The sequence below is a fragment of the Bacteroidales bacterium genome (assembly GCA_035342335.1).
Classification (GTDB): Bacteria; Bacteroidota; Bacteroidia; order Bacteroidales; family JAGONC01; genus JAGONC01.
The window spans coordinates 150,643-265,985 of record DAOQWY010000001.1 but is presented as its reverse complement, the minus strand read 5'-3'; the positions used below and the strand labels follow the sequence as shown (position 1 = coordinate 265,985).

Sequence of the window (115,343 nt, the reverse complement as noted above, 5' to 3'; positions counted from 1 at the left end):
CGGCAACACTTACCGGAAAACATATCACCTGGGTAAACCGGGGCTGTATTTTCTTATGGTGGATGGAACTGATTTCCACGCCCGTGAAAAAATCGTGATCCGGTAACATCGTTTTCACACGAATGAATAAACTCTTCACGGTCATCGTTCTGTTATTTTCCTTCCACCTGATGGCGCAAACTTCCTGGCGGGATCAGGAAATGGAAGTGAAAATAGCGCTGAAGGATGCCCGTCAGATGGAGCAGCTGCACCAGCTTCGCCTGAACGGCGATGTTTATCCTGACGCAACTGGCCGGTTGTATCTCATCCCTTCCGAACTGGAAAAGATCAGCCAGCTGGGTATTGCGTATGAAATCCTGATACCCGACCTCAATTCCCATTACCAGGATTTCTGGGATACCAGGGAAGAATACCATTCCTATCAGGAGATCATTGATCTGGCAGACAGCCTCGCCCAGTTCTTTCCGGCGATCTGCCAAAAGACAGTGCATGGGTATTCCATGGAAGGGCGGCAACTCGCCTCCCTGAAGATCAGCGATAACGTCACCCTGAACGAAACCGAAGCCGTGATGTGGTTCGACGGGGGCATTCACGGCGATGAAATCGGCGGGGCGGAAAACCTGATCCGTTTTGCACGCGATCTTTGCCTTGGCTACGGCAATGATGATGAGATCACCACCCTGGTCAACAGCCGTGAGATCTGGATCTACCTGATGGTGAACCCGGATGGAAGGGTAAATATGGTCAGGTACAATTTGAACGGAGTGGACCTGAACCGCGACTGGGGATATATGTGGGATGGTTGGGGTGGCAGTACCGGTGCATATTCCCAGGTAGAGACCAAGGTGATGCGGGATCTGTTTTTTTCGCTTCAGCCATCGGTGAGCCTGACCTACCACAGCGGCGTTGAACTCGCGCTTTATCCATGGGGTTACCGCTACAGTCAGGCCAATGACAATGCCCATCTGAGTTTCATTGCGCACCACTACTCTGACGTATCAGGTTACGAAAACCTGGTGGCTGAGCAATCGGTCGAACTTTATCCTGTCAGCGGAGGATCAACGGATGTATACTACGGGGTCCAGGGCTCGGCAGGGCTCACGGTCGAACTCTCCGATGAAAAACAACCTCCTGTCAGCCTGCTGATGCATTATTATTTGATCAACTATCCCTCCATGATCGCCATGGTACGGCAGGCAGGCTATGGCATTGAAGGGATCGTTACAGATGCCCTGACCGGAAATCCCGTACAGGCACTGATCTATGTCAGCAATTACTACCCGGTGTATTCAGACTCGCTGATCGGTGATTTTCACAAATTTGTGCTGCCGGGAACCTATTCTGTAAAAATTGCGGCGAATGGTTATGAAAGTGCAACCGTTGACAATGTTGTGGTGAATGAAAACAGTTCAGCCTACCTGCCGGTCGAACTGACTCCCTCTGAGAACCATTTCGCTTACCAGGTTATTTCCACACGGATCCCGGGCATCAATAACAATGATGAGGGTTATACACCCGGCATTCTGGGGACCCCTGATGATATTCGTTACAGCATCGGGAAAAATGGATGGATCGTCGTTGATTTGCAGCAGGTCATTCTCGATGGGATCGGTGATGAAATTATCGTTTATGAGGGCGACGACACTCCTGAAAGTTTTAGCTGCTTTGCCGGGAGTTCACCCGACGGACCGTGGAACTTGCTCGGAACAGGTACAGGTACCACCGCCTTTGACTTTGCCGATGGACTTGTTGCTGACGCCCGCTATATCAAGATCCTTGACGATGGAGACGGTTCAAGCCTGGTGAGCGATGCGGGATTTGATGCGGACGCCGTTGAAGTGAAAGACCACCCGTCCGGTACCCATCTCACCCTGCTGTTGTTCGTACTGGATGATGTCAATGGAAATGATGATGGCTTTCTTGATCCGGGTGAAGCTGCAGATCTTTGGATCACGCTCCGCAACAATGGGGACATTCCTGCCGAAGAGGTCACGGCGGTGCTGTCCACCGGGCAACTCTTCATAACCATCGATTCTGCAAATGCCACCCTGGAAAATATGGCCTTCGGTCAGTCCTCTTCGGCTCATTTTGCCATTAGCGCCAGTGAACTTACACCGATGGGAACCGTTTTTAACCTGGTCCTGTCCGTTGAGGCCAACGACAACGCGTATGTAAGAACATTTTATTTTGATCTGCCGGTAGGGCGGATCAGTGAAGACTGGGAAACAGGGACCCTGGATCAGTTCGACTGGCAAACCGGTGGCATTGCTTCCTGGTCGGTTGTCCAGAACCAGGCGTGGGAAGGTTCCTGGTGTGCACGCTCCGGCAGTTTCCCAAACAATGGCTCGTCAACGCTTTCCATCACCCTCGACGTCGTGGCCGGCGGGCAGATCTCTTTTTTCAGGAAAGTCTCCTCGGAAGCCGGATATGATTTCCTGGAGTTCCATATAGATAACACCCTGACCGGTGCCTGGTCTGGCGAGGCCGGCTGGGAACAGGTAACCTATGATGTGAGCCAGGGAACCCATACTTTTGAATGGATCTATTCAAAGGACTATTATGCCTCCGAAGGAAGTGATTGTGGCTGGATTGACTTCATACGGTTTCCACCCCTTCCGGTGACCAGTCTGGGGACCATCACCGGCACGGTGACCGACCTGACCTCCGGGCTTCCGCTGGAGAACGCATCCATCAGCGGAGTAGCACTCACCGGAAGCGACGGAAGCTATTCCTTCCAGCTGAGTGAAGGCACCTATGAACTCTGTGCATCGGCTGATGGCTATGAAACACTCTGCCTTGAAGTCAATGTGATGACCGGCCAGGCAACCGTTACCGATTTTCAGCTGATGCCCGCCTTTGGGATGACCCACCCTGCACGGGCTGATCAGGTGCTCCAGGTCTTCCCCAATCCATCGGATGGAAGGGTCACTATTGAATTGACCGGAGAATCCTCCTCACTGGCAAGAGTTGAAATCTATTCCGTAACCGGTAACCTTGTTCAAACACTGGGTGATCCTGATCAAGGTTCAGGTTACGCTACCTATACCTGGGATGGGAAAGACCAATCAGGCAATGAAGTCCCGCAGGGGATCTACCTATGTAGAGTTTTTCTGGCTGACAGAAACCTGACCATAAAACTGTTCAGATTCTAAAAAGACGGTATCAACGGGGAGTTTACCCATACAGATCCCGCCCTGTGCAGGGGAGGGGTACCTCTGAATCAGTTCCGTCATCGAATTTCCGTTGTTTTATAGAATTGCTTCAAATAAAATTTGATTTGCATAAAAGGATATTTTATCCTATTTTTGTGCCTCTTGCTCTCACCCAACCTGTTGATAGGTAATAATATAATAATAAGTTCTTTTATTTTCTAATCAATACACCATGAAAAAATTTACTTTTCTTTTTTCTCTTCTCTTATTGGGAGCTTTTCTCTATGCACAAAATGTTCCAAGAGAAAAGGTGGTTTTTGAAATAGGTACAGGCACCTGGTGCCAGTATTGTCCGGGCGCAGCTGGTTCAGCCGACCTGATGGTGGAAGAGGGCAAGGATGTGGCCGTGATCGAGAATCACAACGGTGACGGATATGCCAATACCTACTCAAACGCAAGGAACAGTTTTTACGGGATCAGCGGATATCCCACAACCCGCTTTGATGGCGTTCAGGTTCACGAAGGAGGACAGGCATGTCCCCCTCCCTTCAACAATGTTTACAACGTCTATCTGAACAGGTACAACCAGCGAATCGCCATCTCCTCACCTTACACTATCAGCTGGACCGGACAAAACACCGGCGGGAACAACTGGACGGTGTACATTACGGTCACAAAAGTGGGGAATGTCGATACGGATAATACCTTTGTCCATTTCGTGGTCACAGAATCCCATATTCAAACCAGCTGGTTCTGCATGACGGAATGTAACTTTGTGAACCGGCTGATGGTTCCCAGCCAGACCGGGACCCCGCTGAGCCTGTCGGGCAATCAGCAGCAAATAACCCTCAATTTTAACCTGGATGCGGCGTGGGACACGGATCACATCGAATTTGTCTGCTTCGTGCAGAGAAACACAAACAAAGAGATCCACCAAGCCATCATGAGCCCGCTGAGTGAACTTCCTCCCCCAGCGCCAATAGCTAATTTTACTGCTGACAACACCATCGTCTGTGAAACCACCACTGTTCACTTCACCGACCAATCCTCAGGGTATATTACCAGCCGCCAGTGGACATTTCCCGGTGGTACGCCCAGTTCATCCACACAGGAAGATCCGGTGGTTGTCTATAACACAGCAGGCACCTATGATGTTACCCTGAAGGTGAATTCCGGATCCCAAACCAATGAGCTGACCAAACCTGCCTACATCAATGTCAGCGCACAGGCGCCCGGCGTCCCCGACCAACCGGCGGGTGAAACCCAACTCTGCAAGAATCCTCCTCACAGCACCTTCACCGCCACCGGATCACCCAGTGCGGTCACCTATGATTGGGAATTAACCCCATCGACGGCCGGCCTGGTCATGAACGACGGCAGCCAGACCGTAACCGTGAACTGGGTCAACGCTTATGTGGGCGATGCCTCCCTGACGGTGAAAGCCATCAACGGCTGCGGTGAAAGTGATTTTTCAGAACCGCTGGACATTACGATCTCCGTGCGTCCTGACGTGTACAATGTTACGGGTGGCGGTGAATTCTGTGAAGATGGGACCGGTGTTGAAATCGGACTCGATAATTCGTCTGCCGGCATCACCTATGAACTGTATAAAGATGAGGCTCCAACCGGCAACATTATTGAGGGAAACGGCTCACCCATTTCGTTCGGCCTGGTGACTGAAGGAGGTGAATATACCGTTGTCGCCTTTGATCCTGTCACCGGTTGTGACAATACCATGGGCAGTGCAGCTAACGTTTCGGTGATCCCAAAACCTGTTGCCTATGCTGTCACCGGAGGCGGAGAATTCTGCGAGGGAGGTGAAGGAGTTCCTGTCGGACTGGAAGGTTCGCAGACCAACTGCACCTACGAGCTCTTTTGCAATGATGCGTCAACAGGAGTGGTCGTTGCAGGTACGGGGGAAGCCCTTGACTTTGGCCTGTTCACCACCCCCGGCACCTACCACGCTACGGCCGTTGACACCGAAGCTTCCTGCACCAACACCATGACTGGGTCTGCGGGTGTCGCAGTGGCTCCTTATCCCGAAACACCCGCTGCCCCGGGTGGCCCCACCTATGTCGATCTCTATTACTCCAACCAAACCGAATATGAAACCTCGGGGAGCGCTTTCTCCAATTATTACGACTGGCTGATGGAACCTTCCGAGGCAGGAACCATCGAAGTTTTAGACATCACTCACTGCCGCGTCACCTGGAACATGGATTACCTTGGCCAGGTGGGAATCCTGACCGAGGGGGTGAACGAATGCGGCGAGAGTGACTGGTCGGTTCCCATCGTGGTCACCATTGACAATACGGTTGGATTCAATCCGGTCTCTGAGAATTTCGGGGTCAAGGTTTCACCAAATCCATCGGACGGCATTTTCACCATCCGGATGAAATCCTCCCAGGAAGAGATCATCACCATCAGGGTGATCTCAGCATTGAATACCATCGCTTATGAGGACAACAAACTTTCCGTCAACGGGTCGCTGACCAAAACCATTGATCTCAGCCATTTGACCGACGGTGTATATTTTCTCTATATCGAAACGGAACAATCCACCTATATGAGAAAACTGATCTTTCAATAAAAATAAACGCTTAAATTTGGAAAAGGCTGTCACCCACCGACAGCCTTTTTTATTGGATAAATCATTACCTTTGCGGGAATTTCCAAACCACCATGATGAAACTTATGTTTTTACCCCTGGGGATGTTCTTCCTCCTCTTCTTGAGCACCCAGGCAGCAACCATCCAAAAGACCTATACCTTTAATGATTATACCCTTATCCAGAAAGGAGACCATAGCCTGATCACCTTTGAAGATTGCTACCTGAAGGGCATCCAGGGCGAACCGGTCCTTCCATGGTATGCTGTCAGGCTGTTGCTTCCTCCCGGCCACGAAGCCATTTCCGTAGAATTCCTCGGAGAGGAAGAAATGACCCTGCCCGGAACCTACCAGATCTATCCCGAACAGTATGTACAACCCATATCCAGTGGAAAATCAGGTATTTTCATTAAAAATGACCGGATCTATTCAACAGACCAACCTTATCCATCCACTCCGGCCGGAAAACTTTCAACGGAATTCTTAAAGGGGTATTCCATTGCACTTTCCGCTTTTACCCCGATGACCTATAACCCGGTCACGGGTACCATTACCTATTTTCAGAAAGTGACCATCAGGCTGGAAACACGCGAAAGCTCATCCTCCAGGCAGGCGCTGGCCCTGTTATCCTCTTCTGCCTCCAGCGGGGAATACCTTCGTCAATTCATTCAAAACAGCGAAGCAATATCTTCCTATCCTGCCGGGATCTCCCGTGATGAAACGTATGCCTGCCTGATCATCACACCCGACCAGTTTGCGGCAAGTTTTGATGAGCTCAGATCACACTATCTGAAATGCGGATTAGAATCTTCCGTGATCACCACCGAAGCTATCGCGGCAAATTACTCTGGCGGGGACCTGCAGGAAAAGATCCGCAACTGCATCCTCCAGGAATATGCGGACCATGAAACCGAATATGTTCTTCTGGGTGGAGATGTCGAGCACATCCCGTACAGGGGTTTTTATTGCATGGTTCAATCCTCTTCGGTATACGAAAGTTCCAACATCCCCTCTGATCTCTATTACTCAGGACTGGATGGCACCTGGAACGATAATGGAAATACGAAGTGGGGGGAAATCGGGGAAGATGATCTCCTGCCGGATGTGGCGGTGACCCGGCTACCTTTTGGCACCCAGGCTGAACTGGACAAAATGCTGCACAAGGTCCTGTCCTACCAGCAGAATCCAATTCCTGGCGAACTGCGCGATCCCCTGCTGGCCGGAGAGCATCTTTATGACAACCCGGAAACCTGGGGAAGCGATTACCTGGAGCTGCTGGTCGGATACCATGATGACAACGGCTACACAACGGACGGCATTCCGGAAGATCAAAACATTGAAAAGCTATATGAGGAGGTCACTTCATGGGGACCCTCGACTCTTCTGGCGACCATCAATGAGGGCAAATCATTCGTCCACCATGTGGGTCATGCCAGTACAACCTATGCCATGATGCTCAGCAACTGGGATATCACCAATTCGAATTTTTCCCAGGTAAACGGCGTCGATCATAACTACACCCTCGTTTACACTCATGGCTGCGATTGCGGGGGATTTGACTACAATGACTGCATCCTTGAAGAGATGGTGAAGATCGACAATTTTGCCGCAGCGGTTGTCGGAAATTCCCGTTACGGCTGGTTCAATGAAGGCCAGACAGAAGGTCCGTCGGCACATCTTCACCGTGAGTTTGTTGACGCCCTTTATCACGACAGACTCAACCGGATCGGCCGTGCGCACATGGAGTCCCGCATCGAGACTTCGGTGTGGGTCAACGCCCCGGGGCAATGGGAAGAAGGAGCGCTGCGCTGGTGCTTCTACGACTGCAATGTGCTGGGTGAGACAGCCATGCCCATCTGGACAGACGAACCCTTTACCCCGGATGTCACCTACCTATCGGCCATACCTATAGACCAGACTTCGTTGGATGTGATCGTTAGCTACGAGGGTGATCCGTTGCAGGATATCCGTTGCGTGGTCATCCAGGACGATGTCCTGTTCGGACTGGGTGTGACCGATGCAACAGGACAGGCGACGATCTCTTTCGAACAGGCCTTTACCGAGCCCGGCCAGGCTCAGCTGGTGATCAGTGGCTATAACTGCCTCACCACCACGTATCCCATCACCATCATTCCAAGCCAGGGTGCCTATTTGGTCTATGCCACTCACAGCATCGAAGATACCGATGGCAATGGCAACGGGATCCCCGAGTTCGGCGAATCCATCTTCCTGAGCATTGACATTACCAACGTTGGCCAGCAGACTGCAGAAAATGCAACCGTTGTCCTTTCCTGCGATGAGACGTATATCACCCTGACCGATGACGAAGAAAATTACGGTACGATCGCGGGTGGAGAGACCCTTTCCATTGAGAATGGATTTGCACTGGAAATCGCGGATGACATTCCGGACCAGCTTACCGTCGACTTTCAGCTGGCGGTGACGGCTGCAGAAACCTGGACGTCCGGCTTTTCCATCACGTTCTCGGCCCCCCTGCTCATACTGGGCAATCTGAGCGTGAACGACCAGCAGGAAGGGAATGGCAATGGAATACTCGATCCCGGTGAAACGGCTTACCTGTTGATCAGAACAGGCAATATGGGGCATTGCGCCACTGCCGAGGTCACAGGGCTGATCACCACCACGGATCCCCTGCTTGAGATCAACGACGGGCTCTTTCAATCAGGTCCGCTTGCCGTTTTTGAAACGGTACAGGCTTCCTATCAGGTGACACTGGATCCATCCACTCCGGCTGGTACGATCGTTAAATTGTCGTGTAACCTCACTTCGGGAGCGTATGAATTAAGTAAGGAATACCAGCTGGAAACAGGGGTCATCACCGAGGATTTTGAGACCGGTGATTTTACGCGGCATAACTGGCAATTCGGGGGCAATGCACCCTGGGTGATCAGTGAAATCAATCCCTTTGAGGGTTTGTACAGTGCCCGATCAGGTGAGATCGATGACCAGGAAACTTCGGAGATGATGATCACTGCCGAGGTCCTGGCCGACGATTCGATCGGATTTCATTACAGGGTGTCGTCAGAAACGGATTATGATTACCTGGAATTTTATGTTGATAATGTGAAAAAAGGATCCTGGTCGGGCAACCTTGGCTGGTCCTATGCTTCCTATCCTGTGACTACTGGACTGCGTACTTTTCAATGGAAATACGTCAAAGACTGGATGTCAAGTTCAGGAGAAGATGCTGCCTGGGTCGATTATATTTCCTTCCCGCCCATCTACACCCCCGTATCCGTGGATGAAATCCCTGATTCATTCACCCTTACCGTCTATCCAAATCCTTCCAGGAGTCATCTGGTCCTGGAATATGAATTCAGGCAGGTTACACCCGTGCATTTCCTACTCATGAATACAACGGGACAAACAATTCTTGAACACCGTCTCCCTTCTGCTTCAACGCCGTGTTCAGGGACTGTATCCCTGGATATCAGCGGGCTGGAACAGGGAGTTTATTACCTGCGGGCAGTAACTCCTACCGGTTCAATCGTCAGGAAAATCATTAAAATACAATAATAACCCTGTATGTATTTTTATTACACCACTTTAAAACCTTTTTTATGAGCCAGCTTTTACGTTACCTGATCCTGAGCACCCTTGCATTCTTTATCCTGACTACGCTGGCTGCCCAGCAGCAGCCGGGAAAACACCTTCCAAAAGCCGTCAAAGGCAAGGAGCACCTGATCGATACGCGGATCGACAACATGACCTACTGGAAACAGATGGCGGAAAAAGGTTATGTGGTAGTGGCTCCCTATGTCCCGGTCAAACAGGCGATTTACACGGGTAGCAGGATCGTTTCCGGGAGTGTACGGTATGACGACTCTCCGGACAAGCCCCTGACCCAGCAAAACTCAACACAGAGTGAGAACTCGGTCTTTGTCAATCCCAATGACCACCTGAATGTCCTTCAGTCGAACAACTCCACAACCAATCCTGTAAGTGCACTCTACGGAGCCAATGACTTTTTCACCTTTGACGGGGGAGAAACCTGGGAAGGCGAAATCGAGGGTACCGGCGGTGAAAATTCAGGGGATCCCTCGGTGGCGATCAGCAGCGACGGAAGATATTATGTGGGTTACATTCACAGCAATATGGACCAGGGTGTTTCCTATTCCACCGACCAGGGGCAGACCTGGACCGCCGTGCAGTGTGCGGGAGGCGGGTATATCCTGGATAAGAACCATCTGTGGGTGGATAACAGCCCGACAAGTTCCTACAATGGAAATCTTTATTCAGCCTGGACCAACTTCCAGGGCGGCCCCAACGAAAATGAAATCGAGATCGTGCGTACCACCGATGGCGGGGTAAGTTACTCCAGCCGCCTTGGGATCAGCCATGCTGTCAATGCCGGAAGCCACAACCAGGGGGTCAATATACAGACCGGGCCTGATGGGCAAGTCTATGTTGCATGGACCATCTATGACGGATGGCCGACCGACGAAACTGCGATGGGATTTGCCAAATCACTGGACGGAGGCGTCACCTATGAACCCGCCACGCGAATCATAACCAATATCCGCGGCATCCGGACATCGGAAACATCAAAAGATATGCGTGTGAATTCCTTTCCCTCCATGGCCGCCGACATCAGCAACGGGGCATACCGGGGTAACCTGTACCTTGTTTGGACCAATATCGGGGTGCCTGGGATCAACAGCGGACCCGACATCGATATCTATATGATCAAATCATCCGATGAGGGTGAAACCTGGTCGGATCCTATCCGCATAAACCAGGATCCTTCGGGACTGGGTAACCAGCATTACTTCCCCTGGATCACCTGTGACCCCGCGTTCGGAACCCTGAGCGTCATTTTCTATGACGACAGAAATGTATCCAACTCCCAGTGCGAGGTTTTCTGTGCCGTTTCAAGCGATGGCGGCGATACCTGGGAGGATTTCAAGGTCAGTGACATCGCCTTCACACCGGCACCGGTCGAAGGACTGGCAGGAGGATACATGGGTGATTACCTGGGCATTTCCGCCAATAACCGTTCGGTATATCCGGTGTGGACCGATAACCGCATGGGGCATGTGATGGCCTTTGTATCACCTTTTCAAACCGGTCCGCCTCCCAACCAGCCCTGGTTGATCTACGCTGCGCACCAGGTCAACGACTCGCAGGGGAATGGCAACGGACAGGCGGATTTCGGTGAATCCATCCTCATCGACGTTACGATGGAAAACATCGGGGATCAGCCTGCTTTAGCCGTTCATTCAGTCCTGTCTGCTGAAAATCCATTTGTCACCCTGACCGACAACGAAGAAAATTTCGGTGATTTCAGTGTGGAAGAAATAAAATCCTTTCAGGGCGTCTTTGCACTGACACTCAGTCCCTCAGTCACTGACGGTGAGGATATTGAATTTTTACTAACCTCCACCGATGCAAACGACAGCACCTTCCGGAGTACATTCAGGATCACACCACACGCACCAGCCATAAAAATCGGGCAGATGACTGTATTGGACCCGCTCGGGAACAATAATGGCAGGCTGGATCCGGGCGAAACCGCTGACCTTGTCGTTGTCACTTCCAACCCGGGGGATTACACGGCCAATAACGCAACAGCCACTCTTTCAAGCAGCAGCTCAGAAATCACCCTGAACACGACCACTGCCGATCTGGGTGACCTTGGGGCTGGTGAAAACACTTCAGCCGCCTTCAACATCACGGTCTCAGAAAACGCTGTCACCGGTTCAGCTGCACTGTTTGATTACCAGGTCGTCACCGAGTTCCACGCGGCACAGCAGGACTTCGTACAGAAGATCGGACTGATCGTGGATGACTTCGAATCGGGAGACTTTTCAGCCTTCAATTGGAAATTCGGGGGCAATTCGCCCTGGACCATGACCGGCTCCGGTGCTTTTGAAGGTTCGTATTGTCCTGTGTCCGGCCTGATCGGGAATAATTCGTTTTCAGAACTCAGGATTGAGTATGATGTCATGTTCAATGACAGCATCTCGTTTTACAAACAAGTATCCTCTGAACAAGATTATGACTACCTGTCGTTTTACATTGACGGTGTTCTGCAGGATCAGTGGTCGGGAGAGGATGGCTGGACCAGGGTCGCTTTTGCGGTTACTGCCGGGGAACATTCGTTCAAATGGGTATATTCGAAAGATACGTATGTGACCTCCGGACAGGATAAAGCCTGGATCGATTATGTGGTATTCCCGGCCGAATTACGTACGTCAGCCCAGGCTGGAGCGGATGCGGTAAGTTGTGAAAACACTCCTTTTGCATTGAATGGCGCCGCGACCAAATATAATTCGCTGCTCTGGTCAACAGCGGGTACCGGTACGTTCGATGATCCAACCATTCTGGCACCTGTTTACACACCGGGTGCGGATGATGTTACCGCCGGATCGGTCGCTCTTACCCTGACCGCCACCGGACCGGAACTTACGGTAAGCGATGACATGACGCTTTCCTTTAGCCTGAATCCCACGGTTAATGCAGGCGGTGATATCGCTTTCTGCGGACTGGGAAACATTCCTCTTATGGAACCTCTGGCTGAGCATTACGACAGCCTTCTGTGGACGACCAGCGGCACAGGTACGTTTGCCAATGCGACAGAACTCCAGGCAAAATACATTCCCGGCCCCGATGAGCTTGGACAGACGGTTACGCTGACGCTCACGGCCTTTGCCAGCGATCCCTGCCAGGATGCCAGTGACGAGATGGTGATCACGTTCCTCCAGACACCGGATCCCAGCATTACGGGACCGCTGTCCGTTTGCCGGAATTCAACGGCAAGTTACAGCACGCCACTTCTTGAGTCTTACAGCTATTTCTGGGAAATCGCAGGCGGAACCATCCAGTCGGATCCTGATTCAAACGAGATCACCGTCTTATGGGATACGACAGGCACCGAAAACTGGCTGTCGGTGACCCAGACCAATACTCTCACCACCTGCCAGAGCTCCCAGCCGGTAACGGTTACGGTTCATGAACTTCCCGTTCCCTCCGTTGCAGGGGATCCTTCTGTCTGCGCAAATGAAACCGCAGTCGTTTATTCCACGCCCGCACTGGAAGGTCATACGTACCTGTGGAACATCGAAGGCGGAAGCATCACCGGAGGGCAGGACCGTCCTGAGATCAGCGTTGATTGGGGCACTGACGGAGCAGGGACATTATCCGTACTGGAAATCATTGATTCCACCGGATGCCAGATGAGTGCCGATCTTGCCGTGACGATTCATTCCCTGCCGGTCGTTTCCCTGGGCAACGACACCAGCATCTGCCACAATCACACCCTTACACTGGATGCAGGCAATCCGGGGGCAACGTATCTCTGGTCAACCGGTGAGACCACCCGGATGATCACGATCGACACCACCGGAGCCGGCATCGGAGGAACAAAGGTTCTTTCAGTAACGGTTACCGATGCGGAGGGATGTTTTTCAAAGGACGACCGGTCGGTCTATTTTGAAGATTGCACCGGAATGGATGAAAACGCGTGGGCGATCGACGTGAACCTTTACCCGAATCCCGGAACGGGTCTATTTACACTGGTACTGAATGCACAGCGGCTTGATGGGATTGACCTGTTCATCCTGGATTCCAGGGGCACAAGGGTTTATCAGGAAAGCAACATCCGGCTCAGCGGGCAGAACCAGCTTACGCTGGACCTGAATGCACTTGGCGAAGGTGTTTATTTCCTGCATCTTACCAGCCAGGGTTCGTCTGCAGTCAAAAAAATGGTGATCCAGCGGTAGACGCCAATATCCCATCAAAATATCGTTTTATCGAATGAATAACAAAAATAAATTGCCATAATTTGTAATAACGGTTTTGTTACCCATTCATCATCCTCCCTATGCCTTCCCAGCATGTCATCATCTGCATCCAGGATGGAAAAATATTCTTTAACGACCATCTGTTTCTTCCCATCGGAAGATCCAATTTACCGATTGAACATCTGCCTGTTGAAAGGATCAAAAACGTCTTCTGGGAAATAGAACAATTGTCCTTTGATAAAAACGCCCATATCCTGAAAGCCAGGGTCAGCAATTACTTTGTCCGCGAAACGGAGACCTTTCAACAACAAAGTCCCAAGGCTGCCATTGATTTCATCGAATTCACCGGACTGGTGGATGTTCCGTCACTGAAAAAATGCCTCCTCTACTCCATGACAGAGTTGCCCAATCTCGACAGGGCCGTCATCGAAGCGTTTGAAAGCATCAATCATCCTTCGTTGCACGACAAGCCAGCAGAGATAAAACGAAAAAACCTCCTTTTTCGATCCTCCCCTTCCCATGAACTGATCAACAAAGAATTCAGCATCTCCTTTAAGGATGCGGCCTTCAAACTGGGTTATGTGGTTTTTGAACACCCGGTGCAGGAAACCGGAGAACTGGTCAGATTCAAGATCCGCAATGATTTCCTTATCCCTGAGTTCGACCTGATCAAAAGTTACTTCATGAAGGCACTGGGGACCCGAAAATTCAATGTTAGTGCCAGGATCACGATGGAGAACAGGAAAGTTGTCCATGCAGAAGCAACATCCAGGATCATCAGTTTGATCAACGAAGAATTGATCGACACCATCCGGAATATCCGCACGCTGGGAATCACCAGACCTCCATTCCGTGGCCCTATCGATAAGTCGTTGTTCACTTCCAGCGATATTTTCGATGAATTTTCGGCCGACGAACGGGAAGGCAACGTTTTTGACCAGTCGGAGGAAGAGATCCTGAAATTTTTGCTCGAAAAATCGAAGGTGCGAAACCGAAAACAGCTGGAATACCTGGCCGGTCAAAAACAGGTGCCGGGATCAAAATTAAAATTCACCCTTCATCCTTTTTTTGGCTTCCTGTTCACTATTGCAGGGGAACGCATGAACCACTTTGTCTGGGAACTGCTGAACTCCCACGCCACCTATATCTGGAGCATTGGCAAGGGGGATGATGAACTTGATCTACAGGTTCGCCGCGTGGAAGATGCGATCAACCAGGTCCGTAACAGCGGCCGCGAGCAGTATAAACTTGCCTGGCGGACCTCTCCGAACGACCCCGACCTGATCTTCAATGTCATCGTTCACGAAAACGTGAGTTCTCCTTTCATAGAAGGCTTTGTCATGTGGCGGCACCGGCTGAATGAACTGATCGTTTGATCAGGAGGATATCTGATTAACGATTAACCGATATTTGATTTTTGAGTTGATTTTTGCTCTTTGATTTTTCCTCTTTGATTTTAAAAAAGTTAATCTGCTTGCTAATTACACCGAACTATTCTACTTTTGTTACCCTTCTAACCATCAAAATTTTTAATCATGAGAAGATTTTTCTTTTTGACCTGTGTGGTATCGTGTTTCACCCTTTCATCCATCGCCCAGATCTACACCATCCAGTTTGAAAAACCACAGCTGGAAGAGGTGCGTGACGGCTATAGCCTCATCGTTTACGAAAACTGCCTGAACATGGGCAGGGAGGGAACCCCGGAGATTCCGTACTACGGTGCGGAGTACCTGTTATCACCCGGCCATGAACTTAAAGAGGTCCGGATCCTTTCGGCCACCTATTATCCCACCCAAACCGGTATCCGGATCAAACCAGCCGTAAAGCCTGTCCCCATTTCCCGGTACACGGGCGAAACGGTCACACTCAGGCAAGACTCGGTCATCTACAACTCCGCTGAGCCCTATCCGGCAAAAATGATTGACAATGCCTCCACGCACTTTCTCAACGGCCACTCCATAGGGGCATTCACCGTTTGCCCGGTCGTTTACGAACCGGTTTCCGAAAAGGTTCAATTTCTCAGGGAACTGACCCTGGAAATTTTATCAGCACCAACCGACAGGGCAGGGGAATCATCCGCCTTGCGCAGATCTTCGGCACTGATTGACAAAAGGATCAACCAGATCGTTCGTAACCCTGAACTGCTGTACACCTACACATACGCCAATACCAGGGACGATGATCCGTATGACCTGCTGCTGATCTCCAACAACGCCCTTATGCCTGCTTTTGAAGATTATGTGGAGTTCAAGGAGTCAACCGGTTTTTTTGTCAAGACGATCACGACCGAGGAAATCTATTCAACCTATACGGGGCAGGATAATGCCGATAAGATCCGGAACTGCATCAAAGATTATTACCAGAACAACGGCATCTCCTATGTCATCCTGGGTGGCGACGGGGACCCGGCCAGCGGCACCGACAACATCATCCCTCCCCGTGGACTGGATGCCCTTGATGACAGCAACATCCCCTCGGATATGTACTATGCCGGCCTCGACGGGAACTGGAATACCGATGGTGACAACTACTGGGGCGAACCCAATGAATGGGATCTTTACTCCGAAGTGAGCATCGGCCGCATCTGTGTTGATAACGTACAGGAAATACAGAGTTTTGTCAATAAACTGATTAAATATCAGGATACGCCGGTGGTGGCAGATATCGAAAAAGCGCTCATGGTGGGAGAACAACTGAATTCAAATACCTGGGGCGGAACCTATAAGGATGAGATCGCCAACGGAAGCAGCGCCAACGGGTACACCACCGAGGGGATCTCACCCAATTTCGAGGTTTCCAAATTGTACGAAATGACGTCGATGTGGTATAAGGAAGATATTTTTGAGCAGTTCAACCAGGAAGGGGTGAACCTGGTGAACCACCTGGGCCACTCCAATGTCACCTATAACATGAAAATGTACAACTCCGACCTGACCACCACCAATTTTACGAACGACGGAATTACCAGGGGTTTTGTTGTCGGATACAGCCAGGGCTGCTATAACGGTTCTTTCGACAACCGTGACGACGGGGGAGGCTATGGCGGGACCGACTGTTTTGCTGAGGTTTTCACCAACCTGCCGACCGGTGAAGTGGCAACCATTGCCAACTCCCGCTACGGTTGGTATAACCCGGGAGGGACCAACAGTTCATCACAGTACTATGACCGCGAGTTTTACGATGCCATTTTTGGGGAAGACATTACCCGGGTGGGAGATGTCAATGCCCGGTCAAAAGAGGATGATGTGTCCTATATCCAGAATGATGAATATTGTGCCTGGACAGCCTATGAGCTCAACCTCTTCGGCGATCCCAGCATGGACATCTGGACGGCAATCCCCACAGATATCACCGCTGACATCCCCGTATCCATTTCCATCGGCAGCTCATCGATCACGATTACGACCGATGCACCGTACGCCCGTGTTGCTGTTACAGCCAACGACGAACTGATTGGCCGCGGAATCGCTGATGCACAAGGGGACGTCATTGTCGAATTTCCCACGTTGCTGGATCCGGCCCCGCTGTATGTGACCATCACAGCCCATAACCGCAATAAGATAACAGGCGAGGTTCTGGTCATTTCCAACCAGCCCTACCTGATCTTCACCTCATATATGCTGAATGACAACAGTGGCAATGACAATGGCTTCATTGACTTTGGCGAAAACATCTCCATGGCCCTCACGATTAAAAATGTCGGTGATCAGCCTGCATACAATTCAGAAGTGACGATTTCAACCGATAACGAATATGTTACCCTGACCGATGACCATCACGCCTACGGTCTCATCCCCGCCGGTGAATCCAAGACCATTGCCGATGCATTCAGCTTTGAAGTTGCGTCAAACATCCCCGATCAAACGCTGATCGAATTCGACATTACGATCGTGGCGGATGATACCTGGGAAGATGAGGTTGAACTGATCGCACGCGCACCTGAATTTACGACCGGAGCCATATTCTACAACGATTCGGTAGGTGGTAATTCAAGCGGAAGCATCGACGCGGGCGAAACATTGATGGTGATCATCCCGTTGATGAATTCGGGCCACAGCGATGGATCGAATGCCACAGCCAGCCTCTCGACGGGAAGTGTGTATGCAACGATCGAAAACCCCAATGTGGAGATCGAATCATTGCCTGCCGATACCATCATCTATTTGTCCTTTCCTGTTGTAATAGACGATGAAGCACCCATCGGTGCTTTTGTTGACCTGACCATCAACTTTGCCTGTGGTGACTATACCTATCTGCACACATACAACGGTACGATCGGGATCGTTTTTGAGAACTGGGAAACAGGAGACTTCAGCCGGTTTGCCTGGTCATCCACCAGCCAGTTCCCGTGGCAGGTCACCCCTGATAGTCCATACGAGGGAGCTTTCTGCATACGTTCGGGCACCATCAACAATGATGAATCCTCCAACTTTAAATTATCTTATACCGTTCTGGCCAATGACAGCATCTCATTCTTCAGAAAAGTATCCTCCGAAGAAGATGCTGACTATCTCCAGTTCTTCATTGACGATAACCTCATTGCCCAATGGGCTGGCATGTTCGACTGGGAACGGTTCAGTTACCCTGTCAATACAGGTTTTCATACATTCAAATGGGTTTACACAAAAAATTACGATGAATTCAAAGGACTGGACCGGGCGTGGATTGACTATATCGTGTTTCCACCAACCCTGGTGACAACCTGCAATCCCGGTCCGGATACAACGATCTGTGAAGGAGAGGATTACCAATGCCAGGCAGCAGCCACTAATTACTATGCCCTTGAGTGGGAAACCTCCGGGACAGGATCGTTCAGTGCGGCCAACATTCTTACTCCGATCTATTATCCCAGCCAGGGTGATTATAACGCAGGATCCGTCACGCTTACCCTCACTGCCTTCAGTGGCCTTCCCTGCGGGGACATTACCAGGGATTTGATTTTATCGTTTATGCCAGTCCCTGACGCACCAGGAACACCCGCCGGACCTGATTACGTTGATCTGTACTACACGACCACGTCCGACTATGCAATCCAGCCGGTACCTGGAGCCACTTCCTACAACTGGCTTCTGGAACCCCCAACAGCGGGATACATCTCAGGTATGGATGAACTGGGAACGGTGACCTGGAACACGGAATTCACCGGGACCGCTGGCATTAGCGTGGCAGCGCTGAACGAATGTGGAGACAGCGATCATTCAGAGGTGCTTGAAGTACTGGTCAGCAACACCGTCGGCATTGACCAGTTGAATGGCCAGGGTTTCTCCTTGCAAATCCATCCCAATCCTGCCAGTGATGTAGTTTACATCACCGTCTATTCGGATGTTGAGGAGCAGGTTGACCTGACGATCACACACGCCTCCGGCACCAGAGTACTCATTATGAAAGACATCATCATCCATCAAAAGTTCTGTAAAGAACTGGATATAAGTGCCTTGCCAGGCGGGGTCTATTATATAAGGATAACAGGTGAAAACGCGCATGCCGAGAAAAAACTGATCCTTCAGTAAGCTTTGACCCGGCTGTTCATATCCTGCCGTAACGGACAGGTAATTTATATTCTACTTTCTTGAAATTATTCGGTTTATTTACTTATGTAAATCAAATATTTATGGCCAGGAAATACACCATCCTCATTTGCCTTTACCTCCTTTCGAATGCGCTGATCGCTCAGGTTGTCAACGTGAATCCGGATCCCGGCGGTGATCCCTGGCTGGCAGGGGGATTAAGACCATTGACAGCGGATGACTGGGAATTTCTCAACGATCTGCCCCGTTTGACAACACCTCCTGAAAGGGCCGGCCGTGATCTTCCCGCTGCTGTTGATAATACGACACAGCCTTATTTCCGTCCCATTTTCATGCAGGATGGCGGGAGTTGTGGCCAGGCCTCGGGGATGGGATACTGCTTCACCTATGAGATCGATTGTGAACGTGGTGTTCCGGCTGACAATCTGCTGACCCAGTACCCGACCCACTACACCTGGAATTTCCTCAATGGCGGCACCGGCGGTGGATCCTGGCACTTCGACGGATGGGTGATCGTTCAATCGGACGGATGCCCCAACGTGCTGGACTGGGGAGGGGATTATGCCTATGGCGGCTATTCCAGGTGGATGAGCGGCTATGATGAATATTACAACGGAATGCATAATAAGGTGCTGAATATCTTCGCCATCCAGGTTGGCAACGAACAGGGACTGGAAACCCTGAAACACTGGCTTTTTAACCATCTTGGGAAAAAGGAACCGGGAGGACTGGCGGTCTTCGCAGCCGGAGTTTCCAACGATTTTACCATGACCTCCCTGCCAGCAGGTACACCGGAAGCAGGTAAATCCGTCGTGGTCTGGTGGGACGCGGAGGTCAACCACGCCATGACCATCGTCGGCTATAATGATTCCATAAGGTATGATTTCAACGGCGATGGACAGTACACCAACCATATTGATATCAACTCCGATGGAACGGTCAATGTGAAAGACTGGGAGATTGGCGCGCTGAAATTTGCCAACAGCTGGGGAATGGGGTTTGGCGACGGCGGAACGTCCTATATGATGTACAAAGGCCTCGCCGATGCCACCTCCCAGGGAGGGATATGGACCAATACCATCCACGTGATCACCACCCGCCAGGTCTACGATCCTTTTGTCACCCTGAAGGGAACGGTCAAACATACCTCCCGCGACAAGATCCGTTTTATGGCCGGGGTGTCGGCCGACACCAATGCACTGAAACCCGACTATGAAATGACCTTCCCCCTGTTCAGGAATCAGGGAGGGAATCTTTATATGCAGGGAGGCTATTCCGAAGAGGATAAGACCCTCGAATATGGTCTTGACATCACTCCCCTCCTGAGTCAGATCACCTCAGGGCAACCCGCCCGGTTCTTTTTCAGCATTGTTGAAACAGACCCTGCCAATACAGGAACAGGAGAGATGGTTTCACTGAGCCTGACCGATTATACATCCGGAGAAGAGATCATCTTTCCCCAGCAACACCTACCCATTGCCGAAAATGATACTACAACGGTCTCCGTTTGTGCAACGATCAGCTTCAATGCCCCGTCGATCACAACGGAGGAACTTCCTCCCGCTGTTGTTAATGAACCTTACAATGTGCAACTGGAAGCGTCCGGTGGCACTCCTCCCTATGCATGGGACCTGTTGATCAATTACGAAGAAAATCCCATCATCGGTATCTACCCTGCGATCAATGATGAACTGCTGGTACCAACGGATTACGATGACGGCTATGCCATCAGGGAACTTGAATTTTCTTTCCCGTTCTATGGGGAAACCTACGATCAGGTTACGCTGCTCACCGACGGTTCCATCGTATTCGAAGAAGCATTCGACTATATCCGTGATGAGGAAAAACTGAAAAACAGTAAAGTAATAACGGCTTATTGCGCCGATCTGATGATCTATCCCGGGCAGGGGGATGGCATTTATTACCAGGGGAATGCCAGCAGTGCCACCTTCCGCTGGAAAACTTCCAAATACGATGAGCCTGATGTGGATATTGATGTGGTAGTGGTCCTGAATGCCAGTGGGATTATTGACTTCTATTATGCCAATTCGATGACAGACGGGACAGGATGGGCTTCAGGAATCTCAAAAGGCGACGGTCAGAGCTTTACGATTGCCAGCGTGTCGAACACGAACTCCCTGCCCGACAACTGTGCACTGGAGTTCCGGCCACCTGACTACCCCATGGGGATGAACATCACCGGTGACGGCATTTTCCAGGGTGTGCCGGCCCTTGACAACCATTCCTGGGAGATCACTTTCCGCGTAACGGACTACCTGAATATTGCGTCCACAAAGGCCCTGACGCTGTCCACTGGTCATGTGGACGTACCCGCGCCGGGAGAAATGGCCGGCCAGCTATCGGCCGATGTCCGCCCAAATCCTTTTTCCACCGAAACCAGAATAGGGTTTTACCTTGATCAGATGACGCAGGTGGAATTAAAGATCTACAATCTGGAGGGAAAACAGGTCAAAACGCTGATCCATCCGCGGCCTTTTCAGCCCGGAAGCCATGCGGTCGTCTGGAATGGCTCGACCGACACGGGATCCGTTGCGAAAAACGGAGTGTATCACTATTTTCTGAAAGCCGGTAACCGGATTGGTACCGGTAAGATCGTCCTGCTGAAATAGCAACGACTCTTGTCCAATAATAAGGACTTTATGGACATCATGAAAAACAAACTTCTGCCCATCCTGTTGATGCTGGGGCCCTTGTTATCCGCTGCCCAAAAACATGATGCCGGTCAGGATTCACTGGCCTTTTATTTAAAATCCGGCATTTACACGCCCCTGAACTATTATGATTCGATCTACATCACGTCACTGCCGACCCTGGAGTTACCGGATCATTTCAGGGGAGATAACGCACCGCTGCTCCCGCCCATCGTGGATAATTCAACACAACCGTTCATGCGGCCTGTATTCAACCAGGCAGGTTATTCCTGCGGACAGGCCTCACTGGTCGGGTATAATTTTACCTACGAAATGAATTATGTCAGGAATGCATCAGGGGATGAACCTGAAAACCAGCATCCCACGCATTTTACCTGGAACTGGATGAACGGCTCGAATTACTACGGCGGTGTCAGTTATTATCACTCCATGGAAGTATTGCGGCACGTCGGTGATCCCTCAGTGGAAGATTACGGAGGAATGTCGGCCGGGGGGGAAAAACGGTGGATGTCGGGCTATGACCTGTATTACAATGCCATGCACAACAGGATCCGGGATGCGTTCAATATCCGGACGGATACTTATGAAGGATTTATGACACTCAAGCACTGGGTGCATTCACATCTGGACGATGCTTCAGTTGGTGGTGTAGGTAGTTTTTATGCCAATCAACCCTCTCTTCACGTGTTCCCGGGTGGATCACCGGAAGCGGGTAAACACGTCTGCACCGGCTGGTCATCTTCAGCTTCCCACGCCCTCTGCATTGTAGGTTACAACGATTCCATCCGCTGGGATTACAACGATGACGGCCTGTATACCAATGATCTGGACATCAACGGTGACGGAGTGGTCACGGTTAAAGACTGGGAAGTCGGAGGATTCAAGTTCGTAAACAGTTACGGAGGTGTACCGGGCTGGGGCGACAGCGGGTATTGTTACATGATGTACAAAACAGTGGCAGATGTCTTTGGCGAAGGGGGTATATGGAATAACACGGTGAATGTGCTCAAGCCAAAATACGACTGCAGTCCGCAGCTGACCATGAAAGTCACCCTTACCCACACGTGCAGGTACAGGCTGAAGATCACGGCGGGTGTTTCCGATAATGTCAATGCAACGGCTCCGACCTATGTGATGAGTTTCCCCATCCTTAACTATCAGGGAGAATGCCTGTATATGCAGGGAGGTACGACGGAAGCGGATAAAACGATTGAATTCGGACTGGATATCACTCCCTTGCTGAATTATTTACCACCCGGGCTGGAAGCAAAATTTTTCCTGCAGGTGGAAGAAAGTGATCCTGAAAACTGGGGAACAGGACAGATCAATTCATTTTCACTGATGAATTACACCAGTGGTGTGACTGAAATTCCCTGCAGCGAAACGAATGTTCCCATCCAGCAGAACGCCATGACCCGTTTGTCGGTTGTCGCCGCAATAAATTACAGTGATGTGACCATCCAGACAGCTTCCCTGCCCCCGGCCACTCTCTATGAACCCTATTCTTACACCTTGGCTGCAGCTGGCGGCACCTTGCCGTACGAATGGTCGCTCAGGTACGAATATCAGGAAACATCCTCATCATCGTCCTTCCCGGCCGTTACGGCCGAGCAACTGACTCCGACCAGCAATACGACCGGGTATGCCTTGAAGGCCTTACCGTTCCAATTTCCGTTCTATGGTGAGCTCTATGATACGGTTTATATGTATGTCAATGGTTTTTTGAAATTTGATAACTCCCTGGTCACCTTCCCTTACCATAAGGATAATTACCTGCGGTTCCTCAAAAACAGAAACATAGCACCCAGATTTGACTTCAACCTGCAAATCTATCCCTCCTACGGTGACGGTCTGTGGTACCAGGGAGACTCAACCGGTGCCACGTTCCGGTGGAATGTGTCGCAAACAGGAATGTCATCCACTTCGGATCTGAATATGGTAGTCAAACTGTATCCCGATGGTAAAATTGAGTTCTTTTACGGTACCAGCACCATCCCCTCTTCTGTTGAATGGTACGCGGGTGTCACAAATGGAGACGCCAAAAATTACCATATCCCGTCAGGTTCGGGTGTCAACCCTATGACACAGAATAAAAAAATTCAATTAAATCCCTTCCCGTACCCGCTTGACATGACCATGGATGTCTCCGGACTCTTCCACGGCGCTCCCCAAAAAGCCTATGCACAATTTCCGGTTACCTTTCTGGCTACTGACCAGAATGCTATCTCGTCAAAGAAAACACTGGCGTTCACCACGACAGGCATACAGAGTGATTTTGTGATCCATGCGGGCTCCGACAACACCATTGAGCCAGGGGATACCGTTTTGGTGGATGTGACCCTGAAAAACCTGTCGGATGATCCCTATACCGAAGCGACCATGAAACTCACCACCGAAGATGACATGGTCATCCTAATGGATAACATACAGCCGATCGGTACAATTCAACCGGGAGAGATCCTTATCTTCCAGGATGCATTTTCCTTTCTGGTGGCAGATGCTGTTTCTGACAGGCATCCCATCGCGATGCAACACATCATTACGGCTGTTCAGGATACACTCCAGCGCACGTTGACCTTTACGGCAAGTGCTCCGGTCATCGTTCCGGGATTGCTCACCGTTCAGGATTACGCTGACCAGATACTGGATCCCGGTGAAACATCCAACCTGGTACTTGCACTCCACAATGAAGGCGGAGGAAAAGCGATCCATCTGATCGCAGGCCTCTCTTCGCCCGATCCGTACATCACCATAAATCAGTCGCTGGATACCGTTCTCCTGCTCCCTGCCCATTCCGATACATCTTTTGTTTTCAACATAACCGCATCACCGCAAACTCCCTATGGACATATCGCACCCTTCACTCTGTCGGTCGGGGGAGATCCTGAAGTTCTGATCACCGACAGCCTGTATTTGATCGTGGGTACGATCACAGAAGATTTTGAAACCGGCGATTTCACCAAATTTCCCTGGTATTACGCCGGACAGCAAAACTGGATGATTGAAACCGGAACTATTTACCAGGGAACCTTCAGTGCCAGGTCGGGAACCATCAATGATTCCCAGTCAAGCGCATTGCTGCTCCAGGCAGATGTCCTGTCAACATCCCTGATCTCCTTTTACTCAAAGGTCTCTTCCGAATCAGGTTATGACTTCCTGATCTTTCTGATTGACGGTGCGGAAAAAGGGCGGTGGTCAGGAGAAGCCACCTGGAATAAACATACGTATACGGTCGGGGAAGGTCCGCACATTTTTCAATGGAAATACCAGAAAGATGGAAGCGTGGTCGGGGGAAGTGACTGCGCCTGGATCGATTATGTTGTCATGCCTCCCACCGATGCATTGCTCCTGACCGTTTATGCCGGTAATGATGACACCATATGCCAGGGCAGCACCGTTCAGCTGAATGCCACTGTTTTCAATGCTTCTTCCATTGAATGGTCAACCTCCGGATCAGGAACATTTAACGATCAAACTATATCTGATCCCCTTTATACGCCAGGTATCTCCGATATAAATTCCGGTAATGTCACTCTGACCATCACGGGATCCAATGAGCTGGATTTGGAGCTATCAGATATTATGCAATTGACCATCAGTAGGTTACCATATCCGTTTGCAGGGCCGGACCGTCTTACCTGTGAAGGATCCCCTGTCACGCTTGATGCCGAGGTCACCTACTCCGACTCCACGTTCTGGACGACCGGAGGCGACGGGACCTTTAACGACCCCACCCTGCTGGATGCAACCTACACGCCCGGTCAGGAAGATCTTGCAAATGGGGCAGTCAACCTTTTCCTGACAGCCTTTCCCCATCCGCCCTGCACGCAGAGTCAAGCCGACACCATGTCGATCAGCGTTCAATATGAACCACAGGCGTTCGCCGGTGAAGACGGCTGGGCCTGTGAAAATGCTCCCCGCAACCTTAGCGGAACGGCTGTGAATTCCGGTTCAATCCTTTGGGAGTCATTGGGAGACGGTATTTTCAACGATCCCACCCTCTTGTCAGCGACCTATACGCCAGGACCGGAAGATATCAGCCTGGGCACGGCAGAACTAACGCTGAAAGCATTTGGAATCGATCCATGCACAGGTTCGGATATAGACAGCATCATCCTGACACTGGATCCGGGACCGATGGTTGATGCCGGGGAGGACCAGACGATCCTTTACAACACTTCCGCCACGCTTCAAGGAATGGCCAGCGGAGGATCAGGTGATTACAGTTATTACTGGGAGCCCGGGGCCTACCTGGAGGATCCGGGTGTGCAAAATCCCGTGACCATCCCCCTGACCAGTCCCGTCACGTTCAAACTGACCGCAACAGACAACAGTACGGGATGCCCGCAGAGCGACGAAATGACGGTCTTCATCGAAGGCAGCCCGTTCGAACTGACGGTCACGGCCACGCCCAACCCCGCCTGCACAGGCAATGTTGTCCAGCTGTTTGCCGATGCCCAGGGATCCACGGGACCTTTCAGCTATTCCTGGACCTCAGATCCTCCCGGATTTAGCTCCGGCCTTCAAAATCCAACGGACACACCGCTGGTCAATACAACCTACTACGCAAGCGTTACCGATAACCTGAACAATGTCATTCAGGATTTTGTGCCGGTAGTACTGGTTGACCCACCGTTTGCCTCAGCCGGCGATGATGCAACCGTATGCCTGGGGGACTCCTATATGCTTCAGGGTCAGGCAGATAATTACACCGAAATTCAATGGTATACCTTTGGTGATGGTTCCTTTGATGATGCCTCCCTGCTTCACGCCATTTACACCCCCGGACCTGCTGACCTCGTCGCCGGTGATGCCCTTCTGCAAATCCTTGTCACCGGGATCGAACCCTGTAACATACCTGCCCCTGACATGATGGTGCTCTCCTACTGGCCTGAAACGCAGGTTACGCTCAGCGAATTGCCTGACCTATGCCTCGACGATCCTCCCTGGATGCTCACCGGTGGCTCCCCTGAAGGAGGTATCTATTCAGGCACCGGTGTCGTCGATGAATATTTTTACCCTGACATTTCCGGTGCCGGTACCTTCGTGATCACCTATACCTATACGGATGAGAACCAATGCAGTTTCTCCGCAAGCCAACCCATCACCGTGGATGAATGTACCGGAATCAACAAACAGAATGAACAGTCAGCGATCAAGGTCATCCCGAACCCCAATCACGGTATTTTTAAGGTTCAGATGGATGCCCTGCTGGAAGAAATGGTTTTTCTGAGGATCATGGATCCTGCGGGTAATCTTGTCTACGAGCATGATCTGCCGGTCAGGTCAGGCAGAAATGACGTGGAGATAAACCTCAGCTGCCTGAAATCAGGAGTATATATCCTGACGGTCATCAGCAACGGCACCCTGGCGACCAGGAAAATAGTGATATTCTGATCAGTCCATCTGCCGGAAGTAGGACCTGTTGGCCCTGCATATCGGACATACCCAGCCTTCAGGAAGGTCTTCCCAGGCTGTTCCCGGTGGAATGCCATTACGGGGATCTCCTTCAGCGGGATCATATACATATCCACAGATCTGGCATACATATTCTCCCCTGCTGCCACTCTGTTCTTCTGACTGCTCCTGATCCACATAAGTGGGAGCGTTCGGAGGAGCAAATGCCTTCCTGACATTCCGGTAATAGGCATAGGTAAGTGGTTCCTTTCTGTCATCCAGGATGACGGCATCCACAACCTCGCCAATGAATAAGATATGGGTTCCCTGGTCGTAGGAATTGACGACCCTGCATTCAAAATAGGCAAGGGCATCCGTGAGAACGATCGGGGAACCCGTTTTCCCATAGCTCACCTCCACGTGACTGAACTTCCGGGATGGATCCGGATTGGGATCAACCGATGAATAGCCAAAAGTCCGGATCATTTCCATGCTTGCATCCTTATGCAAAACCGACAGGGAGAAAGACTTGCTGTACTGGATGGCCGAGATTGTCTGGTTGTTCTTATGGCAGCTGATGGCAATCCGGGGTGGCTCAGCGGTGACCTGAAAAGCAGTATTGGCAACAAAACCTGATAGATCCTCCTCTTTACGGGCACAAACCAGGTAGATTCCGTAGGAAAGTTTAAAAAAGGCCTGATGATTCATCTTCGTATGATGTCTGATCATTAAGATTTGAATGATGATTCAAATGTAACGCATATTTTTTCATCAATATTTAATTTTTCATATTTGAATAATTTATATCTTTATTTGCAGTACTCAGGATGGTTAAAAAAACGATATGAATACACCTTTTAAAGCCCTTATCGTTGACGATGAAGCCAGTGCACGGGAAATTCTTGAAAAATTTTTATCCGGCTTTCCCGAATGCAGGATCGTTGGGAAAGAAGCGGATGCAGACTCAGCACTGAAGGCAGTCCTGTTCCATCACCCGGATATCATCTTTCTCGATATTGAAATGCCGTTTAAAAACGGATTTGACCTGATCAGGGAGATCCGGAAGTACCCCATCGCTCCGACGATCGTCTTTGTAACGGCCTACAACGAATATGCTATCCTGGCCATAAAGCTTGCAGCATTCGATTATATACTCAAACCCATTGATCCGGATGAACTGAAACAGTGCATCTATAAGTTCCTGTCAGAAAAAGGGAAGATGGACGTTGGACAGAAATTGGACAATCTGATCAGAGAGGTTGATCATACATTCAAGTTGCGTTTCAATATCCGGACAGGGTACCTGATGATCGAACCGAATGAGATAGTGTATTTCGTTGCTGACGGAAGCTATACCGATATTGTCCTGCTCGATGAAAAGAGAGAAACCATCAGCCAGAGCATAGGCAAACTTGAAGAAACCCTGACGAATCAGTTTTTTCGCATCAACCGCTCGGTGATCATCAACCTTTCTTACCTTCGAAAAATTAACCGCCACAGAAATGAGTGCATTCTGTCGGCAGGAGGAAAAGAGTATTTATTCAGCATCCCGTCCAAACACATCAGGCTCCTGGATGAACTTAAACTATAGTGGCTTCGTAAAAGAAGTGGGGGTGTTCATCCGGAAAACGTATGCCTTCATAGAATAAGTCGACTTTTTCTTGGATTAGAATCCGCAAGTATCTAATTTTATCCCGTTACTTCGTCTTAGAGGAGGTGTAGTAATTCCCGCAACGCCTCATGGAATACAAGCAAGAGAACTTATCTAATGAGGCAAAAACCGCCGGTGAACACCGGCGGTTTCTTTTTTTGCGCGAATGACGTCGACTTCGGGCATTCCTTGGTGACTCATTTCCCCTTATCTTTGCAAAGTAAGGCCATACCTGATGCAATCCGCCAAAAAAACAGCCCTCCTCCTCATCCTTTTCCTCCTGTTCATCCCTTTCGTGCAGAACCAATTACACATTTTCCCGATCCGGCCCCTGAATGGCGATTTTATCCTGCCGGAAAAACCTGCACTGCAAAAATCCGGCTGGCTCTCGGGTGATTTCCAGGCAAAATACAACCCTTACCTGGAACAATGCCTTGGCCTTCACAACAGCCTGGTCCGGCTCCATAACCAGATCGACTTTACACTATTTAAAAAAGTCCATGCAGAAGGTGTGGTTATCGGCAGGCATAACGTCCTTCATGAACAGGACTATATCCGGGCCTGGACAGGAGAGGATTTCATTGGCTCAACGACCTGGGATAAGAAACTGGGACGGCTGAAATTCGTCCAGGACCACCTGAAGAAGACCTACGGTATCGATCTGGTACCTGTTCTGGAGCCCAGCAAGGCACGCTTCAGCCCCGAAACCCTTCCCGAAGGACCGGCTGAACGGAAAAAAGAACCCTCCAACTACACGTACATTGTTAAAAAACTTAACGAGTTGAACATCAGATTCCTCGACCTGAATGCCTGCTACCTTGCCCTGAAGGATACCTCCCGCTACGACCTTTATCCCAGGTACGGAGTTCACTGGAGCGTGTACGGAATGACACTGATGGCGGACACGATGGTCAAATACATTGAGCGCATGCGTCAGATCGACATGCCCGACTTTTCCGTTGAACGGATTATCGTCTCTGATTCACTGCGCGACACCGACTACGATGCGGCCAAACCGCTAAACCTGCTCTTTGAACTGCCGCACGGCCCCATGGCCTACCCGGTGATCCGTTTCGAAGACCGGAAAGGCAAAACCCGTCCGGATGTCCTGGTCGAAGGCGACAGTTATTACTGGAATATCTATAACGCCCGGATCCCCGACCATTGCTTTAACAATCATGCTTTTTGGTACTTCAATGCACTGGTCTATCCCGATTCCTACGATGATTCCACCTTTACGGCCGATCTGGATATCCGGGCAGAAGTCGAAAAAAAGGATGTCATCCTGATCATGTCCACCGAGCGGTTTCTTTTCAAGTACGACTGGGGCTTTACTGATGCTCTTTTTGAGGCGTACACCCCTGATCTTGAACCGGATCCTCATTATTCCTACGAAAACAACATCCGTGAGAATGTACAATTCTTTGATGAACTGGTTGTGAGGGCACAGCAACAAAATAAAACCCTGGAGAAAATCATTCATCAGGAAGCGGATTATATGTTCAAAAAGAACGATCTGACGGGTTACCTTAAAAGAAAGGGCACGGATTATCACCGATCGGTCATTGCCGCTGATACGGCGTGGATGCGCACCATTGAACAACAGGCGGCGGATTCAGGACTTACAGTTGAGGAAACGTTGAACCGGCACGCCGGGTTCATGTTCTGGAAACAATACCCCGACCTTTACTCCCGGTGGGGCTCGATAAAAAACATTCAGAAAGAAATCGAAAACGACAGTTCGATGCTTGCCCGGGTGATGGAAGGGTATTCCGGTTATTGCCTGCCCCGGGAGGAAGTCCTTTACCAGGAGGCCTGCCGGCAATACAGGATCTCACAGGGTCAGCAGGAAATGGCCCTGGAGATCGAACGCATCATCCAAACCATCCGGAATGATCCCGCCTGGATGGAAGCCATTGCCCAAAAGGCAGCAAAGCAAAACCGAACGACGGAGGAAATGCTCCGGCTGGATGCAATGTGGATGCTGGAGCGACAGAAAAAATAAACATCTTCAATGTCCTTACAGTTTGATTATGACAGGGCGAATCATACGCAAACAAATACCGGCCTGGTGGCGGAATGTGTTACTGATCCTGCTGACAGGGCTGCTGCTGTTTTTATCCTTCAACCGCCACAGCAAAACAGGCTTGCATAATTACCACAGTGAGATCTGGGGCGACAAAGCCGGATATTATGCTTACCTTCCGGCAGCTTTTATCCATTCTTTTAACGCATCCAGGTTTCCGCAGGGCATCGATACGGCCACAGGGAATGGATTCCGGCTGGATAGCGCGACGAACCGGGTTGTCACCAAATATACGTGCGGTGTGGCCGTGATGATGACACCTTTTTTCCTGACCACCCACGCCATCGTGGCGCTGTCAGATGCGCCCGGGGACGGATTCTCCCAACCATACCACAAAATGATCAATGTGGCGGCAGTGTTCTATCTGATGGCGGGACTCATCCTATGGTACCGCGTGCTGAGGAGGTATTTTTCGAAAGGCATTTCGCTCATTACGATCACAGCCCTTTTCCTGGGGACAACTCTTTTTTACTATGCTGTTGACGAAACGGGCATGTCGCACGTCTACTCCTTCTTCCTGTTCAGCCTGTACCTTTTCGCAGTGCAGCGGGTGTTTTCCGAATCCGGATCCGCCCTGAAATGGATCATCCTCACCGGACTTGCCGCTGCAATGATCATACTGGTCAGACCCGTGAATGCTGTCTTTTTACCGGTAATCATCTTCCTGGATGCGGCAACGCGCGAAGAAATTTCAAAGAGGATCTCATTCCTGCTGAAATGGGAACACGTGCTCATCCTGCTTTTCATAGCTTTTCTACTTTTTCTTCCACAACTGCTCTACTGGAATTACACGTATGATAAATTCATAATCTATACGTATCACGGGGAAGGATTTACGAACCTGCTCTCTCCAAAGATCACCGAATACCTCTTTTCCACCAACAATGGACTGATCCTGTACAATCCGGTCCTTCTGTTCGGTTTCACCGGTACCATCCTGATGCTGATCCGGCATAAAGACAACGGGAGGACGTTGGCCGTTCTGTTGCTGGTGATCATTTACCTTTTCTCCTCCTGGTGGAACTGGTACTATGGCTGTGGATACGGGAACAGAAGCTTTACGGAATACACCACCGTAATGGCTTTGCCTTTTGGCTATCTGGCAAATACAATCCTGAACCGCCCACGGAAAGCCTTGAAATGGTGCTGGATCATCCTTGTTTGCATCCTGGTTGTTTTGAACCTGAAAATGATCTATTCGTGGGATGGGTGCTGGTACGGTGTTACCTGGGACTGGAACAAATTCCTTGATTTACTTGTCTCCCCTCCGAAATGAACGATCCATGAAAACAGACGCACAGAAACAGGAGATCGTGGCACTGGCATCGACTGGATGCTTTCTGGTCATTTTCATTCTGATCGCCTTTGTAAAAGATGGAACCGGTGATTCTGGTGACAGCATTGAACACTACCTGATCTCGCGGTTTGCATTTGTTCACCCTGAACTGTATCTTCACCACTGGGGCAAGCCGGTTTTCACCCTGTTAAGCTCGCCGTTTTCACAGTTTGGTTTCACAGGGATGAAGATCTTCAACTGCATTGTGGCGGCTTTTACGGGGTATTTTACCATTAAGGTTGCCTCGGTGATCGTGGGTATAAAAGATTACCCACCCCCTCGGTCCCCCTCCCTGCGAGCAGGGAGGGGGAAGTCTTCCACTTTTCTTCTCCCCCTCCCTGCGAGCAGGGAGGGGGCCAGGGGGTGGGTACCTTTCCCTTACCTGGCATTATGCTTCCTCTTTGCCGCCCCCGTCTACTTCAAGTACATCTTTTCCGGGATGACGGAGCATTTGCTCGGCCTGGCCCTGATCGCATCGATTTATCTGATGTTGAAAAAAAACACAACCCTTTCTGTCCTGATCGTTTCCGTCATGCCCTTTATGCGTTCCGAGGGACTGATCATCGCGGGGGTGTTTGCCCTGTATCTTCTCGTGAAAAAACAGTACCGGTATCTGCCTTTACTGCTGACCGGACATGGGATCTACGGAATCATCGGCTATTTTTACTATCACGATCTTTTATGGGTATTCAGCCGGATCCCTTACCTGAGCCTTGACAGTTGGTATGGTGCCGGCCACTGGCCGGATTTTATTTTCAAGCTTTATTATGTGATCGGATTACCCCTGTCGGGGATGCTCCTACTGGGATTGCTCCGGATGGCAGTGAACCTGATCAGGAAACGGCACATCGTGCCTCATCCCTTCTTCACGGAAGAACTTCTGCTGGTCTATGGTTCTTTTCTGGCCTTTTTCCTGGCCCACACGGTTTTCTGGGCGCTGGGCATCTTCAATTCAATGGGATTGGGAAGGGTCCTGAATTCAGTCATTCCCCTGACAGCCATTATCGGTATGCGCGGATTGGAATGGATCACCTCCACCCGGTTCCACTGGCTCAACAGAATCCTTTTCTACGGCATCCTGGCATTCATCATCTCATTTCCTTTTCTGGGAAATCCGGCATCCCTGAAATGGGACAGGGATCTGGATCTGTCGGCTGACCAGAAACTGATCAACGAGGTCATTCCCGGGATAATAAAAGGGTCCTCCGGGAATTTATACCTCTACTCCCACCCCTATGTTGGAATGCAACTGGGCATTGACCCGTATGACCCAGCGCAACGGGGCAAGATCGCAGCGATCAGGCACCCCGGGAAATTGCCCGGCAATACAGTCGTCGTCTGGGATTCCTGGTTCTCGGTGACCGAAGAAGGTTACACCTTTGAAAACCTTTCAGCTTTTGACTTTCTGGTCTTGGACACCCTGCGGATTTCCAGGGAGGATTCCACCAAAAAGATCGCTATCTTTGTGATGAAAGACACCGGAAGTCAATGAAATTTTCAACTCTGATCGTTCCAGCCCAATCCCGACTCCTTCCCGGGTTAACCTTCTGGTTTACTTTCTGTTTCCTTATGATAACCTTTCAGGTACAGTCCCTGGCCATCTATGATTCCATTTGGGTGAACAACGACACGATCGGCAGGTACAATAAACTGGAGGTCAGTGTCATCATGACGGCGCAGTACATGAATCCGTTCGATTACAGCCAGGTCAATCTGAAAGGGCAGTTCACCTCGCCATCCGGAACAGTCTACCAGGTGGATGGATTCTATTACCAGGACTATTTACCCAATCCGCCGGATGGTCCTCTGATCCCGAACGACCCGCCCTACTGGAAGATCCGGTTCAGTCCGAAAGAGACCGGTACATGGTTCTATATGGTGGTTTGCAAGGATGCAACAGGCACCTCCTATTCGGCGACGTACTCCTTTGTTTGCCTTCCCTCCGCCAATCCCGGATTTATCAGCAATACCGGCACCTACTTTCAGAAATTCAGCAACGGGGAACACTTTTTCCCGGTCGGAATGTCCATCCCCTGGAATTTATATGCAGGAGGGTTTTATGTTTATGAAACCTGGATGGACAGCCTGATTGCCAGCCATTCCAATTTCATCAAGATCATCCTGGCCCCCTGGTCATTCGGCATCGAATGGAGCAATACCGGATTGGGCAATTACACGAACCGGATGAACATCGCCTGGTGGCTCGACTGGGTGCTGAACAAGTCGGAAGAGGAAGGGCTTTACCTGCAAATCTGTCCGCTGATCCATAATGAAGTCTCCACGCTGAGCAACAACGATTGGCAATGGAGTCCCTACAAAGCGACGAACGGTGGCCCGTGCCAGAACACGTGGGATTTTTATACCAACGCCACCGCACGCTCTTATTACAAACAAAAACTCCGCTACATCAATGCCCGCTGGGGCTATTCCTCCCATCTCTCCGCCTGGGAGCTGTTCACAGAAACAGACAATACCGGTGACTTTGACGACTATCAGGATGAGATCAATTCCTGGCTGACGGTGACCGGCCAGTATCTGGATTCACTGGATATCCATCATCGCCCCATTTCACCAAGTTATGCCAATTTCAGCCATGATCCCGAAATGTGGGAAAACACTATGACCGACTTCACGCAGATCCATCTTTACAAGACGACACCCGACCTTGAGCTTGCCTTATGGGCAGGCACACGGCATTACCTCACCCAATGGAACAAACCCAACATCATCGGCGAATTCGGGCTCGGGCATTCCCCAACCGAGATCATCGCCCTGGATCCTACCGGCATCTCGCTTCACAACTCGCTCTGGGCCACTGCTTTATCAGGTTCATTCGGAGCAGCCACCGCCTGGCACTGGGATAGCTATATCCATACACAGCACCTTTATCATCACTTCAAACCGGTGGCACTTTTCATGCAGACCATCCCCCTGCTGCAAAAAAACTATCAACCGGTAAGCGTATTCTGTACGGCGAACAATAACCTGGACACCGAGATCCTGCCAGGATATAAAGTACTCTTTTCCCCTTCACCGGAAAACGAATTCACGGTAGAAACCAGTGGCGACCTTGTGCCTCGGAACAGTTACCTGAATTACATGCTCTATGGATATCTTTACCCGGGCAGCCGGAATCCGCCCCACTTTTTTGTAAATTACACCAAGGCGGGGCAGTTCAGGGTGAAGACCGGAAGCAATGTGTTGTTGTCCACCCTTAAAATTTACGTTGACGGAGTGAAGGTCCTGGAACAGGTTGCCAATTCAAATTCAACCTATACCGTCAATGTGGCAGTGGGGAATCATGAGATTTTTGTCGACAATTCCGGCAGCATGTACATTGAGGTCGAAAAATATGTCTTCGTGAATTATGCTCCGGTATGCAGAAGTTTTGCCCTGAAAGACCCGAACCAGGTGAGCGGCTGGGTTCAGAACCGGTATTACAATTATGCCTATATCAACCAGTACGGGACACCATCCCCGCTGAGCGGCGGCGTGATGAATTTCTCCGGCCTGAACAACAGTTACTATTCATTCCAGTGGTACAATGGTTCGACAGGACTGCCCGATTCATCGTCCATTAAAGCTGTGACCAACGGGAACCTGGTGGTCAGTGTCCCCGGTATCATCTGGGACGCCGCCTATAAGATCACCAGCCTTGATTCGGGCATTGACGCTGATTTCACGGTATCGGACAGCTTGCTCTGCAAGGGCGACACGGCTTCCTTCACCGATCTTTCCACCGGGATCACCACAGGCCGTCAGTGGCAATTCCCGGGCGGGCTGCCTGCCTACTCCACGGTCCCCAATCCGAAAGTGGCCTATAACACTACGGGCACATTTTCCGTCACGTTAAAAGTATTCAATGTGTTCGATACCATCGTCATGATGGATACCCTGCTGATGCAGATCACCACCGTGCCTCAGGTACCAGGTCCCATCAGCGGTCCGCAGCAGGTATGCCCGGGAGGAGAACCGGTTTCGTATCAGGTCAGCCCCATTGGGGGTGCCGACAGTTATCTCTGGACACTGCCACCAGGTATGAACGGGACCAGCACGACAAACCAGATCACCGTAACCCTTGATTCTGTCATGGTCAGCGGCCCGGTCACCGTAAAAGGGATCAATACCTGCGGACAGGGAGCGCCAAAATCGCTGCAGGTGACCGTCCTTCCCTTTCCGGTTATTTCCCAGCAGCCTGAATCCGTGGTGGCGGAATTCAACCAGAACGCCCAGTTTGAGGTTTCCTTCCTTGAAAACCTGAACTATCAATGGCAGATGATGCATCCGGATGGAACAGGATGGGTCAGCCTGGTGGATGATGGGGTATATCAGGGAACTGCGACCAGTGTCCTGAGCATTATTTCGGCTCCCCCGGCATTGAACGATAGATTGTACCACTGCAGGGTCTCCGGCGCCTGCGGCACACCCGTGATTTCACAGGCAGCCAGGCTTTATGTGGTTCCTCCCGGCTGGATGATGACCTTGCAGCCCCAGCACCATCTGATCCACATCCTGGTCAGCGCCTGGCCAACCATCAACGGCGAGCCCATCATCCCAGGCGATTATATTGGCGTTTTCTATGAGAGCGACGGCCAGATGACATGCTCCGGGGTGACAAGGTGGAAGGGGAATATGCCGGTCGACATCCTTGCCTATGGCGATGATCCCGACACCCCGGTAAAAGACGGTTTTATCACCGGAGAAGCTTTCCGGTGGAAAATCCATTCGATGCCGGATGGAGAGGATTTCGATGCCATACCGGAATATGTACTTGGCCCACAGGTTTATACACAGGGAGGTCAAACGCTGTTGGGCGGACTGTCCGCTTTCCGGTACATCCATTCTGTGAACCTGCCGGCAGGCTGGAGCGGCATTTCGTCCTATGTCGTACCCATCAACGATTCCATCGTAGTGCTGTTCGGACCCATCGGAGATTCGCTTGAAGTCCTGTCGGATCCGGAAGACAGCTACTGGCCCGGAGGGAATCTGTATTCCCTGCTTACCTGGAATCCTTACCAGGGATATTTCTGCAAGGTGACAAACAGTGTAACCCTGTTGGTCACCGGAAGTGAAACGACCGATACAGAGGTTTCACTGGTACCTGGATGGAATCTGCTGCCTGTTCTGTCCTCATTTCCTGTTTCTACTACCGAAACCGGCATTTTCTCGGCGCTGGGTACCAACCTGGTCGTTGTCAAGGAAATTGCAGGACCTCAGATCTACTGGCCGTCGATGAACATTTTCACCCTGACAGCCCTGGAACCGGGCAGGGCCTACCTGATCAGGGTGATGGAATCCTGCACGGTACAGTTCCCATCCAATCCCTGAAGCAAAACCTGCCGTTAAGCAAATCAGGGAAAAATCGCTTCCTGACATGGAATGACCAAAACACATTACTTTTGCACAAAACTTACAACAATCCTATGTTAAATACGAACTCTCATTTATTCATAAGGATTTTCACCAGCGTGCTTCTGGTCAATTTCCTGTTTTTCGCGGGCACGTTCACTCCTGCCTATTCCCAGCAGGATAAAGAAATTCCCGTCTGGCAAAAGATGCATTACCTCAGCGAGGAAGAGATGCTGATCCGTTCGTGGGACAACCGCAGCTTCACCCCGACCGATCCGGCGGAGGGACCGGTCTTTAACGTGGCTGAATTCGCCCCGATGCAAGGGGTGCTGATCCGGTACCCGCTCGGCATACCCTATTCCCTGGTCGCTGAAATGTCGGAAGACATCGTTGTGACAACGATCGTCACGGGTGCTGATCAGGAAAATACCGTCAAGAACCTCTACCAGAGCCACGGTGTCGACCTGGAAAACTGCAATTTTATGTACGCACCCACCGATTCGTATTGGACACGGGATTACGGTCCCTGGTTCATCATCGACGGGAATAACGAGTTTGGCATCGTTGATTTTCCCTATAACCGTCCACGGCCTAATGACGACAATGTTCCTGTCGTGCTGGCAGGTGCGCTGGGGATCAACCTGTTTGGAATGGATGTCGTTCATACCGGAGGCAATTACATGACCGACTTTTACGGGAAATCATCCTCCACGACGCTGGTGTACACTGAAAACGCTGACATGAGCCTACAGAATCCTCCCCTGACACCGGATGAGGTTGACTCCAGAATGTTTGACTACCTTGGTCTCAGTGCCTATCATGTCGTGGAGGATCCGCTCAATGATTACATAGAGCATATCGACTGCTGGGGAAAATTCCTGGATGTGGATAAGGTATTGATCGGCCAGGTACCGCCGAGTGATCCCCGGTACAGCGAATTTGAAGGTGTGGCGAATTATTTCGAAGAACAGATCAGTGGATGGGGCAAGCCCTATGAAGTTTACCGGGTTTTCACACCCGGAACTTCGCCCGGCACTCCGTATACCAATTCGCTGATCCTGAACGATAAGGTGTTTGTCCCCCAGACCGGCAGCTCCTGGGACGATGAAGCCATGGATGCTTACCAGGAAGCCATGCCCGGCTATGAGATCATCGGAACCTATGCAGAAGAAGGTCCCGGCTGGCAGAACACCGATGCCATCCACTGCCGAGCCAAGGGAATTGCCGACCTGGGAATGCTCTGGATCAGGCATATGCCGCTATGGGGTACCAAACCCCAGCAGGATAGCTATGCGATCCAGGCCACGATCATTCCACTCAGCGGTGCGGCCATCTCTCCTAACTCGGCAAAAGTCTACTACAAAATCAACAACGGTAATTTTATTCCCCTGGTGATGACCTCCCAGAACGATACGCTCTACACCGCTTCCATTCCGGGTGCCGGGGAAACGGATATCATATCCTACTACCTGACCGTCAGCGACCAGTCGGGGCGGACTGCCAACCACCCGTACATCGGCCCCGCTGATCCGCACCAATTCACCATCCAGATGAATTATGAAGCCGATATCGCCCTGAATGCCGAACAAATCGAAGCTACCTGCCTGACAGGTGAAGCAGCCGGCAGCACCTTTGTCATCTCCAACACCGGTAACATGCAACTCAACTTTGGCATCGATGCGAATATCCTCGAATATAAATACTACTCCTGCCCCATTCCCGACAGTCCTCCTCCGACGGCCTATTCATCCAATACCTTTGATGAATTAGGATGGACCGAGGTTTATGTCGGGGACGACGAAACCATCAGTCGCTGGACCATCGTGTATACCTGGCACACCCTCTATCCCGGACTGTTAAATCACGGTTCTTTCTGGGTGCAATCACCTTTGGGCACTGTCGCAAAAATATCGGGCAATATCTTTCCCGGTACTTACACTAAAAACCTGGATGCATTCAATGGGGAATCCATGATGGGCACCTGGAAGATCTGGATCGAAGACTCCGGCCAGGAAGGCGGGCACCAGGCAACAGGCATTACCATGACGCTGCGAAGCACGTTTGATCCGGGGCCGTGGCTGAGTGTAGTGCCCGACACAGGACAGGTGCTCGCAGGAGGCCAGTCCCAGATCCAGGTGCAGTGCGACGCCGGTGAACTGATGCCCGGTACATACAACGGCCAGCTTTTCATTTCTTCCAATGATCCCGATGAATCCCTGCTGACCCTCCCGGTCCACTTTACAGTTGAATCCCTGCCCTATCTTGCCGTATCCGTGGACTCGCTGATCTACCTGAACTATGACCAGATGACTTACGGTCAGGATTTCACCGTGCTGAATCCAGGCCAGCAGGACATCCTGATCAACACGATCACGAAGGAAGGTATTGGTATGTTTTACTGGTACATTGAACCCTGGGATATTACGCTGCCCTATCTTCTCGGCGGAGGGGATTCGCTGGTCTTTACGGTCAAAGTGGCTCTCCCTGTGCAAGCCCCTCAGGCCTGGATGGTCTATGATACCCTTTATGTCGAATCCGAATTCGATCTTCATAAAGTACTGATCGGCATTGATTATAATCTGATCTCGGGTACCGGCAACGATGCCACTAGGAACACTTCCTTGAGCGTCTATCCCAATCCCTTCAGCGGTCAGGTACTGGTTGAAATGGAATTGAGTGAAGACACTTACCTGAAAACCGAAATCCTCGGTTATAACGGGCAAACCATTCAGATACTGACGGAAGGTAAATTTGGTGTTGGGAAGCACGCATTCACCTGGAACCCGGTGATTGGCAGCGTGCCTGCCGGGATCTATCTGCTGCGCATTTCAACCGAAGATGCCATCATGGTCCGGAAACTGATCCTGATTGAACCCTAAGAGCGGGACCGGGTGCCAGGAATGCATCCTGCTAAAAGGTCACGACGAGTTACGTTTTTATCCTTAAATATACTTATCTTTATAAAAGTTGCCCCCGGACGGGCAACTTTTATACCGTACGTCTGTCTATGAAAAAACGACTGATTGGATGGTCCCTGAGAAGAAGCTGATCGAGGGATGTCTTCAGGGTAAGCGTAAGGCCTGCGCCCTGCTTTACAGGCGCCATGCCGCGACGATGCTTGGCGTGTGTCTGCGCTACTGCCGGAATCTTGCCGAGGCAGAGGATGTACTGCAGGACGGATTCGTCAAGGTTTTTACGAACATCAGCACCTTCAGGCACGAGGGATCGCTGGAAGGCTGGATACGCAGGATCGTGGTTCATACTGCCGTGGATCATTACAACCGGCAATCCAGGGAAGGCCACGCCGTACACCTTGAAGAAATCAATGAAGTGCATATTTCCGACAATCCCGCCGTCGAAGAAGAACAGGATCTTCCGGGGTGTGACCTGACGGAGGATGAACTGATGAAGGTGATACAGGATTTACCCGATGGCTACAGGCTTGTTTTCAATATGTACGCCATTGAAGGCTACTCCCATCAGGAAATTGCCAGGTTGTTAAATATTTCGGTCAATACATCCAAGACCCAGTTGTTCAAGGCCAGGAAAATGCTGCGAAATGTGCTGATCAGCCGCTCTCTTAAGTACGCAATTCAACGGTAACATGAAAAACGAACCCGACAAAATCGATGATCTGTTCAGACAAAAACTGGAAGGGTATCAGGTCGACCCTTCCGGGAAAGTCTGGAAGAATATCCTAAGCCGATACCTTCATCCGCAGTCCGGTCCTTTCCACCTGCTGAATCTGCAGAATATCATCGGGGCGGTCATCCTTGCGGGCGCAGGCATCACTGCCTATGTTCTGCTGCATTCATCCATCACCAGCAAAATGCCCGAAGATAAAATCCTCAGCGGGAGTCTGGTCGAACAGTCCGGATCCAATAACCGGCTGACCTCCCAGGATCCGCTCCCGATCAGCATTCCATCCGAAAATGATCAGGCAAACCCGGTTGAAGCTACCGTGCATCAAACGAATTCCCGGCCGCAGAGCACCCTGATCCGTGAAGACACAGAAACAGGAAACGAAGATGCCGGCCAGAAGACATCTCCGGAAATAAATGAAGCATCGCCTGTTGAATATCTTACCAACGAATCCATCCACCAACTATCCACGCTTCCATCACTCGCTGAACTCGCATCATCCGGCGAAGGGCAGCGATTTGTCGTCAGCAGGCGTAACCTGATGCAAAACATTGACATACAGATGAGAAAACAGGACTACCGAAAGCCTGTACACATTGCAGCGGGGCTGTATTTCTTTCCGGAATGGACAGATTACAGGAATCAGGCGAAGAATTTTCAGTCGGGTTATACACAGGAGATCTTGGCTTCGGTTCAAATGGGCAAATTCATCATTCGCCCGGGATTCGGCATCACCCGTTCCCAGGATGACGGAAATTATGAGATCAGTTACAACAAGTACGAAATGACGGGTTATTACCTGGGGGTCGATTTTGAAACATATGGAATTCCATCGGATTCAATGAGTTATGTTCTGAATGAATATGGATTGTTTGATACGGTTTTTTACAGTGACTCCTACCGGACCGACAATGCCTGCACGTATCTCCAGATCCCCTTGCAGATCGGTTATGAATTCCTGAACTTCAAAAGATTTTCCATGATGGTTGCCGGGGGGCCTTGCCTGTCGCTGTTGCTGAATGAAAAAAAATCAGATCCTGCTTTCCGCGATTTTGCAGCTGAAAACATTATGATGGTAGATCAGACACCTGAAAGAAAGTACAGTAACTGGCAGTTATTGCTGGGTTTGAGTTCGAAGTACATGATCACCGGTAAATTCAGCTTATCACTGGAACCCACATACCGGCAGTATTTCAATTCCACCTATGAAGGGGATGGAACCGGCCGGCCACCCTATTCGTTTGGCATACGTGCAGGAATGACCTATCACTTTTAAGAGAACTGATTGACATTGAAAAAGTTGTAAAATATTTATATTTTTGCAGACAACTGCCGGCAATTTTTACCGTCTGAAGAGTGTCAAGCGTTTTCTGCTAACCAGGCTTAACCAAAACCTCTAAAAAACTAAAACCATGAAAAGGAATCATTTGGTTGCTGTTTTTCTGATCCTCTCGGGTATGTTTACCAGTGCGCAACAAAATTTTATATACATCAGCGGGCATGTAACGGACCTTGACCTGAGCATCCCTGTGAGTGATCATCCTGTTTATGCTGCCTGCAACGACAGCCTTGGATTTTATATCTTTCAAACGGACCAGGAGGGGTATTACGGTGATACGCTCTTTCTCAACACTTCGGGTGTTACTTTCATCAAGATCTATACCTTCGATTGCCAGTACATGGAGCATGACACCCTGGTGACAGTCCTGAGTGGGCCCATTGTGGCCGATTTTGCCATTTGCACGCAAAATGTTCCTTCTGACTGCGAAAATTTCTTTACATTCCTTACTAACGATGGATATACTTTCTCCTTTACCGGCGAAGTGAACTCCACGAAGCCCGCTTCCTTTTTCTGGGATTTTGGCGATGGAACCACCGGAGATGGCCAGTCGGTGACTCATACTTACGCTGAAGCGGATTCGGTCGGTTTTCTCGTGTGCCTCACTACCACATGGGTCATGGATTCAATCCCGAACGACAGCTGCTCTGCCGTTTCCTGCCAGGAAATCGGAGGCAACGGAGGCTGTGAAGATCAGTTTACCCTCACAGGACAGGTGATCATGGGCAACACCTTTGCGGATATCGGGCAGGTATCGCTGTATCTGGCCAACATGTCAGGTGAAATGATGTTAATGACCATTCAGCCCATCGACAGTATCGGCCATTTCTTTTTCACACAGGTTCGCGAAGGCAACTATTACCTTCTGGCCGAGCTGCTGGAAGGTTCCTCGGGCTACGGGAACTACCTGCCCACCTATTATGTGGATGCCATTACCTGGACGGATGCCGAAATGATCACCCTCGGAGAACCCATGAATCCATATACGATCTACCTGGTTCCCGTGGTTGACTACAGCCAGGGAACAGGAGAAATCAACGGAACGGTCAATGCGAGCTATGATCTTTTCAGGGAAGGGTCGCCGGTTCCGGACATCGAAATCATCCTGATGGAGGAGGGTGAACAGGCCATTGCGTATGAATATTCTTCGGACCAAGGCAGTTTTGACTTCCCTTCGCTGGGATGGGGCACCTATAAAGTGCATGCCGAAGTTCCGGGCAAAGTGACCGGTCCCGCCTGGGTGACGCTGGATGAAGAACACCCGGTGGTAACTGTGGAATTTATGATCACACAGACCGAAGTGTACAATACACTTTCCGTGGCAGAACCTGATGTATTCATCCTTTCGGTCGGAGAGGTCTATCCCAATCCGATCGGTGAGGTGGCATACATCCCCATTACGTTGACAAAAGCAGCTCCTCTGTCGGTCAGGATCTTCAACCAGCTGGGACAGGAAGTTTTAACTTCAGAAGATTCGTACAGGGCCGGGGACCATCTTATTCAATTAAATATCAGTCATTTAGATAAAGGTATCTATATCCTTAACCTGGGTAATGACCAAATAGGCGGGATCATTAAGAAAATCATAAAATAAACGGATGAGGACCTGTATTGCTTTATTGCTGACTACCGGCGCATTATTGCTCCTGACGGGATGTCCTTATTTCGAAGGCAGGGAAGATTGTACCTTCACCGGCCAGGTGCAGAACATGGCTTCCATCAATTCCATCTATGATGATTACAATTCCGCCGCACCCTTCATTGAGTCACAAATCGTGCTGAAATTCTCCACAAACCGGAATTCGAACGGACAGGATTTTGATATCATCTTCAAAAACATCACGATCTTTTGTGACTTTGATGACGGCAAGGTGACCATCAGCAACCATTCCAACCTGGATACGGAATTTGAGTACCTGCATACCCTGTTCAGTATGATCAATACGACCGGCAATGAACTTGGTCCGCTGTCGGTAGTTTATCACTACTGGGAAGAAAAAGAGGTGTACCGCAATCACGTCGTTTTCTCGACCGATACCTCCGGCAACCATGATCTTTGTCTGGCCTGGTACGCCCTGGAACGGGATGCCTATTACGATACCATCTACGAAGAATGTGACCTGATCCGGATCAACTCCCTGAACACGGATGCCAATGAATGTTATGTGGGATTTTACGGCGACAATTTCATCACTTACTCTGACTGGTACAACTATCCTGAGAAAATACAGGAGGTTTATTTTTGTTCGGACCGGGATGGGAATTACGACATTTTTCAGACCACTGTTCCTGAAGGCTATGATGAGATCCGTTTTTTCTCGGCCGATACCACCTGGCCAGTGGAAAAGAATACCCTGCTCAGTTCAGAGGCTGATGACAAATGCCCGTTCATCAGCGGGAAGGTGCTCGTGTTCGCCTCAGACAGGCCCGGAGGGTATGGCGGATTTGATCTGTACTATTCACGCAGGGCGGGAGCTACCTGGACCGCACCCCAGAATTTTGGCGACAGGATCAACACAGCCTTCAATGAATACCGTCCGGTCATCATCATGATCAGCGGCTTCACCAACGAATTGATGTTTTTTTCCTCAGACAGGCCTGGCGGAAGCGGCGGATACGACCTGTATTATACCGGCATCCCGCCAATGACCACAGAGGTGTTCGAGGACTAAGAGAACCCATTCAGGGATTATCCGCTGCAAACCATTCCGCAAACGATGTCAAGGTTTCCCTCAGCCGCAGGCTTTGCAGGGTGACGTGTGAAGGAAGCTGCTGGTGTATCCTTCGTGCAAATTCCGCAACCAGGTTTTCGGTGGTGGGCTGGAAATCGGTCACGATCATACGTTGAAAGAGTACATTTCCGGCCTCTTTCACCAAGGCATCCGCCGTATCTTTTCTGAGCACCAGGGCGTGGTCAAAATCATCGATCACCGCTCCTCTTACCAGCGATTTAAGTTCCTTGAAGTCCATGATCATCCCGAATTTCGGGGATAAAGGATCATCAACCGGTTTGCCTATGATGGTTACGAACAGTTCGTAGGTATGTCCGTGAATATGTTTACAGGGCCCGTCATGTCCAGGCAGAGCATGGGCCATTTCGAATGCAAAGGATTTTGTAAGACGGATTACGGACATTGTGTAGCGATAAAATGATTATTATGGTCATTTGCTCGGCGCTGTGCGCCTCGCGTCATTAATGGTCATTCGTTGTTATTTGCTCGGCCCTTCGGGCCTCGCGTCATTAATGGTCATTCGTTGTATAACAAATAACTATGAATGACAATGAATGGCTTCGAATGACTTCGAATGACTATATCTTCTCCAACTCCACCGTAAAATGCCTCAGCAAGGGTGCTTCGCGAGTGATCTTGTACCCGGTGGTGATGGCATCCCTGCGGTCGTAAATGTTTTTGAGCGCTGCGGCCACCACATCCATGTGATTATTGGTATAGACCCGGCGGGGAATGGTAAGCCGCATCATTTCCAGCGATGGATACCTGGGCTGGCGTGTGACCGGATCCCTGTCGGTCATCAGGGCACCTATTTCCACACCCCTCACTCCTGCTTCCCTGTAAAGTTCAACCACCAATGTCTGGGCGATGAACTGCTCCCTGGGCACACGCGGCAGGAACCGCCTTGCATCAACAAAGACTGCGTGCCCGCCGGCAGGCTGTTGTACGGGGATACCGTAAGCCTGCAGCTGGTTCCAGAGGTATTCCACCTGGCGTACCCGGCTTTCCAGGTAATCAATCTCGGTGCCTTCGTATAATCCCTGCGCGAGCGCATTCATATCCCGCCCCGACATACCGCCGTAGGTATTGAATCCCTCGAACATGATGTTATAAAGGCTGGCTTTGCGCAACAGTTCGGGATCCCTGAAACCGATGAATCCACCCATGTTGACAATGGCATCTTTTTTACTGCTCATCGTAGCCAGGTCGGCACACTGGTACATTTCCCGCACGATCTCCCGGATGGTTTTATGTTCATACCCTTTCTCCCGCTTCTTGATAAAATAGGCATTTTCTGCAAAACGGGCAGAGTCGAACACAACAGGGATCCCATATTTCTTTGCCAGGGCGTGAACCTCCCTGATATTTTCCAGGGATACAGGCTGGCCTCCGGATGTATTGCAGGTGATGGTCAGGATGATGAACGGGATCCGGTCCAAAGGATGGCTTTTAAGCACTTGCTCAAGTTTTCCGGTATCGACATTCCCTTTGAACGGATGAGCGACGGTGGTATCGTACGCCTCATCAATGGTACAATCAACCGCCTCGGCCTTCCGGAACTCGATATGCCCCTTTGTAGTATCGAAATGGGCATTCCCCGGAACAAGGTCCCCTTTTTTGACCAATACGGAGAAGAGCACATTCTCGGCAGCCCTGCCCTGGTGCGTTGGGAGAAAATAATCAAAGCCCATGATATCTTTGACAGCTTCCTTCATTTTATAATACGAAGAAGAGCCTGCGTAGCTTTCATCCCCCAGCATCATCTCCGACCACTGCCGGTCACTCATGGCGCCTGTTCCCGAGTCGGTCAGTAAATCAATGAAAACCTGATCGCTGCGGAGATTGAAAATATTGAACCGGGCCTCCTGTATCCATTGTTCCCTTTCCGAACGGGAACTCCGACGGATAAGCTCCACCATCTTTATCTTATAGGATTCGGCAAAAGGTAATTCCATGGTTTAGAATTAATAAAATAAATCTGTAATGAATTGATTGAGAAAGAGGAAAAAATCACTCCAATAAAAGGAGGAGTCTGAAAGGGTATACGTCCCTTTTTTTTACGTTAAGGTAATTCTTGGAGGCCAGAATGGATAATAGACCGTTCCGGGTCATAGCAATACATTATGGCCCAAAGATATAAAAAAAATGATCCGTTACTGAACCCTGGCAGGCCTGAGTGCAAAAAATACGGCTGACGCTATTCCAAGCAGAATGAACGCCAGCCCAACGATCAGAAACAGAGGAAAACCTGAAGATACCGGCTTCAAGTCGTAGGTGAAGGTGGCATAGCCAAATTCGTCCGTATCTTCTTTAACATTGGAGGCCTTTTTGGGAAAATGAATCGTATTGTTTTGCTGAACAAGCAAGCCGCCGTCATTATAAGTGGTGGTGATCAGGTAGGAGTTATCATCAAGCCGCGAGAAATCCGGATCCTTCATACCCATTTCGGCCAGCCATTCGTTGCCTCCCATATACTGGGCAACACCTTTAGCCTTGAAGGTCACGTTGAACGTCCGCTCCATTTCATCTGATTCGTACTTAAAATCATACAGGTAAAATTGATTCAGGGTCCGCGATATATCCCTTTTGAAGAGCGATATATTTTTCCCGCCATAGGTGTTCTCCCACTGCTGCCATTGTGAAGCGCTCAATTTGGAGCTCACCTCGATCACAGCATTGCCAAGGGAGTCGATCCTGAAAAGCATATTCTGCTTCAACGGTTCGCCAAACTGCCCGGAGGCGATAATGATCCAGAACAGGCACACGATTGTCAACGAATACTTTTTCATGGTCAAATAGGATTATCGGATGGTTGAAACGATTTGACTGATGGTGCCCTGTGCCTGGGAGTAAACATTATAGGGTGCTCCAACGGTGACACCCACCACATTGCCCCCGGAGGGTTTAAAATATCCAACCCAGTTGAATACCCCGCCGTAAGAGGATGATTGCCCTGAGTACCTTGTATAACCCCCGGATACGCCATTGTTCTGGTATTGAATGTTCACTCCGGCGCCCATATAGGCCTGGACAAGGTAATACATTGCCTCATCGGGATTGGATGTACCCTGGAGACGATAGACACTGATGCTTGAGCTTCCATCCGGTGCTTCAATCTGGGAAACCAGAGCCGGGAAACCGGGTGTCGGATTATCATAACGCATCCAGCCATTTGGATAACTTAACCTTACAGGACCCGAGTAATTCAGCATGTTTCCACCTCCGCCTCCGGTATTATCATTTCCGCCGCCCTGATTCTGATTTCCCCCTGTATTGGAAGCTTGCTGGGCGCCACCGACATTGGGATTGAACTGTTTTGCACCCTTACCGCCCCAGGATGCAACCACCTGATCAACTTTCTGACGCAGGAACGAATCATCCCTGAGCTCCATCGGATGCACCCCCCCGGCATACAACTCATGGATATCCGCATACATGTACCGCGGATCACCCTCCTGAATCTTCTGAATGAATTCCTTCAGCTCCGTCATCCCGATTTCAAATGCTTTTTCCGCCGAAGCAACGTTTCCCAACCCTTCACCCCCTATACCGGTCGCCTCAATCGCATAATAATTATTGTTGACCTTGATTCCGGGATAAGCATGTCCGGGAATAAAAAAGATCAGCGGGTTTAAACCAGCACAGGAAAGGACACTCGCATAAAGGGTGGACAACTCGATGCAGAGCCCCGTGTTCCCGGTCACTACCTCTCTGGGTAGACGCACGTGCTGTATCAGCGAACTGATCTCCCCCACATTCAACGGAATCCCCTTGGTCCCGCTGTAAACCATACCCGCCCTCAGCGTAGCTTCATAAACACCAAGCAAAAACCGTACGGCCTCTTCGTCGGTATTATTAACGGAAGCAGCCTCTCCTTTCAATATCTTTTGCTGAATCTGCTGTGTGTAATATTTGATGACCGGATCCTCCGGCGTGATAAAACAGGAAACCAGAGCGAGATTTTCGAACATGTCCGGGTAACTGACAATCTCAGCAGCCGGCATGGAACTGTAAACTAAATCATTGCGCCCCCTCATCTCAAAAGCAAACGACTTTTCAAACTCATCACTCCCTTTCTTCGTTTCGTACTGAATGCGAATGTTCCCCGTTTCCTTCGATGTACTTGTCTTCTCAACAATGGAAGGATTGAAATGAGGATAAACCGTCAGTACGGCGCTCTGTCCCGGAACAAGGCATTTTATTTTGTCCAGATCGGTCCATTCAATGTATCCGGGTACCTGATAAGATACCTTAAGGTTCCTCAGCTCCCCGCCACCCTCATTGTTCAAAACAAGCTTGCATAAATAAAACCTGCCATCCATGGCCTCTTCGTTTGAATAAACCTTGTACGCAGCAGGCATGATGTAACTTGTCGGCTGGATATCCACATCAAGATCACCCTTTCCCACGGCAGGCATCAGAAAATGCAGCAAAAGAAAAATGATCCCGATAATGAAAAATACCAGCGAGAGCCAATATTTTTTCATACTTGGTAAATTAAGATTTTTTTTGTGATCTGTAATTGTTTAGCAAATATAAATAAGGTGAATACGTTTTACAATTAATGCGCTTTATTTCTTATGAGAGATTTCAAACAAAACATTCCATTCAAACGCCTGACAGGGGCAAATTTCATGTATTTATTTGAATAATAATTTATTTGCAGTAATTTAGTGTCAAAATCCGGAATAGTTCAAGTTGATGGAAAACAAAATGAAAATAAAGACGATCCTCTTGTTATTCATGGCCTCATGCACAGGCTTTGTTTTTACTGGTTGCGAGGGGCTGGGCCGCTGCATCGACGGAAATGAAATGGTTGAAACGGAAACAAGGATCACAGGGTCCTTTACTGCCATTTCCTCGGAAAGCTTCTTTGATGTTTTTATCATCCAGGACTCCGTTGAACAAGTCGTTGTGGAAGCTGAATCCAACCTGTTACCCTACATACAAACCGTGGTCGATGGATCTACCTTGGTCCTGCGTGAACAAAAACACCATTGCCTGGATAACAACCTGCCGGTCAGGATCACGGTAAGGGTGAAAAATCTTGAGAAGGTTCACCTGGATGGTTCTGGTTATATTCAGGGAAATTCAGAGTTCGATGCAGCGACGTTTGAGGTTGATCTTTCAGGCTCTGGAAACATTGACCTGGACGTCACTGCCCAGCGTGCCGAAGTGAATATAAGCGGCTCGGGAGACATTGACCTGGGCGCGGGGGCGTCTCAAATCCATGCCAGGATCTCAGGCTCCGGAAACATTACACTGCGGGGGGAAACGGTGAACTCCGACCTGGAAATATCCGGCTCAGGTGACATTAAAGCCTATGGCCTGATCCAGCAGAGCTGCTTCGTCAGGATATCGGGATCCGGAAATGTGTACGTTTTTGTCGACGATTACCTCGATGTGACGATTTCCGGGAGTGGCTCGGTCTACTACAAGGGAAACCCGCAGATTGAAGTATCCATCTCCGGATCCGGCGATGTTGTTCACGGATAGGCAGTGAGCAGCAGGCAATCTGTCCCCGCAAAACAGGGGATCAGCAGTTGATAGTTGAAAGTTGACCATAGAACAATGAATAACAATTTGACAATTTGACAATTTAGCAATGAATGACCATAATTAACGCGAGGTGTCTGGCACCGAGCCAATAACCATAAATAACTCTTTAATGAATGAAAACATATGGATTTGTCATTTTGATCCTGCTGTCAGGTTCTGTTCTGTTTGCACAGACCGAACCGAATCCTGAAGCGGAGGATGAAAGAATTCAAACCCTTTTTGGCGAAAATGCCGACAACGGAGGCTACGGAGCCCTGATGTTCAACTATTCGCAGATCAACGATAAGGACGCCTTCCTGTTCGGGATGCGCGGAGGATGGCTGCTCGACCATAAGCTGACCATCGGGCTGGGGGGATATGGATTCATCAGCGACCTGGAATGGGATAATGTGAATGATGAACCCGATCACTTCCTTTCAGGAGGTTATGGCGGATTGCTGATCGAGCCGGTTGTTTTCCCGTTCAAACCCGTACACCTCGCCTTTCCCATCCTGATCGGAGCCGGAGGAATGGCCATGGTGGAGAATCACGACCATGATAATGAATGGGATGACTGGGATGTGGATTACGCAGGCGCTTTCTTTGTGTTTGAACCCGGCGTGGAACTCGAACTGAACCTGGCGAAGACTATGCGGGTGGCGTTTGCCGTGACCTACCGCCTTACCCAGGACCTCCAGTTTGGTGATATCGATGAAAACGCCCTGCGTGGATTCAATTATGGCCTGGTGCTGAAGTTCGGCGAGTTCTAGAATGAATGAACTTTTTGCCTATCTTCGCAGGGTTGAAACATCCTAACCCATGCGCACTGCAGTCACTTTACTCCTGGTCAGTTGTGTGTTCACCCTAACCGCCCAGTTTGATACCCATTTTGAGAACAAGACCCTGCGAATTGATTACCAGCATTCGGGAACCAATACCGCGGATTTCTATTCCCTGGATGAGGTGAAGATCCTTCCTTTCTGGGCCGGCTCCAAAGTCAACCTCATCGACCCCTTCGAATATGGTTCTTACCTGATCAAAGCCATCGACATGGCGTCCGGTGAGCTGATCTATTCACACGGGTACAGCACGCTTTTTATGGAATGGCAAACTACGGCTGAAGCCGGAATGATGCAGAAGAGCTTTTCCGAGACCGTGCTCCTTCCTTTACCCAAGGACCAAACACGTGTTGAATTCTATTCGCGTAACCGTTCGGGCATTTTTGAAAAGAAATACGAGTATCGCTATGATCCGTCTGATTACTTTGTCAATCCGGAGCAACGATTTGCTTATCCGGTCTTCGACGTACAACTGTCGGGAGATCCTTCCAAAAAAGTGGACATCGTTATTTTGCCTGACGGATACACGGAAAAGGAATTGAAGAAATTCAAGCAGGATTGCCAGCAGTTTGCTGAAAACCTGTTCAGTTTTGAGCCTTTCCGGTCCAACAGATCAAAATTCAATATCCGGGGAGTACTGGCTCCCTCCTGTGAATCAGGGAACGATATCCCGGCCGATGGTGTCTGGAAAAATTCCATCCTTGAAACCAGCTTTTATACCTTCGACAGCGAACGTTACTGCATGACCAGGGCCAACAGGACCATGCACGACCTGGCCGCAAATGCTCCCTATGATCAGATCTATATCCTGGTGAATCAGGAAAAATACGGAGGAGGAGGCATCTATAACCAGTATTGTGTGAGCGTAAGCGGCAACCTCAGTTCGGCAAAGATCATCGTGCATGAATTTGGTCATGGCTTTGCAGGACTGGGTGATGAATATATGGGAGATGTTTCCTACAACGACTTCTACCCGCTGGATGTGGAACCCTGGGAGCCCAATCTGACCACCATGGTTGATTTTGACAGGAAATGGGATTCCCTGGTTCAACCCGGTGTACCGGTTCCAACGCCCGATAGCGGGGAATATGAGCATGTGATTGGGGTCTTTGAAGGCGGAGGCTATGCCACCAGGGGGATCTACCGCCCTGCCCATGATTGCCTGATGAATACCTTCAGGGTAAATGACTTCTGTGGAGTTTGCCAGAAAGCCATTCAGCAAATGATTGATTTCTATTCCAAGTAACCAAGTCGGGAAATCCTTACTTTTGTGACACAAAATTTTTAGCATAGCAGAGCGGATATGATCATTAAATTAAATGAACTGGTAGAGCTGGCGAAGAAGCGGCCCAAAAGGAAAATTGCCATTGCGGCTGCAGATGATTACGAGGTACTGGAAGCGATCCGGAATGCAGTGAAGGAGGGTCTGGTCGAGCCGGTACTGATCGGGCACAAACCGAAGATCACCACCATTGCGGAAGAGCTGGATTTCGACATGAACACCTGCGAGATCATCCATGTTCCTGACTCGGTTCAGGCTGCCATGGAGGCCACCCGGCTGGTCCGCGAAGGCTATGCCGATGTGCTGATGAAAGGACTGGTCAGCACACAATACCTTCTCAGAGCCGTGCTGGATAAGGAGAACGGACTGAGATCGGGAGAATTGCTGAGCCATGTCGCTTTTTTTGAGTCCCCCTATTACCACAAGCTTCTCGGCCTGACCGATGCTGCAATGAATGTCAGTCCGACTTTTGAGGACAAGGTTGCCCTGATCAACAATGCAGTGGATGCCTTTCACAGGCTGGGGACGGAAATACCCAAGGTGGCCGTCATCGGATCGGTCGAAACGATCAATCCCAAGATGGAAGCTACGATGCATGCTGCAACGCTGTCGATGATGAACAAGCGGAACCAGATCAGGGGATGTACCGTGGATGGTCCGCTGGCCCTTGACAATGCTGTATCGAAGAAATCCGCCGAGCTGAAGCATATCGAAAGTGATGTGGCCGGGGATGTTGATCTGATCGTTGCCCCAGAAATCAATGGAGCCAACTTCCTTTACAAAGCCCTGAACTTCATCGGGGGAGCTACCGCCGCAGCGGTCATCATGGGAGCACGCGTGCCGATCGTACTTACATCCCGTGCCGATTCGGAACGCAGTAAATTTCTTTCCATTGCCCTGGCAGCGGCAATGGATTAACATTACGACTCCGGCAAGGATCCAATCACCCTGCCAGAGTCCCCTGACCAACAAACGATGAATATCAGGATTCTGGCCATCAACCCCGGTTCCACCTCAACGAAGATTGCAGTCTTCGAGGAGAACCAGCCCATCTTTGCCAAAACCCTGCGGCATTCACGGGAGGAAATCGCAGCCTTTTCCCGGGTGGCTGACCAGTATGCCTTCAGAAAGCAAATCATCACCGAACAGCTGAAAGAAGCGGATATCGACCTGAATTCCATTCATGCCATCGTGGGCCGGGGAGGACTGCTCAAACCCATTCCCTCGGGCGTATATGCAGTCAACGACCGGATGAAACAGGATCTGATACAGGCCACCTATGGAGAACATGCAAGCAATCTGGGCGGTCTGATCGCTGATGATATCGCGCAGTCGCTGCCCAATACGAAAGCCTTTATCACCAATCCCGTCGTGGTGGATGAACTCAGCGACCTGGCACGGATTGCAGGCCATCCCCTGTTCGAACGCAAAAGCATCTTCCATGCGCTGAATCAGAAAGCGGTTGCTGAAAGCCATTGCCGCTCGGTCATGAAACGGTACGAAGACCTGAACCTTATTGTCATCCACCTCGGAGGCGGTATCTCGGTGGGCGCCCACTGCAAAGGCAAGGTGATCGATGTTAACCAGGCACTCGATGGCGAAGGGCCGTTTACACCCGAACGAAGTGGTACACTTCCCTGCAGTGATCTTGTCAGCCTGTGCTTCAGCGGAAAATATACGCAAAAAGAGATCAAAAAAATGATCTCCGGCGAGGGCGGAATGGTGGCATACCTGGGTACCAACAGCGCCTATGACGTTGAACAGCGGGTGCTCAACGGGGATGCAAAAGCCAAGCTGATCCTGGAAGCCATGGCCTACCAGGTGGCAAAGTCGGTTGGTGCCATGGTCACAGTCCTCAGAAGCGAGGTCGACGGCATACTCATCACAGGAGGGATTGCACACAGTAAACTTTTCGTCAATCAAATCATTGAAAGAATCTACAAGCTGGGTCCCGTCCACGTGTATCCCGGCGAGGATGAGATGCGTGCCCTGGCAGAGAACGGCTTGCGGGTGATTCGCGGAGAAATCCTTGTAAAAGAATACGCATAAGCCGCTGCGTTTCATTTTGAACATTTTCGGTTTACGGTTGTTTATCACTGGAATACGGAATATGCCGATTACACTGAATTTCACGGAAATTTATCCGTGTTCCTCCGTGTCATCAGTGTCATCCTTTTTCTAGCTGAATTAACCTGATCCTGTGATCCATGAATCTATATCCCATTGACACCGGCACCCTCAAACTCGATGGCGGCGCCATGTTTGGCGTAGTGCCAAAATCCCTCTGGTCAAAGGTTTACCCTGCGGATGAGAACAACCTGTGCACCTGGGCAATGCGTTGCCTCCTGGTGGAAACCGGCAACCGGAGACTATTGATCGACAATGGTGCAGGCGATTATCACGATGAAAAATTCAAAAGGCTGTACGGGCTCGACCAAGAGGGCGCTCTGGAGAAGTCCCTGGCAGCCCACGGATACACCAGCGATGATATTACGGATGTTCTGCTGACCCACCTCCATTTTGATCACTGCGGCGGTAGTGTAAAGTACAGTGATGACCGGTCGAGCCTGGTTCCGGCCTTCCCGAAAGCCACTTACTGGATCAGCAAAACCCAGTGGGAAAATGCCCTCCATCCCAACAAAAGGGAAAAAGCCTCTTTTCTAAGGGAAAGCTTTGCACTTCTGCACGAAAACAACCAACTTCAATTCATCGAACGGGAAGGCGAGCTGTTCCCCGGCATTTCCCTCCGGATCTTCAATGGCCATACCGACGGACAGGTCATTCCGTTCATCCGGTATCAAAATACGACCGTGGTCTTCACGGCCGACCTGATTCCCTCATCTGCCCACATCCCTCTTCCCTGGATTCTATCGTTCGACATGCAGCCCATGATCACCCTGAAGGAAAAAGAAGAATTTCTGAATGCAGCCGCCGATCATCAGTATGTTCTGTTCCTTGAACATGATATTTTTACTGAATGCTGTACGGTGCAGCGAACGGAAAAGGGAGTTCGGGTGAAAGACAGATTGGAACTTTAGTTTATTTAACCACTAAGGACACACAAAGGATTTCACAAAGGAGCACTAAGATTAAAGGATTATCCTTCTTATGCCATCTTTTAAATGACGGACATTGAAATTAACGAGTAAAGCTAACCAGCTACCTGATAATCTGAGGTACGTCAGTACCTGGGCGAAATGAACATCTGTAAATGCTTCAACGGACTTGATCTCAACAATGATTTGTTTTTCAACAAATAAGTCAATCCGGTATCCTGCTTCCAATTTAACAGTTCTGTAAACCAGAGGCAAGGCTTTTTGTTTTTCGACTTTCAGTCCGCATTGTATAATTTCATAGTAAAGACATTCTTCATAAGCGTTTTCCAATAATCCAGGACCTAAAGCGGAATGAACCCGGAAAGCGCAATTCAATACCTGCCTGAAATTCTCTTCTGTATCATGACTCACCATATCCATTTGTATTTCCTTAGTGAAATCCTTCGTGTTCCTTAGTGGTTAAGCAAAAGGGAAAATCATCCTACAACTCATTTAATACAGAAATGTTAAAAATGTTACCCTGAGATGAACAAAAATTAAGAGTAGATGATGAAATTTTTCTAACTTGCAACGGAAACCAGTCAAAACCAGCAACCGTGTTCAAGTTAGAAAGCAAGCTCGATGTGAACTCCGCCGAGTTCAAAAAAAACAGGGAAGATTACCTGATTCTTCTTAACCGCTACAAAGAGATTCACTCCCAGGTCATTAAGGGCGGGCCCGAAAAGGCGGTTCAGAAGCATAAAGAACGGGGCAAGCTTCTTGCCCGGGAACGGATCGATAAACTGACCGATCCCAACACACCGTTTCTTGAGCTTTCTTCCCTGGCTGCCTATGAGATCATGGACAATGAACATCCGTCGGCCGGGATCGTTACCGGCATCGGTGTGATCCACGGCCGGGAAACGGTGCTCATCGCCAATGATGCGACTGTAAAAGGCGGTACCTACATCAAGGAAACGATCAAGAAACATCTGCGCGCCCAGGAGATCGCCATGGACAATAACCTGCCCTGTGTATACCTGGTGGATTCCGGCGGCATATTTCTGCCCGAACAGGCCAATGTATTTGCCGACCGGGACCATTTCGGCCGTTTTTTCTACAACCAGGCCAGAATGTCGGCCATGCGCATTCCCCAGATCTCGATCGTTATGGGCTCGTGCACGGCAGGAGGAGCCTATGTTCCGGCCATGAGCGATGAAGCGATCATCATCAAGAACCAGGGGACCATCTTTCTGGGAGGACCGCCGCTCGTCAAAGCCGCCACCGGTGAGGTGGTCACACCCGAAGAGCTGGGAGGCGCCGATGTGCATACTTCCATCTCGGGTGTGGCAGACCATTACGCCGAGGATGATATCCATGCGATCCAGATGTGCCGGAATATTTTCCAGAACCTCAACAAACCCCAGCGGCAGGAGCTGGATATGCAACCTGTGGAAGAGCCTGCTTATGATCCGGAAGAAATCTATGGCATTGCGCCGCTGGATTTCAGAAAACTGATCGATCCGCGCGAGATCATCATGCGAACAGTGGATGGCAGCCGCTTTCACGAGTTCAAAGAGCGTTACGGCCCGACGCTGGTCACCGGATTTGCCCATATCATGGGCTTTCCGGTCGGGATACTGGCTAACAATGGCGTTCTGTTTTCCGAATCGGCCCTGAAAGCTACCCACTTCATCGAATTATGCTGTTCACGAAAGATCCCTCTGGTTTTCCTGCAGAACATCACCGGGTTCATCGTCGGCAAGGATTTCGAACGCAAGGGGATCGCAAAGGACGGGGCCAAGATGGTACACGCCGTTGCCAATGCCACTGTGCCCAAATTCACCGTGATCTTTGGCGGCTCGTTCGGTGCAGGTAATTACGGCATGGCAGGTAGGGCCTACAGCCCGCGGCTGCTTTTCATGTGGCCCAACTCCAAAATATCAGTCATGGGCGGAATGCAGGCCTCCGGTGTGTTGATCCAGGTCAAGGAAGAAGCCTATAAGGCAAAAGGGCAGCAGATGCCCCAGGAAGAGATCGATGCGCTGCGCAAAAGCATCACGGATAAATACGACCAGGAGGGTTCGGCCTATTTCAGCACCGCACGGCTGTGGGACGACGGCATCATTGATCCGGTGGACACCCGCAAGGTGCTGGCCATGGGGATCTCCGCCTCCCTGAACCGTGAATTTGATGACCAGCGTTTTGGCGTTTTCCGAATGTGAACAGGTTGCAGGTACGCAGAATGAGCGATGAACCAAAGAACAATTTAACAGTTTAACAGTTTGACAATCGAGCCATGAAATCCTTCACATCCCTTGAATTTGAACTTGCCGACCGTACGGGCACCATCTGGCTCAACCGGCCGGATAAACACAATGCGATGACCGCCGAGATGATCGGGGAGATCATCGAATGCTTCGACACGGTCAATGCGATGCCGGAGGTCAGGATCGTTGTTTTGAGAGGACGGGGCCCTTCGTTCTGCGCCGGAGCCGACCTGAACTATATGAAAGGCATTGCAGCGTTCGGCTTTGAAGAGAACTACCACGACAGCCTGCAACTTGCCAGGTGCTTCAACACGATCTATACGTGCACCAAACCGACGATCGCAGTGGTTCACGGGGCTGCCATCGGCGGCGCAAACGGATTGCTGTCAGCCTGCGATTTTGTCTATTGTACCGATGACACAAAATTTGCTTTTGCAGAAGTCAAACTGGGCATCGTACCAGCAACCATCTCTCCTTACGTGATCAAACGCATCGGCGAATACGGTGCCCGTGACCTGATGATCACCGGCAGGCGTTTTTTGGGGAAAGAAGCAGCGTTTTTCCGCCTGGTGAATCAATCCGTTGCCGCGGAAGAGCTGGATACTACCGTTAATACGACCATTAAAAGCCTGATGACCAGCGGACCTGCAGCCATGACTGCCTGCAAGAAACTGATCCACGCTATCTCCAACGATCTCTCCACGGATACCGTGATGGATTACACCGCCCGGCTGATCGCCGAACTGAGGGCTTCGGCCGAAGGACAGGAAGGTATGGCCTCCTTCCTCGAAAAACGTCCGCCCAGCTGGACGCAACAAGGGTAAACGTTTAAGATAACCTGAGTGCTATGGCAAAACGACAGATCAAATTCAGCCTTCTATACCGCGACATGTGGCAGTCGTCGGGGAAATACGTTCCCCGGGTCGACCAGCTTAAGAAGATCGCTCCGGTGATCATCGATATGGGTTGCTTTGCCCGGATTGAAACCAATGGGGGTGCCTTTGAACAGGTATGCCTTCTGTTTGGTGAAAATCCCAACCAGACGGTTCCTGAATGGACCAAACCATTCAACGAGGCAGGTATACAGACCCATATGCTCGAAAGGGCGCTGAACGGCATCCGCATGTTCCCCGTGCCTGCCGATGTACGAAAACTGATGTACAGGGTAAAAAAAGAACAGGGCGTTGACATTGCCCGGTCGTTCTGCGGACTGAACGATCCGAGGAACCTTGAACTTTCCATCAGAGGGGCCAAACAGGCAGGCATGATCTCCCAGGCTGCCCTCAGCATAACGCATTCACCTGTCCACACGGTTGAATATTACATGAATGTGGTGGATAAAGCGGTGGAATTCGGTACCGATGAGATTGCCCTGAAGGATATGTCGGGCGTGGGCCGGCCGGTTCTGCTTGGCCGGCTGGTCAGGGCCATCAAAGAGAATTACCCGCACCTGCCGGTACAGTATCACGGTCATTCCGGCCCGGGCTTTTCCGTGGCCTCCATGCTGGAAGTGGCAAAAGCCGGTGCAGACATCCTGGATGTGGCCATGGAACCGCTTTCCTGGGGCATGGTGCATCCCGATGTGATCACCATCCAGGAAATGCTGAAAGATGCCGGATTTGACGTGCCCGAGATCAACATGCACGCCTATATGGAAGCACGAGCCCTGAATCAGAGCTTCATGGATGACTTCCTCGGCTATTTCATCGATCCGAAAAACAGATATGTCAGCTCCCTCATGATCCAGTCGGGGCTGCCGGGAGGAATGATGGGCAGTTTGATGGCTGACCTCAAGGGGGTGCACACCGCGATCAACATGGCCCTGAGAGAACACCATAAAAACGAACTCACCGAGGACGAACTGCTGGTGAACCTCTTCGAAGAAACAGCCTTCGTCTGGCCGAAACTGGGCTATCCGCCCCTGGTCACACCTTTCAGCCAGTATGTAAAAAATGTGGCCCTGCTGAATATCGTCCAACAAGCCAAAGGGGAAGAGCGGTATTCGATGATGGACGAAAATACCTGGAGCATGATCCTGGGTAAGGCCGGCAAACTGCCCGGTCCGCTGGCACCTGAAATCCTCCGGCTGGCCGAAAAGAAAGGCAAGGAGTTCTACTCGGGAACACCGCAGGATCTCTACCCTGATGCCCTGGAAAAGTACCGAGCTGAAATGAAACAACTGGGCTGGGATACGGGGAAAAACGATGAAGAACTGTTTGAATTTGCCATGCACGAAACACAGTACCGCGACTATAAATCCGGGCTGGCTAAAAAAAGATTCCTCGAAGAAATTGAAAAAATAAAATCCCAAAGTGAACCAAGAAAAATAACAACCGCCGTGAAAGACAAGCAAGCCCCCAGCAGAACCGGATACAGCAAAGAACCCGTTGACCTGCCCGTTGCACTGGCAGGCTTCCTGGCGTACACCCTGAACAGCAGGCTAATCCCCTCTGAATCTGTACGCACCAATGGCGACAGTGTCTGGACATCCATTGGATTCTGGAGAAGTCACATGACGGTGACGATTCTCCACGACAAGACAGGGATTCCTGTCAAAATAAAGGTTCCGTCCAATGGAAACTATGAATTCCAGATCAACGACTGCAACTACCGGGTCAAACTGCTCCACATAGGCCTCGGAGAGGTTGATTTCAGCGTGAACGACCAGAGTTACTTTGCGGGCATCACCGCTACAGAAGGTGACTATTCCCGGGTGATCATCAATCAGAAGGAATTTTTGCTGATGCGAACCGATCTGCTTGCAGATGAATCGTTGGCACACACCAGTGCCTCAGCGGCCGGCAGCAGTGAGAACAGGATCATTGCACCCATCCCGGGAAGGATCTTCCGGATCAATGTCAAGGAAGGCGACACGATCGGCAAAGGGGAGGTGGTACTGGTGATCGACGCAATGAAGATGGAAAACAACATCCTTTCGAAAAGAGAAGGCACGGTCAAAAAAATCCTTGTCAAGCTGGATGACATGGTGGAAGCCGGTGCCAGGCTGATCGAGATGGAATAATACCTACCGTTATGGACTTTGAACTTTCCGAAGTGCAGCAAATGATCCGTGAAACCGTACGCGACTTTGCTGAAAGAGAAGTCAAACCCGTTGCCCAGAAGCTGGACGAAAATTCAGAATTCTCCCTGGATCTTACCCGTAAAATGGGAGAACTCGGACTCTTCGGCATGTACCTGCCGGAAAAGTACGGTGGACAGGGGCTCGATTATCTTTCCTACATCATTGCCATTGAAGAACTTGCCCGCGTCGACAGTTCACAGGCTGCCACTCTCGCGGCGCACAACTCCCTCGGCATCGGACCGCTGTACCAGTATGGCACCGAAGAACAAAAAATGAACTACCTCCCCAGGTTGTGCACGGGGGAAGCCCTGTGGGGCTTTGGATTGACCGAACCCAACGCCGGATCCGATTCCAGAGGGACAAAAACCGTTGCCGAACTGAAAGATGGCCAATGGATCATTAATGGATCCAAGATATTCATTACCAATGCATCATCCGAAATAACCATTGGCAGCACGGTTCAGACGGTAAGCGGCGACACCGGGGGTAAAAGGGAATTCACCTGCATCATCGTCGAACAGAACACGCCTGGCTTCAAGGCAGTGACCATGCACAACAAGCTCCTGTGGAGAGCTTCCAACACGGCGGAGCTTTATTTTGACGACTGCCGGGTGCCGGAAGGGAACCTGCTGGGCAAACGGGGAGAAGGATCCCATATCATGCTCAGCACCCTCGACAGCGGACGGCTTTCCATCGCGGCCATGGGACTCGGACTGGCGCAAGGGGCCTTCGAAATGGCCATGCACTATGCAAAGGAACGTAAGCAGTTCGGGCAACCCATCATCAATTTCCAGGTCAATGCCTTCAAACTGGCCGATATGGCCGTGAAGATCGAACATGCCAGGATATTTCTCTATAAAGCCTGCTGGCTGAAGGATAACCATAAACCGTTCGGGAAAGAATCAGCCATGGCTAAGCTTTACTGTTCGGAAGTGGCCAGGGAGGTCGCCGATGAAGCGGTCCAGCTCCACGGAGGCTACGGCCTGATGAAGGATTATGCTATTGAACGGTTCTTCCGCGACCAGCGCCTGCTGCAGATCGGGGAAGGTACCTCGGAAATACAGCGGATGGTCATCGCCAGGCATATCGGCTGCTGAGCCACGCATGAAAAAGATTTCCATAACCGAAAGCCCCAGGGATGCTATCCAGGGCTTACCGGCATTCATTCCCGCACAAACCAAAGCGGATTATGTCAATGCGCTGTTAAAAGTGGGATTCGATATCATTGACTTTGGAAGTTTTGTTTCTATAAAGGCCATTCCCCAGCTGAGCGATACGGATAAGGTGGTTAAAAGGCTGGATATCTCAGGATCGGCATCGCGGTTGATGGTGATCATCGGTAACCTCAAAGGAGCGGAGGTGGCCTGCCGGTTCCCGGCGATCACCTGGCTCTCGTTCCCCTTCTCCATGTCGGAAACCTTCCTCAAACTGAACATCAACTCCGGTTTCGACAGGGCCAGGCTCCTGATCGACGACCTGCTGGTTCTGTGCGATAAGAAAGGCAAATCCCTGATGGTGTATCTGACCATGGCTTTCGGAAACCCATACGGAGATCCCTGGAATCCCGACCTGGTATGGCGAATGATCGAGAACCTGCAGGCAGCGGGAGTGAAACATTTTGCCTTGTCGGATATCACCGGCGTGGCAACCAAAGAGAGTATCGGGGTGATCTATTCCGTGCTGCAGTCAGATTTTGCGGGCCATTCGTTTGCACTCCATCTTCATACGACACCGGATTCATGGTTCGACAAGATCGAAACGGCTTTCCGGAACGGATGTACCCATTTTGACTCCGTCATCCACGGTTACGGAGGTTGTCCGATGACCGGCTACGAATTGCTGGGTAACCTGAACACCCTATCCCTGGTGGATTACTTTCAGCAAAAGGATATGGATCTGAATCTCAATCAGGAAGCGTTACTGAATGCTGCTGAGAAAGCACGTTCCTTTTATGACTCCGGGAAATATAGTTAGAAATTTGCATATAAATATTTTCTTATCCAATTCTTGTAATTTTTTGTATATTTGACCTCCTGAATCAATCATGAAAGATTTTCTTTTTTGTTATTTTTTAGTCAATTAATAATCAATTAATTAAGTTTAAATCAAATTTTTAGAACATGAAAAAACTACTGCAATTATCCATGGCATTCCTCCTTCTCTTTGCCATTGCCAGCATGACATCCTGCAAAGATGATGAAGAAGAAGAACCCGAGGTTCTGGCCAGTTTTACTTCTGTTGCCGATGGACTTACTGTAACGTTTACGAATACATCGCAAAACGCAGCCACGTACCTGTGGGATTTCGGCGATACCCAAACCTCAACTGAAGTGAGCCCTGTGCACACGTATGCTGATCTGGGTACCTATACGGTCAAACTAACCGCTTATTCTCCCAAAGGAAAGCTCCACACGTACCAGAACAATGTTACCTGTGTTGACCCCGATGCTGAATTGACCAAACTGGTGGGAACCTTTGAAGAAGGTCAAAAGACGTGGAGACTGATCCGTGACGTGAGCACGGGGGTTTACCCGCTCGAAGTCGGTCCCGCGGATCATTCCACCATCTGGTGGGCCTTTGGGCTCCAGGAAGACCTTGCCAACCGTACCTGTATGCTGAACGATGAATGGACTTTTGTGCGTGAGGGAAGTAAAATGTTATTCAGGGCCAATGGTGATTACTGGGCAGAAGGGGGCGTTTTTAACCCTGCCAATATCTGTGCAAGTACGGATCAGATGCTTGGGCCCAATGGTGAAGACCTGTCAGCCTGGGGTGATGGAGATCATACCTTTGTTCTGAACATGACAGCCACCCCGCCTACACTTCAGGTAGTGGGACTGGGTGCTTACATTGGCCTGTGCAAGGAAGGAACCGGGACAGAGGTTACCGTTCCTCAACAGGAAGTCACCTATGAAATCATTTCGCTGGTCGACGGAACGACCGATAGCCTGATCGTACAGGGTTCCTATATGGATAATGGAGGATACTGGAGATTCGCACTGGTTCACTATGACAATCCTGCTGATGAGCCTCCCATCCCTCAACCCAAGCCGGTTCCGGCCTATGATATGGTCGTTGATGGACTGACGGTAACCTTTACCAATACAACGCAGTACGGACAGACCTATCTGTGGGATTTCGGCGACGGACAGACCTCGACCGAAAAAGATCCGGTTCATGTTTACGCAGCGGGCGGATTCTTCAACGTCACAATGACCGCCACCAATTCCTTCGGCAGCGCCAGCCTTCTGAAACCCTTGTTCCTGGTTGGCAACACCCCGCCTCTCACCGCAGATCTGCTTCAGGGTGGTCCCTGGAAGATCGTTGTGGCTGAAAAGACCATTTTCGTCGGATCCACCATGGGCAATTCCGACTGGTGGGCAGTGCCACTGAGCTTCCTGACCGGCGGCGGAACCGGTGGTGATGACTGGTCATGCATGGTGGATGATGAATTCACCTTCGGCGCTGGCGGTGTCTACACCTATGATGGAAAAGGCCTGGTCCGCAACGACGGATACCTTGTTGCTGGAGGACAGAATGGTTGTGTTGAAGAGTCTGCAGTGACGGGAAATGGAACGTACTTCCTTTCAGGTACCCACTCGTGGGCATTGACTCCTGCTGCAGGAGAAAACAGAGCGCTCATCACGTTGACGAACGGTCCTGACAGAGCAGCCTTCATTGGTTTCTACAAAGGATACTACGGTGGCGAAAATACCGATAGCAACAATCCTCCCAACGGCGGAAACCCGACCAATATCTATGATGTGATGGGCTATGCCCAGGGAGTGACCTATGAGTATCTGTTCGTTTCTGTAGACCTTGACGGGGCTGGACCTGGTACTTCGTCCTGGTCAGCGATTCTCTACCGGTAATCCTTAGGATTATCTTTTAATCTCTGAAAATCAGGAGTGAGCAGGATCCAGTCTTGGCTTACTCCTGATTTTTTAATTTAATCTTCATACCCATGAAATCACTGTTCACGATCCTGTTAACATCCGCTGCATTCCTGTGCTTTTCACAGGAAACACTGCTCTGGAGTGATGAATTCAATGGCTCCGGCGTTCCTGACCCGGAAAAATGGTCGTACGACCTTGGCGCCAGCGGATGGGGCAACAATGAAATTCAAAACTATACCGACAGCTATCAGAATGCGCGAATGGAAGGCGGCGTTCTGGCCATCGAAGCTCATAAATACGGTACATCCTGGACTTCCGCACGCCTGCAGACCAACAACAAATTTGAATTCAAATACGGCCGCGTGGTCTTCCGTGCCAAGCTTCCCCGCGGCAGCGGAACCTGGCCCGCCCTGTGGATGCTCGGCGAAAACTTCAACACCGCAGGCTGGCCGGGCTGCGGCGAAATTGACGTGATGGAACACGTGGGAAAAAATCCGGGCAATGTGCATGTCAGCCTGCATACCCCTTCCAGCCACGGGAATACGGTAAATACCTCCTGGAAATATGTAATAGGATTCGATACCGCATTCCATACCTACCAGGCAAACTGGACACCGGAAAAAATCGAGTTCAGCATCGACAGCGTATTGCTCTATACGTATAACCCCTTCTTCAAAAATGCTTCAACGTGGCCCTTCGACAAACCCTTCTTCATCATCATGAACATCGCCATGGGCGGCAACTGGGGCAGTGATCCCCAATATGAAACCGGAGGCCTCAAAAATGGCATTGATCCGGCCCTCACCATGGCCCGGATGGAAATTGACTACGTGAGAGTGTATCAGGACTCTTCCGGTTCATCATCCCTTGACCAGCCATTCGAAAATGGTAATCCACAGGATTTCAAAAATACGATCATTGCACCCAACCCCACCAGCGGGATCCTGCAGATCGATCTGCCTGCCGGCATCCTGGCCGATGGATCCCTGTATAACACCGTCGGTGAAAGGATCCATCATTTCGAATCAGCCAGTGACTATGTCGAAATCGACATGTCGGTACTCAACAAAGGTCTTTATTTTATAACCCTCCAGTCGAAAGGAAAATATCTGACACAGAAAATTATTGTACAATAATTAACTAAAAAATTAGTTTTATGTCAAGATTTTTTACACTATTTATTATAATGTTTTTATCCCTGTCCCTCTTCGGACAGGATCGAAACATCACCGGAAAGGTCACTGGCCCAGACGGAATGGGCCTGCCCGGTGTGACCGTTCTGGTGACAGGTACAACCACCGGTACCGTTACCGACCTGGACGGATTCTACAAACTGGCTGTCAGCCAGGGTGCGACCCTCCGGTTCAGCTACATCGGATATGCCACACAGGAGGTACAGGTACAAAGCCAGTCCACCATCGATGTGGTCCTGGAAGAAGATATCTCCCTGCTGAATGAAGTGGTGGTCATCGGTTATGGCACCCAGAAAAAAGCTGATCTGACCACTGCCGTGGCTACGGTCGGCGAAGAAGTACTGAAGGACCGGCCCATTGTATCCCCTGTGGAAGCTCTTCAGGGTAAGGCGGCCGGAGTGCAGGTCATCCAGCCCTCCGGTAAGCCGGGCAGCGATCTTTCGGTGCGTGTCCGTGGCTCAACATCCGTGCTGGCCGGGAATGAACCCCTCTATGTGGTGGATGGCGTTCCCACAACGGACATCAACGGACTGAACCCCAACGACATTGAATCCATGACCATCCTCAAAGATGCTTCCTCCGCAGCCATCTACGGAGCACGGGCGGCAAACGGTGTGGTGCTGGTTACCACCAAAAGAGGAAAGGAAAACAAACCGGTCATCAGTTTCAACACCTACTTCGGCGCCTCCAAATTCAATGACAGCCGGATGATCGATGTTTTGAACACATTCGACTACCGTGAACTGATCAACGAGATCATGCCGGGAAGCCTCGATCCCTCCGCCACGACCTTCGGCGTCTGGAGTGACTCGGTTTTCGGCATTGGCACCAAACAGTCCTATCAGCTCTCGGTTGGCGGCGGAACGGAAAAAACCCGCTATTTTGTCTCGGGGGGATACCTGAGCGACCAGGGGATCATTGAACCTGCACGGTTCGACCGGACCTCCATCAGGATCAACCTCGACAACGATCTGACCGGCTGGCTGAAGATCGGGACAAATCTTAACCTGATCCATTCCAGGACAAAGGATACACCTGACAATGCAAGTTCAGGAAGAGGCGGGGTCCTCATGAGCACACTGAACACTCCGCCCTTTCTGCATATCTGGAAGGATGACAGCGTGGGCTGGTGGTACGATCCCAATCCTTTCCAGCCGTCCTGGGAAAATCCGGTCGCCTATATGGACGGTCCGGATCAGGAGTCGGTTGATAACCGTTTGTTCGGTAACATCACCGGGGAAGCCCGGATCATCGAGGGCCTGACGTTCAAAACAAACTTTGGCATCGACATCCTCAACCACCAGTGGGATTATTACCTGAACGGGATCAATACAACCTACGGACGTAACAACAACGGAATGGGAAGTTCAGATAAGTACAACAGCAATACCTGGCTGTGGGAAAATACCCTGAACTACACCCGGATGTTCGGAAAACATAATTTGGCGGCCCTTGTGGGAGAAAGCACCCAAAAATTCAAAGGGAACGACTCCTACATATCAGGAAACGATTTCCCGGATGATATCTCTGTCACCACCCTGAACGCGGCCAATAGCATCTCGGCCTCGACCGATGTTCAGCAGTGGTCCCTTGCCTCCATATTCGGACGTGTAATGTATCATTACAACAATAAATATTACCTGACGGCCAGCGTACGTCACGATGGTTCCTCGAAGCTGGCCCACCACTGGGGCACCATGCCCTCCTTCTCGGCAGGCTGGAGGATCTCCGCTGAGCCCTTTATGCAAAATGTGAACTTTATTGACGATCTGAAACTGCGCGGAGGCTGGGGAAAGAACGGCAACCAGGAAGGCATCTCCAATTATTCACGCTATGGCCTGATCTCCTATTACCGCCGTCCAACAACGAACCCGCTGTCAGGACCCTCCGCCGTCCAGGTAACCTATGGGAACCCAGACCTAAAATGGGAAACGACCGCGCAATCCAATATCGGTTTCGACCTTACGATCCTGCGCAACCGCGTCACCCTGTCGGTGGATGCCTATCTGAAGAAAACCAGCGACGTCCTGCTGAACGTTCAGCTGCCCAGTACGTCGCAGATCTCATTCATCCAGACCAATGCCGGGGATATCGAAAACAGGGGGATCGAATTCAATATCGTTTCCGTCAACCTGGATAAGGTCGTTAAATGGAATACCGAGTTCAACATGTCGTTTAACCGGAACGAGGTCACCGCACTCAAGTTCCCCGGGCCTTACTATTTCGGACGTATATACAGCAACAACCAGGATGTTTCCGTTGTTGATATCGGACTGCCCCTGGGAAGTTTCTATGGGTATGTATCCGAAGGTGTTGATCCCGAAACCGGTGACATGATCTACAAGGACATCAACAACAATGGCATTTTTGATTCGGGCGACCGTACGGTAATTGGTGACGCACAGCCTAAATTCACGTTCGGACTTACCAACGCGTTATCCTGGAAACAATTTGACCTGAACTTTTTCTTCCAGGGCAGTGTGGGGAACGATATCTACAATGCCACGCGCATCGATCTCGAGGGGATGTTCGACAGCAAGAACCAATCCGTAGCCGTATTGGACCGCTGGACACCGGAAAACAGGAATACCGATATACCGAGGGCCATCGGAAAGGGTAATGTTTACAACGTTTACAATTCCACACGGTTCATTGAGGATGGAACGTACGTAAGGTTAAAATCGATCACCCTTGCCTACAGGGCAATCGATCATCATCCCAAAATCAAGGCCATTCAGAGTCTTTCGGTCTACATTACAGGTCAAAACCTGCTGACCTTCACTGGTTACAGCGGCTTTGACCCGGAAGTGAATGCTTTTGGAACCAGCGCCACGGAACTGGGAATTGACTACGGCACCTATCCGCAGTCTATGTCATTGATCCTCGGACTGAATGTTGAATTTTAAAACTACCATCCTATGAAAAAGATATTTTTTCCTGTCATTTTACTCCTTGGGATCATCGTCACTTCGTGCGAGGATTTTCTGGAAATGGAACCTGTTTCACAGGGCATTGCCGTTGAGAACACCAATGCGGACTCCATCCTGTACAAGACAGCCAACGAAGTGGAAGCGGCACTTGCCGGTGCATACTCGGATTTTAAGAATGAGTATTTCCAGATTGATTACTACGTCAATGGAGACGCCCAGGGAGACGATTGCTATGCAGGCGCCGACAATGCGGCCAATTTCCAGATCGATGACTACAACATCGACGCCATCAATTCCAATGTCAGTCGTGACTGGGGATACCTGTACTCCACCATCGGCAAGGCCAATGCAGTGATCAACAATGTGGAAGCGGTATCCGATCCCGGGCTGACATCCCAGCGAAAGAAGGAGATCCTCGGGGAAGCTTCTTTTATCAGGGCTTTCATGTATTTTCAACTGGTACAGCTCTGGGGAGACGTACCCTTGCAACTGAAAGAGGTCAGCACGATCAGTGCTGAAACACTGGAAGAGATCTATCCGCTGCTGTACCCGCCCCGTACTGCCAAGGCAGAAGTGTATCAACAGATCATTGCCGACCTGGAAATTGCCCTGGCCAATGTGAAAGCTACAGCAGAAAATAAAGGATATGCAACGAAAGGTACGATCAATGCTCTTCTGGCAAAGGTATATGCCACCCAGGAACCGCATGACTGGAACAAGGTGAAACAGTACTGCGATGCGGTCATCGCTGGAGGATACTCCCTGATGCCCAACTTTGATGACCTGTGGAACAATTCACAGGAGAACTGTGCGGAATCCATCTTCGAGATCAATTACAACGGGGGAAGCACCGACGGCAACTGGGGTGCGAAGATGTGGCGCGGTACGGACTGGAAAAAGTTCAACATCCCGTCGAACGACCTGGTCAAGGCTTTTGATGAAGAGCAGGACGTGATCCGCAAGGAGGCTTCCATCATCTGGCAGGATGTTACCGGCATATGGTCGGATGAGCACTGGCCACAGACCAATTATCCGTTCCTGAACAAATGGCGCAATTTTGTGGAAGGAAGCGACCAGAATTACATCATCTACCGCCTTGCGGATATCCTGTTGCTGAAGGCCGAAGCACTCAACGAACTGGGGGACGTCGCAGGCGCCGCCTCCCTGGTGAACCAGATCAGAACACGTGCCGAGCTCCCCAACACTACCGCATCCAGCCAGGACGCCATGCGCCTGGCCATCGAAAAAGAACGGCGGCTGGAGCTGGTCTTCGAAGGGCACCGCTGGTATGACCTGAAGCGCACGGGCAGGGCCATCGAAGTGATCAACAATGTTACGGGTGTGGGAGGTGCCCCGATCGGGTACAACCTGACGCAAGAAAGGCTGATATGGCCAATTCCCCAGTCGGAACTGGATAAAAACGTCAACCTGACACAAAATCCGGGGTATTAAAAATAGCCCAACCATCTGGGATTTATTGAATTTACGAGGGTGTATCAAAATGCTTTTTTTAAACACAAAGGTACTCAAAGTACTTCACTAAGAACACTAAGTTTTTGATAATCAATCATAATACTTTGTGTACCTTCGTTAAAACCTTAGTGTTCCTTTGTGGTTAAGTACTTATGATACAACCTCGTAAATAAACTGATATATTATGGAATAGTTATAAACCATGAATCTCAACGCTTTTATTAAAATGAGTGCCTCCTTCCGATTTCTGCTTCCCCTTGGCATTGTCTTCCTGCTCCTGAGCTGCTGCAACAAGGAAACCTCCGGCCCGCCCGACCCACCACCCGGCCCGGACACCCTCGGCCTGGTGAAAGTTTACATGACCAAGGGCGACAAATCCAAACTGCTGAACCGGGAAGGCGACCTGCCGATACTTGAGACAGGTTCCGTAAACTGGCCGGTGATTACCATCGACACCACTGCACGGTTCCAGTCCATGGAAGGATTCGGAGCAGCCCTGACCGGCTCCTCCGCTTACCTGCTCGACGAAAAAATGAATGCTTCCCAGCGCACGGAGATCCTGCGTGATCTTTTCGACACTGCGGACGGCATCGGCATTTCCTACCTGCGGCTGACCATCGGCGCATCCGACTTCTCCCTCTCCGATTTCTCCTACGACGACGTGCCTGCGGGTCAGACCGACTTTAATCTGGAACACTTCACCCTGGAAAAAGACCTGGAGGATGTCATCCCGGTTTTAAAGGAAATCCTGCAAATATCTCCTTCCATAAAATTAATGGGTTCCCCGTGGAGCCCTCCGGCCTGGATGAAGACCAGCGGAAGCATGAAGGGAGGCAAACTGAGGACAGACTGCTATAGCGTTTATGCCGACTATTTTGTGAGATACATCCAGGGGATGGCACAGGAGGGAATCCATATCGCTTCGGTCACTCCCCAGAATGAACCGCTTTATTTTACGGCTGGCTACCCCTGCATGGAAATGCAGCCCGCAGAGCAGGCCGCTTTCATCAAGGGGTACCTTGGACCAAAATTCGAATCTGCCGGTATTACAACGCAGATCATCATCTATGACCACAACTACGATAATGCGAATTATGCAATCACTGTCCTGAACGATCCGGATGCAAAAAAACATATCACTGGTTCTGCGTTTCACGCTTACGGAGGCGATGTTTCAGGGATGAGCACCGTTCATTACGCCCACCAGGACAAGGGATTGTACTTTACGGAGATCTCCGGCGGAGGATGGGCAACGGATTTTTCGGATAACCTGATGTGGTTCACCAAAAACATCTTCATTGGAACAGCTATCAACTGGTCGAAAAATGCGTTGCTCTGGAACCTTGTCCTCGACCAGTCCTACGGTCCGACCAATAACGGATGTTCCAATTGCCGGGGCGTCGTAACCCTGAATACGGCTAACCAGACGATCACCAAAAATGAAGAATATTACGCCATTGCGCATTTTTCCAAATTTGTGCGTCCCGGAGCCGAAAGAATATCAGCGCCCTTACCCGTGGAACTGAACGGGGTCAGCGGGATCGCTTTTCAAAATCCTGACGGATCGAAGGCAATGATCCTGTGCAACGATGGATCCGGCTTCCAGACATTCACGGTAAATGATAACCAGAAATACTTCAGTTATACGGTTCCGCCTCAATCGGTAGCAACCCTGATATGGTAAGATGAAAATACAAGTTTGATATTCAATGATTATCCATCAGTCATAAATTTCATGAAATGAAACGAATCCTATTTTGCCTTTTGTTTGGTTTCGCGTACCTGCTTCCCTATTCCCAGCCTGGTACGAGGACAGATGTTACAGACCGCCAGGTACAGATCTATACGACAGCTGAAAATACAGCATTCAGGCTGACCCGGACGGATGTGCAAGCGTTTTCCCACTTTGGCCAGCCTTTTGAGAACCAGCCGTGCATTTTTGTGGATCCCTCAAAAGCGTTCCAGAGATTCGTCGGCATTGGCGGGGCGTTGACGGATGCCTCAGCGGAAACATTCGCCAAATTATCCCCTGAAACGCAGGAAGCATTTCTGCGGGCCTGCTTCAACAAAAACGACGGAATTTGCTATTCCATTGCACGTACCAACATCAACAGCTGCGATTTTTCCAGCGACAGTTATACCTATGTCAACGAAAATGACACGGCGCTGGCCTCTTTTTCCGTTGCACACGATGAGCAGTACAAGATTCCTTTCATCAAAAGGGCAATGGAGGCTGCTCAGGGGGAACTTCCGCTCTTTGTCAGTCCCTGGAGTCCGCCCGCCTGGATGAAGGATAATGACAATATGCTGCAGGGCGGGAAACTGCTTCCGGACTTTTATCAGGCCTGGGCCAATTATTTCGTAAAATTCATTCAGGCCTACGAAAACCAGGGAATTCCCATCTGGGGATTGACCGTTCAAAACGAACCCATGGCCAAACAGACCTGGGAATCCTGCATGTATACGGCTGAGGAAGAACGCGATTTCATCAAAACATATCTCGGACCCACCCTTTACGCGAACGGGATGAATGAAAAAAAACTCATTGCGTGGGATCATAACCGTGATCTGATCTACCACAGGGCTTCCTGTATATTGAGCGATACTGCCGCTGCAAAATATGTCTGGGGTATTGGCTTCCACTGGTACGAAAGCTGGACCGGCGCCCCCACACCGCAAAATGTGAAGCTGGTGGCGGAATCCTGGCCCAGAAAACAGTTGCTGCTTACCGAAGCCTGTAATTACCCGTTCAGCTGGTTAACCTTTAACCAGTGGCACTGGGGCGAGAACTACGGCGCAGCCATGATCAGCGACTTCAACAACGGAGCGTGCGCCTGGACCGACTGGAACATTCTCCTGGATGAAAACGGCGGGCCCAACCATGTCAGGAATTTCTGCTTCGCACCAATTCACGCTGATACAAAGAAGGATACGCTGCATTTCATGAATTCTTATTATTATATCGGCCATTTTTCCAAATTCATCCGCCTCGGTGCAAAAAGAATTGCGTGCTCATCCAACAGGGCGCAGTTGCTCACCACCGGGTTCCGCAACACCGACGGAACCTATGCCGTCATTGTGATGAACCCGGGAGATACGGAGGTCAGCTATCGCTTTTATATCGGCGAAATGGCTCTGGAAACGAAAAGTCTGCCGCATTCGATCACTACACTGGTCTTCTAAGACGATCTGCTCGTCATATCGCATCATTCCCTTTCGTTTACTGATATAAACGTATCTGAGCCGGCCGAAAGCCAGTCCAGTGAAACCCGGGCGAAATAAAGCTGAAAAAACTCATATTCCCCATTTTCATAAAAACAGCCAATGGTACCATCATCCAGGATCGTCAGGCAGGAATAACCAGCCGGTCCGGGATGGAGCACGTTGGATACCGGCCATGTCTGACCTTCATCATAGCTAAGGAAAAGGGTAAGGTTCTGCCGTGAAGTAGGGTGAGCGGCAATGGAGAAAAGCAGGCGACTCTTGTCATAGCCGTCCAGGACGGATGTATAACGGATGAAGTCGCCATTCACTGCCGGATCGATCAATTCATACTGAAAAGAGGGTGTTCCCCAGCTGTCTCCGCCATCCTCGCTAATGGCTATTTTGCGGCAATCGGGGGTCTGGTTGCGGATGTTCATCAGCAGGTTGCCGTTGTCCAGTTCCACGATCTTGGCCTCGTCGCCGACAGCAGATGCCATGACGGGCTTGTACTTCCACGACTGGCCTCCGTCATCGCTGTAGATCATAAAATTGGAGATGATATTGTCCGGATTCTGGCGCACGCCAATGGCACCGATGATCCTTCCGCTCCGCATCTGGTGAGCGCTTCCCGATGCCAGCCAGGCGGCATGCCAGCCGGGAGCATAGATCTGGCTGGTGCAATCCAGGGGTGCGCTCCAGGTCACCCCGTTGTCGTGGCTGTGGCAGACCTGGAACCGGATGGGATCGAAGGGTGTGGATTGAAAAAGCCCCTGATGCGATGCGAACATGCATACCAGATCCCCGGTGTTAATGTCCTTGACCAGGGAGGGATCGCTGGCTCCAAAGGAGCCGAAATCGGCAATCGTGACCGCATCCGACCAGGTGTCGCCCAGGTCCGTGCTCCTCCGCACCATGATGTCAATGTTGTTCGGCAGGTCATGTCCTGCATCCTGACGTGCATCCACTGCCACAACGATGGAGCCGCCATCCGCCGTTTTGACGGCAGGGATCCGGAAATTCACGGACCCGTAATCACCGCCGGAGAACACAAGCTTATGTTCCAGGATGATCAGACGTTGATCACCGGTTGCCCCGGGAGTGAGCTGATAAACCTGGTTTCCCACCGTCACAAAATTGATTTCACCTTTCAGGAAATTCCCCTCAATGGCACCGGGTGACAGATCTGCCGTCACCCAGAAATGATTCAATCCTTCGTTCAGTACCTGTCTGCCGGTCACGGTGATCATACCTTCCTTAACGGCAGTTGTTCCGAACAGATGATCTGTCGTCAGCCGTGGATTCCCTGCGGTGAAATAAACCTTGAGCTCATCCAGGTCCGACAGGCTTGTAGTGCCCGTCAGAGAAAACTGGATCTCAGACAGCTCCAGTGGATTTTCACTCCCCTGGGTTTCCACCCTGACTGCAATGATCCGCTCATTGAGTTCTCCCCTGCCCGCAGGTGTGCTGGTGGTAATGACCGCGCTTCCCTTGTAAACCATCTCTGTTTCGACTACAGCGTCCCTTCCGGGGAATTGAATCAGGCCCTCCTGGGGAAAAACGCCCGGAATAGCTGTCCAAAAAGCGACAATCAAAGCAATCAGGCATTTTTTCTTCAATGGGACTGGATTGTTCATATTTCTTTCACTTAGCTGAAAAATGATCTCCTGTATTGTAAACTGCACACAATATAGTGTCAAATTTAGGTAATTATTATTGAATGAGAGAGACACAGAAACTCACCACCATCATATTTACCGACATTGCCGGGTAGATGACAGAGTGTAGGGTGTTAGAGATCCCGGCCTACGCTTTCGCTACGCGAAAGCTTGCCGGGATGACGGTTCAGGCGCTTGACTAAAAGAGCGGCGCGGCACACGATTGTAAGTTTCAGGTGAGTGCCGCGCCGCTCTTTAATTATCCCGCGTTCGAATCGTCATCCTGACGAAAGTCAGGATCTGCCTGCTGATCAACAAAACCATCAGCCTGTTTTGAATTCGGCCTAAATCTAACAATATCTATATCTCATTTTTAAATCTATGCCTAACCACCGCAAACTCGCCGCCATCCAGAAATCCTTATCAAAACATAGAATTCAAATTGAACTTTATCACCAAGCTCCTGGCTGTTGGTCCTGACACAATATATTCGGGCATAAGATACATGGAGAGATTTTTTGCCAGTGCCTTGCCGAATCCCAGGGGCAGGGGAACTGTATAGTCGGCGTTATGCCAATCAAATGTGCAGATCGGATTGAGCATCAAAAACCATCTTTTTAGATCATTAATGTATCGTCTTTAATAAAAACTCACTGCTCAGGTTGGCTATTTTTTTCTATTTTCACAGTCCGGAATCCTCCGTGCGCCTCTGTGGTTAAATAAAATATATCAATTATGGACTATCAACTTCTCTGGCAACCCGACCCCGTCAAGGCGACCCAGTCGCAGATGTACGACTTCATGCAGCATGTGAACAAAAAATTCGGAAGATCCTTCCATGATTATCACGAGCTTCATCAGTGGAGCATTGAGAATCCGGCCGATTTCTGGGGCACCTTCTGGCATTACAGCGGGATTAAATTTTCCAAAGATTTTGACCGGGTGGTGGATGACCCGAAAAAGATGCCCGGGGCAAAATGGTTCCAGGGGGCACGGCTCAACTTTGCCGAGAATCTGCTGAAATACCGCGATGAGCGGACGGCTGTTATTTTCAGGGGAGAAATGACGGGTGAGGGGTCTACGGGTCTGCAGGTCCACAGGTCTGCAGATCTTCAGGGAACAGCAGGCGGTAAGCAGGAAGCAAATGGTGAACGGCGAATTACAAACAGCGAACTGTATGATCAGGTGCACAGGGTAGCAGAGGGGCTCCGGGGACTCGGTGTGGTAAAAGGCGACCGCGTGGCGGGGTTCATGCCCAATATTCCGGAAACTATCATTGGCATGCTGGCAACCTCTTCCATCGGAGCGATATGGTCATCCTCATCGCCTGATTTTGGGATCAAGGGCGTGCTCGACCGCTTCAGCCAGATCGAACCCAGGGTGATCTTCGCCGTGGATGGCTATTCCTATAATGGAAAACGTTTCGATTCCCAGGAAAAGCTCCGTGGGATCCTGAACCAGCTGCCGACCATCCAAAAGGTGGTGATGGTCAATTTCACCGGTAACCTGGATGTGTCCACCATCCCCAATGCAATCACCTGGGATGAACTGGCGAAACCGGTCACCGGCGAGATGACCTTCGAACAGCTTCCGTTCGACCATCCGCTGTACATCATGTACTCCTCCGGCACGACCGGACTTCCCAAAAGCATCGTCCATTCCCAGGGAGGCACACTGATCCAGCACCTGAAAGAGCTGATGCTTCACTGCGACGTGCGCAAGGACGATGTGGTCTTCTACTTCACCACCTGCGGCTGGATGATGTGGAACTGGTTCGTGAGCGCCCTGGCGCTGGGCGCCACCCTGGTCTGCTACGATGGCAATCCCTTCTATCCCGAACCGGCATCACTCATCAAAATGGCCGGCGAGCTCGGTTTTACACTGTTCGGCACCAGCGCCAAATACATCGCCTCGCTGGAGGCGGCAGGCGTGAAACCAAAGGAAATATCGGACTTCCCCAAAATGAGGATCATCACCTCCACCGGTTCGCCGTTATCCGACGAAAGCTTCGAGTATGTCTACCGCGACTGGAAAAAGGATGTACAGCTGGCTTCGATCTCGGGCGGGACGGATATTATCTCCTGTTTCGTCCTGGGAAGCCCGATCCTGCCTGTGTACAAAGGAGAGATACAATGCAGCGGGCTGGGGATGGATGTCGACAGCCTGGATGAGCAAGGAAATCCCGTCCGGGAAGAAAAAGGCGAACTGGTCTGCAAAACCGCTTTCCCCTCCATGCCCATCTATTTCTGGAATGACCCGTCGGGAGCGAAATACCGAAACGCTTACTTCACGGATTATGATGGCATCTGGCGGCACGGCGATTATATCCGTATCAGCAACCACGGCGGAATCACCATGTTCGGACGCTCCGACGCGACACTCAATCCCGGTGGTGTCCGTATCGGCACCTCCGAGATTTACCGGGTCCTGGAAAGTATGGTAGAAATCGCCGACGCCGTGGTAATCGGGCAGCAGTTCCAGGGTGATGAACGGGTGATCCTCTTTGTGCAAATGAAGCAAAACTACGAACTGACCGAAGAGGTCATCAAAAAGATCAAGTCGAACATCCGGACCAGCTGCAGCCCCAGGCACGTTCCGGCCATCATCCTGGAAACACCCGGCGTACCCTATACGTTGAACGGTAAAAAAGTGGAGATCGCAGTCAAGAAGCTGATCCACGGAGAAGATGTGCTCAACCGCGACGCGCTGGCCAATCCGCAGGTATTGGAGTACTTTAGGGATCTGAAGATCCTGGAATAGAACGCTTTTATATTAATCCAGGTCATATACCATCGAAGAAACCTGATACTCGAACCATCCCTTGAACATGTCCAGGTTAATGGTTTCAGGCCAGTAATTTGTGTCGTTACATACATCCAGCAATTCATTTTCAAAGATCTCAGCATAGTTTTCAGCAATCATCCTTTCGATACCTTCCTGGTCAACAAAATCATATTCATCAGAGGAGAGCAGGTACGTATTCCCATCAATGAAATCATCCAATGACATTGGATTTTTCGGATCAATCTGGTTTATCCAGTCTATTAAAGGCTGTTTCGGCCTGATGAAAATGGCCACTTTATCGAGGAAAGGAAGATCGATGATCTTTTTTTCCTTTTGCTTAGTTTCTTTTTTTTGTGTCATAGGTACGTTTTATTTTGGGCTAAAGCCCGGATTTGGTGCTCTATTTTGAATCCCCGCGCTAAAGCACGGGGTAATTGATACTTATACCTTTCACACAGTTTTATGATACTCTATCCTTATCCCTCACCGGAGTCTTGGAGTAAGTTCTTTCCAGGCTAAGACTTCCAATGTATTCCAGTTAATGGACTATAGCACAGAATTATTACTTTTCGGAGAGGGATCATTATTTAAGTACCTATATACACATTTTCTAAACGTATATTAGAATCGTTAAAATTTATATGCGTTTCACCTTAAATGTATAAAATTTTGCCAGGATTCCCCAAAGGTAGTTATGTATCCATCTTTTTACTATTTTTAAACCCACAACCTTGACCAGGTACTAATTTATTTCTACTTACTAACAACCAATCCTATGATGAATTACCCAAAAAAAGTAACCATCGGCGATATCACCGTGCGCGACGGCTTTCAGCATGAAGAAAAATTTATTCCGACCGAAGCCAAGCTTTGGGTGCTGGAGCAACTGATCCTGGCCGGATTCAAATACATCGAGGTGACCAACTTCGGAAATCCCAAAGGTATGCCCCAGTTCAGGGACGCCGATGCACTGTTCAAAGCCATCCGGAACAGCAAGAAAGTCAAGGATAAACTGTCTGAGGTGGTCCTGACGGCCATCACCATCCGCGAAAAAGCCATCGAGCGGGCGATCCAGGCCCGACAGGAAGGCTTTGGCCCCGACCGCATCCTGCTGATGGTATCCACCAGCGAGTCGCACCACTTACGTAACTCGGGACTGAACCTGGCCGATTACTGGAAGATGTCGGAGGAATGGATTACAAAAGCTCACGACGCAGGCATCAAGGTGAATGGCACCGTCAGCACCATCTGGGGCTGCCCCATCGAAGGCCCCACGGAAATGTCGAAAGCGATCGAGTTCACCAAACGCTGGTTCGACATCGGCGCCGACGACGTGGAACACGCCGACCACGATGGCTCCGCCTCTCCCGACCGCGTCTACAAGTACTATTCGATGCTCCTTGACGCTATCCCGACACCGGAAAAACACATCGTCCACTTCCATACTACCCGCGGATGGGGCCTGGCCAACGTGCTGGCAGCCCTGCAGGCGGGCATGACCAACTTCGAAAGCACCCTGGGTGGCATCGGCGGGCAACCCGCCAACTTCATCGACGGATACCCGGTGGCCGGTACCGGAAAGTACTATTACGACGACCCAAACATCGTCGGACTGGTCACCACCGAAGATATGGTGGTGATGATGGACGAAATGGGGATCGATACGCAGGTGAACGTGGATAAGGTGCTGGATATCGGCCGGATGATGGAGAAGATCGTCGGCCGCCGCCTCCGCTCCGAAGCCATCCGCAACGGACGCATCCCGAAGGAACTGACGGGGAGGTGATATCGGATTAACCGATTAACCGATTAACCGATTAACCGATATTTGATTTTTTATTTAAATCGTAAATCAAATCAGATATCCGATATCGGTTAATCGGTTAATCAGATATACTCCAATATCTCCGCTTCCCCGTTCATGATGCTGATGCCCGACATCATCAGCGCCTCGAAGCTATTGACGCTGGGATAAAGCATCACATCAGCGATCTTGCTCACACGCCGGGTCACGTTCTGGATGAACCGGGCGCTGTTGAAAATATTCCCCGACAACAGGATCGCGTCCACGTTTCCCTCCAGCACCGTGGCCATGGCTCCGATCTCTTTCGACACCTGGTAAGCCAGGGCATAGGAATAGAAAGTAGCGGTATCGTCACCCGACATGATCCGCTTATCGATTTCGTTGATGTTACTGGTATCCAGATAGGCTGCATAGCCACCGCCCTCGGTGATCATCCGGATCATCTCCTCTTCGGTGTATTTTCCGCTGAAACACATCCTGACCAGGTCTCCCACAGGAAGGCTGCCTGTGCGGGAAATCGAAAACGGGCCGTCCCCGTCAAAGGTGTTGTTCACGTCGATCACCCTTCCCTGCTTATGCGCACCGACAGAGATCCCCTCGCTGCCGATGTGAACCACCACCAGGTTGAGCTCCTCATATTTCCGGTGAACGGAACGGGCGTATTTCTTTGCGACAAATTTGTGGCTAAGCGCATGGAAAATGGATTTTCGCTGAAAAAGGGGATGCCCCGAAACCCGGGCCACATCATCCAGTTCATCCACCACGATCGGATCCATGATATAGGCCTTTTTTCCAAGCGATTCAGCAATATCCGCTGCGATCAGCCCCCCCAGGTTCACGGCGTGCTTGCCCAGTAACCCGACGCGCAAGTCTTCCTTCATCCGTTCGTTGATCTCATAGATCCCCGATTTCAGCGGCTTGACCAATCCGCTCATTCCCATGACCACCTCGATCAGTTCCGTATTGATATCGTTTTCCTGGAGCTCCTTCAATATCAGGTTCTTGCGCCAGTCCTTCTGGTCCTTGATATCCTTGAACCGGGCAATCTCCTGCGGAGAATGTTTGAGGGTCTTGAGAAAGATCAGCTCGGTCGCCAGATAAACAGCAACCCTGGTTTCATAGGGTTCAGGATAAACGATAAGTATTTTTCGGTCAGCCATAACGTTGTTGGTTTACATGTTTCTTCTGTATTGCCCCCCCACCTCGAACAGGGAATCGGTGATTTGTCCGATGGAACAATATTTTGAGCATTCCATGAGCTGTTCGAACACATTCAGGTTGTTCAGTGCTGCATGCTGGAGATCCTGCAGGGCTTTTCCCGCCTTCTCCGCCTGCGTTTTATGAAGCTCCTTCAGCATCGAGATCTGGTATTTCTTTTCTTTCACGGTGGCGCGGATCACCTCTCCAGGTGTTACCGTAGGAGAACCTTTTGAAGAAAGGAACGTGTTCACTCCCATGATCGGAAGTTTACCGCTGTGCTTCATATGTTCATAATACAGCGATTCTTCCTGGATCTTACCCCGCTGGTACATGGTCTCCATCGCGCCCAGCACACCGCCGCGCTCAGCAATGCGGTCAAATTCCGACAAAACGGCCTCTTCCACAAGGTCTGTCAACTCTTCAATGATGAACGATCCCTGCAGAGGATTCTGATTCTTGGCCAGCCCGAGCTCGTGGTTGATGATCAGCTGGATGGCCATGGCCCGGCGCACCGATTCCTCGGTGGGGGTGGTGATGGCCTCATCATATGCGTTGGTGTGCAGCGAGTTGCAGTTGTCATAGATCGCGTACAGGGCCTGCAGTGTCGTACGGATGTCGTTGAAGTCGATCTCCTGGGAGTGCAGCGAACGGCCCGAGGTCTGGATGTGGTACTTCAGCTTCTGAGAACGTTCGTTGGCGCCGTATTTCAGCTTCATCGCCTTGGCCCAGATCAGCCGCGCCACGCGACCGAGCACCGAATACTCCGGATCGATCCCGTTGGAAAAGAAGAACGACAGATTGGGGGCAAAATCATCCACCTTCATACCCCTGGAGAGGTAATACTCAACATACGTGAATCCGTTCGACAGGGTGAACGCCAGCTGGGAGATGGGATTGGCGCCGGCCTCCGCAATGTGGTACCCCGAAATGGAAACGGAATAAAAATTACGGACGTTATGTTTAATGAAATATTCCTGGATGTCGCCCATGAGCTTCAGGGAGAAATCCGTCGAATAGATACACGTGTTCTGCGCCTGGTCCTCCTTGAGGATATCCGCCTGCACTGTGCCCCTGACTGTCCGGAGCGTATGCGCCCTGATCTTTTCATAGACGTCGGACGGCAGCACCTGGTCCCCGGTGATTCCCAGCAACAGCAGACCAAGCCCGTCATTCCCTCTGGGAAGCTCTCCCTGATACTGCGGACGGCGTGTTCCCTTTTCCTGATAGACCGCTTCGATCTTCAGGGTGACTTCCTCCACCAGTCCATGTTCCCGGATGTACAGCTCACATTGCTGGTCAATGGCCGCATTCATGAAATATCCCACCATCGTGGGCGCAGGGCCGTTGATGGTCATCGATACGGAAGTCTTCGGGTTACACAGGTTGAAACCGGAATACAGTTTTTTGGCATCATCCAGGCAGGAGATGGATACGCCGGAATTCCCTATCTTGCCATAGATATCCGGCCGGATGTGGGGATCGTTGCCGTAAAGGGTCACCGAATCGAAAGCTGTGGAAAGCCGCACGGCCGGCATACCGTACGAAACGTAATGGAACCGTTTGTTGGTGCGTTCCGGACCGCCTTCGCCGGCGAACATGCGCGTGGGATCCTCCTCCTCGCGCTTGAAAGGGAACACCCCTGCAGCATACGGAAACTCGCCCGGCACGTTCTCACGAAGGTTCCATTTCAGGATGTCACCCCATGCTTTATATCCCGGCAGGACGATCTTCGGGATCATCAAATGGGAAAGGGATTCGCTATGAGTTTCCACCCTGATCTCCTTATCCCTGACTTTATAGATAAAGTGCAGGTCACGGTAACACTTCCTCTTCTCCTCCCAGGTCTCCAGCACTTTTTTGCTGGCACCGTCCAACTTCAGTTCATACTCATGGTAGAGTTTTTCCAGCCGCTCCCTGACCGGCTTGTCCTGGATGGTCTCGCTGAGGGAATCCATCGATGCCTTCAGGTTGTACAGTTTTTGGGCAACATCGGCCTGGTCCTCTGACCAGTGGTTGTAATTTCTGACCGTCTCTGCGATCTCAGCCAGGTAACGGGTCCGGTTGGGCGGAATGATGAAGATCTTTTCGGAGAGTTCAGGAATGACCCTGGCTTTGGTGGCAAAACTGATCCCTGTTTTATCTTCAATCAGGTGGATAAGATTCTTGTAGAAGTTGTTCACGCCCGGATCGTTGAACTGTGAAGCGATGGTTCCATAGACGGGAATCGTTTCCGGGTCAGCGTTCCAGAGCAGGTGATTGCGGATGTATTGTTTCTTCACGTCGCGCAGGGCATCCAGCGAACCACGTTTGTCGAACTTGTTCAGGGCGATGATGTCGGCAAAATCCAGCATGTCGATCTTTTCCAGCTGGATGGCAGCGCCGTATTCAGGGGTCATCACGTACATCGAAACGTCGCTGTGGTCGATGATCTCCGTGTCGGACTGGCCGATGCCCGATGTTTCGAGCAGGATCAGGTCGAAGCCTGCGGCCTGCACGATGCACAGGGCATCTTTCACGTACCTGGACAGAGCGAGGTTGGATTGGCGCGTGGCCAGCGAGCGCATGTACACGCGGGGGTGGTGGATGGAGTTCATCCGGATGCGGTCACCCAGCAGGGCGCCGCCGGATTTGCGCTTGGAGGGATCCACCGAGATGATGGCGATCCGTTTCTCCGGGAAATCGATCAGAAACCGCCTGACGATCTCATCGATCAGCGAGGATTTGCCGGATCCTCCCGTGCCGGTGATGCCCAGCACGGGCGACTGTTTGCATTTTTTTGCCTCCTGGAGGGTTCCGATGATCTCCCTGACCGACTCAGGAAAATTTTCCGCCGCCGAGATCAGCCGCGCAATGGACCGGTAATCCCTCGACAAGATCTTCTGTACGTCAATGTGGTTGTCGGATCCGGTCGGGAAATCGCACCTGGCCATCACGTCGTTGATCATTCCCTGCAATCCCATTTTACGTCCGTCGTCGGGGGAGTAAATGCCGGCGATGCCGTAGGCGTGCAGCTCATCGATCTCGTGGGGGAGGATGGTCCCGCCGCCACCGCCGAAGATCTTGATCTGTCCGCTTTCATTTTCCTGCAGCAGGTCGTACATGTACTTAAAAAATTCCATATGCCCGCCCTGGTAGCAGGTCACGGCGATGGCCTGGACATCCTCCTGGATGGCGCACTGCACGATCTCTGCCACGGAGCGGTTGTGCCCCAGGTGGATCACCTCGGCGCCGGTGGACTGCAGGATGCGCCGCATTACGTTGATGGCAGCATCGTGTCCGTCAAACAGCGACGCGGCGGTAACGATGCGGATAGGGTTCTGCGGCTTATAGGGTTTGGGATCGGTCATGGGAAAATAAAACTGTTCGGGCAAAGATAAAGAATTCATTGTCATTTGTGGTCATTTGGGGTCATTCATTGTTCTATTGTTACATTGTTAAACTGTTAAATTGTTATTCATCCTTTGGGAGGGTTTATCTAAAGGCTTTTCTTAAACACAAAGGTACTTAAAGTACTTCATTAAGGAACACTAAGTTTTTGATAATCAATGATTTTACTTTGTGTCCCTTAGTGAAAGCCTTAGTGCTCCTTTGTGGTTAAGTACTTGTGATACAACCTCTTGGGGAGGGGCTGAGGCCTTGCTTTTCCCTCTGAAATTCACTACCTTTATCGTCCTCATAAAGATCCCAATGAAAAATTCAATTAAATCAGGTCTCTCAAGAGCCACATTCCTGCTGGCTTTAATTGCGTTCTGGCCACAGCACTTATCAGCCCAGGTTCACTATTTGGATATTATTCCGGATGCAAAAATTCACTTATCGAAATCCCCATATATTGCCAATGACTGCTCTGATAAACATTACCCACTTGATGTCAACCTTGATGATACGATTGATTTTATTATTCACGCCAAGTGCGGATATAATAATGACAATGACGATTCAGCATTGATTTCCATTGAATCGGCACATCCAACGGCTTTTTTTGCCGCCGGGGACTTCGTTGACTCATTAAATTTCAACGATACCATTGGCTCTTCCCTGCAGTGGGTGACAGGGGAAAAGGTAATTTTCTACCGGAACAATTGCTGGAACTGGGATAGGGAACATTTCACCGGCCTCAGGATGATGGATGGCTCATCGTCATATTACGGATGGCTGAGAATGATCGTGACATTTCCTATGTACGAATTCACTGCGGTAATAAAAGACCTGGCCTTCCAGACGGTGCCGGAAGAAGCCATTCTGGCCGGGGACGGACTTGGGACCTTTGCCCTGAATATCCAGGTAGCGGACGTGGGGGATCAGAAGAACGCCTCCGACATAAAAATAAATTTTGATCAAGCGTTTAACGAGGAGAGTATGGTAGAGTACAGGATCATGGTGGTCAATGCAACGCAGGCAGAAGACTTCAATGTGGATTCAGCTAATGCACTTACAGCTGATCACTATACCAGTGTTCCTGCCAATGGTACTTCACATTCAATAAAGCTTACTTCTACGGCCATATCCACCGATGGCCAACTGATCACCAATATGATCAACTATTCGGTTTTTATCCTGAGCAGTTATGAGAATCCTTCTGAAAATATCCTCTCCTATCCTGTTCCCATCCTGCTTCAGACCCAGACAGCGGCAGTAAATAACATCTTATCGACCGACAACGGTAATGCAGGTAATGGTAGCGATGTGCTGATTTCCTTTCATAAAGTTGCCGATGAAGACAGTATTTCGGAATATAGGATCATAGTGGTACCCATGGATCAGATGGCAACATTTGATCTTGAAATGGCCGACCAGGTGGGAACGGATATTTACACAGTGATTGTTCCTTCGGGCTCAAATATCAGCATTCAACTTGATGACCAGTCAACCGACATCTCCGGGGAAACCATCCAGGAAGAAAAAGGATACTATGTTTTCGTACTAAGTATCGCTGATGGCATCCTTTCTGATAAAAATGCCCTTTCTGAGCCATCCAATCTTTTAGCACTAAGCACCCCTGACTTTCTGTATGGCGGACAATGGAACCAATATTATATTCAGTATGTTGATATTGAACCGGATACCGTCGTTTGGGCAGATTATTCTGCTGGGGGAAACCGTCTGTTCGATTTTGACCTGAACGGGGATGGTACAAATGATTATCAATTCCTATGCAGCGAAAGTGGTGGTCTCGGATTTCATTCATACAGCTCATGGGTTGAAGGATTGAATGAGAATAATAAAATAATCACTACAGAGGAGCATTTAAATTGGATTAAAATTCTTGAATACGGGGATCCCGTCACATTGCTGGAAAACGAATCAGCCGGAGGCGTTTATAGCTATTACTATTACAGCGAGTGGGAAAGTGAGTGGGGTGGATACTGGGGTGGAACTCAGGATAAATATACCGGATTGATTATGCTCCAGGGAACTGATACCATCATGGGCTGGGTGAAAATGAGTGTCCTTGGAACCACTACTATGATAATAAAGGAATATGCCTGGATGGTGTACAGTAAAAAAGTCCAGGCTCACTTTAATTATACAAAGACGGATTACCAGGTTCAATTCCATAACCATTCCGTCAGTGCCAGCTCATTTGAGTGGGACTTTGGCGATGGCGAACATTCCAGTGAACGGGAACCACTGCATACCTATTCGCAGGAAAGTGATTATGTCGTCTGTTTGACGGCTGTCGGTGCCTTGGGGCAGGATACCTTGTGTGAGAATATTAATATTTGTGAAAAACCAACCGCCGGATTTTGGCACGAGCTGTCCGACTGGGGTGAGATAAGCCTTTATAATCTGTCAGAAAAAGCAGAGAGGTATCTCTGGGATTTTGGGAACGGAGATACCTCGGAGGAAGAATCACCCCACTATACCTATCAGGAGCATGGCACCTACATCATTACGCTGATCGCATTCCGGGGAAGCTGTTCCGATACCATCAATGCTAAAACGGTCGTCTGCATTCATCCCAGGGCAGATTTTCATTATACACTCACTAATGCTTTCGTGATCTTTTTCAATACAAGTTCAAAATCTGACTCCGTTCACTGGGATTTTGGTGATGGATCAGGATCGGGCGTCAGTAATCCGGTTCATACATTCCTTTCCCAGAGCAACTATCCGGTCACGCTCCATGTTTATAACATGTGTGGACAGGATTCCATAACGCAAATCATATCACTTTCCCTGGAAGATGATCCAAACCTTTCAGGTATTGATCTGTATCCTGTTCCGGCACGTGACCGGTTAATGATCAAACCTTCTTTCCCCGTGCAAAAAATTGATGTCTGGCTCTGTGATCCATCCGGCCGTCTCATTCAGGCTTACCCTGATCGGAAAGCCATTTACCCAACCTTGGAACTGGATCTTTCTGGCGTAAAAGAAGGTATTTACATTCTGAAACTTCTACTGGACGATAGACTATTTATGAAGAAGATCATGATTATGAGGTAGATGCGGGAGAAATCCCAAGCACCAAATTCCAAACCTGCTGACCGCCGATCCTTCGTCACTGCATTTCTCAGGACAAGCCGCTGACCTGTAGGCCTGTAGACCTGCAGACCTGTAGACCTGTAGACCTGAGAACCGGCAACCGGCAATCCACCGAAGCGGGGTCTGGCTATTCGGGAAAATAGGGAAATCACCAAAGGAAGCCGAACAAAATCAGGGGAATGCCTTTCTTTAATGCTGGCTGGGTCAATACCAGTTTCTCACTCCCTTCCACACCTTTAAACTGGGATGTACTCTTCCCTGCTCCACCTATTTCGATGATCAGCTTTTGGTTGTGAATGTAAAGTACATAATCGGGAAGTTTTTCCCCTCTCTTGCTCTTAAGATAATTGACAGTAAAACCGGCCCCGGTCACATGGTGAATGAAAAATTCTTCACGCAGGGCCCCGACCAGTCTGTCTTCGTCAATGCCTTGAGCAAGGCTGGATCGTAAGACGGGCACAAGCATGATCTTCGGCTCCGGCATGACATTGGCACCGTGAGGCAACAGAATTTTTAAAAGGGATGCTTCTTCCATCATACCAATAAATTGCTGGGCTTTGTATTTCGTGATCCCGACATTCCTTGCAATGGAGGAATAACTGCAACCGTCTGTTCCCGCTCTTGCAATGAATAATAAAATAGCCCTTACGGATTGTATGTCCTCCTGTGATAACTTGCCTACCGTCAGCATATCCTTTTGGGTCACCATTTCAATGGTAGAAATGACAACGGAGCGCAATGGTGAATCCAGGCATGCAGGAAGTGCACCAAGTTCAGAATAAGTCCTGAAATACGATTCATACGAAAACAGCTTCTGATAAATTACGTTATGGTTCATAAGGATTTCTTCTGCAGAGATCAATGGTACATCAACTTTCTTGCTGAATTTCAGGTACTCCCTGAAAGAAAAAAGAGGTAATGATAAAAGGGTCAACCTTCTTGAGAGATCATATTTCCCTTTCGAAAGTTCAAGGGATGATGAAGAAGTAAAAAGAATCTTCATATCCAGGAAATCATAGATCTTCTTAAGTTGTCCCTGCCAATCCCTCATGGTATGGATTTCATCAATCATAAGGAACTTGATCCCAAACGAGCTGGAAAGCGATGAGGAGAGTTCAAAAAGGTCGGTTCCTACAGGCAGGGTATCCGCGCTTGCATAAAAGGATTTATCCATTTCAAGGGCCAGCTGCCTTAACAAGATGGTCTTACCTGTCCCTCTTAATCCTGAGATACCCGCCATTTGGTTCGTATTGGTCAGTAAAGATTTTATTTGCGGATAAAGAAACCGCTTTTCGGGGTACTTCACGGCCTGTTCTTTTGACAGCCTATCCAGATGAATCAATTCCTCAATTAAGTTGTTCGAGACCATGTGATCGTAATTTTTAAACAAAAATAATCATTTTGAAAAAAATATTTTCATAATGTATATCATTTTGAAAAGATTTTATACAATTTTAAAGAAAACACACTAGTGGTTCTTCTTTCGATTGAAAATCGGCTAATGGATTTATTGGTCGCGAATTGTGTGATATTCGTCGTTCCGACCTGAAGGCCCGCAGACCTGCAGACCGTCTATTTACAACATGGTACTATATTACTTATCTTTATGGGGTTCAAAACAGCAATTATGATCCATTGGTTAAAATCGTGTTTATCCGTATCAGAAATTCTTCTCGTATTAGTCATTTTTCAACCTCTGCCTTCATCGGCCCAGGTTCACTATACCGACATCATACCGGATGCAGAAATTGAATTGTTCGTCCCATGGCCAACACAGTGCAATAGCGACCAATACGGGCTTGATATCAATCTGGATAATACTGTTGATTTTATCTTGCATGCCAAATGTGATGGAGGATACTACCCGGATACAGCCATTATCTCTATTCAATCATCAGACTCTTCTGGTTATTTTGTCATTGACGAATCCGGATTTATCGATACACTCAATTATTATGGCGATACGATTGCCCCATGGCTGAACTGGGTAACCGGTGAAAAGGCTCTTCTCAAAACGCAATTAAATACGAGTATTTATTTTGGAAACTGGATCCAGGAAAAAGAACATTTTGTGGGTATAAAAGTGCAAAAGGGTGCATCTACTTATTTTGGTTGGATAAGAATGGTGGTCACCAATGGAGGCAAAAAAGCCACCGTTAACGATTTCGGAATGGATTCAGTTCCGGATATGCCAGTTATGGCGGGGCAGGGGCTGGAAAACTTTGCCCTGAATATCCAGGTGGCTGATGTGGGTGACCAGAAGAACGCCGAAGATATATTGGTAAATTTTGATCCGGCTTATAATGAGATGAGTATGGCAGAGTACAGGATCATGGTGGTCAACGATGACCACGCAGAAGAATTCACTCTGGATTCGGCCAATGCCGTTACAGAAGATCATTATTCCAGCGTCCCTGCTGAAGACACCTCCCATTCTGTCCGGCTTGATCCTGCATCCACCGACACCGATGGTCAGCTCATCACGAATCTGATCGGCTACTCGGTTTTTATCCTCAGTTACTATGAAAACACATCAAATAATGTCCTCTCTTACCCCGTTCCCATTGTACTGCGTACCCAGGCCAAGGCAGTGACAGATGTCTTCTGCAGGGATAACGGTAATGCCGGTGATGGAAGGGATGTATTGGTCACGTTCCCTAAAGTCAGCAATGAGGACAGCATTTCAGAATACAGGGTCATGGTAGTGCCGGCGCAACAGGAGGAGATGTTTGATCTTGAAACGGCAGACCAGGTCGGACAGGAACATTATACCGCTCTGGTACCGGTTGATACAAATATCGTTATTCCCCTGGATTCTCAGTCGACCGATATCAATGGTGATCCCATCATGGAAGAGAATAGCTATTACGTTTTCGTACTGAGCGTTGCAGATGGGCTCCTTGCCGACAAAAATGCCCTGTCCAATCCTTCCAATCTATTCATCCTGTCGACTCCTTCCTATCTGTATGCCGGCCAGATGGATAAACCATGCATCCATTATGTAGATTTTGAACCTGATATTGAATTGACTTCCTGGGAGCAGACTTCTTACACAATGGACCTGAATGGAGATGGCACGGAAGATTATGACTTCTACTGCTATTGGGATGGCATGGCGGGATTCGGAGCCTATGGATCCAGCATTGAAGGATTCCATCCAAACAAAAAAATCATCACATCAGGGAATTCTACCTGGATTAAAAAATTCAATTTCGGGGACCCCCTGACATTTTTCGATGAAATGGAACCCGGATCCTGTATTTTAAGGCGTTATACGTATACTGACCAGGGACCCAATGTGTTTTCCGGCTATTGGGGCGGAGCCCGTGATAAATACGCCGGTCTTATCCTGTTCGACGGAAATGATACGATCATGGGGTGGGTAAAAATGAACGTATATGCCACTGATCACATCTGTATTCAGGAATATGCCTGGACCGTTTACAGCCATAATACCACCGCTGCCTTTACATATGAAATAACGGATGTCTATGGGGTGCAGTTCACCAATCTCTCAGAAGGGGAAAGCAAGGTACAATGGGATTTCGGAGATGGTATGTCTTCCTGGGAAGTAAATCCTACTCATCTGTACACCCTGGAAAAGGATTACCAGGTTGTACTTAAGGCGTACGGGCTTTCCGAAACCGAAATAGCTTCAGAGGTCATTCATATCTGCGAAATGCCGACAGCTTCATTTACGTATGAACTGTCGCCGTGGGGGCACCTGGTGCTGACGGACCAGTCCATTAAAGCGAAGACCTGGCTGTGGGATTTCGGCGACGGAAGTTCCTCCACAGAATCTTCACCCGAACACTACTACCAGGAAGACGGTAACTATCCTGTCACCCTGATCGTTGCCAGGGGAGAATGCACTGATACCGCCACAACGGTGGTCAATGTCTGTCTTTTCCCGAAAGCTGATTTCTATTATGAGATCTACGGAATCGAGATCTTCTTCTACAACACCAGTCTCAGGGCCGACTCGCTGGCATGGGATTTCAGGGATGGCTCTGGATCCAGCCTTGCCAATCCGGTTCATTCCTTCAGTGTGACGGGCGAATATAACGTCGTACTGCACGTATACAACGATTGCGGTCAGGATTCCGTGACCCATATGGTGTATGTAGGTCTGGAAGATATGGATAAGGATGTACCGGTTTCCATTTATCCCGTTCCCGCATCTGATCAAGTGTATATCCTTCCTGAATTTTATTACAGTGAAATGACGGCAACTTTTTATGATCCTTCCGGTAACATAATGCTTTCAATTCATAAAGAATACAATGGTGTTAAAACGATCATACTGGATTTAGAAAGCATTGCAGAGGGGATTTATTTCCTGCAAATGATGTTTGATGATCGTGTTTATATGCAGAAGATGATCGTTATACGGTAGTTGCAAGTACCCCACTCCCAGGAGGGGGGGATCAAAATGCTTTTCTTAAACACAAAGGTACTCAAAGTACTTTACTAAGTTTTTGATAATCAATGATAATACTTTGTGTACCTTCGTGAAAACCTTAGTGCTCCTTTGTGGTTAAGTACTTTTGATTCACCCTCTCACCGCCCCTGATACATTTTCTCGTAATACTTTAAATAATCACCTGAGGTAACTTCATCCAACCATTTCTGATTGTCGAGGTACCAGTCAACGGTCTTTTCGAATCCTTCATCAAACTTCACCTCGGGCCGCCAGTTTAGTTCGTTCTGCAGCCTGGATGAATCAATGGCATAACGGAAATCGTGTCCGGCACGGTCGGTGACATACGTGATCAGCTTTTCGCTCTCCCCTTCCCCCCTGCCCAGCTTCCGGTCCATGATGCGGCAGAGGGTCCTGACGATGTCAATGTTCTGCCGTTCATTGTTGCCCCCGATGTTGTATGTCTGCCCATCTTTCCCCTTTTGATAGATCAGGTCGATGGCCCTGGCGTGATCCTCCACATACAGCCAATCGCGCACATTCAGCCCTTTCCCGTAGACAGGCAATGACTTCCGATGTCTTATATTATTAATTATCAATGGTATAAGCTTCTCCGGGAACTGGTTCGGCCCGTAATTGTTGGAACAGTTGGAAATCACCACCGGCAATCCATACGTATGGTAATAAGCCCTGACCAGGTGATCGCTGCTGGCCTTGGACGCCGAATAGGGGCTACGGGGATCATAGGGGGTGGTTTCAAGGAATTTGCCCTCATCACCAAGCGAGCCATACACCTCATCGGTAGATACATGGTAAAACCTTTTCCCCTCATAGTGTCCGTTCCAATAATGCCTGGCAGCATTCAGCAGGTTGACGGTGCCGACAATGTTGGTCATGATGAACTCCTTCGGGCTCACGATGGAACGGTCGACATGCGACTCGGCTGCAAGGTGAATGACTCCGTCGAAACGATGCGTTTCGAAGGTCGACATGACGAATTCCTCATCAACGATATCCCCTTTTATGAAACGGTAGTTGGGTGATGCTTCAATATCGGTGAGGTTGGCCAGGTTGCCGGCATAGGTGAGCTTGTCAAAATTGACGATCAGCGTACCTGGATATTTCTTGACCAGCAATCTGACAAGATGGGAACCGATAAAACCTGCCCCTCCGGTGACCATGATTGTTTGCATAGGATGAATTTTTAAGAAAGCCTGAGATTATTGGTTTTCAGTCAATGTCATTTGTTTTCAGGCAGGGCTATCTGCCGCTTGTGGGCAAGTGCCTTCTCCCAGTTCCAGGCGGAAAGCACCATCTCATCCAGTGTCCGTTCCGCTTTCCAGCCCAGTTCATCATTGGCCAGGCGTGTATCTGCCCAGACTTTTTCAACATCGCCCGGCCGCCGGGATACGATTTTGTGATTCAGCCTGACACCGCTCACCCGTTCAAAGGAGCGGATGACCTCCATCACCGTATATCCCTCTCCGGTGCCCAGGTTAAAGACCTCCATGTTCGATGTGCACTTTCCGCTGATCATCCGTTCCACTGCGACCAGGTGGGCCCGGGCAAGGTCCATAACGTGGATATAATCGCGGATCGCAGTTCCATCGGGCGTGTCATAATCATCCCCGTAAACCGACAGGCATTCATGCTTGCCAATGGCGGTCTGGGTGATGAATGGAATGAGATTATTCGGCACACCCAGCGGCAATTCACCGATCAATGCGGATTCGTGGGCACCGATCGGATTGAAATAGCGCAATGATATCACCCGGACCGACAACAGCAGGGAGGAGAACCGAAGGATCTCCTCACAGATCTGTTTTGTACTTCCATAAGGTGACCAGGCGGGCTTAAGGGGCGCATCTTCCGTAACCGGTAGCTGATCCGGCTGACCGTAAACCGTACACGAAGAACTGAACACGATGTCGCGGATTCCATTATCGCGCATTCCTTCCAGAATGTTGATCAGGGATGCCACATTGTTCCGGTAATACTCAAGCGGTTTGGACATCGATTCTCCTGCAGCCTTGAAAGCTGCAAAATGAATGACACCGGAAAGATCAGGGTGTCTTTTGAAAAAATCTGCCGTCCGGATCGGATCCACCAGGTCAAATTGCTCAAAAGCCGGACGGATCCCCGTAATACGGGTAATGTTGTCCAGTACATCCATCGTGGAGTTGGAAAGATTGTCAACAACAATGACCTCATAACCACTCTGTTGCAGTATTACCACCGTGTGCGATCCAATGAAGCCCGTACCTCCAGTCACCAGAATCTTTTTCATAAATGTCCTGTTTGTTCTTTCCTGCAATACGATTCGAAAAAGGATTACTGCAATCCAACGAGTAAAATTACGCTATATTTGTCTACTTTTTATGAATAAATCCCTCGTTCCATGAAAATTACCATTGTTGGAAGCGGTTATGTCGGTTTGGTCACGGGGACTTGCTTTGCTGAGGTTGGCATTGATGTCGTCTGTGTCGACGTTAACCAGAAAAAGATCGAAGATCTGAAAAAAGGCATCATCCCCATTTTCGAGCCGGGGCTGGAAGAAATGTTGCTTCGTAACATGAAAAAAGACCGGCTGCATTTTACCACCAGCATTCAGGAGGCCACGGCGGAGTGTGATGTCATCTTTATCGCAGTTGGAACTCCCCCGGGTGAGGACGGAAGCGCTGACCTCCGTTATGTGCTCCAAGTCGCCCGTGACTGCGGGAAATACATGAACGACTACCTGCTGGTGGTCACAAAAAGTACGGTGCCTGTCGGGACAGCCACCAGGGTGAGGAATGCCATCCAGGGTGAACTCGATCGGCGAAAGGTTGTCATCCCATTTGATGTGGCTTCCAATCCCGAATTTTTAAAAGAAGGTGCAGCCATTGAAGACTTCCTGAAACCAGACCGCATTATCGTGGGGCTGGATTCGCCGCGGGCAGAAGATCTGATGAAAAGGCTGTATAAACCCTTCACACTGAACGGGCACCCGATCATCTTCATGGACATTGCATCCGCTGAAATGACAAAGTATGCAGCCAATTCGATGCTGGCCACCAAGATCAGCTTCATGAACGATATCGCCAACCTTTGCGAAATTGTGGGTGCCGATGTCAACATGGTCCGGAAAGGAATCGGTTCCGATTCGCGCATAGGCCCTAAATTCATCTACCCGGGAATCGGCTACGGGGGATCCTGCTTTCCGAAAGATGTCAAAGCACTGATCAATACTGCTGAGGAATTCCATTACGAACTCCGCGTACTGAAAGCCGTTGAAGCCGTGAACCAGGATCAAAAGTCCGTTCTTTTCAACAAGATCATGAACTACTTTGCCCACGACATCAAGGGCAAAACCATCGCTATCTGGGGATTATCCTTCAAACCGCTGACCGATGACATGCGGGAGGCGCCTTCACTGGTGATCATCGAAAAATTGCTCGGCGCCGGTGCCAGAGTCAAGGCCTATGACCCGGTGGCCGTGAAGGAAGCTAAACGTTACCTGGACGATCGCATCACTTACTCCAATCACCAGTATGAAGCCCTCAAGGGTGCCGACTGCCTGGTGATGGTCACCGAATGGCCCGAATTCAGATTCCCTGACTTTTCGACCATAAAAGAACTCCTGCGGACTCCTGCCATTTTTGACGGACGGAATATTTATGATCACGCTGAAATGAAACGCCTTGGATTTGATTATTTCTGTATCGGCATCAATACAATAAAATAAGAAACATTTGTCAATCTTATCACCATGATCAGAAAAAAAGTCTTGGTCACCGGCGGTGCCGGATTTGTAGGCTCACACCTCTGTGAACGGTTACTGAACGACGGTAATGAAGTCATCTGTCTCGACAATTATTTCACCGGTCAGAAACAAAATGTGGTACACCTGCTGAAGAATCCCTATTTCGAACTGATCCGCCACGATGTGACGATGCCCTTTTACATAGAAGTGGATGAGATCTACAACCTGGCATGCCCGGCTTCACCCATTCATTACCAGTACAATCCGATCAAAACGGTCAAGACATCGGTCATGGGAGCCATCCATATGCTGGGGCTCGCCAAGCGGATCAGGGCAAAGATCCTGCAGGCATCCACCAGTGAGGTCTATGGCGATCCGCAAATCCATCCCCAGATCGAGACTTATTGGGGGCATGTGAATCCCATCGGTGAACGGGCCTGCTACGATGAGGGTAAACGGGCAGCCGAGACCCTCTTCATCAACTATCACAAACAAAACAAGGTCAAAATCAAGATCGTGCGCATCTTCAATACGTATGGACCACGCATGCACCCGCACGACGGAAGGGTGATCTCCAACTTTATCGTTCAGGCCCTGAAAAACGACGACATCACCATTTACGGCGACGGGTCACAAACTCGCAGCTTCCAGTATGTCGACGACCTGGTCGAAGGCATGGTGCGCATGATGGCCTCCCCGGATGCGTTCATCGGCCCGGTGAATATTGGGAATCCCTGTGAATTTACCATATTGGAACTGGCCAATCAAATTCTACGGCTGACCGGCTCCCGCTCCAGGATCGTCAATGAACCGCTCCCCCCGGATGATCCCATGCAAAGGCAACCCGACATTTCACTGGCCAAAACCAAGCTGAACTGGTCACCAAAGGTGCCGCTTGAAGAAGGATTGGTAAAGACGATCGACTACTTCCGCACGATTCTCTGATCCCTGAATAATCATAAATCTATGCTGAAATGCTTAAACAAATCCTCTTCGCAGTTGCCCTGGTGATCACTCTCGGCATTTTTTCCGTTACCACTACCCGCATCTTAAAATACTTCAGGATCACAAAACCGTTCCCCATTGGCCAATGGGGTAAAAGGACAACATTGATGCTAAAGGTGGCCTTCGGACAGAGCAAGATCCTGCGCAAGCCCGTGGTCGGATTCATGCACGCCCTGGTATGGTGGGGTTTCATCGTGATCCTGATCGGCAGTATCGAGATGGTGATCGATGGCCTGTTCGGGACCGAAAGGGCGCTTGCGTTCCTGGGGCCGGTCTACGATGCGATCACCGCATTGGCCGACATCTTTGCCCTGATCATCGGAGGCGTGATCCTGGCCTTCCTGGCACGTCGCATCTTTCTGCATATCAAGCGTTTTACCGGGATCGAAATGAAACACACCTCCCATGCAGATGCGAACATCGCCCTGACACTGATCTTCCTGCTGATGGTCTCCCTGCTGGGCATGAACACTTTTTACCTGGTCCATTCCCATCTTGCCCTTCAGGATATCAAAGGAACCTTTCCCGTGAGTTCATACATCGCCAGTGCAGAAGCCTTCTCGGATTTTTCGCTCGAAAAGGCCCGCGTCTGCCACGAGGGCTTCTGGTGGTCGCACATCCTGCTGATCTTCCTTTTTGCCAATGTGCTGCCGTACTCAAAACATTTCCACGTGTTCATGTCGGTCCCCAATGTATTCCTGTCGAGGCTGGAGCCGCTGGGGTACCTGCCGAACATGGAAAATGTGACGAAAGAGGTGAAGCTGATGATGGATCCGGCCACGGCTTATGCTCCCGCACCGGAAGGGCAATCCGAAGCACCTTCCCGGTTCGGCGTGCTGGATGTAGAAGACATCACCTGGAAAAACTACCTCGACGCACTCACCTGCACCGAGTGCGGCCGCTGCACCGCCTCCTGTCCGGCCAATATCACCGGCAAACGGCTGTCACCCCGCAAGATCATCATGGACGTGAGGGCACGGATGAAAGAAAAAGGACCCGGGCTGGTCAAGGATAAAAGCTTTACAGATGGAAAGGCTCTCATCGGGGATTACATCACTGCCGAAGAGCTTTGGGCCTGCACCACCTGCAACGCCTGCGCGCAGGAGTGTCCCGTCAATATCAACCATCCCTCGCTCATCGTCGACCTGCGCCGCTACCTGGTGATGGAACAAGCTGCTGGCCCCGGTGAGCTGAATACCGTGTTCACCAACATCGAGAACAACGGCGCGCCCTGGCAGTTCTCCCCCGAAGACCGCCTGCTGTGGATCGCCGACCTTCACGACAGCCAGAACGCCCCGATCGAGGTCCCGGTCATGTCTGATCTGTTCGCGAAAGGGAAGAGACCTGAGTACTTGTTCTGGGTGGGCAGTGCCGGCGCATTCGACGACCGCTACAAAAAAGTCACCCGCGAATTCGTGAAGATCCTGCATCACCTCGCAACCGATTACGCTGTGCTGGGCGTGGAAGAAACTGATTCGGGCGATGTGGCCCGAAGGGCCGGAAACGAAATGCTCTTCCAGATGCAGGCGCTGATGATCATCCAGATCCTGCAGGGATACGAGGTGAAAAAGATCATTACCTGCGACCCACACGACTTCAACACGTTCAAGAACGAATACCCGGACCTGGGAGGAAAATTCGAGGTGATCCATCATTCCCAGTTCCTGCGGGATATGATCCGTTCCGGAAAACTGCAGTTAAACAGCAATGGCTTGCATAACAAAAAGATAACCTATCACGATCCCTGTTACCTGGGCCGTGCCAATGGCGAGTACGCCGCCCCGCGGGAAGTTCTGGCTGCCCTGTCCGCCGGGAACGTGGAGATGAAGCGTTGTAAAAGCTTTGCCCTGTGCTGCGGCGCCGGCGGCGGGCAGATGTTCAAGGAGGCCGAAAAGGGTGAAAAGGAAGTGTTCATCGAGCGCATCGAAGATGCCATTGCCACAGGTGCCCAGATCGTTGCCACCGCCTGCCCGTTCTGCATGACGATGATGACCGACGGAATCAAGTACAAGAACCGGGAGGAGGAGATGAAGAATTACGACATCGCGGAACTAGTGGCGATGGCGATCGTTTATTCTTCCACGTAATACTGCTCCACCGTTCGCTTGTACGTCAGGTGGTTGGTATAAAAACCCCACAGCGCCGCATTCAGGCCCTTTCTTGCCCATCGCACCGGATTGGGACGCCAGCAATTGAAAAATGTCTTGATCGCCTGCATCCGGAGGTTCTTCCTGCTGTATATCTTCTTCCAGATTTTTGTCATGGCAGCGGAAAGGGCCTCGGGTGACATCTTATGAGGCCGGAACGTGGTCTCGAACATGTTATAATGCTGCCAGTCCCCTGGAAAATCCGTTTTCATCAGCCTATCCTCGCGAACCATTTTCTCAAAAAGCCTTGTCCCCGGATAGGGTGTCAGGATAGTGGTCTGGATGGCATCCACCCCCGACCGACGGATATAGTCGCTCCGCTGGTGCAGATCTTCCACCGAGTCGCTTTCCAGGCCAAAGATAAAGGCTCCCAGGACGGCAATACCGTGCCCGTGCAACCGTCTCTAAACCTTCCGGTAATTTTTCACACCGAGCTTCAGGTTCACGTTCTTATGCATCTCCTGCAGGTTCTCGGCCCTCTCTGATTCGATGCCCAGCAGCAACATTTTGCACCCGCTCTTCGCAGCCAGACCGAGCAGTTCCGGATCACCGGCAATGTTCATGCCTGCCTGCGAGAACCATTCCTTGTCCAGCTTCCGCAGGATCATTCCCCTGAACAATTCCTTGGCATGCTCCTGCGTCTGCCTGCTGTGGCCAATGATGTTGTCATCCACAAAAAAGACCCTTCTGTTGGGGATGCTCTCCAGTTCGTCAAGGATTTCCTTTACCTCTCGAAGCCGGTACCTGGTACCATTAAAAGCCGAAACGGTACAAAAGTCACAATCCATCGGGCAACCCCGTGTGGTTTGCACAGAAGCGTAAATAAGACGGGGATGAGCAAGATCATGCCGGGGTTTTGGTATGGCATCCAGTTCAGGCAATCCTCCATCGTAACGTTTCTTCAGCCGTCCTGCCTCAAAATCAGCGATCACTTCCGCCCATGCCCCCTCTGCCTCCCCGGTGAACACCGTATCGATAAAGGGCAGTGCATCTTCCGGGATCATGCTTACGTGAATGCCGCCCATCACCACAGGTATACCTCTGGTGCGAAAGATCTGTGCAATTTCATAGGCGCGAAAGGCATTCGAAGTGAATGAAGTCAACCCCACCAGGTCGGCCTCCCTGAATGTGACCGGATCAAAATTCTCATCCAGGATCTCAACCTCCCAGTGCGGCGGGGTAAGCGCAGCCACAAGAGCCAGGCCCAGTGGTTCATAAACCGTATAAAGGTTGAATTCAATCCCCTTCCTGATCATCTGACTCCGGGGGTTGATCAGGAGAAGTTTGTAGTTTTTCCCGGTGATGTCAGGCATGATTTGGTGGTGATTTTGAAACAAATTTACAAAATATTCTACCGGCCGTGGTATCTCCGGGCGAAAACAACAGCTGCCTTGTGCTGGATGGAGAAGAAGGATTCTCTTTCGTTATTCAGCTGAAGACCGATGAGGAAAAGGCATTTCATATCGTTTACCGGCAGAAAGTCCGCGACCATGCCACCTACATCCTTACCTCAACGCGGTACTGGGGAAAGCCGCTCGAAAAAGCATTTTACCAGCTTACCGTACCGGTGGATCTTCAGATCACCGGCTTTAGCTATCCTCCGGATTATCAGGATAATAAAACAAACGATAGGATCTATTACTGGTTCAGGGAAAACTTCATGCCCGATAAGGATTTTGAGATTAAATTCTGACACCAGTCAGGTGAACCTCTGGTCATTTAACCACAGAGGCACACAGAGGGTCAATCGTCAATTTTCTTTCCAATCGGCAATCGGCAATCGGCTATCGGCTATCGGCTATCATTCCCCTACTCCCCTTTCATCTCCTTCACTGCTGCGATCAGCTCCGGCAGCACCTTCATGGCATCGCCCACGATACCGTAGTCCGCCGCCTCAAAAATGGGCGCATCAGGATCCTTGTTGACAGCCGCGATCACCCTGGAAGAGCTTACACCTGCCAGGTGCTGGATGGCACCCGATATGCCGAAGGCCCAGTACAGGTCAGGGGCGATGATCTTCCCGGTTTGCCCGGTGTGCTCTTCGTGCGGGCGCCAGCCTTCATCCGATACAGGGCGGGAACAGGCTGTGGCGCCTCGGAGCAATCGGGCCAGCTCCTCAACGAGTTCCCAGTTCTCCGGACCCTTCATGCCACGACCACCGGAAATCACCACTTCGGCATCCGTCAGAAGAACTTTCCCGGTGACCTTGCTGACCTCCTCAACGGTGGTTTTGAAATCATCGGCTGAAAGTTGCGGATGGAATGCTTCGATCACAGCTGCGCCTTCTGTTTCATGCACCCCATACGAATTCTGCAGAAGCGTGAGGATTCTTACAGGTGTCTTGATCGCAATGGCAGCAAATGCTTTACCGTTGAAGACTTTTTTATGTACCGTAAAGGGTTCCACTGTGACCGGCAATCCCGTAACTCCCGCTCCCACCCCCGCTTTCAGCTTGACAGATAAGCGTGGTGCAATGGCCTTTCCGGTAAAATTATTGGCTACGACCACCACCTGTGCCTTAACCTGCTCAGCCGCCTGAGCCACCACCGTGGCATGCGCCTGATTGACCAGCTGGTTCAGACGGGGATCTTTTACGGATAACACGCGGGATGCTCCGTATTTCCCCAGGGAAGCGAGTTCTGTTTCGCTCACGTCACCAATGGAAACGGCAATGGTTTCCGTATTCAGCATTTTTGCTGCAGCGTGGGCGTAGGATACCAATTCATAGGAAAGCTTCTTGAACTTCCCATCCCAGTTTTCGGTATAAACAAGTATGGACATATGATTTTCGTTTGTCGGTTTTCAATTTTCGTTATATTATTTCTCCTCTCTCCTCTCTCCTCTCTCCTTTCTCCTCTCATTTCAGATGACCTTCGCTTCCGTGTGCAATAACTGCACAAGCTCCCGTGCATTGTCTTCCGTGACCATTTTGCATTTTGCCTTTGCCGGTGGCAGTTCGTAGCTGAGATGTTCGACCAGGACCTCGGAGGGAACAGGTTCCGCCACGCGCAGCGGCTTGGTGCGGGCCATCATGATGCCCCGCATGGAGGGGATCCGCGGCTCAAAGGCAATCCCTTTCTGCACAATGGCAACAAAGGGAGCCCCGACCAGAAGCAACTCCTTCCCGCCATCAATCTCGCGCCTGACCTTGAACTGACCATTTTCGACGGCGACGGAAGAAACAGACGACACGGAAGGAACGTTCAGGAATTCGGAGACCATGCCACCGACCATCGAATTATTGTAATCCGATGATTCGATCCCGCACAGGATCAGGTCATATCCTTCGTTTCGCACGGCTTCCGCTATCTGGCGGGCCACATCGTAAGCATCCGCCGGGCTGCAATTCACCCTGATCGCATCATCAGCCCCGATCGCCAGGGCTTTCCGGATGGTTGGCTCTGCTTCGGCAGTGCCAACCGTAATGACCGTCACCTTTTCAATACCGCTACCCGGTTCTTCCTTTAACTGCAACGCCCTGGTCAACGCCAGCTCGTCCCAGGGATTAATGATCCACTGCACGCCCGTCGCATCCAGTGCTGTGTTTCCATCCCTGAACCTGATCTTCGTGGTGGTGTCAGGGACGTTGCTCATGCAAATTAAAATTTTCATGGTTCTATTGTTCTATTGTTCTATTGTTCTATTGTTCTATTGTTAAATGGTCAGCTTCTCGTTAGTATATTTTATCAATTGGTTAATCTCAAGATGAATTTTCTTTAGTTCTTCGAGTATTTGATTATAGATATCTTCAGAAATAAGATTTCTGGCTTTTGACTTTTCATTCCAATCATAAGATTCTTTTAAAGAACCTATTGCTATACGATAGTGTTTAATTTTATCCTTTTTCGAATATCTACCAAAACCCTCAGCAATATTTGCCGATATTGAATCTATTGCTCTAGTAAACTGTTTACCAACCGTATCCCGCGAAAAATAATCCCAAAGTATTACTTTCTCCCAGACTTTATTACTTAATATAAATGCTCTCTTGTAAGCATCAATATCATTAAGCTTCAGATATTTCTTCTCCATCACAACCCAACAATTGAACAATAGAACAATTGAACAATGTATTATCCTTTGACCAACGCCCTCGCGATCACGATCTTCTGAATCTCAGAGGTACCCTCGTAGATCTGCGTGACCTTCGCGTCGCGCATCAGCCTCTCCACGTGATATTCCTTCACATACCCGTAGCCGCCGTGGATCTGGACCGCCTCGGTGGTGACCTCCATGGCGATGTCGGCCGCATACTGCTTGGCCATGGAGCTGGCCATGCCATACGGCTGACCGTGGTCTTTCAGCCAGGCAGCCTTATGGACCAGGTTACGGGCATTTTCCACCTTCACGGCCATGTCGGCCAGCTTGAAGGCGATGGCCTGATGCTCAATGAGCAACTTACCGAACGCCTTCCGTTCCTGGGCATATCGCAGGGAGCGCTCCAGGGCGCCCGCAGCGATCCCGGTCGCCTGAGCAGCGATCCCGATGCGCCCCACTTCCAGCATCTTCATGGCAAACTTGAATCCGAAGCCATCCTCACCGATCCGGTTCTCTTTGGGAACTTTCACGTCGGTGAACATTACAGAATGCGTGTCGGAACTGCGCATACCCATTTTATCTTCATGGGGACCGAGTGAGATCCCTGGAGTGTCTTTATCGATGATGAAGGCATTGATGCCCCTGTGCGCCAGCTCAGGGTAGGTCTGCGCGACAGTGATGTACACCGAGCCGCTGTCGGCGCTGGAGATCCAGTTCTTCGTACCGTTCACCAGGTAATGATCACCTTTTTCCTCGGCCAGGGTCTTCTGGCGTGAAGCATCCGAGCCTGCTTCCGGTTCGGATAAAAGGAATGCACCGATCTTTTCACCGGATGCCAAAGCTGGAAGATACTTCTCCTTCTGCTCAGCAGTGCCGAACTTTTCAATGCCTCCGCAAGCCAGTGAATTATGCACAGCCAGCAAAACCCCCACCGAAGCATCGATTTTCGAAAATTCCTCGATGGCCAGGCAGTAGGCAATGGAATCCATCCCTATGCCGCCGAAAGCCGGGTCGACCATCATGCCAAAAAAACCAAGCTCCCGCAGGTTCTTCACATGTTCAAAGGGAAACTCTGCCCTGGTATCACGCTCAATCACATCCTTGATCAGCTCCCGCTCGGCGTAGTCTCTTGCCGCTTTTCGGATCATCAATTGCTCTTCGGTAAAGGCAAAGTCCATGAAAATGAAGGTTGAATGGGCAAATTTAGGAAAAAGGATGAAACGAGGAAAATTTTTATTGTCTGCAAGCTACAAGCTTTTTGGTGCTGTTTGTAAGTTATAGCTGACTGCTGACCGCTGACCGCTGACTGCCGACTGCTGACCGGCTACTGGCTACTTACCAACCTCCCAATAAACTCAACCATCCTCTCCAGCACGAACTCCTCCGCCTGTTGATGGGGAATGTGTCCGCAGTCGGGGATGATCTCCGCTTCAAACGGTGCTTGTATTCTTTTGGAGATGGCCCACATCTGTTCTTCTGTTCCATATTCGTCGAGTCGTCCCTGCAGGAATAATACAGGTGCTTTGATGGATGAAAGACAGGATTCAATATTCCAGTCCCGCATGCGTTCATCGGTCCAGATGTCTGCCCAACCATGAAACATAGAGTCAGTTTTCTCACCATGGTATTTCTGGAGCCGTTCTTTCAGGTCACCGGACTGATAGGCCCGGATGGCAGCTTTAAGGCTCTGGGCTGAGACCTCCTCTAATTTAACGTGTGGCGCTTCCAGGATCAGTGCTTTCACACGGTCGGGGAATCTGGATGCGTATAAAAGTGCGATGGAGCCACCATCGCTGTGGCCAACAAGGATCAAAGGCTTGTGGATGTTCAGCTTGTCAAGCAACTCCGGCAGTACCTCAAAGGCCTCATGAAACAGGAAATCCGGCTGCCGTGGTTCCTGAAGGCCATCGGAATCGCCATAGCCGTAACGGTCATATACAAAGCCTGTCAGGCAGGTGGCCTTGCAAAGGTTTTCGGGAAAGTCCTTCCATTTTTTAATGCACCCCAGCCCTTCATGCAAGAAGACCAATATTGGCGACCATACCGTTTCCCGGATGATCCTGTAATTCAACGTATGTCTCTGGACCTGAATCTTACGATGCATCGCTCTCTCCGTGCTCTCCGTGTATCCTCCGTGTTCTCCGTGGTCACCTCACTGGCATATAACCCAAACCACTCCGATTGGTATCGGTACTGGACTCATATTCCGGTGCAATACCCCTCCCCCGTCGGGGGTAGGGTACATTGAATGTATCCAGTAGATTAAAAACCTTCCTCTGCCAGCTCCCTCTTCGCTTCGTGGAATTCCCGTATGATCTCCTCCACGATCGCTCCTGCCGGTTTGATCTGATCGATCTGTGCCGATGCCTGTCCAATCTCCAGCTCACCTTCCTCCGTATCCCCTTCAAACATTCCCCGCCTGGCCCGTCCGTGACCAAGGAGTTCCATCATTTCTTCCCTGGATGCTCCCCTTCGTTCCAGCTCTTCCACTTTCCTGAAGAACTCGTTTTTAATCAGCCGGACCGGGATGATACTTTTCAGTGTCAGTTTGGTATCCCCGTCGGCAGCCTCCACAATCTTCTGTTTGAACGCTGGATGGGCGGCGGATTCAACCGATGCTGCAAACCGGGTTCCGATCTGCACACCTTCCGCACCGAGCGCGAAAGCGGCCAGCATGGCGCGGCCCGAGGCGATGCCGCCCGCTGCAATGAGCGGCAGCGAAACGGATTTCCTGATCAGCGGTATCAGTGCCATGGTCGTGGTCTCCTCGATGCCGTTATGCCCGCCGGCCTCAAAGCCTTCGGCAACAATGGCATCCACACCGGCCTCTGCGCATTTCAAGGCAAACTTCTGATTGGCAATGACGTGAGCAACCTTTATTCCGTGCTCTTTGAATAAAGAAGTGTATTTTTTGGGATTGCCTGCCGACGTAAATACGATCCTGACCCCCTCTTCGATCACGATGCCCACCATCTCATCTACCCGGGAATAGATGAGCGGAAGGTTGACCCCGAAAGGATGGCGTGTCTGTTCCTTCGCACTGCGGATATGCGTCCTGAAAACATCCGGATCCATGGATCCCCCGCCGATCAATCCGAGTCCTCCGGCGGCGCTCACGGCCGAGGCCAGTTTCCAGCCGCTGCACCAGATCATCCCTCCCTGGATGATGGGGTACCGTATCCCAAACAATTCAGTTACCCGGTTGTTCATCCTTTTTCGCTTCAGGTTCCTCTTCGGTCTTATACACTTCGATGGTGTAATCGACAGCCAGGGCAGCAACGGCACCAACGGCCGCCAGGATGGGAACCAGAACGGCACCGATCACTCCGAAGGTCAGCGGAAACTCCAGGATGGTCTTGCCGTCATCGTTTTTAATGACGATACGGCGTATGTTCCCTTCGTGAATGATATCTTTGACTTTATCAAGAAGCTCCTGACCTTTTACTTTAAATTCCTCTTTGAATTCAGACATAAATTCGTGGGTATTAATGGTTCTTCGTTGTCAAATTGTTAAATTGTCAAATTGCTTTTCGTCGTTTGTTTTTCGCTGCTTACTGTTCGATTGTTCTATTGTTCTATTGCTGACTGCTGACTGCCGACCGCTGACTGCTGACCGCCGACCGCTGACCGCTGACTGGCTACTCCCCTCGCTTATACACGATCGCCACCACCGTCACATCATCCCCGCCCATATTCATGGTCATACCGTAAGGCCGGTCCTTTGGTATTTCGATCTGTGCAGCACCCGCATTTCCCGTAAGCTGTTCCCAAATGGTCACGGCCTGGTGCACGCCTGTTCCGCCTGTTGGATGGCCCCAGCCGATCAGGCCACCGGTGGTGTTGACGGGAATCTTTCCGTTCCGTGCGGTAAAGCCGGCGGCAATGAAATCAGCTCCTCCGCCAGGTTTTGCGAAACCAAGGGCTTCAATGGATAAAACTCCCGCAATGCTGAAACAGTCGTGCAGTTCGATCGTTGCCAGTTCGTTGATGGTTATGCCTGCCGATTCCAGTGCCTGAGCCGCTGCTTTTTTTATGGTTGTCAGTTCGGTGAGGTCAGGCGGATCATTCGTCAGATTCCGTTCCGCCTGCGCCCAGCCTACGATCTCAACAGTCTGGTTTTTAGGTATGCCGACCCGTTTCAGGCCTTCCTCCGAAAGAATGGCAATGGCAGAAGCCGCATCAGAAACTTTCGAGCAATCCAACACATTAAGATGATCAAGAAAAGTTTCGCCGTTAAGTTTCATCTTGTGGTACAGTGCCTCCAGATCTTCCACTTTATTTTCGTATTCCTGTGCGGTAGGGCAAAGCCGTGCATTTTCGATGGCATTCCGGAACCAGCGGCCCATTCCTTTCCGTGCTGTTTCCATTCCGTATTTGGCATAGTAAGCTCCTGCCCGGTCGCTGAACTGCCCGGGAAAAAAGTAGGCATGCCCGTTTTTCCGTTTCTGAAACCAGCCTGCCCCGGCAAGAATATCCGCAACGTAGATGGCTTTATAGGTGTTCTGGACTTCAACGCCCACGGTCAGCACCACCTCGGCTGTTTCAGCCAGTATGGAACGAACACCTGCCATCAGGGCCAGGGCTCCGGAGGCGCAGGCGCCTTCGGTACGGGTACAGGGTTTGTATTGCAGGCCTTCATCGATCATGGGTATCATACCTGCCAGGTGTCCCTGTTTGTTGAACCGGGCTGCCATGAAGTTACCGATCGTTCCCTCATCTACATTCCGCGCACCTCCTATCTGAAGTAACGTTCCCTGTCCGGCTTCCCGGATGTAGTGCTCAATCCCCGGGCGGGGTTTTCTGGGATTGAATTCGCTTCGGCCAGTGCCCAGCGCGATCGTGTTATACCCGGCAGCCATGTAGACTTTTCTTCTGAGCTTTTGCATGATAAAATAGTTATTTGTGGTCATATGCTCGGCCCTTCGGGCCTCGCGTCATTCATATTTTGATTTCCTATTGATTTGATGTAATTATTGAGTTTTACTCCAATTGTTTTTATTTCATTTTCTATTTTATTATAGTCCTCTTGATCAATCAATTTCCGTAAATAGGCCTTTTTCAACCACGTATTTGTTTCATATAAAGATCCTCTTGAATAATAAACAAATCTTCTTGAATCGTTATAAAAGTACCTGCCAAATCCTTCGCTAATATTCGCTGCCACAGAATCTACCGACCTGATGATCTGGATTCCAATGGTATTTTTATCAAACCAGTCCTATTTCTTCACAACCTGATATATCTTCTCCCCCAATATAAGCGATCTCTGATATACCTCCAGCTCCTCAACACCTTTACCCATAATGACGATTAATGACTATGAATGACTAAATATGACAATTCGGTTCATAATCGTTAATACGTGACATAACCAAATTGTGACCCTAAATCATTCAAAAAATGCATTAATAGGCCCGTAAGCGTGAAAAAAACCTGTCAGGAGAACTGTATTGACATCCTCCTTGCTGAAGGCCACGTTGCTGGCGACCAGCTTCTGACCGATTTCGTTTGATTTCTGGCCGTAGTTCACTGCCAGCTTTGCTCCCGGCGCATCCGATTTCTTCAGGTCATTGAAAAAAGCAGCCAGCTTTTCATCCTTGTTCTTCAACTTGACGGCAGTTTTCCAGTTGATCACTGAGGATGGCAGCGCACCAAGCTTTTCATCGCATTTACCAACGAATTCCGCCAGTGGAACATACTCTTTCTTGCCCGGATCAAAAATGCCGGCAGGTTTACCCTTTTCGTATTTCAAAAATCCATTTTTCTGCGATCCATCGGCAAACTGTCCACCCCTGACACCCATTTCCATCATTTGATCCAACAGGTCGCTGTGAAGATCTTCATCGGGCAGAAATGGATTCATCACCTTCATGATGAACTGGGTAACATCAATGCCCACATAATCAACCAGTTGAAAAATACCCATCGGTCTGACCAGATAATCCTGGGTGATCTTATTGATCATGTAGACCGCTTCAACGAACGGCATTTCCCTGTTCAATTTCTCCACCTCATGAATGCCGTGAAGGGCATCCCGCATGAAATGGCCATTACCGATGAAGCCTGCAAAGTCGTTGGAGGGAACCACCACTTTTTTCAGGTTCCCGGCAAAATCCAGCGCAAACGATTTGGCTTCAGGGATCGTTTTATCCGTAACAATCAGCTCAACAAGCTTCTGAACGGCGGGAGGATTATAAAAATGAAAACCCAGGATCCGTCCGCCAAGCCCGGCCCCCTCATCCAATAAATGGATGGGAACGGAAGAGGTGTTGGTGAAGAACCAGGGCTTGTTAGGATTATTCTGATCGATCTGTTTGAAAAGCTTGATCTTCAATTCCCTGTTTTCATTCACCGCTTCAAAGATCAGGTGAGAGTCATAGGCTGCCTCCACACGGGTCACACGCCTGACGATGCTGAGCGTATCGCGAACATACTGATCAAGGATCTCACCGTTCTCGATAAGATCAGGCCTGTCGGCGTATGCTTTGCGCAGCCAGACCATCTTTTTCTCGGCGATTTTCAGGACCTGTGCGGAAAGATAATCTTTCAGCCCTGCCAGGGCTTCCTGGGTTACATCGATCGCATTCAGGGCAAAAGGTCTACCTTTGTTTTCGGGCTTCAGGCTGAGGTCCATCATCTCAACGACGGTCAGCAACAAGATGCCGCTGCCCATTTTGCCGGCAGCTCCCAGGATGGATACGTTTTGTAATCGTTCGTCGTAGGTCATAGAATGAGGGTTATTGGTGGTTATTAATGGTTATTTATGGTGATTTATTCGGTGCTTCGCACCTCACGTCATTTATGGTCATTCGTTGCAATAAAATAAAGGACTATGAATGACTATTGTATGACTATGAATGACTACTTAATGACTCTTTTACCACTCCGGCTTGCGCTTCTCCAGAAACGCCCGCATCCCCTCTTCCCCTTCTGCCTTGAACTGAGTGCTGAAATATTCCGACTCAAGTTCGCAGCCCGTGATGAAATCCTGCTGGATGCCGGTCCGGGTCACATATTTGACTTTCCTGATCGCTTCCGGTCCCTTTGACAGGATCGTATGGGCGATCTTCAGGGCCTCTTCCATCAGGTGTTCAGGTTCCACGACCTTCTGAACAAGGCCCATCCGGAGCGCTTCTTCTGCGCCGATCCGTTCGGCTGTCATCAGAAGATAAAGTGCATTACCCAGTCCGATCAGCCGTGGCAGTCGCTGCGTACCGCCATAGCCGGGAATCATGCCCAGATTGACTTCCGGTTGTCCGAATTTGGCGTTGGTACTGGCAATACGGATGTCACAGCCCAACGTCAGCTCCAGACCGCCACCGAGTGCAAAGCCGTTGATGGCAGCAATCACCGGGATCTCCATCGAAAAGAAACGGCGAAAGATACGCTGGCCCAGCTGCGAAAAGGCCTTTCCCTCTTCCGGGGTCATATTGACCATTTCTGATATATCGGCACCGGCTGCAAAGGCTTTCCCTTCCCCGGTCAGGATCATGATCCTGACGGATTTATCCACCGAAAGGCGATCCATCACATCGTCCATCTCATGGAAAAAGCTTGAATTCAGCGCATTCAATGTCTCAGGCCGGTTATTGGTCACGATAGCAATACCATCGTCTATCTGGACCTTTAAATTTTTATATTCTATGGGATTCCCTTTCTTTTTTACTCCTCACAAAGATAAAGAATCGTCCGGATTGACAAAAATTCTAACTTCAAATGCTGACTTTGCAGATGGAATGCCACGAAATTAACTATTTTGGTCGAAATTTTCTTTCCCGCAATGAAGTGCGTGTCCATCAATACCGGATTCCTGAATATTCCCCTGGCCGACATGTTCGTTACCAGCCCGGACGTTACTCCCGGTACATGGTTGCCGGAGACCGATCCTGTGACATGTCCCATCCGGTCACTGCTGATCAGGGCAGGAGCACGTAATATACTGATCGATACCGGCGTGGGAACGCTCATCGGCCGGGAAATTCTGGATTCTTATGATTATCGTTCAGAAGGCGACTGGAAATTCTTGCTTGAGCCGTATGATCTTTCTCCTTCCGACATCACCGATGTAATCCTGACGCATCTTCATTTCGACCATTGCGGAGGTAGTGTGCGGTTGCTTCCCGGTTCATCCAGTCCGAAAGAAGCGGCTCTGACCTTCCCGAGGGCGACCCACTGGGTCAGCCGGGTGCAGTGGGACTGGGCCCAAAACACAGTGGACCGGGAGCCGGATTCATTCTTTGAACATACGTTCCTGCCTATGAAGGAATCGGGAAAGCTGAGGCTTGTGGATAAGGAATCCGAGATCATTGCAGGGATCACCGTCCGGATCTTTCATGGCCACACCCGCGGCCTGATGATTCCCATAATATCCTCAGGGAATGAGACGATCGTTTTTGCAGGTGACCTGATACCAACCTCCGTTCATCTTGATCCTGACATTGGAATGTCGTATGATCTTGATCCGGAACTGGTACGGGAGGAAAAGAAGGGATTCCTCGCGGAAATTAAATCACACGATTGGAAGCTCTTGTTTCAGCATGAATTAGTTTCGAAATGAGAGAGGAGAAAGGAGAAAGGAGAAAGGAGAAATAATTTCTCATCTATCTCTCATCTCTCATTTCTCCTCTCTCCTATCTCCTTTCAAAAAAAGCTTCTTCCTGACGATATCTTCCACCTTTTCAACCGGTATCCGATCCTGAAGCATGGTATCTCTCTCGCGGATGGTAACCGTATTGTCCTGCAGCGTCTGATGGTCGATGGTGATGCAGTAGGGGGTGCCGATGGCGTCCTGGCGGCGGTACCTCCGGCCGATGGTATCTTTTTCTTCGTAGAAGCACATGAACTCGCCTTTCAGTCCATCCATGATCTCGCGGGCCTTGTCGGGCAATCCGTCCTTCTTTATCAGTGGCAAAACGGCTACTTTGATCGGGGCGAGGAAGGGCGGCAGTGCAAGCACCACACGCTCCGAGCCGTCGTCGAGCACCTCTTCTTTATAGGCATTGCTCAACACTGCCAGGAATGTCCGGTCGAGGCCAATGGATGTTTCGATCACATAAGGGATATATCCTTCGTTGCGCTCGGTGTCAAAATACTGCATCTTCTTGCCGGAGAATTTCTCATGCGAGCCCAGGTCAAAATCGGTTCGGGAGTGGATCCCTTCGATCTCCTTGAATCCGATGGGGAATTCAAACTCGATGTCGGCGGCGGCATTGGCATAGTGGGCCAGCTTCTCATGGTTATGGAACCGGTACTTTGATGCCGGGATCCCCATGCCCAGGTGCCAGTTCATGCGCTCCTGTTTCCAGTATTCGTACCACTGCATTTCCTCGCCGGGCCTGACGAAGAACTGCATCTCCATCTGCTCGAATTCGCGCATGCGGAACAGGAACTGCCTGGCCACGATCTCATTGCGGAACGCTTTCCCCACCTGGGCGATCCCAAACGGGATCTTCATGCGCCCTGTCTTCTGGACGTTCAGGAAGTTGACGAAAATACCCTGGGCCGTTTCCGGCCGCAGGTAGATCTCATTGGTCTCGTCACTAACCGAACCCAGTCTGGTGGAGAACATCAGGTTGAACTGGCGCACTTCCGTCCAGTTTTTAGTACCTGAAACAGGGCAGGCGATCTCCAGGTCTTCGATCAGTTTCTTCATGTCAGCCAGATCGTTCCGGTCCATGGCTGAATAAAGCCGTTTGGCGATGGCATCCCGTTTTTCCTGGTACTCGATCACGCGGGGGTAGGTGGTGATAAACTTTTCCTTATCGAAGGACTCACTAAAGCGGGCAGTTGCTTTTTCCACCTCTTTATCGATCTTTTGCTCGATCTTCGCCATGTAATCTTCCACGAGTACATCTGCACGGTAACGCTTCTTGGAGTCTTTGTTGTCGATCATTGGGTCGCTGAACGCGTCCACATGTCCCGATGCTTTCCATACGGTCGGATGCATGAAGATGGCCGCATCCAGCCCCACGATGTTTTCGTGGTACTGAACCATCGCCTTCCACCAGTAATCCTTGATGTTGTTCTTCAGTTCAACACCGTACTGGCCGTAATCATACACGGCACCCAGCCCGTCGTAGATCTCGCTCGACGGGAACACGAACCCATACTCCTTGGCATGGGCGATGATCTTGCGGAAAAGTTCTTCGTTGTTTGCCATGGACGCAAAAATAGTGAAATTCCATTAACGATTACCCAGATAGAGGTGGAAGTAGAAGGAGAATGAGAAGTTTCAAAGGATATTCAGTACTTTTGTGGAAAATATTTAAAAGCATGCCTGAAGAACTCAAAGAACAGGAGATCATCCGAAGGAACTCGCTGAAAGAGCTCATACAGCTCGGTATCGATCCGTATCCTGCGGAAGGTTTTGAGGTCAATGTCACCACACAGGAAATCCTTCAACATTTTCCCGGGGATCAGTCGTTGTACCAGGATGTCAGCCTGGCAGGGCGGATCATGAGCCGCCGGATCATGGGAGCTGCTTCATTTGGAGAGATTCAGGATGCCACGGGCAGGATACAGTTCTACATTCGGCGCGATGACGTCTGTCCGGGTGAAGATAAAACGCTGTACAATACCGTCTTTAAACGTCTGCTCGACATTGGGGACATCATCGGCATCAAGGGATTTGTTTTTGTTACCCATATGGGCGAGATCACCATCCACGTCCGTGAAATGAAGGTGCTCGCCAAATCGCTCCGGCCGTTGCCCATCGTGAAAGAAAAGGATGCCCAGGTATTCGATGCCTTCACCGATCCCGAACAGCGCTACCGCCAGCGCTACCTTGACCTGATCGTGAACCCGCATGTAAAGGAGACCTTCATGAAACGTACACGGCTGGTGGATTCGATGAGGAACTTCCTGAATGAAAAAGGCTACCTGGAGGTGGAAACCCCCATCCTGCAGCCCCTCTACGGTGGTGCCGCCGCCCGTCCCTTCCTGACCCATCACAACTCGCTGGATATGAAGCTGTATCTCCGAATCGCCGACGAGCTTTACCTGAAGCGGCTGATCGTGGGTGGCTACGACGGTGTCTATGAATTCTCGAAAGATTTCCGCAACGAAGGAATGGATCGCTTTCACAATCCCGAGTTCACCCAGATGGAACTCTATGTCGCTTACAAAGATTACCAGTGGATGATGGAACTGGTGGAGGAGATGGTGGAACGCATCGCCGTGGAAACCAACAACACCACCACGGTCACGTATGGTGATCACATCATTGATTTCAAACGCCCCTGGAAGAGATACACCATGTATGAGGTCATTAAAAAGTACACCGGAGAAGATATTTCAGGGATGGATGAGGCGGCCCTGACGGCTTTGTCAAAGAAGCTCGGTATCGAAACCGATGCCTCCATGGGAAAAGGAAAGCTGATCGATGCCATCTTCAGTGAAACGTGCGAGCCCAACCTGATACAACCGACCTTCATCATGGACTACCCCGTGGAAATGTCGCCCCTGGCAAAAAAGCACCGCTCGCAGGAGGGACTTGTCGAGCGTTTCGAAGCCATTTGCAACGGCAAGGAGATCTGCAACGCCTTCTCCGAGCTGAACGATCCCCTTGATCAGCGGGTCCGCTTTGAGGCCCAGAAAGAACTGGCCAGGAGAGGAGATGAAGAATACATGGTGCTCGATGAGGACTTTCTCCGCGCACTTGAGTTCGGAATGCCTCCGACGGCAGGACTCGGTATCGGCATCGACCGCCTGGCGATGATCATGACCAACTCGCCTTCCATCCAGGATGTGATCTTTTTTCCGCAAATGCGGCCTGAAAATCGATAAATCTGCCGTTATGACATGTTTATTTAAATCCTTCGACCTTTTTATGCCATAATGGCGTAGTAATCATCCTTTTCTCTTTCATTTTTCTATCGGTATAAAATTTGACTATAATGGGATTGGTAATTTGAAAGTCATTTATGGTCATTCATGGTCATACAATAAGTTAGTCATAGTTATTCATGGTCATTCATGGTCATTTATTGTCTTGCAACGAATGACCACGAATGACGCGAGGCACGAAGTGCCGAGCATATAACCACGAATGACGCGAGGCACGAAGTG

72 protein-coding genes and 1 pseudogene (1 of these 73 running past the window's edge) are annotated in these 115,343 nt (G+C 50.2%); 46 read left to right on the top strand and 27 right to left on the bottom strand.

Features of this window, described 5'->3' with window-relative positions:
* From PKI34_01005 to PKI34_00965, 9 genes are all read left to right on the top strand, one after another.
* Nucleotides 1-106, top strand: the 3' end of a protein-coding gene (locus PKI34_01005) for a C25 family cysteine peptidase (protein HNS16383.1). 3,659 nt of this gene lie to the left of the window's left edge; the window shows 106 of its 3,765 coding nt (coding positions 3,660-3,765); its start codon lies beyond the left edge, outside the window; its stop codon occupies nt 104-106.
* A gap of 16 nt (nt 107-122) precedes the next feature.
* Nucleotides 123-3,152 (top strand): M14 family zinc carboxypeptidase, encoded by a 3,030-nt coding sequence (locus tag PKI34_01000; GenBank protein HNS16382.1) that lies wholly within the window; start codon nt 123-125, stop codon nt 3,150-3,152.
* 232 nt (nt 3,153-3,384) lie between these two features.
* Nucleotides 3,385-5,742 carry a PKD domain-containing protein gene (locus tag PKI34_00995; protein HNS16381.1) on the top strand — a complete coding sequence of 786 codons (2,358 nt, stop codon included), beginning with the start codon at nt 3,385-3,387 and terminating at the stop codon, nt 5,740-5,742.
* 92 nt (nt 5,743-5,834) lie between these two features.
* Nucleotides 5,835-9,296, top strand: a complete 3,462-nt coding sequence (locus PKI34_00990; GenBank protein HNS16380.1) for a C25 family cysteine peptidase — start codon at nt 5,835-5,837, stop codon at nt 9,294-9,296.
* A 44-nt stretch (nt 9,297-9,340) separates the two neighbouring features.
* Nucleotides 9,341-13,501 carry a T9SS type A sorting domain-containing protein gene (locus PKI34_00985; GenBank protein HNS16379.1) on the top strand — a complete coding sequence of 1,387 codons (4,161 nt, stop codon included), beginning with the start codon at nt 9,341-9,343 and terminating at the stop codon, nt 13,499-13,501.
* A 101-nt stretch (nt 13,502-13,602) separates the two neighbouring features.
* A complete protein-coding gene (locus PKI34_00980) occupies nt 13,603-14,898 on the top strand; it encodes a hypothetical protein (protein ID HNS16378.1) in 1,296 nt (431 codons plus the stop codon).
* A 159-nt stretch (nt 14,899-15,057) separates the two neighbouring features.
* Entirely contained in the window at nt 15,058-19,032 is a 3,975-nt protein-coding gene (locus tag PKI34_00975) for a C25 family cysteine peptidase (protein HNS16377.1), read from the top strand.
* Between the two features lie 101 nt (nt 19,033-19,133).
* Nucleotides 19,134-21,680, top strand: coding sequence for a hypothetical protein (locus tag PKI34_00970; GenBank protein HNS16376.1), 2,547 nt, complete (start codon nt 19,134-19,136; stop codon nt 21,678-21,680).
* 30 nt (nt 21,681-21,710) lie between these two features.
* A complete protein-coding gene (locus PKI34_00965) occupies nt 21,711-27,119 on the top strand; it encodes a T9SS type A sorting domain-containing protein (protein HNS16375.1) in 5,409 nt (1,802 codons plus the stop codon).
* Here the strand turns inward: PKI34_00965 and PKI34_00960 are convergent, their stop codons facing one another.
* Together PKI34_00960 and PKI34_00955 are read right to left on the bottom strand one after the other, a co-directional pair.
* Nucleotides 27,120-27,260: a rubredoxin gene (locus PKI34_00960; protein ID HNS16374.1), complete on the bottom strand. Its 141-nt coding sequence runs from the start codon at nt 27,258-27,260 to the stop codon at nt 27,120-27,122.
* 117 nt (nt 27,261-27,377) lie between these two features.
* Nucleotides 27,378-27,827 (bottom strand): annotated as a pseudogene (locus PKI34_00955) (flavin reductase family protein).
* A 136-nt stretch (nt 27,828-27,963) separates the two neighbouring features.
* On the opposite strand from PKI34_00955, the gene PKI34_00950 reads away from it, so the two are divergent.
* The 10 genes from PKI34_00950 (at nt 27,964) to PKI34_00905 (ending at nt 45,194) form a co-directional block, all read left to right on the top strand.
* Nucleotides 27,964-28,710: a LytTR family DNA-binding domain-containing protein gene (locus tag PKI34_00950; protein ID HNS16373.1), complete on the top strand. Its 747-nt coding sequence runs from the start codon at nt 27,964-27,966 to the stop codon at nt 28,708-28,710.
* Between the two features lie 295 nt (nt 28,711-29,005).
* Entirely contained in the window at nt 29,006-30,775 is a 1,770-nt protein-coding gene (locus tag PKI34_00945) for a hypothetical protein (protein ID HNS16372.1), read from the top strand.
* 28 nt (nt 30,776-30,803) lie between these two features.
* Nucleotides 30,804-32,132, top strand: a complete 1,329-nt coding sequence (locus PKI34_00940) for a hypothetical protein (protein ID HNS16371.1) — start codon at nt 30,804-30,806, stop codon at nt 32,130-32,132.
* Between the two features lie 7 nt (nt 32,133-32,139).
* Nucleotides 32,140-33,684 carry a hypothetical protein gene (locus tag PKI34_00935; GenBank protein ID HNS16370.1) on the top strand — a complete coding sequence of 515 codons (1,545 nt, stop codon included), beginning with the start codon at nt 32,140-32,142 and terminating at the stop codon, nt 33,682-33,684.
* A gap of 77 nt (nt 33,685-33,761) precedes the next feature.
* Nucleotides 33,762-37,520, top strand: coding sequence for a DUF5060 domain-containing protein (locus tag PKI34_00930; protein ID HNS16369.1), 3,759 nt, complete (start codon nt 33,762-33,764; stop codon nt 37,518-37,520).
* Nucleotides 37,521-37,615: 95 nt separating this feature from the next.
* The gene (locus PKI34_00925) at nt 37,616-40,420 is read left to right on the top strand and encodes an agmatine deiminase family protein (protein ID HNS16368.1); all 2,805 of its coding nucleotides are present in this window, start codon (nt 37,616-37,618) and stop codon (nt 40,418-40,420) included.
* A 148-nt stretch (nt 40,421-40,568) separates the two neighbouring features.
* Nucleotides 40,569-41,144, top strand: a complete 576-nt coding sequence (locus PKI34_00920; GenBank protein HNS16367.1) for an RNA polymerase sigma factor — start codon at nt 40,569-40,571, stop codon at nt 41,142-41,144.
* A gap of 1 nt (nt 41,145) precedes the next feature.
* Entirely contained in the window at nt 41,146-42,459 is a 1,314-nt protein-coding gene (locus tag PKI34_00915) for an outer membrane beta-barrel protein (protein ID HNS16366.1), read from the top strand.
* A 136-nt stretch (nt 42,460-42,595) separates the two neighbouring features.
* On the top strand, nt 42,596-44,116 hold the full coding sequence (locus PKI34_00910; GenBank protein ID HNS16365.1) for a T9SS type A sorting domain-containing protein: 1,521 nt from the start codon (nt 42,596-42,598) through the stop codon (nt 44,114-44,116).
* A 4-nt stretch (nt 44,117-44,120) separates the two neighbouring features.
* Nucleotides 44,121-45,194 carry a hypothetical protein gene (locus tag PKI34_00905; GenBank protein HNS16364.1) on the top strand — a complete coding sequence of 358 codons (1,074 nt, stop codon included), beginning with the start codon at nt 44,121-44,123 and terminating at the stop codon, nt 45,192-45,194.
* Nucleotides 45,195-45,204: 10 nt separating this feature from the next.
* Here the strand turns inward: PKI34_00905 and PKI34_00900 are convergent, their stop codons facing one another.
* From PKI34_00900 to PKI34_00885, 4 genes are all read right to left on the bottom strand, one after another.
* Complete coding sequence (locus tag PKI34_00900) at nt 45,205-45,657, bottom strand: 6-carboxytetrahydropterin synthase (GenBank protein HNS16363.1); 453 nt, start codon at nt 45,655-45,657, stop codon at nt 45,205-45,207.
* A gap of 175 nt (nt 45,658-45,832) precedes the next feature.
* Nucleotides 45,833-47,209: a tryptophanase gene (locus PKI34_00895; protein ID HNS16362.1), complete on the bottom strand. Its 1,377-nt coding sequence runs from the start codon at nt 47,207-47,209 to the stop codon at nt 45,833-45,835.
* Between the two features lie 198 nt (nt 47,210-47,407).
* The gene (locus tag PKI34_00890; protein ID HNS16361.1) at nt 47,408-48,043 is read right to left on the bottom strand and encodes a hypothetical protein; all 636 of its coding nucleotides are present in this window, start codon (nt 48,041-48,043) and stop codon (nt 47,408-47,410) included.
* A 12-nt stretch (nt 48,044-48,055) separates the two neighbouring features.
* Nucleotides 48,056-49,741 (bottom strand): hypothetical protein, encoded by a 1,686-nt coding sequence (locus PKI34_00885; protein HNS16360.1) that lies wholly within the window; start codon nt 49,739-49,741, stop codon nt 48,056-48,058.
* A gap of 226 nt (nt 49,742-49,967) precedes the next feature.
* On the opposite strand from PKI34_00885, the gene PKI34_00880 reads away from it, so the two are divergent.
* The 6 genes from PKI34_00880 to PKI34_00855 all read left to right on the top strand — a co-directional run bounded on the left by PKI34_00880 (nt 49,968) and on the right by PKI34_00855 (nt 55,951).
* Nucleotides 49,968-50,750, top strand: coding sequence for a head GIN domain-containing protein (locus PKI34_00880; GenBank protein ID HNS16359.1), 783 nt, complete (start codon nt 49,968-49,970; stop codon nt 50,748-50,750).
* 176 nt (nt 50,751-50,926) lie between these two features.
* Nucleotides 50,927-51,562 carry a hypothetical protein gene (locus PKI34_00875; protein HNS16358.1) on the top strand — a complete coding sequence of 212 codons (636 nt, stop codon included), beginning with the start codon at nt 50,927-50,929 and terminating at the stop codon, nt 51,560-51,562.
* 49 nt (nt 51,563-51,611) lie between these two features.
* The gene (locus tag PKI34_00870; protein ID HNS16357.1) at nt 51,612-52,877 is read left to right on the top strand and encodes a M64 family metallopeptidase; all 1,266 of its coding nucleotides are present in this window, start codon (nt 51,612-51,614) and stop codon (nt 52,875-52,877) included.
* Between the two features lie 57 nt (nt 52,878-52,934).
* Entirely contained in the window at nt 52,935-53,831 is an 897-nt protein-coding gene (locus tag PKI34_00865) for a bifunctional enoyl-CoA hydratase/phosphate acetyltransferase (protein ID HNS16356.1), read from the top strand.
* Between the two features lie 57 nt (nt 53,832-53,888).
* Nucleotides 53,889-54,962: a butyrate kinase gene (gene buk / locus PKI34_00860; GenBank protein HNS16355.1), complete on the top strand. Its 1,074-nt coding sequence runs from the start codon at nt 53,889-53,891 to the stop codon at nt 54,960-54,962.
* Between the two features lie 158 nt (nt 54,963-55,120).
* A complete protein-coding gene (locus PKI34_00855; protein ID HNS16354.1) occupies nt 55,121-55,951 on the top strand; it encodes an MBL fold metallo-hydrolase in 831 nt (276 codons plus the stop codon).
* A gap of 51 nt (nt 55,952-56,002) precedes the next feature.
* Here the strand turns inward: PKI34_00855 and PKI34_00850 are convergent, their stop codons facing one another.
* Nucleotides 56,003-56,389, bottom strand: a complete 387-nt coding sequence (locus tag PKI34_00850; GenBank protein ID HNS16353.1) for a GxxExxY protein — start codon at nt 56,387-56,389, stop codon at nt 56,003-56,005.
* 176 nt (nt 56,390-56,565) lie between these two features.
* Between PKI34_00850 and PKI34_00845 the strand changes: the two genes are divergently transcribed.
* The 11 genes from PKI34_00845 to PKI34_00795 all read left to right on the top strand — a co-directional run bounded on the left by PKI34_00845 (nt 56,566) and on the right by PKI34_00795 (nt 73,975).
* The gene (locus PKI34_00845; protein HNS16352.1) at nt 56,566-58,173 is read left to right on the top strand and encodes a carboxyl transferase domain-containing protein; all 1,608 of its coding nucleotides are present in this window, start codon (nt 56,566-56,568) and stop codon (nt 58,171-58,173) included.
* Between the two features lie 74 nt (nt 58,174-58,247).
* A complete protein-coding gene (locus tag PKI34_00840) occupies nt 58,248-59,042 on the top strand; it encodes an enoyl-CoA hydratase-related protein (protein ID HNS16351.1) in 795 nt (264 codons plus the stop codon).
* Between the two features lie 23 nt (nt 59,043-59,065).
* The gene (locus PKI34_00835; protein ID HNS16350.1) at nt 59,066-61,240 is read left to right on the top strand and encodes an oxaloacetate decarboxylase; all 2,175 of its coding nucleotides are present in this window, start codon (nt 59,066-59,068) and stop codon (nt 61,238-61,240) included.
* Between the two features lie 11 nt (nt 61,241-61,251).
* Nucleotides 61,252-62,397 carry an acyl-CoA dehydrogenase family protein gene (locus PKI34_00830; GenBank protein HNS16349.1) on the top strand — a complete coding sequence of 382 codons (1,146 nt, stop codon included), beginning with the start codon at nt 61,252-61,254 and terminating at the stop codon, nt 62,395-62,397.
* A gap of 7 nt (nt 62,398-62,404) precedes the next feature.
* Nucleotides 62,405-63,274, top strand: a complete 870-nt coding sequence (locus PKI34_00825; protein ID HNS16348.1) for a hypothetical protein — start codon at nt 62,405-62,407, stop codon at nt 63,272-63,274.
* 146 nt (nt 63,275-63,420) lie between these two features.
* Complete coding sequence (locus PKI34_00820) at nt 63,421-65,172, top strand: PKD domain-containing protein (protein HNS16347.1); 1,752 nt, start codon at nt 63,421-63,423, stop codon at nt 65,170-65,172.
* A gap of 92 nt (nt 65,173-65,264) precedes the next feature.
* Nucleotides 65,265-66,332, top strand: coding sequence for a family 16 glycosylhydrolase (locus PKI34_00815; protein ID HNS16346.1), 1,068 nt, complete (start codon nt 65,265-65,267; stop codon nt 66,330-66,332).
* A gap of 50 nt (nt 66,333-66,382) precedes the next feature.
* Nucleotides 66,383-69,295 carry a TonB-dependent receptor gene (locus tag PKI34_00810; protein HNS16345.1) on the top strand — a complete coding sequence of 971 codons (2,913 nt, stop codon included), beginning with the start codon at nt 66,383-66,385 and terminating at the stop codon, nt 69,293-69,295.
* Nucleotides 69,296-69,307: 12 nt separating this feature from the next.
* Nucleotides 69,308-70,771 carry a RagB/SusD family nutrient uptake outer membrane protein gene (locus PKI34_00805; GenBank protein ID HNS16344.1) on the top strand — a complete coding sequence of 488 codons (1,464 nt, stop codon included), beginning with the start codon at nt 69,308-69,310 and terminating at the stop codon, nt 70,769-70,771.
* 223 nt (nt 70,772-70,994) lie between these two features.
* A complete protein-coding gene (locus tag PKI34_00800; GenBank protein ID HNS16343.1) occupies nt 70,995-72,476 on the top strand; it encodes a glycoside hydrolase family 30 beta sandwich domain-containing protein in 1,482 nt (493 codons plus the stop codon).
* A gap of 56 nt (nt 72,477-72,532) precedes the next feature.
* Nucleotides 72,533-73,975 carry a glycoside hydrolase family 30 protein gene (locus PKI34_00795; GenBank protein ID HNS16342.1) on the top strand — a complete coding sequence of 481 codons (1,443 nt, stop codon included), beginning with the start codon at nt 72,533-72,535 and terminating at the stop codon, nt 73,973-73,975.
* 23 nt (nt 73,976-73,998) lie between these two features.
* On the opposite strand, the gene PKI34_00790 is transcribed toward PKI34_00795, so the two are convergent.
* A complete protein-coding gene (locus PKI34_00790; protein HNS16341.1) occupies nt 73,999-75,630 on the bottom strand; it encodes an exo-alpha-sialidase in 1,632 nt (543 codons plus the stop codon).
* A 756-nt stretch (nt 75,631-76,386) separates the two neighbouring features.
* Here PKI34_00790 and PKI34_00785 point away from each other — a divergent pair.
* The gene (locus PKI34_00785) at nt 76,387-78,411 is read left to right on the top strand and encodes an acetoacetate--CoA ligase (protein HNS16340.1); all 2,025 of its coding nucleotides are present in this window, start codon (nt 76,387-76,389) and stop codon (nt 78,409-78,411) included.
* Nucleotides 78,412-78,423: 12 nt separating this feature from the next.
* On the opposite strand, the gene PKI34_00780 is transcribed toward PKI34_00785, so the two are convergent.
* Nucleotides 78,424-78,795 (bottom strand): hypothetical protein, encoded by a 372-nt coding sequence (locus tag PKI34_00780; GenBank protein HNS16339.1) that lies wholly within the window; start codon nt 78,793-78,795, stop codon nt 78,424-78,426.
* Nucleotides 78,796-79,210: 415 nt separating this feature from the next.
* Here PKI34_00780 and PKI34_00775 point away from each other — a divergent pair, with 415 nt between their 5' ends.
* On the top strand, nt 79,211-80,221 hold the full coding sequence (locus tag PKI34_00775; protein ID HNS16338.1) for a hypothetical protein: 1,011 nt from the start codon (nt 79,211-79,213) through the stop codon (nt 80,219-80,221).
* A 101-nt stretch (nt 80,222-80,322) separates the two neighbouring features.
* Here PKI34_00775 and buk (PKI34_00770) read toward each other — a convergent pair whose 3' ends face one another.
* Together buk (PKI34_00770) and PKI34_00765 are read right to left on the bottom strand one after the other, a co-directional pair.
* Nucleotides 80,323-81,399 carry a butyrate kinase gene (gene buk / locus PKI34_00770; GenBank protein ID HNS16337.1) on the bottom strand — a complete coding sequence of 359 codons (1,077 nt, stop codon included), beginning with the start codon at nt 81,397-81,399 and terminating at the stop codon, nt 80,323-80,325.
* 12 nt (nt 81,400-81,411) lie between these two features.
* A complete protein-coding gene (locus PKI34_00765; protein HNS16336.1) occupies nt 81,412-84,825 on the bottom strand; it encodes a methylmalonyl-CoA mutase family protein in 3,414 nt (1,137 codons plus the stop codon).
* A 301-nt stretch (nt 84,826-85,126) separates the two neighbouring features.
* Here PKI34_00765 and PKI34_00760 point away from each other — a divergent pair, with 301 nt between their 5' ends.
* Complete coding sequence (locus PKI34_00760; protein ID HNS16335.1) at nt 85,127-87,886, top strand: PKD domain-containing protein; 2,760 nt, start codon at nt 85,127-85,129, stop codon at nt 87,884-87,886.
* Nucleotides 87,887-88,073: 187 nt separating this feature from the next.
* On the opposite strand, the gene PKI34_00755 is transcribed toward PKI34_00760, so the two are convergent.
* On the bottom strand, nt 88,074-89,165 hold the full coding sequence (locus tag PKI34_00755; protein HNS16334.1) for an AAA family ATPase: 1,092 nt from the start codon (nt 89,163-89,165) through the stop codon (nt 88,074-88,076).
* Nucleotides 89,166-89,552: 387 nt separating this feature from the next.
* Between PKI34_00755 and PKI34_00750 the strand changes: the two genes are divergently transcribed.
* Nucleotides 89,553-92,321 carry a PKD domain-containing protein gene (locus PKI34_00750; protein HNS16333.1) on the top strand — a complete coding sequence of 923 codons (2,769 nt, stop codon included), beginning with the start codon at nt 89,553-89,555 and terminating at the stop codon, nt 92,319-92,321.
* A gap of 164 nt (nt 92,322-92,485) precedes the next feature.
* Here the strand turns inward: PKI34_00750 and rfbB are convergent, their stop codons facing one another.
* Nucleotides 92,486-93,547, bottom strand: a complete 1,062-nt coding sequence (gene rfbB, locus PKI34_00745; GenBank protein HNS16332.1) for a dTDP-glucose 4,6-dehydratase — start codon at nt 93,545-93,547, stop codon at nt 92,486-92,488.
* Between the two features lie 38 nt (nt 93,548-93,585).
* The gene (gene galE, locus PKI34_00740) at nt 93,586-94,632 is read right to left on the bottom strand and encodes a UDP-glucose 4-epimerase GalE (protein ID HNS16331.1); all 1,047 of its coding nucleotides are present in this window, start codon (nt 94,630-94,632) and stop codon (nt 93,586-93,588) included.
* A 111-nt stretch (nt 94,633-94,743) separates the two neighbouring features.
* Between galE and PKI34_00735 the strand changes: the two genes are divergently transcribed.
* From PKI34_00735 to PKI34_00725, 3 genes are read left to right on the top strand one after another with little or no spacing between them, the layout of a single operon-like run.
* Entirely contained in the window at nt 94,744-96,069 is a 1,326-nt protein-coding gene (locus PKI34_00735; GenBank protein ID HNS16330.1) for a UDP-glucose/GDP-mannose dehydrogenase family protein, read from the top strand.
* A 24-nt stretch (nt 96,070-96,093) separates the two neighbouring features.
* On the top strand, nt 96,094-97,032 hold the full coding sequence (locus PKI34_00730; protein HNS16329.1) for an SDR family oxidoreductase: 939 nt from the start codon (nt 96,094-96,096) through the stop codon (nt 97,030-97,032).
* Nucleotides 97,033-97,061: 29 nt separating this feature from the next.
* On the top strand, nt 97,062-99,179 hold the full coding sequence (locus PKI34_00725) for a (Fe-S)-binding protein (GenBank protein HNS16328.1): 2,118 nt from the start codon (nt 97,062-97,064) through the stop codon (nt 99,177-99,179).
* On the opposite strand, the gene PKI34_00720 is transcribed toward PKI34_00725, so the two are convergent.
* Both PKI34_00720 and PKI34_00715 read right to left on the bottom strand, forming a co-directional pair.
* The gene (locus tag PKI34_00720; GenBank protein ID HNS16327.1) at nt 99,164-99,637 is read right to left on the bottom strand and encodes a DUF4070 domain-containing protein; all 474 of its coding nucleotides are present in this window, start codon (nt 99,635-99,637) and stop codon (nt 99,164-99,166) included. The two genes, PKI34_00725 and PKI34_00720, sit on opposite strands and share 16 nt — an antisense overlap.
* Nucleotides 99,638-99,643: 6 nt before the next feature.
* Nucleotides 99,644-100,552: a radical SAM protein gene (locus PKI34_00715; GenBank protein ID HNS16326.1), complete on the bottom strand. Its 909-nt coding sequence runs from the start codon at nt 100,550-100,552 to the stop codon at nt 99,644-99,646.
* A gap of 47 nt (nt 100,553-100,599) precedes the next feature.
* Between PKI34_00715 and PKI34_00710 the strand changes: the two genes are divergently transcribed.
* On the top strand, nt 100,600-100,932 hold the full coding sequence (locus PKI34_00710; GenBank protein HNS16325.1) for a hypothetical protein: 333 nt from the start codon (nt 100,600-100,602) through the stop codon (nt 100,930-100,932).
* A 116-nt stretch (nt 100,933-101,048) separates the two neighbouring features.
* Here PKI34_00710 and PKI34_00705 read toward each other — a convergent pair whose 3' ends face one another.
* From PKI34_00705 to PKI34_00660, 10 genes are all read right to left on the bottom strand, one after another.
* Nucleotides 101,049-102,020, bottom strand: a complete 972-nt coding sequence (locus tag PKI34_00705; protein HNS16324.1) for an electron transfer flavoprotein subunit alpha/FixB family protein — start codon at nt 102,018-102,020, stop codon at nt 101,049-101,051.
* An 81-nt stretch (nt 102,021-102,101) separates the two neighbouring features.
* A complete protein-coding gene (locus PKI34_00700) occupies nt 102,102-102,851 on the bottom strand; it encodes an electron transfer flavoprotein subunit beta/FixA family protein (protein ID HNS16323.1) in 750 nt (249 codons plus the stop codon).
* Nucleotides 102,852-102,893: 42 nt separating this feature from the next.
* Complete coding sequence (locus tag PKI34_00695; protein ID HNS16322.1) at nt 102,894-103,271, bottom strand: four helix bundle protein; 378 nt, start codon at nt 103,269-103,271, stop codon at nt 102,894-102,896.
* Nucleotides 103,272-103,312: 41 nt separating this feature from the next.
* Entirely contained in the window at nt 103,313-104,455 is a 1,143-nt protein-coding gene (locus PKI34_00690) for an acyl-CoA dehydrogenase family protein (GenBank protein ID HNS16321.1), read from the bottom strand.
* Nucleotides 104,456-104,601: 146 nt separating this feature from the next.
* Nucleotides 104,602-105,381: an alpha/beta hydrolase gene (locus PKI34_00685; GenBank protein HNS16320.1), complete on the bottom strand. Its 780-nt coding sequence runs from the start codon at nt 105,379-105,381 to the stop codon at nt 104,602-104,604.
* 158 nt (nt 105,382-105,539) lie between these two features.
* A complete protein-coding gene (locus tag PKI34_00680) occupies nt 105,540-106,487 on the bottom strand; it encodes a nitronate monooxygenase (protein HNS16319.1) in 948 nt (315 codons plus the stop codon).
* Nucleotides 106,468-106,749, bottom strand: coding sequence for a DUF4342 domain-containing protein (locus PKI34_00675; GenBank protein HNS16318.1), 282 nt, complete (start codon nt 106,747-106,749; stop codon nt 106,468-106,470). The genes PKI34_00680 and PKI34_00675 overlap by 20 nt, the downstream gene beginning before the upstream one ends.
* 166 nt (nt 106,750-106,915) lie before the next feature.
* On the bottom strand, nt 106,916-108,163 hold the full coding sequence (locus tag PKI34_00670) for a beta-ketoacyl synthase N-terminal-like domain-containing protein (GenBank protein ID HNS16317.1): 1,248 nt from the start codon (nt 108,161-108,163) through the stop codon (nt 106,916-106,918).
* Nucleotides 108,164-108,666: 503 nt separating this feature from the next.
* Nucleotides 108,667-110,004, bottom strand: coding sequence for a 3-hydroxyacyl-CoA dehydrogenase family protein (locus PKI34_00665; protein HNS16316.1), 1,338 nt, complete (start codon nt 110,002-110,004; stop codon nt 108,667-108,669).
* A 150-nt stretch (nt 110,005-110,154) separates the two neighbouring features.
* Nucleotides 110,155-110,922, bottom strand: a complete 768-nt coding sequence (locus PKI34_00660; protein ID HNS16315.1) for an enoyl-CoA hydratase-related protein — start codon at nt 110,920-110,922, stop codon at nt 110,155-110,157.
* Between the two features lie 111 nt (nt 110,923-111,033).
* On the opposite strand from PKI34_00660, the gene PKI34_00655 reads away from it, so the two are divergent.
* On the top strand, nt 111,034-111,834 hold the full coding sequence (locus PKI34_00655; protein ID HNS16314.1) for an MBL fold metallo-hydrolase: 801 nt from the start codon (nt 111,034-111,036) through the stop codon (nt 111,832-111,834).
* Between the two features lie 57 nt (nt 111,835-111,891).
* On the opposite strand, the gene PKI34_00650 is transcribed toward PKI34_00655, so the two are convergent.
* Complete coding sequence (locus PKI34_00650; protein ID HNS16313.1) at nt 111,892-113,436, bottom strand: glycine--tRNA ligase; 1,545 nt, start codon at nt 113,434-113,436, stop codon at nt 111,892-111,894.
* A gap of 113 nt (nt 113,437-113,549) precedes the next feature.
* On the opposite strand from PKI34_00650, the gene lysS reads away from it, so the two are divergent.
* The gene (gene lysS / locus PKI34_00645; GenBank protein HNS16312.1) at nt 113,550-115,061 is read left to right on the top strand and encodes a lysine--tRNA ligase; all 1,512 of its coding nucleotides are present in this window, start codon (nt 113,550-113,552) and stop codon (nt 115,059-115,061) included.
* The last annotated feature ends 282 nt before the right edge of the window (nt 115,062-115,343 follow it).

Coding starts and splice junctions, on each gene's coding strand:
- PKI34_00875 (HNS16358.1), top strand. CDS start 50,927: ATGAAAACATATGGATTTGTCATTTTGATCCTGCTGTCAGGTTCTGTT.
- PKI34_00800 (HNS16343.1), top strand. CDS start 70,995: ATGAATCTCAACGCTTTTATTAAAATGAGTGCCTCCTTCCGATTTCTG.
- PKI34_00970 (HNS16376.1), top strand. CDS start 19,134: ATGGCCAGGAAATACACCATCCTCATTTGCCTTTACCTCCTTTCGAAT.
- PKI34_00690 (HNS16321.1), bottom strand. CDS start 104,455: ATGGACTTTGCCTTTACCGAAGAGCAATTGATGATCCGAAAAGCGGCA.
- buk (HNS16355.1), top strand. CDS start 53,889: ATGAATATCAGGATTCTGGCCATCAACCCCGGTTCCACCTCAACGAAG.
- PKI34_00725 (HNS16328.1), top strand. CDS start 97,062: ATGCTTAAACAAATCCTCTTCGCAGTTGCCCTGGTGATCACTCTCGGC.
- PKI34_00735 (HNS16330.1), top strand. CDS start 94,744: ATGAAAATTACCATTGTTGGAAGCGGTTATGTCGGTTTGGTCACGGGG.
- PKI34_00905 (HNS16364.1), top strand. CDS start 44,121: ATGAGGACCTGTATTGCTTTATTGCTGACTACCGGCGCATTATTGCTC.
- PKI34_00755 (HNS16334.1), bottom strand. CDS start 89,165: ATGGCGGGTATCTCAGGATTAAGAGGGACAGGTAAGACCATCTTGTTA.
- PKI34_00805 (HNS16344.1), top strand. CDS start 69,308: ATGAAAAAGATATTTTTTCCTGTCATTTTACTCCTTGGGATCATCGTC.
- PKI34_00890 (HNS16361.1), bottom strand. CDS start 48,043: ATGAAAAAGTATTCGTTGACAATCGTGTGCCTGTTCTGGATCATTATC.
- PKI34_00965 (HNS16375.1), top strand. CDS start 21,711: ATGGACATCATGAAAAACAAACTTCTGCCCATCCTGTTGATGCTGGGG.
- galE (HNS16331.1), bottom strand. CDS start 94,632: ATGAAAAAGATTCTGGTGACTGGAGGTACGGGCTTCATTGGATCGCAC.
- buk (HNS16337.1), bottom strand. CDS start 81,399: ATGGCTGACCGAAAAATACTTATCGTTTATCCTGAACCCTATGAAACC.
- PKI34_00855 (HNS16354.1), top strand. CDS start 55,121: ATGAATCTATATCCCATTGACACCGGCACCCTCAAACTCGATGGCGGC.
- PKI34_00945 (HNS16372.1), top strand. CDS start 29,006: ATGCAATCCGCCAAAAAAACAGCCCTCCTCCTCATCCTTTTCCTCCTG.
- PKI34_00865 (HNS16356.1), top strand. CDS start 52,935: ATGATCATTAAATTAAATGAACTGGTAGAGCTGGCGAAGAAGCGGCCC.
- PKI34_00920 (HNS16367.1), top strand. CDS start 40,569: ATGGTCCCTGAGAAGAAGCTGATCGAGGGATGTCTTCAGGGTAAGCGT.
- PKI34_00895 (HNS16362.1), bottom strand. CDS start 47,209: ATGGAATTACCTTTTGCCGAATCCTATAAGATAAAGATGGTGGAGCTT.
- PKI34_00730 (HNS16329.1), top strand. CDS start 96,094: ATGATCAGAAAAAAAGTCTTGGTCACCGGCGGTGCCGGATTTGTAGGC.
- PKI34_00835 (HNS16350.1), top strand. CDS start 59,066: ATGGCAAAACGACAGATCAAATTCAGCCTTCTATACCGCGACATGTGG.
- PKI34_00995 (HNS16381.1), top strand. CDS start 3,385: ATGAAAAAATTTACTTTTCTTTTTTCTCTTCTCTTATTGGGAGCTTTT.
- PKI34_00750 (HNS16333.1), top strand. CDS start 89,553: ATGATCCATTGGTTAAAATCGTGTTTATCCGTATCAGAAATTCTTCTC.
- PKI34_00675 (HNS16318.1), bottom strand. CDS start 106,749: ATGTCTGAATTCAAAGAGGAATTTAAAGTAAAAGGTCAGGAGCTTCTT.
- PKI34_00935 (HNS16370.1), top strand. CDS start 32,140: ATGAAAACAGACGCACAGAAACAGGAGATCGTGGCACTGGCATCGACT.
- PKI34_00780 (HNS16339.1), bottom strand. CDS start 78,795: ATGACACAAAAAAAAGAAACTAAGCAAAAGGAAAAAAAGATCATCGAT.
- PKI34_00985 (HNS16379.1), top strand. CDS start 9,341: ATGAGCCAGCTTTTACGTTACCTGATCCTGAGCACCCTTGCATTCTTT.
- PKI34_00870 (HNS16357.1), top strand. CDS start 51,612: ATGCGCACTGCAGTCACTTTACTCCTGGTCAGTTGTGTGTTCACCCTA.
- PKI34_00790 (HNS16341.1), bottom strand. CDS start 75,630: ATGAACAATCCAGTCCCATTGAAGAAAAAATGCCTGATTGCTTTGATT.
- PKI34_00930 (HNS16369.1), top strand. CDS start 33,762: ATGATAACCTTTCAGGTACAGTCCCTGGCCATCTATGATTCCATTTGG.
- PKI34_00980 (HNS16378.1), top strand. CDS start 13,603: ATGCCTTCCCAGCATGTCATCATCTGCATCCAGGATGGAAAAATATTC.
- PKI34_00670 (HNS16317.1), bottom strand. CDS start 108,163: ATGCAAAAGCTCAGAAGAAAAGTCTACATGGCTGCCGGGTATAACACG.
- PKI34_00975 (HNS16377.1), top strand. CDS start 15,058: ATGAGAAGATTTTTCTTTTTGACCTGTGTGGTATCGTGTTTCACCCTT.
- PKI34_00680 (HNS16319.1), bottom strand. CDS start 106,487: ATGAACAACCGGGTAACTGAATTGTTTGGGATACGGTACCCCATCATC.
- PKI34_00650 (HNS16313.1), bottom strand. CDS start 113,436: ATGGCAAACAACGAAGAACTTTTCCGCAAGATCATCGCCCATGCCAAG.
- PKI34_00850 (HNS16353.1), bottom strand. CDS start 56,389: ATGGATATGGTGAGTCATGATACAGAAGAGAATTTCAGGCAGGTATTG.
- PKI34_00990 (HNS16380.1), top strand. CDS start 5,835: ATGATGAAACTTATGTTTTTACCCCTGGGGATGTTCTTCCTCCTCTTC.
- PKI34_00665 (HNS16316.1), bottom strand. CDS start 110,004: ATGACCTACGACGAACGATTACAAAACGTATCCATCCTGGGAGCTGCC.
- PKI34_00785 (HNS16340.1), top strand. CDS start 76,387: ATGGACTATCAACTTCTCTGGCAACCCGACCCCGTCAAGGCGACCCAG.
- PKI34_00795 (HNS16342.1), top strand. CDS start 72,533: ATGAAACGAATCCTATTTTGCCTTTTGTTTGGTTTCGCGTACCTGCTT.
- PKI34_00940 (HNS16371.1), top strand. CDS start 30,804: ATGACAGGGCGAATCATACGCAAACAAATACCGGCCTGGTGGCGGAAT.
- PKI34_00825 (HNS16348.1), top strand. CDS start 62,405: ATGAAAAAGATTTCCATAACCGAAAGCCCCAGGGATGCTATCCAGGGC.
- PKI34_00715 (HNS16326.1), bottom strand. CDS start 100,552: ATGCCTGACATCACCGGGAAAAACTACAAACTTCTCCTGATCAACCCC.
- PKI34_00705 (HNS16324.1), bottom strand. CDS start 102,020: ATGTCCATACTTGTTTATACCGAAAACTGGGATGGGAAGTTCAAGAAG.
- PKI34_00830 (HNS16349.1), top strand. CDS start 61,252: ATGGACTTTGAACTTTCCGAAGTGCAGCAAATGATCCGTGAAACCGTA.
- PKI34_00810 (HNS16345.1), top strand. CDS start 66,383: ATGTTTTTATCCCTGTCCCTCTTCGGACAGGATCGAAACATCACCGGA.
- PKI34_01000 (HNS16382.1), top strand. CDS start 123: ATGAATAAACTCTTCACGGTCATCGTTCTGTTATTTTCCTTCCACCTG.
- PKI34_00815 (HNS16346.1), top strand. CDS start 65,265: ATGAAATCACTGTTCACGATCCTGTTAACATCCGCTGCATTCCTGTGC.
- lysS (HNS16312.1), top strand. CDS start 113,550: ATGCCTGAAGAACTCAAAGAACAGGAGATCATCCGAAGGAACTCGCTG.
- PKI34_00820 (HNS16347.1), top strand. CDS start 63,421: ATGAAAAAACTACTGCAATTATCCATGGCATTCCTCCTTCTCTTTGCC.
- PKI34_00765 (HNS16336.1), bottom strand. CDS start 84,825: ATGAATTCTTTATCTTTGCCCGAACAGTTTTATTTTCCCATGACCGAT.
- PKI34_00900 (HNS16363.1), bottom strand. CDS start 45,657: ATGTCCGTAATCCGTCTTACAAAATCCTTTGCATTCGAAATGGCCCAT.
- PKI34_00950 (HNS16373.1), top strand. CDS start 27,964: ATGAATACACCTTTTAAAGCCCTTATCGTTGACGATGAAGCCAGTGCA.
- PKI34_00775 (HNS16338.1), top strand. CDS start 79,211: ATGATGAATTACCCAAAAAAAGTAACCATCGGCGATATCACCGTGCGC.
- PKI34_00840 (HNS16351.1), top strand. CDS start 58,248: ATGAAATCCTTCACATCCCTTGAATTTGAACTTGCCGACCGTACGGGC.
- PKI34_00885 (HNS16360.1), bottom strand. CDS start 49,741: ATGAAAAAATATTGGCTCTCGCTGGTATTTTTCATTATCGGGATCATT.
- PKI34_00760 (HNS16335.1), top strand. CDS start 85,127: ATGAAAAATTCAATTAAATCAGGTCTCTCAAGAGCCACATTCCTGCTG.
- PKI34_00700 (HNS16323.1), bottom strand. CDS start 102,851: ATGAAAATTTTAATTTGCATGAGCAACGTCCCTGACACCACCACGAAG.
- PKI34_00880 (HNS16359.1), top strand. CDS start 49,968: ATGAAAATAAAGACGATCCTCTTGTTATTCATGGCCTCATGCACAGGC.
- PKI34_00685 (HNS16320.1), bottom strand. CDS start 105,381: ATGCATCGTAAGATTCAGGTCCAGAGACATACGTTGAATTACAGGATC.
- PKI34_00695 (HNS16322.1), bottom strand. CDS start 103,271: ATGGAGAAGAAATATCTGAAGCTTAATGATATTGATGCTTACAAGAGA.
- PKI34_00910 (HNS16365.1), top strand. CDS start 42,596: ATGAAAAGGAATCATTTGGTTGCTGTTTTTCTGATCCTCTCGGGTATG.
- PKI34_00925 (HNS16368.1), top strand. CDS start 37,616: ATGTTAAATACGAACTCTCATTTATTCATAAGGATTTTCACCAGCGTG.
- PKI34_00915 (HNS16366.1), top strand. CDS start 41,146: ATGAAAAACGAACCCGACAAAATCGATGATCTGTTCAGACAAAAACTG.